A 112746-nucleotide genomic window follows, 5' to 3' on the forward strand; every position below is an offset into this window, starting at 1 on the left:
GCACGGCGCGTGGCCGGGCCGCGAGACCACCTTCTCCTACCTGATGACCGAGGTACGCAATGCGCCGGACGAGCGTCCGGTCAGCCTGCTGCGGGCGCTCAGCCGAGGTAGTCGCGCCACGGGCCGGTGATCGCCAGCGTGATGCCCGGCGTCTGGATGTTGACGAACAGCACCTTGCCGTCGGCGGAGAACGACGGGCCGGTGAACTCGGAGTCGTTCAGCTGGTTCCGGGCGATGGCGTACGTCGGGCCGCCCGGTGTCGCGCTCAGCACGTGGCTGCTGGCGTTGCCGTCCTCGGCCAGCACCAGCGAGCCCCACGGGGTCACGGTGACGTTGTCCGGGCCGTCGAAGTTGTAGTCGTCGTACTTCGCCTCGGCGCCCTTGTCCGCGGCGGCGTTCTCCGGGAAGTACGTGACCAGCTGGATGGTGCCGGCGTCGTAGTTGTAGAACCAGACCATGCCGTCGTGCGGGACCGCGTCGGCGGGCAGGTCCGACGTACCGGACTCGGCGTACGAGTTCACGACGTATACACCCTGCTTGGTGCCGAAGACACCCTCGAACTTCTTGCCGCGGGTGATCTGGCCGTCGGTGAACTGCTTGCGGACCGAGGTGGTCGTGCCGTCGCGGTCCGGCACCGGCACCCACTTGACCCGGAACGGGCGGAGCAGTTGCGCCGACGTCAGGTACGCGACGTCCGGGATCGGCTTGCCGTCGTCGCCGAGGATGGCGAGCGCCTCGAGGGTGCCGAAGTCCTTGTTCTGCAGGTCCTGCCAGCTGCGGGCGTTGAGCTTGTAGCCGCGCGGCGCCGACCAGCGGTAGAACGTCCCGTTCGGGCCGGAGGCATCCTCGGACAGGTAGACGTGGGTGCGGTCCTCGTCGATCGCGAGCGCCTCGTGGGCGTACCGGCCGAGCGCCTTCAGCGGCACCGGGTGCGCGGACTTCCCGTCGCCCCAGACCTCGAACACGTACCCGTGGTCCTTCAGCCGGGTGCTGCCGTTGGCCTTGTTCTCGGTCTCCTCGCAGGTCATCCAGGTGCCCCACGGGGTCGGGCCGCCGGCGCAGTTCGTCAGCGTGCCGGAGATGCCGACCCACTCGCCGAGATTCTTGCCGTCCTTGTCGACGTCGATGACCGTGCAGCCGCCGGCCGCGCCGACGCCGCTGTCGTAGACGGTGCCCTCGATCTGCGGTACGCCGAGCGCGTTGTCGCCGCCGATCTCGTGGTTCTGGATCAACTGGTACCGGCCGTGCGACCCGGCGAACACCGCCGTACCGTCGTGCAGGGTCGGCGTCGGGTGGCCGCTCTTCAGCTTGGTCTCGCCGGCCTGCGTGACGATCTTGTACTTGAACCCGGCCGGCAGCGCGAGGATGCCCTTCGGGTCGTCCAGCAGCGGCGGGAACGGCCGGTGCTGCGGGAACGGCGCACGGCCCGGGTGCGACGCGGGGGTGGCCTCGGCGAGCGTCGGTACGGCACCGACGGTGGTGAACCCGACGCCGGCGGCGCCGGCAGCGGCGCCGCGGAGGACGGATCGGCGGTCGACAGACATGATGTGACTCCTTGGAAACGACGGTCCCGAGGTTCGGATCTTTCATGCCGTGGGCTGACGGGCGGGAAACACCAGGTGAACTGCTCTCAGCCAACTCTCAGTTGAGCCGATGCAACGAACGGTCACCGGACGGCGTCTAGGGTGAGAGGTGATGTGATGCGCAAGGTGCTGATGCTGGTGGCGACGGCCGCGCTGCTGGTTGCGTGCGGCAACGAATCGACGACTGGAGGACAACCGTCCATGACGCCGAGTACGAGTAGCAGTCCGGAGCCGGCAAGCCCCGGCGGCAGCCTGGTGGAGCAGGCGAAGGCCGATCTGGCCAAGCGGCTCAAGGTGGATGCCGCCGCGGTGACCGTGGTCAGCTCCGCCGAGGTGACATGGCCGGACGGCAGCCTCGGCTGCCCGGAGCCGGGGATGCGCTACACCCAGATGCTGGTGAACGGGAACCGGACCGTCCTGGAGGTCGACGGCAAGCAGTACGCCTACCACTCGAGCGCGCATCGGGCGCCGTTTCTTTGTGAGCATCCGACGCCGACCGCACGGTGAAAACTTTCTGCACCGCCGGGTGTATCAATCCGGGCCGCGGGCGACTCCGCAGCAGTGGGGGGACGCCCTCGGGCCGGTGCAGGGGGGAGAGCGGCACGGGGCGGCGTAGAGGGGGAGGCTGACGCGGTGCGGAGGGCCCGGCGGGCGTGCCGGAGGTCCGCACCGCGTCGGCGCGTCGCGCTCCGTTCAGAGTGACGCGAGCGCGTCGCCGGCCCGCAGGACCGGACCGGTGCCCGGCTCCGCCTGCGTGCGGGCGAACCTGAGCAGCGCGGCGCCTGCCTGCCGGGCGTTCTCGCCGGTAACCGACATCCGGCCGGCGATCAGCGCGGCGACCAGCGGCGTCGCGAACGACGTACCGCTCCAGCGCGCCATGCCCTCGAACGTCCGCAGCTCACCCGCATGCGGCGGCTCCGTGCATTGGTACTCACCGGTGAGGAACGCGTTCACGAGGTCCGAACCGGGCGCGTACACGTCGACCCAGCCGCCGAAGTTGCTGAACGACGCCCGGTCCCGCCCGTTGCCCGCGAGCGCGCCGACGCCGACCGTCTCCGGGAACGCGGCCGGCCAGAAGTAGTCCCGCGTCGACTCGTTGCCCGCGGCCGCGACCAGTGCCAGACCGTTGATCCGGTCCAGCCGGCTGCGGATGAACACGTCCAGCCCGAGCGGCGGCAGGTCGAACCGCGTCCGGGTGCCGGCCGACAGGCTGATGATGTCCGGCGCCAGGTCGAGTACCTCGTCCAGCGCCTGCGCCAGGTCGAACTCCCACATCGCCCCGGCCGTGGTGAAGTAGCTCTTCACCACCACCTCGACGTTGCGCGCGATCGCCCGCAGTACCCCGGCGATGAACATCCCGTGGCCCGCGTACGGCCGGATCCGTCCGGACCCGTCGAACGCGTTCTCCGGGTCGCCGGTCACCCCGTTCAGCCAGTACGCCGCGGGCGCGTCCGACCAGCCGACGTCCAGTACGACGACCTTCACGCCGCGCCCGTCCGCGGCACCGGCGGGCAGGAACGGCGTCGGCAGCACCGGATCCGGCGGAGTGCCGGGCGGTACCTCCTCGGGCTCGGTGGCCGGGCACGGGCTGACGCTCGGGCACACGTAGAACAGGTGTTCCGGTGTGACCACGCCGCGCCCGAGCCGCAGGTCGGCGTACCGCAGGAATCGTTGGGTGTACGAACGATCTTCGGGTGCCTCCGGCGGGACCTTGCCGGGCAGCAGCAGCCGGGTGACGCCGCCGATCCCGCCCTCGGCCGGGCGGCCGCCCTCGAACAGTTCGACGACCCGCGGCACGTCCTCGTCGCGGACCAGCACCACGCCGGTGCGGTACAGGTAGTCGGCCCCCTCCGGCCGTTTCTCCCAGTCCGCCGGGAAAATCTCGACCTCTTTGCCGTACGCCGCCAGAATCAATTCGAGCTGCGCGACGTACTTTCGCTCATTCGTTTGATCCACCATTTTCCTTTTCCTCCCCTGGATCAATCAGCGGCCGTATCATTTCAGAATGCCGGTGGCCGGGGGGAGTGCCGCGGCGGTGGAAAATCTGCTGCCGCTCGCGTTGTCACGTCCGCACGACGCGATCGCGGCGGCGCGGACCGTGCTGGCCGGCGAGCCGCCGGTGGTCACCGCGTCGATCGCGCACCAGGCCTGGGGGATCGGGCTGCGGCAGCTCGGCGAGGTGCCGACGGCGGTCCGGCAGCTGCGGACCGCGCTGCGACTGGCCGAGCAGTCCGGGCGGTCGGAGCGGGAGGCGGATGTCCTTGCCACGTTGGGCGCAACGCTCGGCCGGGCGGGCCGCGGTCGCGAAGGGCTGGCCCGGCTGGACCGGGCGGTGGACCTCAGCCGGGGCGCGCTGACGGGACGGGTGCTGCTGCGGCGGGCCGACGTACTGCTGGTGCTCGGCCGGCATCGGGAGGCGCTCGACGACCTGCGCGCGGCGATCACCCGGCTGCGGCGGTCCGGCGACCAGGTGTGGGAGGCGCGGTCGCGGAACTATCGCGGATTCATCCAATTGGCGATGGGCGGGACGAAGCGCGCGGACGCGGATTTCGCGGTCGCGGAGAAGTTGTACGCCGCCACCGGTCAGGAGTTCGAGTACGCCGAGGCGCGGCAGAACCGCGGGCTGGTCGCGTACGCGCGCGGGGATCTCCCGGCCGCGCTGCGGTACCTGGACGAAGCCGGCCGGCGGTTCGCGGCGGTCGGGGTGAGCTGGCCGGACCTGGCGATCGACCGGTCCGGCGTACTGCTCGCGGCCGGGCTGAGCGCGGAGGCGCTGGCCGAGCTGGATCAGGCGATCGGTGTCGTCGGCGGTTCGAAGCGGGGCGAGTTGTTGTTCGCGGCGGCGACCGCCGCGCTGGCCGCGGGCGATCCGGCCGCGGCGCAGGAACGCGCGGAGCGGGCGCGGCGGTTGTTCTCGGCGCAGCATCGGCAATGGTGGTCGGTGCGGTCGTCGATGGTGGTGCTGGAGGCGCGGTACCAGGCCGGTGAACGTGGGGAGTCGTTGCTGCGGCGGGTGACTGCGGTGGCTGGGCGGCTCGATGCCGTTGGGGCATCCGAAGCGACGGCTGCGCATCTGTTGGCTGGGCGGTTGGCGTTGGCGGCGGGGCGGGCTTCGGCGGCGGATCGGCAGCTGGAGTTGGCGGGGCGGCACAGCAAGGACGCGCCGCCGATCGCACGGAGCGCTGCCTGGTTGGGGAAGGCGTTGCGGGCCGAGGCGCGGGGCGACGTGCGGTCGATGCTGTCGGCGTGCGGTCGCGGGCTGGATGCGTTGGACGAGCATCGGCTGACGATGGGCGCGACGGAGCTGCGGGCGTTGGCGACGGGGCAGGGCGCCGAGCTGGCCGAGCTGGCGTTGCGGGATGCCTTGCGGCGCGACGATCCGCGGCGGTTGCTGGTGTGGAGCGAGCGGTGGCGCGCGACGGCGTTGGGCGTGCCACCGGTCCGGCCGTCCGACGACGGGCCGCTGGCCGGCGAGCTCGCGGCGTTGCGGGACGTCGTACGGCGGTTGGACGCGGCGCCGGATCCGTCGCTGGAGAAGGAGCGGCGGCGGTTGGAGAAGAGCGTTCGGGATCGGGCACTGCGGGTGCAGGGCGGATCGTCGGACGGGGCGTTGCGGCCGTTCGACGTCGACGAGTTGATCGGGGCGCTCGGGGAGACGGCGCTGGTCGAACTGGTCGAGGTCGGTGGGGTGCTGTCGGCGGTGGTGGTTCTGCACGGGCGGATCACGCGGCATGAGGTGGGACCGATCGCAGCGGCTGCTCTCGAGGGCGAACGGTCGCGCTTCCACCTGCGTCGGCTTGCCCACGGTCGGCGACTCCAGTGGGGGCCGTCGTTCGACCTGTTGGGGGCGCGGCTGGCGGACGCGGTGCTCGGGAACGCGCGGGAGTTGCTGGAGGATCGGCCGGTGGTCGTCGTTCCGCCGGGGCGGTTGCAGGCGTTGCCGTGGGGGCTGGCGCTGGGGGAGCGGGTGGTGAACGTGGTGCCGTCGGCGGCGGTGTGGTTGCGGGCACGGGCAGTACGGGCGCCCGCGGATCGACGGGTCGTCCTCGTCCTCGGGCCGGGGCTGTCGGCCGCGCGCGGTGAGGTGCTGCGGCTGGCGGCGGAGTACCCGGACGCGACCGTGCTCGCGGACGGCGACGCGACGGCGGACAACGTACTGCGGGCCCTCGACGGCGCGTGGATGGCGCACATCGCGGCGCACGGGACGTTCCGCGCGGACAGCCCGTTGTTCTCGTCGCTGCGGCTCGACGACGGGCCCTTGACCGTGTACGACTTCGAGCGGCTGCGCAGGGCGCCGTACCGGATGGTCTTGTCCAGTTGCGATTCCGGGCTGGCGAAGCCGGTCGGGGCGGACGAGCTGCTCGGGTTGAGCAGCAGCCTGATCCCGCTCGGCGCGGCCGGCATCCTCGCGAGCGTCGTACCGGTGAACGATCCGGCGACCGCGCCGCTGATGCTCGCCGTCCACGAGAACCTGCGGGCCGGGCAGTCGCTCGCGGCCGCGTTCGCCGCGGCCCGGCAGGCGACCGACGGCGACGCGGTGAGCCGATCGTTCGTCGCGCTCGGGGCCTGATGTATCAGCAGTCGACCGGAACGCTCTGTACCAGTAAGAACCGGTAACAGCAGAGCGGTCCGGCGGAGAAGGGGGGACGGCATGCGGGACGACCCGACGGTCGTCGACCTGGTCGCCAGGGCCAGGGACGGCGAGAAGGCCGCCTGGGACGAGCTGGTCGAGCGGTACGCGCCGCTCGTCTACTCGATCTGCCGGCGGTACCGGCTGGCGCAGTCCGACATCGACGATGTCGGGCAGAGCGTGTGGCTGCGACTGGTCGAGCATCTGCCCGGCCTGCGCGAGCCCGCCGCGTTGCCGGGCTGGATCGCGACCACGACGCAACGCGAGTGCTTCCGGCTGATCCGCGCCACCAGCCGCGTCGAGCCGGTCGACCTGACGGTGTCGGCCGACGTACCGGAGCAGGCGATCGCGGAGGAAGAGGTGCTGCGGCATGAGCGCGGGGTGATCCTGCGGACCGCGTTCGGTGAGCTGTCCCGGCGCTGCCAGCTGCTGCTCTCGCTGCTCATGCAGGACCCACCGGCGCCGTACGACGAGATCAGCCGGCGGCTGGAACTACCGATCGGCAGCATCGGCCCGAACCGGGCCCGCTGCCTGACCCGGCTGCGGGCGACGCCCGCGCTGGCCGGACTGGCGACCGACGACGGAACGAGGGGGTGAGACAGTGATCGACCCGGACTGGAACGACGACGAGAAACTGATCGAGGCGTTGCGGGTGGCGTTCGCGGCCGCGGACGACGTACCGCCGGGATTCCTCGAGGCCGGCAAGGCGGCGTTCGCGTGGCGGACCATCGACGCCGAGCTGGCCGCACTCACCTACGACTCGGCGCAGGAACAGCCGGCCGCGCTCGCGGTCCGCTCCGAGAGCGCCGTCCTGCGGTCGATGACGTTCGCGTCGGAGGGCTGGACGGTCGAGCTCGAGCTCACCCCGGACGCCGTCCTCGGGCAACTCGACCCACCCGAGGGCGGTTCGGTGACGGCCCGCGGCGACGGCGGCACGCTGGCCACCGCGGACATCGACGCGCTCGGCTTCTTCGTCCTCGGCCCGCCACCGACCGTCCCGTACCGGCTGGTCTGCACCACCGGCTCGGGCATCACGATCCTGACCGGCTGGATCACGCCCTAGGTGGCGAACACCTGCGCGTCGTCCGCGAACGCCTTGAACTCCAGGGCGTTCCCGGCCGGGTCCAGGAAGAACATCGTCCACTGCTCACCGGGCTGCCCCTGGAACCGGACGTACGGCTCGATCACGAACGCGGTGGCGGCCGCCCGCAACCGCTCCGCGAACCGCTGGAACTCGTCCACCGCCAGGATCAGCCCGAAGTGCGGCACCGGTACGTCGTGCCCGTCGACCGGGTTGTGGATCCGCTGCGCGCGCTCGGGCGCGAGGTGGGTGACGAACTGGTGGCCGCGCAGGTTCCAGTCGATCCAGGTGTCCGAACTGCGGCCCTGCGCGAGCCCGAGGACCGTGCCGTAGAAGTGCCGCGCCGCGTCCAGGTCGTCGACCGGCATCGCGAGATGGAACCGGGGGAGGGAATCAGTCATCGCCCCATTCAAGCAGTCGTCTGGTCCCGGAGCTCGATCTCGACGTGCGGGCGAGACTGCCACAGCGCCCACTCGGCGCTCACGTCCCCGGCGGTGCGGAGCAGCCGTGGCAGGTGATCGTGCAGCAGCGTGTCGACCGTGGTCTCGGCGGCGTGCACGGTCACGTTCATCGCGGCCCGGACCGTGCCGGTGCCGTCGCGGACCGGCGCGGCGACCGAGCGGACGCCCGGCGCCAGCTCCTCGTCGGCCAGCGCCCAACCGCGCGCCCGGATCTCGGTCAGCTCATCGCGCAGTTGCTCCGCGGTCCGGCCGATGTACGGCGGCAGACCCGCGCGGCTCGGCTCCGCGAGTACGTCGGCCAGCTCGTCGGGGGACAGCGCCGACAGCAGCACCTTGCCCTGCGACGTCTGCACCGCCGGGAACCGGGTGCCGATGTCGACGCGCAGCGCGATCAGCTTCGGCACCGACACGCGGGCGACGTACACGATGTCCGAGCCGTCGAGCTGCGCCATCGACGACGACTCGCCGGTGCGGGCGACCAGCGCCTCGAGGTGCGGGCGGGCGATGTCCCAGAGGCCGAGCGAACCGACGTACGCCATCCCGAGCGTGAGCACCTTGGGGGTCAGCTGGAACGCGCCGTCGGCGGTCCGGACGAAGCCGAGCTCCTCGAGCGTCAGCAGCAGCCGGCGCGCGGTCGGCCGGGCGAGGCCGGCCGCGGTCGCGACCTCGGACAGCGACATCGTCCGGTGCCCGGCGTCGAAGCAGGCCAGCACGTCCAGCCCGCGCGCCAGCGCCTCGACGAAGTCCGGACCTGTCCCGCGGCCTGCCATCTGTCCTCCTGCTCGCTACTGTTCACCGAAGATGGTGCCACGTGCCTCGCGGGTGGAGTCGGACTTGTAGTCCGTGTACTGGTACGGGTTGTCCAGCACCTCGCCCTTCGGCAGCTCCGGGTTCATCCCGTTCCGCCACGCCTCCTCGCCGAGCGCCGACTGCAGGTACGCCACGGTCTCCTCGATCTCGCGGCGTACGGCGGGCAGGTCGCAACCGACGAGCCGGTGGTCCTGCTTCACGATGCGGCCGTCGACGATCACCGTGTGGACGTCGCCGCGCTGTGCCTGGAACGCGACGTGGCCGTACGGGTTGAGCAGCGGGAACGAGACCGGTGACGCGTCGTTCTTGATCAGCACGACGTCGGCCTTCTTGCCCGGTTCGAGGCTGCCGAGGTCGTCGCGGCCGAGCGCCCTCGCACCGCCGCGGGTCGCCCAGTCGACGACCTGCTCGGCGCGCAGATGGCTGTGCGTGACGGTGGCGCCCTTCATGTGCGCCTCGAGGTGTTCGCGGGCCCGGTCCGCGCCGAGGGTCGTCCGCATCGCGCTGAACAGGTCGCCGCTCCACCACACGCTGGTGTCCATCGACAGCGAGACCGGGATGTCGTGCCGGCGGACCTGCCAGGTGGGCGGGTAACCCTGGCCGGCGCTCTGCTCGGACTCGGTCGAGACCGAGATCGAGCCGCCGGTCGCGGCGATCCGCTGGTACGAGTCGGTGGTCAGCGTGGCGGCGTGGACGTAGATGTTCCGCGGCGTCGTGAAGCCGTTCTCGTGCATCAGCTTGATGCCGTTGTCGTTGGTCGCTCCCCAGACACCGGCGTGCGTGGTGACCGGCAGGTCGAGGTCCCGGGCGACCTCGAACGCGGCCCGCTCGGGGAACTCCGGGTCGCCGGTGACGTCGAACGCCAGCTGCAGCCCGAGCCGGTCGTCGGCGCGCAGCCGCTCCAGGAACGCCCGGACCGCCGGGTCCGCGGTCCACTCCCACGGGCCGGCCTGGATGTTGCCGTAGGCAAGGACGAACCGGCCGGGGACGGCCCGCAGTGCGTCCACGGCGGCCTCGGCATGGTCGACGCTCTGCAGGCCGTGCGACCAGTCGACGGTGGTGGTGACGCCGGCTTCGAGGGACTCCCAGGCCGACGTCAGGTTGCCGGCGTGGATGTCCTGCGGGCGGAACGTCTTGCCGTGCTCGAGGTAGTACCAGACGAAGTACTGCGTGAGCGTCCAGTCGGCGCCGTACGCGCGCATCGCGGTCTGCCACATGTGCCGGTGGGTGTCGATCATCCCGGGCATCACGATGCCGCCGGACGCGTCGACGGTCTGCGTGCCCTCGGGGACGGCGAGGTCCGGGCCGATGTCGGCAATCCGATTGTCGACAATCAGCACGTCGGCGGCGGGCAGCACGGTGTGCCGGTCGTCCATGGTCAGTACGGTGCCGCCCCGCAAGACGATCGGTGCTGTGGTCATGGTCCCCTCCAGAGATAGCCGGACATGCGTCCGTATGACGGTCAACCGGGGCGATGAGGCTCACTCTGTGCTCGTGAACGAGTCGTGTCAAGGGTTTGACAGCGCGCTTTCCGGGTGCTGAAACTGATAGCGGACAGATGTCCGCGAATCCGGGAGGTTGTGTGAAGGGACCGTTGTCCGGGCTGCTCGTGGCCGACTTCTCGCGGATCCTCGCCGGTCCGTACGCGACCATGCTGCTCGCCGATCTCGGCGCCGACGTGATCAAGGTCGAGGCGCCCGGCGGCGACGACACCCGGTCCTGGCAGCCGCCGGTCCGGGACGGCATCTCGACGTACTACCTGGCGGTGAACCGGAACAAGCGGTCGATTGCGCTGGACCTGAAGGACCCCGCGGACCTGGCCGCGGCGCAGGAGCTGGCCCGCCGGGCCGACATCCTGGTGGAGAACTTCAAGCCCGGCGGCCTGGCCCGGTTCGGGCTCGACTACGAGACTGTTGCCGAGGGCAACCCCCGGCTGGTGTACGCGTCGATCAGCGGGTTCGGCTCCGGGCCGCGGGGCGCGGAGCTGCCGGGGTACGACCTGATCGTGCAGGCGATCTCCGGGCTGATGAGCCTGACCGGCGACCCGGGCGGGGAGCCGTTCCGGGCCGGGATCTCGGTGTTCGACGTGATGGCCGGGCTGCACGCGACCATCGGCGTACTGTCGGCGCTGCACGCGCGGGCCGAGAGCGGGCGCGGCCAGCACGTCGAGGTGAACCTGCTGTCGTCGGCGCTGTCCGGGCTGGTCAACCAGTCGAGCGCGTACGTCGCCGGCGGCGTCGTACCGGAGCGGATGGGGAACAGCCACCCGAGCCTGTTCCCGTACGAGCCGCTGCCCTGCGCGGACGGGGAACTGATCATCACGGCCGGGAACAACGGGCAGTTCCGCAAGCTGGTCGAGGTGCTCGGCGTACCGGAGCTGGCCGACGATCCGCGGTTCGACCGGAACGAGCAGCGCACCGCGAACCGCGACGAGCTCCGCCCGCTGCTGGTCGAACGGCTGCAGACCCGGACCACGACGGAGTGGTTCCGGGACATCATCGCGGCCGGTGTCCCGTGCGGGCCGATCAACACCGTCGCGGGCGGGGTCGCGTTCGCCGAGGAGATCGGGCTCGACCCGGTGGTCGAGTCCGGCGGCATCCCGGGGGTCCGGAACCCGATCACGTTCTCCGGCAGCGCGGCGTCGTACCGGCTGCCGCCGCCGTCCCTCGACGAACACGGAGGTGAGCTACGCCAGTGGCTGACGAACTGAGTTTCCCTACGTCCTTGGGTACGTCGACGGCCGACGAGATCCGGCTGCTCGGCCAGGACCTGACGGCCGACCTGATGGGCAAGGTCGGGTTCGGCGAACTCGCCTTCTGGCTGGTCGCGATGCGCCGCCCGACGCCGTCCGAGACCCGCGTCTTCGAGGCCGTCCTGGTCGCCCTCGCCGACCACGGCTTCACCCCGACCGCGATCGCCGCCCGTCTCACGTACCTCTCGGCCCCCGACTCCCTCCAAGGAGCACTGGCCGCCGGCCTCCTCGGTGGCGGCAGCCGCTTCCTGGGGGTGACGGAGGACTGCGCCCAGTTCCTCCACGCAGCCCTTCCCGGCGATCCGCCGACCGACGCCCCGGGCTGGGACGCTCTGGCTCGGCAACTCGTCCAACAGTCCAAGGCCAACGGAACGTTCATCCCTGGGCTGGGGCATCCGGTGCACAAGGTCGAAGATCCGCGGACACCGGTGCTGATCGGGATCGCCCGTGAGGAAGGCCTCGAAGGACCGCATCTGCAACTGTTCCAAGCTGTCGGCCGAGTGCACGAGCAGGTGCTCGGCCGCCGTCTTCCGCTGAACGGTGCGGGGGTGTGCGGGGCTGCGCTGGCCGACCTCGGGTTGCCCGTGGAGCTGTTGCGCGGGTTCGCCTTGCTGGCCCGGGCGGCGGGGTTGCTGGGTCAGCTGGCCGAGGAGCGGCGGCGTCCGATCGGGATGGACGCCTATCTGACGATCGATCGCAACGCCGAGTACGTCGAGCCCTGAGGAGCAGCAGATGGCCACAGTCGCCGCGGTGATCGCCTCGACCCACCATCCGTTCTACTACCGCGCGAGCACCGCGACCGGTGCGGACCGGCCGCCGTTCGCCGACGAATGGGTGGCGAAGATCGAGGCGTTCCGGGAGACCCTGACGAAGGCCCGGCCGGACATCCTGGTGATGGTCGGCAGCGACCACTTCCACCAGCTGTGGCTGGACAACATGCCGCAGTTCCTGGTCGGCAAGGCGCCGTACTTCGACGCGAACTGGTACAACGAGGAGCGCGAGTTCGGGCTGCCGCGGATGCGGCTGGCCGGTGACGAGCAGCTCGCCGGGCACATCCTGCGCAACGGCCTGGACGCCGGCTTCGACCTTGCCTTCAGCAACGAACTGCGGATCGACCACAGCATCACCTGCCCGATCATCACGCTCCGCCCGGACGCGGACCTGCCGATCGTGCCGATCTACACGAACATCTTCGCGCCGCCGCTGCCCCGGCCCGGCCGGTTCGTGGAGCTCGGCCGGACGATCCGGCAGCTGGTCGAGTCCTGGCCGATCGACAAGCGGGTCGCGATCATCGGTACCGGCCACCTCTCGCTGGAGCTGGGCGGCCCGCGGCAGTTCGGGGAGCACGGGCCGGACCCGGAGTTCGACCGCAAGGCCGTTGACTGGATCGCCGGCGGCGACATCGAGGGCTGCCTGTCCGAGGTGACGCTGGACAGCCTGCACCTGCCCGGGAACGCGACGCACGGCTTCATGGACTTCATGCTGATGATGGGCGTCGCCGGAGAGGGCGCGAAGGCCGATCACGTGGACTCGCTGGACCTGTTCCACACGATGGAGGCGTACTTCACCTGGTACCCGAACGGAGTGCCGACATGAGCAAGTACCTGCTGAACAAGTTCCTCTACACCGTCGACCGCGACCCGGACCTGGTCGAACGGTACCGGGAAGATCCGGCCGGGACGGTGACCTGGTGGGAGGCGGAGATCGCCAACCAGCTGCTCAACTGCGCGGTGCCGGAGAAGTCGACCTGGCAGTCGTTCACCGCCGAAGAACGGAAGGCCCTGCGCGAGCGCGACCACGTCGCGCTCTTCGAGCTGGGCGCGCATCCGTTCCTCACGCTGACCCTGTTCATCGCGATGTTCGAACGCGACCACGGCCCCCTCGAATACCAGAAGGCCTACGCCCACGCGCTCCGCCACCACTCGCTACCGTATCCGGACATCGCTACCTGAGGAGGCTGAGTGCGAGCCGCAGTCCTGCACACCCACGGTGAACCGCCGACGCATGCGGACCGGCCGGACCCGGTCGCCGGTGAAGGCGTGTCGATCGTCCGCGTGACAGCGGCGCCGATCGTGCCGCTGGACCTGCTGTGTGCCTCCGGTACGTCGTACTTCGGGGCGCCGGCGCTGCCGTATGTGCCGGGTGTCCAGGGTGTCGGCGTGGTGGAGGAGTCCGCGACTGTCACGCCCGGGACGCGGGTGTTCTTCGCGACGTCCGCCGGGATGGCGCCCGGCGACGGGAGCCTGGCCGAGCGGGCCGCCGTACGCGACAGCGAGCTGGTGGTGCTGGACGCCGGGGTCGACGACGCGGCGGTGGCGGCGATCGGGTTGTCCGGGGTCGCCGGGTGGATGACGTTGACGTGGCGGGCGCAGCTGCAGCCGCGGGAGCGGGTCCTCGTCCTCGGCGGCGGTGGTGCGGTCGGGCAGGTGGCGATCGGGGCGGCGCGGGTGCTCGGGGCGTCGAGCGTGACGGCCGTCGTACGGTCGGAGTCCTCGCGGGAGCGGGCGGTCGCGGCCGGGGCCGACGAGGTGGTTGCCCTGAGCCCGGATGTGGACGAGCTGACGGCACGGCTCGGCGGGCCGTACGACGTGGTGATCGACCCGGTGTTCGGCGTCGCCGCGACGGCCGCGTCGCGGGTGCTGGCCGACGGCGGGCGGCTGGTGAACCTCGGCGGGTCGTCGGGCGACGAGGCGGTGTTCTCGTCGGCGGTACTGCGGAGCAAGTCCGCGAGCGTGCTCGGCTACACGAACAACGCGCTGACGGCGGCGCAACGCCACGACGCGCTGGCCGCCGTACTGCGGCAGGCCGGGTCCGGGGCGATCCGGGTCGCGCACGAGACGGTCACGCTCGCGGACGTCGCGTCCGCCTGGCAACGCCAGGCGACCGGCACCACCCGCGGCCGCCTGGTCCTCACCTTTGCCTGATCTGCGACGACAGGCGCCGGGGTCGCGGAACAAGCTATTGCTTGTCGCGTGACCCCGGCGGGTGGTGCTAGAGGAGGTCGGCGACCAGGCCGTACGTCTGGGCCTCGGTGGCGGAGAGGACCCGGCCGGTGGTGAGGTCCTCGGTGACCTCGTCGGGGGTGCGCCCGGTGGCTCGGGAGATGAGGTCGCGGAGGCGCGCGAGTTCGCGGTCGTGCTGGGCGGCCAGGGCGGCGAGTTCGTCGGCGGTGCCGTTCGCGGTGAACGGCGGGACCGAGAGCACGAACATCGTGTGTTTGTGGGCCTGGCGTCGCGCGGCGGCCGCGAGTACGGCGACCGCCGGACCCCGGATGGTGCCGCGGGCAACGACGTGGACGGGTGCCCGGATCAGGTCGATCGCCGCGGCGACCGAGAGCGCGGCATCCAGCCCGGAATCGGCCGCCGACAGGTGAACGGTCACCGGTTCGTTGCCACCGGCATCCAGCAGTAACAACTGCGCCGCCACATGCTCGGCCAGCCCGTCGTCCAATCGTCCGCCGACCAGAATCACCCGCTCCGCCAGCAACCGATCGGCCAGCTCCCGCTCGACACTCACCGACACCGGCTCGTACCACGCCGGAAGTATCGGCTGCGGCGCCGGGCCTTCCGGCTTCGAGGGGACGCCAGGCCCCGGCACCTCCGGCCAGGGGCGCCCCGGCACTTCGGCGCGCGGCGCCGGGCCCAGCCGGGGATGCGGTGCGGTCTGCTTCTCGACGTACATATGTCCTCCTTCGACGGCTCCAGCCTGGGGGTGCCGGGCGCCGGGGAGAAGGGGGTTCCGCTGTCAGCAGACGGAGAGGGTGGAGATCGCGGCGATGATCCTGTCCCAGAAGGCGTCACGGTCCAGGCTGACCGCGACCCGCGCGTTCGGCGGACGGCCGGTGTAGCCGTCGAGGTCCACGACCGTTGCCCCGGCGGTCCACCGGCCTTCCGTCTCCACGACCAGGTTCGCCTCGACGCAGCCGACGATGGCGGGGTCGATCACCCGGGCGACCGCGACCGGGTCGTGCAGCGGCGGGGCCTCGAAGCCGAACAGCTCCCGGTACGTCGACGCGAAGAACGTCATCCACTCCCCGCACACCTGCGCCAGCGGCGAGCCGATCCGCGCCAGCCGGGCGAGGACGTCGTCGGTGACCAGCGCCTGATGCGTGACGTTGAGCCCGCACATCGTGAACGGGATGCCTGAGTCCAGCACCACCTGCGCCGCTTCGGGATCGACGTACGCGTTCGCCTCCGCCAGCGGCTGGATGTTGCCGCGGTCCGTCGATCCGCCCATCCAGACGATCTCAGTGATGTTCGCCGCCGCGCCGGGCGCCTCCGTGAGCAGCCGCGCGATGTTCGTCAGCGCCCCGGTCGCCACGATCGTCGCCGGTTCCCGCAGTACGTCGACCAGCAACTCCTGCGCCGGCAACGGCGACTCCGGCACCGTCGGCGGGTCCGTGAACGTCGGCCCGTCCAGCCCGGTCCCGCCGTGGACGTCGTCGGCGATCCGCAACGGCCGGACCAGCGGCCGGTCGGCGCCCCGTGCAACCGGAACCGACGAATCCCCGGCCAGCGACAACACCCGGCGGGCGTTGAGCGTGCACTTGTCGACGGTCTGGTTCCCGGCAACGGTCGTCACGGCGAGCAGGTCGACGGCGGGATCGGCGACCGCGAGCAGGATCGCCAGCGCGTCGTCGTGCCCGGGGTCGCAGTCGAGGATCAGGCGGGTAACCATGCGTCAGCCTACTGTGTCTCGGTTGCCGCAGGTCCTATGTTGGGCACCATGAGCGAGAAGGAACCGCCGGCCAAGGACCAGGCCAATGAGCCGAACGGTGGGGACCAGAACGGCGACCGGAAGGACGACAGGTCGCCGCGGCCGCCGCACAAGCCGTGGCGGACCGAGGGGCTCCCGGCCGGGCACGGTGACGACCAGAAGCCGCGCCGGCCGCGGTGGTGGAAGTGGGCCGCCTGGATCATCGGCGGGTACCTCGTGCTGTTCCTGCTCACCACGATGCAGGACCAGCTGGCCGGCGGCGAGCAGACCATCGCCTACACCGACTTCGCCGCGCAGGTGCAGAAGCAGAACGTCGCCGAGGTCTTCGCGCAGGGCGACACGATCCAGGGGCGGCTGAAGGAGGCCGCGGAGATCCCGGGCAAGAGCGGGTCGACGTACACGAAGTTCACCACCGAGCGGCCGACGTTCGCGAACGACAACCTGTACGGCGAACTGCAGAAGGGCGGCGCCACGGTCCGGGCGACGCCGGTGGTCGCCCAGCGCGGTGTGCTCTGGAACCTGCTGATCTCGCTCGGCCCGTTCATCCTGATCGCGGCGTTCTACTTCTGGCTGTTCCGTCGCAGCCGGGCCGGCGGCGGTCTCGGCGGGCTGCTCGGCGGTGGCGGCCAGCAGAAGAAGCCGGTCGACCCGACCACGGTCCGGGTGACGTTCGCGGACGTCGCGGGGATCGACGAGGTCGAGGCCGAGATCGAGGAGGTCGTCGACTACCTCAAGGATCCGGAGAAGTACCGGCGGCTCGGTGCGCGGGCACCGAAGGGCGTGCTGCTGGCGGGCGCGCCCGGTACCGGCAAGACGCTGCTGGCGCGGGCGACCGCGGGCGAGGCCGGCGTACCGTTCTTCTCCGCGAGCGCGTCGGAGTTCATCGAGATGATCGTGGGCGTCGGCGCCAGCCGGGTGCGGGAGCTGTTCGGCGAGGCGCGGAAGGTGGCGCCGGCGATCATCTTCATCGACGAGATCGACACCATCGGCCGGGCCCGGGGCGGTGCGCGTTCGGTCGGCGGGCACGACGAGGGCGAGCAGACGCTGAACCAGATCCTCACCGAGATGGACGGCTTCTCCGGTACCGAGGGCGTCGTGGTGCTGGCAGCGACGAACCGGGCCGACGTCCTCGATCCGGCGCTGCTCCGGCCGGGGCGGTTCGACCGGACGATCACGGTGCACGCACCGGACCAGCCGGGGCGCGAGGCGATCCTCAAGGTGCACGCCCGCGGGAAGCCGCTGGCGCCGGACGCGGACCTGACCGCGTTGTCCCGGTCCACGCCCGGCATGACCGGTGCGGACCTGGCGAACCTGCTGAACGAGGCGGCGCTCGCGGCCGCCCGGCAGGGCGAGTCCCAGATCACCATGCGAGACCTGACCGACGCGCTGGAGAAGATCCAGCTCGGCACCGCGCGGAACGTCGTGATGCCGGAGGACGAGCGACGGCGGACGGCGTACCACGAAGGCGGGCACGCGCTGCTCGGGATGATCCAGAAGGGCGCCGACCCGGTCCGGAAGGTGTCGATCATCCCGCGCGGCCGGGCGCTCGGCGTGACGCTGTCGACGCCGGAGTCGGACCGGTACGGGTACGACGTTGAGTACCTGCGCGGCCGGATCATCGGCGCGCTCGGCGGGATGGCCGCCGAGCAGGAGGTGCTCGGCGTGGTCACCACCGGCGCGGAGAGCGACCTGGAGACGGCGACCCGGATCGCCCGCTCGATGGTCGGCCGCTGGGGCATGTCCGAGGCGATCGGCCCGGTGTCGGTGCTCCCGGCCGAGGGCGACGCCCGGACGGCGGGCGTCTCGGACGAGCTGCTCAACACGGTGGACGAGGAGGTACGCCGGCTGATCGAGCAGTGCTACGCCGACGCCCGCCGCCTGCTCCGCGAGCACCGCCCGAAGCTCGACTCGATCGCCGACCGGCTGCTCGAACACGAGACCCTCGACGAGGCCGACGCGTACGCCGCGGCCGGCATCGCACGCCCCGTCCGCCCGGAGCCTCCGGCGCTACCCCAGACCGCCGCCCAGACGGCTCCCGAATGACTCGTCGAGAACCAGGAGGAACTGCAGCCCGTCGTACGACGGTGTGCCGGGCTCGGCGGTGTACGCGACCAGCAGCTGCTCCGGATGGGTGTCGACGGTGAACTGCTGCACGTCCAGCGTCAGCTCGCCCGCCGTCGGGTGCCGGTAGGTCTTCGTCAGTTGCCGAGGGCCCCGAACCTGATGGCCGGCCCACCAGTTCCGGAAATCCTCGTCACGGACGCTGAGCTCGCCGACGAGGGCGTTGATCGCCGGGTCGCCGGGCGTCCGGCCGGCCTCCATCCGCAGCACCGCGACGCACTCGCGGGCCGCCCGCGGCCAGTCGGCGTACAGCGAACGGACCTGCTGGTCGAGGAACGTGAGCCGGATCAGGTTCCGGTGCTCGACCGGGAGCGCGTCGAAGTCGGTGAGCAGTGCGGCGGCGCCGCGGTTCCAGGCGAGGACGTCCATGCCGCGGTGCAGGACCATCGCCGGTACGTCGTGCATCCGGTCGAGGAGCTGCCGCAGCTGTGGGGCGACCTCGGGCCGCGCCGGCCGCCGGACGGACGCCGGGGCGACCTCGGCGACGGTGAACAGGTACTCGCGTTCGTCCGGCGCGAGCTGCAACGCGTCCGCGAGGGCGTCGAGGACCGGGCGGGACACGCGGCGTGTCCGCCCCTGTTCGAGCCGGACGATGTAGTCGACGCTGACGTGCGCGAGCTGGGCGAGCTCCTCGCGGCGCAGCCCCGGTACGCGGCGGAGCCGCCCGTCGTCCGGCAGTCCCACCTGCGCCGGCTCGAGGGCCGCGCGCCGGGATCGGAGGAACTCGCCCAGCTCGTTGTCCATGGCACCAGTGTGCGTCGTCGGCCGCCGCCGTGCCTGGTACTGGCCTGCATAGGCAGAACCCTCCCTGGAACGCACCCTCCGCGGCCGGGAGGTTGGAGGCATGAGAACAGACGTGAACTTCATCAGCGGCGGTCTCCGGATCGCCGGTCAGCTGTACGTCCCGGACGGCGCCGCGCCGCGCCCGGCGATCGTGGTCGGTCACCCCGGTACGGGCGTGAAGGAGCAGGCTGCGGGCCTGTACGCGGCGCGTCTTGCGGAGCAGGGCTTCGTGACGCTGGCGTACGACGCGGCGTACCAAGGTGCGAGCGAGGGCTTGCCGCGCGGGCTGGAGGACCCGGCCCAGCGGGTCGAGGACCTGAAGGCTGCGGTGTCGTACCTGACTACCCGTGCGGAGGTCGACGCGGAGCGGATCGGGGTCGTCGGGATCTGCGCGTCCGGCGGGTACGGCCTGGTCGCGACCGCCACCGATCCGCGGGTCAAGGCGCTCGCGACGGTGAGCGGGGTGGACATCGCCCGGCAGTTCCGCGTCGGCGCCGACGGGTCCCAGGACCCGGCGGTGTTCGAGGGTCTGCTCGCCGCCGCGGCGGCCGCCCGGACGGCCGAGGCGGCCGGTGCGCAGACGCAGACCTTCGATCTGTTCCCGCCGACCGAGGACGCGGCGCGGGCCGGCGGGCAGCATGTGTTCGAAGGCTGGGAGTACTACTGCACGCCGCGCGGCCGGCACGAGCGCTCGACGAAGACGCTCCCGTGGATCAGCGTCGACCGGATCGCCACGTTCGACGCGTTCCAGCCGGTCGATCGGCCGTTGCTGATGATCGCGGGCCGGAAGGCCGTCACCTCGTGGATGAGCGTGGCGGCCTTCCAGAAGGCACGCGGGCCGAAGCGGTTCGTCTGGATCGACGACGCCACCCATGTCGATCTGTACGACCGGGACGAGTACGTGACGCCGGCCGTGGCGGAGATCGGAGCATTCTTCGGCGAGTCGCTCGGCTGACGGTGCCGGAGGTCAGCCGACGGTGGCGTCGACGGTGACGGGGATGTTGCCGCGGGTCGCGTTGGAGTACGGGCAGACCGTGTGGGCTGACGCGACGAGCGCGTCGGCTGTCGCCTGGTCGACGCCGGCCAGTTCCACATGCAGGGCGGCGGCGAGGCTGTAGCCGCCCTGTTCCGTGGGAACCACGCTGACCTCGGCGACCACGGCCGAATCGGTGATGGTGGCCTTCTGCGCGGCCGCGACGGCCTTCAACGCGGAGTGGAAGCAGATCGCCCACCCGGCGGCGAAGAGCTGTTCGGGGTTGGTGGCGCCGCCAGGCCCACCCATCTCCGGTGGGACGGCGAGCTTGACGTCGATCAGGCCGTCGCTGCTGACGGCCCGGCCTCCTGCGCGGCCGTCCCCGGTGGACGTGGCGATGGCGGTGTAGACGGAGTCGGACATGGTGTGTGCTCTCTTTCTCTTGGAGGTCTACCGGCCGTCGGTCTCGAGGAGGCGGAGCCAGATCTCGCTGATGGTCGGGTAGGCGGGGACGGCGTGCCAGAGGCGGTCCAGCGGCACCTCGCCGGTGATCGCGATGGTTGCCGCATGCAACAGTTCGGCGACGTCGGGCCCGACGGCGGTGAAGCCGACCAGGACGTCGCGGTTCTCGTCGACGACCATCCGGGCCTGCCCGTGGTAGTCGTCGGCGTGCAGCGCGGCACCCGAGACCGCGCCCAGGTCATAGTCGACGACACGGACCTTCAGCCCCGCCTTCGCGGCGGCTTCGGCGGACAGCCCGACGGCGGCGACTTCGGGATCGGTGAAGATCACCTGCGTGACGGCCCGCTCGTCGGCGGTGGCGGCGTGACGCCCCCACGGACTCAGATCGGCCTTCTCGCCACGGGCACGCGCAGCGATCGCGTCGCCGAGCGCGCGGGCCTGGTACTTGCCGTGATGAGTCAGCATCGCCCGCTTGTTCACGTCGCCCGCGGCGTACAACCAGCCGTGAACGGCGTCGCCAACGACAGCGAGTGCATCGTCGACGTGCAGCCAGTCTCCCGGTGCGAGGCCGAGGTGTTCCAGGCCGATGCCCTTGGTGTTGGGCGTCCGGCCGGTGGCAACCAGGATCTCGTCGGCGTCGACGGTCCGGCCGTTCGAGAGGGTCAGGTGGACGACGCCGGCATCGTCTCGCCGTACCTCGGCGGCGTCGACGTTCAGCTCCAGCGACACTCCGGCCGTACGCAGACCGGCGGCGACGTACTCGGCGGCGAAGGGCTCCACGGTGGGCAGCAGCCGGGTCTGGGAGACGAGCGTGACCTGCGCGCCGAGGGCGCTGAAGGCGGTGGCCATTTCTGATCCGACGACCCCGCCACCGATGATCGCCAACCGCTTCGGGACGGCCTGGACGGCGGCGGCTTCCCGGCTCGTCCACGGCGCCGCGTCGGCCAGTCCGTCGATGGGCGGAAGGAACGCGCTGCTGCCGGTGGCGATCACCACTGCGTGCCGCGCCTCTACGGCGGTCATCGTACCGTCGGAGTGGGTGACGGTGACCGTACGGGTGCCGGTGATGCGTCCGTGCCCGCGGAGCAGCGTGATCCCGGCCTGGTTCAGCCAGTCGACCTGGCCGGAGTCGTTCCAGTTGGCGGTGAATCGGTCGCGCCGGGCGAGAACCGCGGCCGGATCGAGGATGCCGGTCACGGCCTGTCCGGCGGCCGGCAGGGCGCGCGCGGCGCGGAGGGCGGCGGCGTCGCGGAGCAGGGCCTTGGTCGGCATGCAGGCCCAGTACGAGCATTCGCCGCCGACGAGTTCGCGTTCGACGATCACTGCGGTCAGGCCGCCCTGCACCACCCGGTCGGCCACGTTCTCGCCGACCGGCCGGCGCCGATGACCACGACATCGACGTCGAGCATGTCAGTTCGCCTTCCCGGCAAGGCGGTGCAGACGGATCGCCGAGACCAGGAAGAAGATGCCGCCGAGGATCGCGTACCCGGCCACGCTGGTGAGCGACGGGTCCGGCTTGCCCGCCATCAGGACGAAGCTGCCACCGGCTAGCACGGAGATGCCGCCGCTGAGGATCATCGGCCACTGGCCACCCAGCCGGTACCGCTGGACGGCGAGGACCAGCTGGACGATGCCGGCCGTGATCGCCCAGGCGCCCCAGACCCGCAGTACGGCGGGGATCCCGGAGGCGGCCGCGATCGCCAGCCCGACGGCGGCGAGCAGACTCAGGCCCATGTTGACGTAGAGCGGCGACTTCTGCCGGGTGCTGCCCGACGTACGGAGGTCGATGACGGCCGCGGCGACGTCGAACAGCGGGTAGATCACCAGCAGTACGCCGGCTGCCGGGTTGATGCTCTTCGCGATCACCATCGTCAGCACCGCCCAGACGACCGCGAACCCGAACCGGGTGAAGTAGAGGGTCCGCAGCGCCTTGGTGCTCCCGGCGGCGGTTTCGACTGAGGTGGACATCAGGGGTTGCTCCCGGTGTGAAGGTAGATAGAACGATCGGTACACCACTGAGCTTGCAATGGAGTGGCAGGCGTTGTCAAGACCGATCGTTCTATCTCGCTCCAACCGTTCATCTTGCGGCTTCCTGAGAGCTATCTGAGAAGGGCTGCTTGTTGCCTGGGCGTTGGCAGAGTCCGGCGCGGTTGCGTGTGGCGCGTGTCTTGGGGGACCGCGAGTATTCGGAGCGATGACGCTTGGGCAGGGTGTGGCTGGCCCTCTTGGCAGTGGGGTTGCTGTCGCTGGTCGGGGTCGCGCCGGCGGCGGCGCATCCGTTCGGCGATCCGCAGACGGTGGCGATCGACGCCGAGGGTTCCGTCGTCCACGTGCAGTGGAAGGTCGGCGGGCTGGACGACCTGACGTTGCTCGGGGTCGCGCTCGGCGTACTGCCGCAGGACCGGGTGATGCTGGACGGCGCCGTGATCTACCAGCCGTCCGACGGTACGGCGATCGCGCCGTCGCCGAAGCTCGGCGAGTACCTGCTGCGCCAGATCACGGTCGCCAGCCATGGGAAGGAGTGCCCGGGGACCGTGCAACCGGTGGGCGATCTGGCGAAGGCTGGTGTATCCATCGACTACACGTGCCCGGAAGCGGTCGGCGCGGTCGACGTGACCGTGAAGACGCTGACCGACCTGAACTCGGCGTACAAGACGTTGGCAACCGGGCCGCACGGGGCTCGGGCTGTGTACGGCGAGGGTGCCGAGCGGCATGAGTGGACCGTCGGGGCGGAGCAGCATCTCGGGCGGAGCGCGGCGGTACAGGTGGGGGCAGTCGCGGGTGGGGTGGTGTTAGCCGCCGCGTGCGTCCTCGGCATGCGCCGCCTGAGGCGGCGGAGCCGAATGCGGAGCCAGGCGGCGGAGGCGCGGGAGGGGCGAGGCGCATGAGTTTTGCTGAGCAGCTCGAGGGGTTCATTCATTCGCCGGGGGCGCCGCCGGTCGCGTTCGTGCTCGCGTTCGCCGCTGGGGCCGGGCATGCGGTGATGCCGGGGCATGGGAAGAGTTTGGCGGCTGCCTATCTGGTGGGGGAGCGGGGGCGGGTGCGGGACGCCGCCTGGCTGGGTGGGGCGGTGGCTGTCATGCATACGTTGTCGGTGCTGGTGATCGCCGTTGCGTGGACGTTCCTCTCGCTGTCGGATCTGCTGCAGATGGAGCAGTTGACCCGTGGTCTCCAGCTGATCGGTGGGTTGCTGGTTGTTGCTACCGGCATCTGGCTGATCAGAGGGCACCGGCGTCATCGCGGGCATGGGCATGGACATGGACATGGACATTCGAGGCCGGGGTTGTTCCTGCTGGGGGTTTCGGGTGGGTTGACGCCTTCGCCGTCGGCGTTCCTGGTGCTGGTCACGGGGTTGTTCCTCGGGCGGGCCGGGTTCGCGTTGTTGCTGGTGATCACGTTCGGGATCGGGATGGCCGTCGTACTGTTCGGCGTCGGGTTGCTGGCTGTTGCCGGGAGCAACGTCGTGGTGCGGGGCGGCCGTTCGCACCACCTGCTGTACGTCGCGACCCGGGTCGCGCCGCAGCTCGCCGCTGCCGGCATCACGCTGGCCGGCGTCGTGATGACGGCGTACGCCGTCGCACACCTCCTCTGACCGCCAGTGAAGGAGAGTTTCCCCTGCCATGAAACACAGCCCGAAACACAGACTGAGAACAGCGTCGGTGATCCTCGCCGCCGCGCTGGTCGCGGGCTCCGGCACCGCGATCGTCTCCACCACGTCCGGTGCCGAAGCGGCCGCCGCGGCCGAGTCGACGGGCGCGCCGGCGCTGAACGTGCGAGACGGCCAGACCCTCGAGGGCACCAAGGGCATCACCGCCGAGCCGTCGGCTGAGAACGACTCGGTGGTCGCTCTTAAGGTCGACGGGCAGCAGGTCGCTGCGGACAAGACCGCTGGTACGGCGCACTTCGCGTTCGACATGGGCGGCAACGGCACCGAGGCCCGGTACCACAACTACATCACGGTCAACGGCCGCACCGACAAGGTGTTCTTCCCGGACATCCCGGGCGGCCAGAGCGGCCGGCTCGACCTGCCGGGCGAGTGGCTGTACGCCGGCGCCAACACGCTGACCGTGCACGCAGGCGCCGCCTGGGTCGATACCACGAACACGGCCGCCGTCGGCTACGAGGTCCTCCCGTACGGCGAGGGCGGCCGCTGCCCGAACTACGACGACTTCCCGCTGAGCAGCATCAGCCTGAGCCTGCTCGGCACCGCGATCGACGGCGAGCAGAACGACTTCAGCTACAGCTTCGGCGACGGCACCTGCGGCAGCTCGAAGCACCTGCTGACCCAGGACCTGACCTTCATCGTCACCGGCGAGCCCGGCAGTACGGCGGGCCTCCGCAAGGACCTCGACACGACGCAGCTGAGCAACGGCGAGCACACGATCGTCGCGACGACTGCCTCCGGTGCCTCGACGTCCGCGAAGATCCAGGTCAACAACGCCCCGGCGGGCGCCCCCAAGATCACGCCGGCCGACGGCACGGTCATCAAGGGCGAGCAGCCGGTGATCGCCGCCGTACCGGCCGGGAGCGAACACGGCGTGGACTCGCTCGCGATCGACGGCAACCCGGCGCAGAACGCCGAAACGCTGGCGGCCGGTACGGCGATGTTCGGCGTCACCGTCGAGGCCGGCAACTCGGTCGAGGCGCGGTACCACAACTACCTGCTGGTGAACGGCAACCGGGTGGATCTCGGCGGCGACTACGGCGTCAGCGGCGCGGAGACCGCGACCGTGCAGCTACCGCAGCGGTACCTGAAGCTCGGCGACAACGTCGTCCAGGTGAAGACCGGCGACTACAACGGCACGCTGAACGGCGCGACCTGCGCGAACCACGACGACTTCAGGCTCAGCGCGCCGACGCTCACCGCGACCGGGACGGTCACCCGCGGAACGACGTACCTGCTGACGACGACGGGATCGACCACCACGAAAGCCGAGACCAGCGCCGAGAGCCTGGCGCTCGGCGACGGGACCTGCGGGCCGAACAAGGAGGCCGAGTACCACTTCACGATCGCGGACGCGCCGACCGGACGGACCGTGGAGACGCTCGGCGCCGGGAAAGCCGCGCACCTGAGGGTGTTTGTCGGCGGCAACGGTTCGGACAACGGGTACGACAACAAGGTGCTGGTGAACGGTATCCCACTGGATCTCGGGATCTGGGAGAAGGAGACCGCCGACCTCACCTTCCCGAACGAGTGGCTGGTACCGGGGACGAACGTGATCGAGTTCGTGGCCGGCACCGACCACGGCAGCGCGAAGCCGGGCGGCTGCGACAACTACGACGACTTCACGCTCCGGGACTTCGAGCTCGCACCGGACGGCGCGAAGGCCACCGTGCTGTCGCATGAGGTTGCCCAGAGCAACGTGGTGATCGGCGGCGCGACGTACCCGGCCGGCTCGCCGGTGACCGTGTACGTCGGCGACGGCAGCTGCGGCAGCAGCCACAACGGCGTCCTGCGGAAGACGATCCTGTTCGACGTCACCGCCACCGACGGGTCGCCGCTCGCGGCGCTCGGCCGGCGGGCGGACGTGGACACCACCACGCTCGCCGACGGCGCGCACTCGATCGAGGCCGTCGTGGCCGACAAGACCGCGACCCGGCACTTCACGGTCGACAACTCGGCGCCGACGGTCGCGAACAGCGTCCCGGCCGAAGGCCAGCGGATCACGTCGACGGTCGCACTGATGGTGAACGTCGAGGACGCGAGCGGCCTCGCGGGGACGCCGGCGATCACGCTCGACGGAACGCCGGTGAAGCAGGGCGACGAGATCGGCCACGGGCTGCCGGCCGGTGCGCATACGCTCGCGGTCACGGCGACCGACACGCTCGGCAACACGGCCGTCCGCGAGATCCACTTCACCAGCGCGAGCATCCCCGACGTACCGACGGAGCTCGCAGCCACCACCAGCGACCGGTCCGCGAAGCTGACGGCGAAAATCCCAGGCGAAGCCGGGGTGCAGCTGACCGCAACCTTCACGAAGGCTGACGTGGTCACCCCAGTGCAGGGCTATCAGGGCGAGGCTGCGGACGTACCGGATTCGCTCGACGTCGCCCACGACCGGACGGTCGATGTCAACTCGCTCAAGCCGTTGGACGGGAAGACTGTCGATACCGGGTCCAGCCGGGACGTGGTGTTCCAGCGGTACGACCTGAAGGCGGGCGCGGGGAGCACGTTGCGGTGGGAGGGCACGATCGATCCGAAGCGGGTTGTTGCCCTGCGCGCCTGGGATTCTGCTGCACAGCGGTGGGTTGTGCTGACGAGTGGGCGTGGGGTGGCCGGGGAGTCGACCGTGCTGACTGCCGGTGTTGAGCAGCGGTATGTCGATGGCGGCGTCGTACATGTGCTGGTGACGGGGGAGGATCCGTTCGCGGACGATCTCTCGCCGCGGGACGCGTCGGCGCAGGACGACAAGGACCACTTCGAGGACCCGGCGTCGTACGACTTCTCGATCGCGCACTTCACCGACACGCAGTACCTCACCGAGGGTGCCGCGGGCGGGACGTACGACGACTGGGACGGCGTCAAGGAGCCGTCGGACGTGATGACCGCCGAAGAGCAGGCGATCTGGGCGGCGGCGTACCGCAACGAGGTGCAGTGGATCGCCGACAACAGCGCGGGCCGCAAGATCCAGTACGCCGCGCACACCGGCGACATCATCGAGAACGACTACTACGACCCGCTGGCGAAGAACCCGGACGGCTCGCTGCAGCGCCCGGGGCTGAACGAGGAGGTCGAGAAGGAGCTCGCGCTGGCGTCGTCGTACCAGGAGATCCTGGACAAGAAGGGCGTCGTCAACCAGGTCATCGCCGGTAACCACGACAATCAGCTCGGTGTCGAGACCGGTCCGGCGTCACGGTTCAGCAAGACGTTCAGCGCGGAGCGGTACCAGGAGGTCGCGAAGGGCTGGCCGGCCGGGGCGGAGTACCACGCCTGGGACGAGAAGGTGAACGCCGACGGGTCGATCACCCCGGGCAAGGACAACCAGAACAACTACGTGCTGTTCTCGGCGGGCGGGCTGGACTTCGTCGCGGTCGGCCTGTCGTACGGCGTGACGCCGCAGGAGGCGAGCTGGGCGGACTCGGTCTTCAAGCGGTACAAGGACCGCAACGGGATCCTGCTGTCCCACGACTACCTGCGCCCGTCGACGAACCCGGACGGCCGCGGTGCCGCGTTCTCGGCGCCGGACGGATCGCCACTGTACAAGCAGGTCGTCGAGGCGAACCCGAACGTGTTCCTGGTGCTGGCCGGTCACGAGCACGGCGTCGGCACCAACCTGAAGTCGAAGGTCGGCGTCACGGTCGCGCACGACGTGGTCGAGCTGCTCGCCGACTACCAGTTCTACACGGTGCCCGCGGGCGAGCTGTGGCCCAAGCTGGTCGATGCCAACGGCAACATCGACGTGAACGGTGACGGTACGCCGGATCACAAGGCCACGGACCGCCTGCAGTTCGGGGCAAGCTTCCTGCGGCTGCTGCAGTTCGACGTCAAGCGCGCCGAGATGCACATCGACACGTACTCGCCGTTCCTGAACAACTTCGGGGCGACCGAGTACGACCTCCGCCAGGACGGCAGCCAGACCAAGCCGCGGTACAACGGTGCCGAGGACAACCTCACGCTGCCGGTCGACCTGACCACCCGGAAGACGTCGTTCAGCACCGACTCGCTGGCCGCGTACGTCCCGAACGGGGTGATCGGCACCGACGCCGTGACCGCCGGCGGTACGGCGACCGCGACGTGGAACGGGCTGAACCCGGCGACGTCGTACGGCTGGATCGTCACTGCCCGCAGTGCCGACGACGGTACGGCGGTCGCGCAGCCCGCGGTGCTCCGGACCCGGAAGGGGCAGCCGACGGTGACGGCTCCGGCCGTGTCGGTGCCGTGGGGTACGGCGGCCAAGGTCGTCGTCAACGTTGCCGCAGGCAACCTGCCGGTCGACGGGACGGTCGAACTGCGCGAAGGCACGAAGGTGCGGGGGACCGCTCCGGTGGTCGCGGGCAAGGCGACGTTCACGCTGCCGGTCGGCCTGGCCGCGGGTGTGCATGCGCTGACGGCGGCGTACTCGGGGAGCGACACGTTCGAGGCCGCGCAGGGTGCGGTGAGCGTGAGCGTCAACCTGCCGCCGGCCTGGAACGTGAAGACGCTGTACAAGGCCGGCGACAAGGTCTCCTACCAGGGCAAGCCGTACCTGGCGCCCTGGGCGAGCATCCGCCAGACGCCGGGCGATCCGTACGGCGCCTGGCAGGAGCTCGCGATGACCGAGGACGGGACCACGCTGTGGACCGTGTCCCGGATCTTCGAGAAGGGCGATGTGGTGCTGTTCAAGGACAAGCGCTACCAGGCCAAGTGGTGGACCCGGAACCAGGCTCCGGGCGATCCATACGGGCCTTGGGCACCTATCCGGTAGTGACGGTTTGCTGTAGGTCGTTGTAGCCGGTGGCCGGCTGCCAGGTTCCGTTGTTCGCGAAACGTACGGCGTAGACCGCGTTGTACGTCTCGCTGGAACCTGGCAGCTTGGCCTGCGAGTGCAGCTTCGGATCCGCGACGTTGAGCAGCACCTTGTAGGTTCCCGGGACCGGGGGAGCTTTCACTGCCCAGTTCAGGGAGATCGGGGCGCCGGGGCTCCAGCGACGGGGGTCGGCGGGGACGTCGTACGTGAAGGTGTGTTTGCTGTTCTGGAAGATCAGCTGCACCTTCCGTGGATTGTAGGGCGAGGCCCAGCCGTCGTTCCGCAGTTGCAGAGTGACGTGCACCTGTCCTGGGGATTGAGTGACCGTGCTCTGGGTGAGCGCGAACCGGTAGCCCAGCTTCTGCTTCGCGATCTCGAGGTTCTGGCCCCAGCTCGCCAGCACGTCCGGGTGATACTCGATGTTCAGGAACGAGAAGTGCAGCCGTGCCATCTCTGCCGCTGCTGACGGCCACTCCGAGCGCGGTGCGTCCACTCCACAGGTCTCGCCGCCTTCCGGCACATAGTTGGTGTCCTGGGCAACGAAGTCCTTGTCGAGCTCGCTCAGGTACGTCCCGTAGTCGTCGTCGCTGGCCAGGAAGCAGTCGTTGTGCTGCCCGATCCGCGCCAAGGCCGACCCGCTGTACGCCTGCGCCGCGGTGAGACCACCCGCGGTCCCGGTCGGTACGCCGTACATCCGCTGCTTCATGTACGGCGTACGCACCTGGACCATCCGGTCCTTCGGTAGCGCCTGGAGCAGCGCGTCGACGACGGCCTTGCGGTCCGCCCAGTTCTGCTCGGAGACCTGGCTCGGGTCGGCCGGGTCCGAGAAGTAGTCGGTGTAGTAGCCCTCGCCCCAGAGCCCGACGAATCCGGACTGGACGACCGCGATCATGTCCGAGTTCGCCCGCAGGATCGGCGTGAGCTGCTTGATCTGTTTGACGACGCGGGACACGGGCGCGTCGCCGTACGGCGTCGGCGGCGGCCAGCCGTCGCCGGGCAGCGCGTACGCGAACCGCACGATCAGCTTGACGCCGGCGGCGCGGGCCGTGTTGAAGTCGGCCTGCATGAGGTCGAGGTAGTGCTTGTCGATGACGTCCTGCTTGGCGAACTTCTCCAGGTAGAACAACCGCAGGATCTGCGTGATGTGCTCCTGGGTGCGGAAGTTCCGCAGCGTGGTCAGGTCGAGCGGGACGTAGCCGGTGCCGTCGGGGCGGTAGTGCGTCTCCTCGTGGTGGTAGAAGCCGCGCTCCTGGTTGGCGATCACCTCGTTGCTGGTCGTGTAGGTGCGGATGGTGCCGTTGTGTGCCATCGCCGACTGGGTCGGTAGTAGCAGAGCGATTGCCGCGAGGGCGGTGACGAGCCGTCTCATGGGGTTCTCCTAGCTGAGGGTGAGCGTGTGCAGGAGCGAGTTCATCCCGGTCGTCGCGTCCCAGGTGCCCTGGTTCGCGAGGCGGATCGAGTAGTCGGGGCGGGTGGGCAGGAGCGGGTCCGGCAGGTTGAGCAGCAGGTCGTACGAACCTGCTGGGACGGTGGCCGGAACGGTGAGGGTCTGGCTGACGGTGGTCGACGTACCGGCGGCCCAGCGGCGTGGGTCGGACGTCAGCGGAAGCTTGTAGGTGCTGCCGGTGGAGGCGTTCCGCAGTACGAGCTCCAGAGCACGCGGGTTGTACGGCGAGGCGTAGCCGTCGTTGTGGACAGTGAACGTGATCGGCAGGGCGCCGCCGCGGGTGGCGCTGTCGGGGTACGTGCCGGACTCGAGGCGGAAGCGGTAGCCGAGGTTCTTGGTGATCGTGGCGAGGCAGCCGCCGGTGTTCCAGGAGTTGAGCACGTTCGGCTCGTAGTCGGTGTTGAGGAACGACCAGTGGAACTGCGCGAGCTCGGTCGTCGCGGTCGGGCAGTCGGAGCGCGGCGGATTCGCGCCGCAGGTCTCGCCGCCCATCGCGACGTACGTGGTGTCGGCCTGCAGGTACGGGTACTCGACGGCGGTGTTCTCGTACGTGCCGAAGTCGTCGGGGCCGGCGAGGAAGCAGTCGTTGTGGTGACCGATCCGCGAGGGCGCTGAGCCGTTGTAGGCGTCGGACGGCTGGACGGCGGTCGTCGAGTACATGGTGCGTTTGAACTTCGGCGTTCGGAGCTGGATCATCCGCGAGGTCGGGACGACGCTGAGCAGCTTGTCGGTGACGGTCTTGCGGTTCGCCCAGTCGGTGCTGGAGACCGTTCCCGCGTTACCGAAGTTCTGCGTGTAGTACCACTCGCCCCAGGCGCCGACGAGCCCGGCCTGGACGACGGCGATCACGTCCTGGCCCGCGTTGAGGTACGGCGCGAGCTGGTCCAGGTGCTGGAGGACCCGGTCCTTGGTCGCGTCGTCGCCGGTGGTCGAGGTCGTGTACGCGAACCGGAGCACCATCTTCAGGCCCGCGGCGCGGACGGTGCTGATCTGCTGTTGGAGGTGGTCGAGCGCGGACTGGGCGATCGGGCCGTTCTTGTAGTCCGCGAGGTAGAACACGCACATCACCAGCGAGATGCCCTGCGCGGTGCGGTAGTTCTGCAGCGTGGCCTGGGAGAAGTTGGCCTTGTCGCAGTCGCCGGTGTGGTGATACAGCCCGCGCTCAGGATTCGCGAAGTTCTCGATCGACGGGCTGTACGTCGTAAGGCCGGCGCCGGTACCTGCCTGGGCGGGAGCGACGAGCTGCGTGGTGAACAAAGCGGTGACCAGGGCGATGAACGTGAACGGACGCATCATGATGCTTCCTCTCGCTGGGCGGGGCGATGGGATAATCATGGAGTCCAGGAAAATTATGTCAAGGTCTGAGGCCGTCGGTGATCGCCGCCTCCACCTCGCCCGACGCCAGCCGGACGGCCCCGAGCGCCACGCCTTCGTCCGCGAAGGCCGAGACCCGGATCTCCGGCGTTCGCAGGCACCACCGCTCCAGCTCCCGTCGCAGCGGCTCCACCAGTACGTCCGCCGACCGCGAGAAGCCGCCGCCGATCACCACCAGCTGCGGATCCAGCGTCAGCACCAGAGCCGACGTCCCGATCGCCAGATCCTTCACGTACTTCTCCACAGCTCGCCGCGCACTCGCGTCACCCGCGCGAGCGGCGCCGAACACCCGCTCGACCCCGGCCGCGGGAGTCTGGTGCTGGAGCCAGTCGTGCAGGTGAGTGGGCGCCTGCTGCCAGCCCGCGGCGGGAAGGGCGCCGATCTCGCCGGACCAGTTGGCGAAGCCGCGGTGCAGGTTGCCGTCGATGATCAGACCGGCGCCGGTCCGCAGGCCGGCCAGCAGGAACACGACGTCCTTGGCGTAGCGGGCGACGCCTCGCCACGTCTCCGCGAGGGCCGCGAGCTTGCAGTCGTTCTCCACCCGCACCGCGCCGGGAACCAGCCGCCGTACGTGCGCCGCGAGATCCACCCCGCTCCACTCCGGCAACGAGTCCGACAGCATCACCTTGCCGGTCCCGTCGACGAGCCCGGTGGTGGCGACCCCGGTCGCCCAGATCTGCGAACCACGACCCTTCAGAGCCTTGGCAACGCACCGGTCCACAGCCGCAAGCCGTTCCCGGCGCCCGGCCTGCGCCGGGACTTCGACGCGGGCCTGCTCGAGCACCTCGCCGTCGAGGTCCGTGACGAGCGTCAACACCTTGTGCCCACCCACGTCGACGCCGAGCAGGCGACCCGCTCCGGCGTTGAACCGGTACCGCCGCGCCGGCCGCCCGACGCTGCCCGACGTAGGAGCAACTTCGGCCAGCCAGCCGCGGCCGAGCAGGTCCCGGGCGACGTCCTCGGTGGAAGCGCGCGACAGCCCGGTGCGTTTGGACAGCTCGGTGAGCGTCAGCGGTTCGGTATCGCGCAACTCGCGCAGTACGGCGGTCGCGTTCAGCTGCCGCAGCCGCGAGAGATCCCCGCCCACCGGCTCGTCGGACATCGCGGATGCTCCTCACGTAATCCAGGACTCCTGGATAACTATAAGCACCCGGACTGCGCGCGGGTCTCAGCGTGTGAACGCCGCCGGAAGAACCCTGTTGCGGACTCCTGACAACGTTGTACCGTGATCTGCCGAACGGTCATCAGAAACGTTTCCGCAGGTTCCACGAGGAGGACCAGCGTGTCCAATCCACTGAAGATCGCGACGCTCAGCTTCTGGCATGTGCATGCCGGCGACTATTCACGGCAGGCCCAGGCGCATCCGGGGACGGACCTGGTGGCCGTCTGGGACGACGACGCCGACCGCGGCCGCGAGGGCGCCGAGCGGTTCGGCGCCGAGTACACCGGCGATCTCGACGCGCTGCTGGCGCGCGAGGATCTCGACGGCGTGGTGATCACGACGCCGACCGACGTGCACCGCGACATCATGGTGAAGGCGGCCCGGGCCGGCAAGCACATCTTCACCGAGAAGGTGCTCGCGCCGACGGTCGCCGAGGCCGAGGAGATCGTCGCTGCCACCGACGCCGCGGGCGTGAAGCTGGTCGTCTCGCTGCCGCGGCTGTACCACGGCTACACGACGGCGATCCGCGAAGTCCTCGACAAGGGCACGCTCGGCACGCTGACGTACGGCCGGGTCCGGCTCTCGCACGACGGCGCGATCGGCCGCGACGGCAAGGACGGCTGGCTGCCGCAGCGGTTCTTCGAGCCGAAGGCCGCGATCGGCGGCGCGCTCACCGACCTCGGCTGCCACCCGGTGTACCTGACCCAGCTGTTCCTCGGTGCGGAGCCGGAGACCGTGAGCGCGACGTACCGCTCGGTCGCCGGTCGCGGGCTGGAGGACAACGCGGTCGTGGTGGCCGGGTACGGCGACCAGCGGATCGGCGTGATCGAGGCGGGGTTCGCGAGCAGCAACCCGTTCACGATCGAGCTGTTCGGCACCGAGGGGACGCTGACGTACACCGACGCCGGCAACGTGCTGCTGGTGAACGGCGAGCAGATCGACGTACCCGAGCACGCGCCGGACGCGTTCGCGCAGTGGGTCGACCACATCACCAACGGCACGCGGGCCGACGACAACATCGCGCGGGCAGTCGAGCTGACGCGTCTCGTCGTGGCGGCCAACGCGGCGGCCGCGTCCAACCAAGTGATTTCCTACAAGGAGTAGCCGATGATCAAGGTTGGGTTGATCGGCGCGGGCGGGATCGCCTCGGCGCACATCAAGGGGTATCGGGCGCACGCCGACAAGATCGGCGTGACCGCCGTGGCGGACGCGGTCGAGGAGACCGCGAAGCAGCGTGGCGAGGAGCTCGGCGCGACCGCGTACACCGACTACAAGGAAATGCTCGCGAACGAGGAGCTGGACGCGGTCGACATCTGTCTGCCGCACCACCTGCACCGGGACGCGATCGTCGCGGCCGCCGAGGCGGGCAAGCACATCCTCTGCGAGAAGCCGCTGTGCCTGTCCGCCGAGGAGGCGGCCGACGTTCGCAAGGCGGTGACCGACCACGGTGTGACGCTGATGTGCGCGCACAACCAGCTGTTCATGCCGGCGGTCGCGAAGGCGCGCGAGCTGTTGCAGGGCGGCACGATCGGCACGGTCTACGAAGTACGGACGACCGACAGCTTCTACAACGACTTCGACCCGAGCACGATGGGCTGGCGGGCGAGCAGCAAGACGAGCGGTGGTGGCGAGCTCATCGACACCGGGTACCACCCCACCTATCTGATGCTGCACCTGGCCGGCGGGATGCCGGTCGAGGCGACCGCGATGCTCTCCACGCACCGGTTGAAGTTCATGGAGGGCGAGGACTCCGCGCAGGTCCTGATCAGGTTCGACAACGGTGTCGTCGGCCAGCTCGTGACCAGCTGGGCGTACCAGCCGGCCACCTCCACCGAACGGTTCTCCGCCGTCGGCGAGCTCGGCTCCCTGACCAGCGACGGTACGACGCTCTCGTACCGCCTCCGCTCCGGCGAGACCGAGACGTTCGAGTTCGAGCCGGTCGACACGTTCGTCGCCGAGATCGGGCACTTCGCCGACTCCCTCGCCGGTCAGCAGCGTCCGCTGCACACCGAGGAGGAGGGCATCGCCGTCCTCGGCATCCTGCTGGCCGCGTACGAGGGGTCGAAGGCGAAGACGATCGCGCCGGTCCTGAAGGTCTAGTTCTCCTTGAAGTAAAAGCCTTCCGCCAGGTCGGCGAGCAGGTCCGGGTGGGTGGGCTGCCAGTTGAGCAGCTCACCCGTCCGGGCCGCGGACGTCGGGTTGTCCATCACCGCGAACTGGCCGAGGAAGCCGACGTACTGCGCCGCCTCGTCGGCGGTGACCGAACGCGCCGGCAGGTCGAGCCCGCGGCCGATCGCCTCGGCGATGGTGCGGAACGCGATGCCTTCGTCCTGTACGGCGTGCAGCCGGCTGCCCGCGGGCGCCGACTCGAGCGCGAGCCGGTACAGCCGTGCCGCGTCGAGCGTGTGCACCGACGGCCAGCGGTTCGCGCCGTCGCCGACGTACGCCGCAAACCCGTTGCGGCGGGCGAAGCCGATCAGCGTCGGCGCGAAGCCGTGCAGGTCGAGCCGGCTGTGCGTGATCGCCGGCAGCCGGAGGATCGACGAGCGGACACCCTTGGCGGCGAGGTCGACGACGTAGTTCTCGGCGTCGATGCGGTACCCGCCGTTCGGGTCGTGGTCGTCCTCGGTCGCGAGCCGGTCCTGGACGAGGTGCGCGAGCATGCCGGTGCCCGACGTACTGACGAGCGGCTTGTCGGTGCCGGCCAGGACGTCGCCGATCGCCCGCAGCGCGGCGAGGTCGGACTCCGCCGCGCCGGCCAGATCCCCGGACGCCATCGCGTCGTGCCGGAACGCCAGGTGGACGACGCCGTCGGCCGCCGCGGCAGCGGCCTGGAGCCGGTCGAGGTCGTGCAGGTCGCCCCGCACCGCCTCCGCGCCCCAGCCGGTGAGGCGCTTCGCCGACTCGTCCGAGCGCGCCAGGCCGAGCACCTGGTGGCCGTTGTGCAGGAGCTCCGGGACCAGTGCCGACCCGACGTGCCCGGACGCTCCGGTGATGAATACGCGCATGAGAACTTCCTCCCAGAAGTGATGTCATTGACTGACATCACCGATGCTACACCCTGATGTCACTCGATGACATCGGCTAGGATCGACGGCATGGGACGGTGGGAGCCGGACGCGGCCGGGCGGCTGCGAGAGGCCGCGATGGCGCTGTACGCCGAGCGCGGGTACGACGGCACGACCGTCGCCGAGATCGCCGACCGGGCCGGCGTCACCGCGCGGACGTTCTTCCGGCACTTCACCGACAAGCGCGAAGTACTGTTCGCGGGCTCGGAGTTGCTCCAGGAGCACATGGTCGCCGCGCTCGCGGCCGCGCCGGCGGACGCGACCCCGATGGCGGCGATAACCGGCGCCGTGCTCGCCTCGGCCGACTTCTTCGACGACATCCGCCGCGAGTACTCGCGCCGCCGGGCCACGGTGATCGCGTCCACCCCGGAGTTGCGCGAGCGCGAGCTGATCAAGATGGCGACGCTCACCACCGCACTCACGCGGGGTCTGCTGGACCGGGGCGTCGCGCCGGACGTCGCGGCGCTGGCGGCCGAGACCGGGGTCGGGGTGTTCCGGGTGTCGTTCGAGCGGTGGATCAGCGCGCCGGACGACGTGCCGATCGCCGACGTCATCCAGGCGACTTTGAAGAACCTCTCCGCGCTCACCGCCTAGGTGTCCAGGCGCGGCACTGGGAATGAACCCCGCCGGTTCTGGTGTTGACGTGTCAACCTAGACTTGCGGGGACCGAACAGGAGCGTGCAGACATGACCGAGGTGGCCTTCGGGCTCGACACCTTCGGGGACATCCCGGTGGACGACAGCGGAGCGCCGGTGACCGCGGCGGCGGCGATCCGGCAGGTGGTGGACGAGGCGGTGCTGGCCGACCAGATCGGCGTCGACGCGATCGCGCTCGGCGAGCACCACCGGCCGGAGTTCTCGATCTCGACACCGGAGACGGTGCTCGCCGGAATCGCCACCAAGACGTCGAACATCAAGCTCGGGTCGGGCGTGACCGTGCTCAGCTCGGACGACCCGGTGCGGGTGTTCCAGCGGTTCTCGACCGTGGACGCGCTGTCGAACGGGCGGGCCGAGGTGATCCTCGGGCGCGGCTCGTTCACCGAGTCGTTCCCGCTGTTCGGGTACGACCTGGCCGACTACGACAAGCTGTTCGAGGAGAAGCTCCAGCTGTTCGTACGGCTGCTCGACGAGAAGCCGGTCAGCTGGGAGGGCACGGTGCGGGCGGCGCTCGACAACATCGACGTCTATCCGAAGACCGAGTCCGGACGGCTCACCACCTGGGTCGGCGTCGGCGGTTCGCCGCAGTCCGTCGTCCGGACGGCGTTCTACGGGTTGCCGTTGATGCTCGCGATCATCGGCGGTTCGCCGGAGCGGTTCGCGCCGTACGTCGACCTGTACAAGCGGGCCGCGGAGCAGTTCGGGACGCCGGCGCATCCGGTCGGGATGCACTCGCCCGGGTTCGTCGCGGACACCGACGAGGAGGCGAAGGAGGTCTACTTCGCGCCGTACAAGGTGATGCGCGACCGGATCGGCGCGCTGCGCGGCTGGCCGCCGTTGAAGCGCGAGGAGTTCGAGTCCGAGGTGCTGCACGGGTCGATGTACGTCGGCTCGCCGGAGACGGTGGCCCGCCGGATCGCCGGCGCGATCCGGTCGATCGACGCCAAGCGCTTCGACCTGATCTACTCCGGCGGACCGCTGCCGACCAGCGCCCGGCTGAAGGCGGTCGAGCTGTACGGCACGAAGGTGGTTCCGATGGTGCGGGAGCTGCTGTCGTGACGACGATCGGGATTCTCGGTGCGGGGAAGGTCGGGACGGTGCTCGCGCGGCTGGCGGTCGCGGCCGGGTACGACGTGCTGATCGCGGGGTCGGGCGACGTGTCGCGGATCGCGCTGATCGTCGAGGTGGTAACGCCCGGTGCGGTCGCGGTGACGGCCGCGGAGGCGGCGGCCCGGGCGGATGTGGTGATTCTGGCGTTGCCGCTCGGGAAGTACCGGACGATCCCGGTCGGCGAGCTGCGCGGGAAGCTGGTCGTCGACGCGATGAACTACTGGTGGGAGGTCGACGGCGTCCGCGACGACCTCACCGACCCGCGGACGTCCTCGTCCGAAATCGTGCAGGAGTACTTGCCGGCGTCACGTGTGGTGAAGGGCTTCAACCACATGGGCTACCACGACCTCGACGAGGGTGCCCGTCCCGCCGGGGCCCCGGATCGCAAGGCGATCGCGATCGCCGGCGCGCCCGAGGACGTCGCCCAGGTCGCGGGCCTGGTCGACGCCCTCGGCTTCGACCCGGTGCTTGCCGGACCGCTTCCGGAGGGCAAGCGCCTGGAGCCCGGCACCGAACCGTTCGGCGCGAACGTCGACGCCGAGACCCTCGAAGGCATGCTGGGTGCCGACGGACGGGTAGTGGTGCAGGATCCGGCGGCCGGCTGAGCGGTCCGCTCAGGCCGTGCCGCTGGTGGTGACCACCACCCGTTCGCCGGCACCGGCCGCTCGCTCGGCGCCGACCCCGGCTGCGATGACGCACGCGATGCCGGCGGCCTGGAGCAGGCTGGGGGACTGGCCGAGCAGCAGCCAGCCGATCAGCAAGGCCAGCGCCGGCTCCAGGCTCATCAACGTCCCGAACACGCCCGCGTCCAACCGCCGAAGCGCAAGGTACTCCAGCGTGAACGGCACCACCGGCAGCAACAGCGCCAGACCGAACCCGATGATCACCAACTGCCAGGTCAGCATCGGAATCGTCGCCGGCCCGGCAACGATCGTCGCCACCACAGCAGCGACCGGCAACGAAACACCCATCCCCTGTAGCCCGCTGACATTGCTCCCGACGTGCTGCGTCAGCACGATGTACGCCGCCCAGCACGCCGCCGCCCCCAGCGCGAACAGCACGCCGACGCCGTCTACCGCACCATGCCAAGGCTGCGTCAGAATCAGCACCCCCGCGAACGCCAGCGTCGGCCAGATCAACCGCCCGCGACTCCGCAGTACTGCCACCGTCAACGGCCCCAAGAACTCCAACGCGCTCGCTGTCCCCAACGGCAGTCGCGCCACGGCGGCCATGAACAGCAACGTCACCCCGCCGGTCGCCACCCCGAGCCCGACCGCTGCCAGGAACGAATTCCGGTCGAACGCACTCGGCCGCGGCCGGAACAGCACCAGCACGACCACACCCGCACACGCCAGCCGCAGCCACGCGGCACCCTCCGGACCGACCCGGTCGAACAGCCCGACCGAGACGGCCAGCCCGAGCTGGACCATCGTCATCGACAGCACCGCGAACGCGATACCGGTCTTCCGTGTGCGCATGCCTTCCAGTGAAGCCCGCGGCGCCGTTCGCGTCCACGTGAGAATCCTGCACAGATCGTTCATGATCAATGAATGGATGTACGTCGGCTGGAACTCCTGCTCGCGCTCTCCCGGCTGGGCTCGATGCACGCGGTGTCGGACGTCCTCGGCGTGACGACGTCCACCGTGTCCCAGCAGATCGCCGCCCTCGCCAAGGAAGTCGGTACGCCGCTGCTCGAACCGGACGGCCGCCGCGTCCGCCTGACCGCGGCCGGCCGTCGGCTCGCCGGTCACGCCGTGCACATCATCGCCGCCCACGACGCCGCCCGCGCCGACCTCGACCCGGCCGCGGAGCCCTCCGGTACGGTCCGGATCGCCGCGTTCCACACCGCGATCCGGGACAGCCTGCTGCCCGTCGTACCGCGGCTGCCGTCGGCGGTACGGCTGGAGATCCAGGAGCAGGAGCCGCCCGACGCGCTGGCGATGCTCGACCGCGACCAGGTCGACCTCGCCCTCACGTACGACTACAACCTCGCGCCCGCGCGTCTCGCTCCCACGCTCGAGGCGACCCCGCTCTGGGCATCCTCCTGGAGCCTGGCCGTTCCCTCCCGCTCCCGTCGTACGCCGGGGACGTCGGCGGAGGTGCTGGCCGCGTTCGCCGACAGCGACTGGATCGTGAACTCGCGGCACACCGCCGACGAGCAGGTCGTCCGGACGATCGCGGCCCTCGCGGACTTCGAGCCGCGGATCACCCAGCGTGCCGACAGCCTGCAGCTCGTCCAGGAGATGATCGGCGCGGGCCTCGGCGTCGCCCTGCTGCCGGCGGCGTACCCGAAGACCACCGGCATCTCTCTCCGCCGACTGCGCGATCCGGAGCCGCTGATGCGGACCCAGGCCGTGACGCGCCGGGGCCGGAGCACCTGGCCGCCGTTGTCCCTGGTCGTCGGAATGCTCTAGGAATGTCACAAGCAGCCCCGGTCAGCTGTCTACTTGACCGAGGGACGACGGACGGAGACTCAAGTGCGCAGGATCCTGGTGGTGGGCGGCGGGTACGCCGGGTTCTACACGGCCTGGCGGCTGGAGAAGAAGCTGCGGCGCGGAGAGGCCGAGGTGGTCGTGGTGGATCCGCGGCCGTACATGACGTACCAGCCGTTCCTGCCCGAGGTGGTGGCCGGATCGGTCGAGGCCCGGCACGCGGCAGTGTCGCTGCGGCGGAACCTGCGGCACACGAAGATCATTTCAGGGATGGTCACCGGCATCGCGCACGCCGACAGAACCGTGACGATCCGGCCGGCGCTCGGCGACGACTACCAGCTGACGTACGACGTGATCGCGGTGACGGCCGGCGCGGTGACGCGGACCTTCGACGTGCCCGGGGTGGCGGACCGGGCGATCGGGATGAAGCACGTCGAGGAGGCCGTTGCGATCCGGGACCGGCTGTTCACCGCGTTCGACGAGGCGGCCGGGCTGGAGCCGGGGCCGCAGCGGCGCAAGCTGCTGACGATCACGTTCGTGGGCGGGGGATTCTCCGGCGTCGAGGGGATGGCGGAGCTGCTCTCGCTGGCCCGGGCGCTGCTGAAGAAGTACCCGGAGCTGTCCGAGAGCGATCTCGCGTTCCACCTGGTCGAGGCGTCCGGGCGGATCCTGCCTGAGGTGACCGACAAGCCGGGCGCGTGGGTCGTGAGGATGTTCGAGCAGCGCGGCGCGGTCGTGCACCTGAACACCACGATGGTCTCCGCCGACGACGGGCACGTCGTCCTGTCCGACGGCACCGAGTTCGACTCGGAGCTGATTGTCTGGACGGCGGGCAACGCCGCGACCCGGCTGCTCCGCAACCACACGGACCTGCCGCACAACGAGCGCGGGCTGATGCAGGTCCGCGCGGACCTGCGGGTCGGTACGCCGGACGAGGTGGTCCCGGACGCGTGGGCCGCCGGCGACGACGCCGCCGTACCGGATCTTGCCGGTGCCTCGGACTACACGGTGCCGAATGCGCAGAACGCCGTACGGCAAGGGAAACTGCTGGCGAGGAACCTGCTGCGGTCGTTGCGCGGGCGGGAGCCGAAGAACTACGTGCACCACAGCCTCGGCGCGATCGCGACCCTCGGCCTCGGGACCGGGATCTTCCAGTACCGGCGGCTCGTCATCAAGGGTTTGCCGGCCTGGCTGATGCACCGCGGGTACCACGTGCTCGCGGTCCCGACCTGGGACCGCAAGGTCCGGGTGCTGGCGATCTGGATCGCGTCGTTCTTCTACGGCCGCGACATCGTCTCGCTGGCCTCGGTCCAGAGCCCCCGCGAGGCGTTCCGGTCCGAGGCCCGCACACGAACCCTCACCGCGACCCGCCCGGAGTGAGCAAGGCGGTCAGAGCGAGACCAGCACAACAGTTGCGGCGGCGCAGGCCAGCCCCCAGACCTGGCGGCCGGTCAGCCGCTCGTGCAGGACTGTCAGCCCGAGCAGCACGGTGACGGCGGGGTACAGCGACGTCAGCACGACCGCGACCGAGAGCGCCTGCGCGCGGCTGGCGAGCATGAACGCTCCGATCGCAGACGTGCCGAGGACACCCGATGCGACCGCGAGCATCGCCGTACGGCGGGCCATCCGCAGGCGCTCGCGGCGAACGGCGATCGGCGCGACCGTGAGTACGGCGACGACCCGGTTCAAAGCCAGCGGCCACAACCCGGCGGCCGCGTCGGCCCGGGCCAGAGCGACGTACTGCAGGGCGAACGCGGCACCGGACAGCAGCGCCCAGCCGGCGCCTGCGGCCGGTCCGGTCCGTGGGCCGTGCTCGCTGGTGATCAACCAGATAGCCGGGGCCGCGATCGCGAAACCGGCCCAGGCCCACCAGCCGAGTCGGTCGTGCAGCAACACCACGCCGATCACCACCGGGATCGCGACGCCGGCGACGTCGCTGAGCGGTACGACGAGGCTGAACCGGCCGACCTTCATCGCCTGGAACAGGAACGCGGCACCCAGCCCGGTGCCGATCCCGGACAGTGCACCCCACCCAAGTGCGGTCGCCGTCACATGCGGGGCGGCGACCACCAGCGCCAGCAGGGTGATCAGGATGACGCCGCACAGCTGGCCGACAAGCACGACGGACGCGCTGTGCAGTCGGCGGGCAGCGAGGCCGGCCGCGAAGTCCGACAGCCCGAAACACAGCGCGGACGCCAGCGCGAGCGCAACACCCACGTTCTGTCAGGTAACCGGCGCGCCTGCAGCCAAACGGGTCAGCTGATGCGGGTCAGTCGGCCGTCCGGCGAGATGCGGATGGTGGTTTTGCGGGTGCCGACGGTGAGGTCGACGAAGTAGAGGCCGGCCGTGGTGCGGGTCGTGTAGGTGACAGCTTCGGTCGGGGCGGTGGGGACGATCGCGGAGAGGATCGTCGCCGTCGTGCCGGTGCGGGTGAACTTGACGACCGGGGCCGCCTCGCGGTGGAAGATGTCTGGGTAGTACCAGCCCTGCACCGGGTCCTGCCGGCCTTCCACGACGGAGATGCCGTCCTTGGCGGGTTGTTGCTGGTACGGGATCTGGAGCAGGTACGTCTTCGCGCCCGGGGCGGTCGCGACGGCGGTGGTGGGGGACTGGACAGACACCTTCTGGCCGGGGGCGAGGTGCCAGAGCGTCTCGTACCGCTGCTCGTCGGTCGCCTGGCCGCGGTCCAGCGTGATGATCAGGTCGGGGTCCTTCAGCACCAGGACGTCGCGCTTGCGGGTCACGCCCGGCGCGGGAGAGTCGGCCAGCGAGTACGACTCCCAGGTCGGCGTGATCGACGCGCGGACAAGCTGGGTGTCGACCGACGCGACGTCCGCGGACGGGATCGTCATCACGTTGTGCGCGGCCTGGCTCTTCGACCACGCCTGCCACTTGTCGAGCTGGTAGCCGGAGTGGCCCGGGTCGATCAGGACGTCGCGGCCGTGGGACGAGTACGTCACCGACATGTGGTCGTCGTGCCCGTGCAGCGTCCGCGCCGCGCCGTACCGGATGCTGTACGTCGACTCCCGCCCGAACGGCCGCGTCTCGCCCCAGCCGGTGCGCCCGAACACGTACCCGGCGTCGTACACCGCGACCCGCTTCGCCGGCTTCGTGCCCTGCTTGCCGAGCGAGGCCACGTAGTCGAGCGCCGTACCGGCCGCGCCGGTCGGCTTCTGCTTCACCGCGTCGCCGACCTGCTGGAGTTCGCCGGTGGACTTGGTCGCGAGCGCGAGCCACTCGGACAGCGCGGCGCGCCGCTGGTCGATGACCTTGCCCGGGTCGGAGCCGCAGCGCTGCAGCGCGGTCGTCGCGCGGCCCCAGAGCAGGTAGTTGAACATCGCGTACCCGACGGACTGCTCGTTCGTCGAGCCCTGCGGGTCGATCGCGGTCGTGATCGCCTGGGTCAGCCGCTGCACCGCGAGCTGCTTGAGCTCCGGCCGCTTGAGCGTGCACCCGACGCCGAACAGCGCGATGCTCTCGTCGGTCCCGTGGTTCGACTGGCCGCTCCAGTTCACGATCATGAACTGCGCGTGGTCGACGAGCGCCTTGTCCAGCCAGGCGTACTGCGTCGGCAGCTTGGTGACGTGCAGACCGCTGAGGACCGCTTGGCGCGTGCACAGCAGCACGTTGGTGCGGTGCATCGTCGCCTCCCAGGCGCCGACGTCGCCTTTCCAGCTGTACGGGTTGTCCTGGACCCAGTCGTGGATGATCGCCAGGACGTGCGTGAGCGCCTTGCGGTCGCCGCGCCCGCCGGCCTCGATGCCCTTGCCGAGCCAGCGCAGCGAGTGCAGCCACATGTACCAGCTGGGCTTCTTGTACGGGTCGGCGCGCCAGTTGATGTCGCCGTTCCCGTTCCCGACCTTGTACGCCGGGTCGTCGCCCCAGGCGAACGTGTCCGTCATCAGCATCGTCAGCGGCACCTGGATCCCGCTGTACCCCGGGCACTCGTACGTGCCGGTGTTCGCGACCGGGGTCGACGGCGGGGGAGTGGCGGGCGTGTCCACGCCGGGGAGCGGCTCGTCCGTCGAGTCCGCGAGGCTTGGCGTCGGTTGCGAGGGCTTGGGCGTCGCGCTCGGCGTGGGCGACCCCCCGGCCGAGGCCGTCGTACTGCGGTCGCGGGCGCCGGGCATCAGCACGAACACCGCGCCCGCGAACGCGACCCCGCAGACCAGCACGCAGGCAAGCGTCAGCGCAACGGTCCGCCCCACCCGCCTCTGCGCCACTCGCCCCCCTCTCCCATCAGCAAGACGCGTTACGGCACCCGATCCGTTGCATCCGGCCCCCAGCGTACGAGGGTCCGGGGGCGGCGGCCCAGCGCGGTCACGCCGAGCCCGGCGAGGCTCGCCCCGGCTGCGACCACCGCACACGTCACGAACCCGCTGCCGAGATCATGCGCCGTCCCGAGCAGCGGCCCGAACGTCGCGACCCCGATCGCCCCGCCGATCTGCCGGGACGTGTTGAACGCGGCCGAGGCGGCACCGTGCAAGGCGGGCTCGACCGCGGCGATCGACTGCGCCGTCATCGTCGGTACGAGCAGCCCCGAGCTGAACCCGATCGGCACCAGCGCAAGCACCATCGGCCAGACCGTCGTCGCCGTACTCGCCCAGGCGAGCGCCAGCAGCGCGACGGTGATCACGGCCTGCCCGATCGCGAGGACCGCGGGACGCCCGAGCCGCCGGGCCAACGGCGCCGAGCCGATGTTCGCGATCGAGATCAGCCCGGTCAGCGGCAAGAACAGCAGACCGGTGACCAACGCGGTCAGACCGCGTCCTTGCTGGAACAGCAGGCTCATCGAGAAAAGCACGCCGTAGAAGGCGAAATTGAGCAGCAGCCCCTGGATCGCCGCGGCCGCGAACCCGCGGTCGGCGTACAGCCTCGGCGGCAGCAACGGCGCCCGGACGGACCGCTCGACGAGGACGAAACTCACCAGGCCGGCGACCGCGACCACCGCCGCGACGACGACCGCCGGATCGAGCCAGCCGCGCGCCGGCGCCTCGATCAGCGTGAAAACGAGCCCGCCGATGAACGCGGTCGCCGTCCCCATCCCGCCGAGGTCGAGCCGCCGGGATCGCTTGCCGACCGCCGGCATCGCCCGCCAGGCCCAGATCGCCGCGGGGATGCCGATCACCACGTTGACGGCGAACACCGCCCGCCAGTTCGCGAGCGCGACCAGGCCGCCGCCGAGCAACGGTCCGGCCGCCATCCCGGCGCCGCCCGCCGCGGCCCACCAGCTGACCAGGCGGTGCCGGGTGTGCTCGTCGGTCGCGGACGCCGTCGCGAGGACGAGCGCGCTCGGCAGCAACAGGGCCGATCCGGCGCCCTGCAGCAGCCGCGCGAGGTTCAGCATCAGCATCGAGCCGGCCGCGGCGCAGACCGCCGACGACAGCGTGAAGACCAGCAGGCCGGTGAGGAATGCGCGTTTCGCGCCGAGCGTGTCGGCGATCGCGCCGGCACCGAGCATCAGGGCCGCGAACGACAGCGTGTACGCGTTCAGCGACCACTCCAGTTCGGCGCGGGACGCGTGCAGATGGGTGGCCAGCTGGGCGAGCGTGACGTTCACGATCGTGCTGTCGACGAACACCATGAACGAGGCGATCAACGCGAGCGCGACCACCGACCGGCGAGGTTCGGGCATGCTCCCGAGCCTACGACATTGTTTGATGTACGTCGAACAATATCCCGGTCGACGGGCCGTTGACCTCCGCGAATGCGCTGGCTACGGTGTTCGAACGCATCTCGGAAATCGATTTCTCCCGCCTCCGCCCGTCAAGGAGAACCCGAATGACCGTTTCTGACGCCCCGGCCGGTTGCGCGAACCGGTCCTGTGCCGGCGACTGCCCTCGCGCCCAGCTGAGCCGCCGTACGTTCATCGCGCTCGGCGCGACCGCGGTCGGCGCGCTCGCCGTACCGGCGCAGGCGCTGGCCGCTCCGCCGAAGCCCGATCCCAAGGTGTTGTTCGACCGCGGTACGCCGACGTCGTACACAGGGGCCGCGCTGCAGCGGATCGGGATGCCGGTCGGCGGCGGGACGACCGGGCAGGTGTATCTGTCCGGCGACGGGCGGCTGTGGGCCTGGGACGTGTTCAACCCGACGTCGTTCCCGCTCGGCGGCGCGGACTTCTCCGGGCACCACTACGCGTTCCCGTTGTCGGCCGACGACCCGGGCGCCTCGCACTTCGGCCAGGGGTTCGCGCTGCGGACGACGACCCGCGGCCGGACGACGACCCGGACCGTGGACGCCGCCGGGTTCAAGGACGTGCGGTTCACCGGGTCGTACCCGATCGGCCGGGTCGCGTACGCCGATGCCGCGAGCCCCGTGAGCGTGCAGCTCGAGGCGTTCTCGCCGTTCGTGCCGCTGGCCACGCTCGACTCCACGCTGCCGACGACGGTCATGTCGTTCACGCTGCGGAACACGTCCTCGGCCGCGGTCCGCGCGACGCTGCTCGGATACGCCGAGAACCCGGTGTGTATCGACAGCCGTCAGCGCCAGCCGACCATGCTGCAGGCGCGGGCGTTCCCGGGCGGCGTGCAGTTCGGCGCCGTCGACGATCTGGCCGCGGAGCAGGACGACATCCTGTTCGAGGACTGGGAGAAGGACACGTTCGACGGCTGGACCGTGACCGGCAACGCGTTCGGCGCCGGACCGGTGCGGCCGCTCGACGTACCGAACCTGATGAAGCGGTTCGGCGACCTGAACGTGTCGGGGACCCGGTTCGTCACGTCGTACGACTACCGCGGCGGCACGTACGACGCTGCCGTCGGAAAGCTGACCAGTCGCGAGTTCACGATCGAGCGCCGGTACGTCGCGGTCAGCCTCAGCGGCGGGCGGCATCTGGGGGAGACGTGCGTCAACGTCGTCGTCGACGGTCAGGTGGTGGCGACCGCGACCGGTGACGAGAGCGAGCCGCTGGTCGCGCAGATGCTCGACGTCGGCGCGTTCGCCGGGCAGATTGCCCACATTGAGATTGTTGACAATCACACAGGTGCCTGGGGGCACCTCAGCTGCGACGCGATCGTGTTCACGGACCGCCCGGACATCGTCTTCGAGACCTGGGACAAGACGACGTACGACGGCTGGACGGTGACCGGTGACGCGTTCGGTGCGGGGCCGGTGACCGCGGCCGAGACGCCCGACGGGTTCCGGCGCGCTTTCGGCGTCCGGACGGAGCTGAACGTCAGCGGGCGGTTCGTCACGTCGTACAACTTCCGCGGGACAGGGGATCCGGACCACTTCACGGGTTCGCTGACCAGCCGCGACTTCGTGATCGAGCGGCGGTTCGTGACCGCGTGGGTCGGCGGCGGCAGCCACCAAGGCGAGACCTGCTTCAACGTCGTCGTCGACGGCAAGGTGGTGGCGTCCGCGACCGGGACCGACATCGAGCCGCTGACGGCGGTCTCGATGGACGTCGGCAAGTACGCCGGGAAGACTGCCACCATTCAGATTGTCGACAACAACACCGGCGGCTGGGGCCACGTCAACGTGGACCGGATCCTGTTCAGCGACCGCCCGATCCGCCGGGAGCCGGTGGCCGAGCGCCCGGACGGCGGCACCTTCGCGCTCGCCGCGCTGACCCCGGGCGCGGTGGTCCGGCCCTCGATCGCGGACCACTCGACGACCGACGCGTTGTTCGACTCGGCCGCCGGTCCGGCGGACTCGGCCGACCCGCAGACCGGAACGGTCGCGGTCACGGTGACGCTGCCGCCGGGCGCGTCGCGGACCGTCCAGTTCGCGTACGGCTGGTTCTTCCCGAATCCGCAACGCGAACTGTTCTCCGAGCTCGTCGGCGCGTCGACCTTCCGACGGCACTACGCGACCAGGTTCGGCTCGGCCCGCGACGTCGTCAGCTACGTCGGGAAGAACCTGCCGCGGCTCGAGCGCGACACCAAACTCTGGGTGCAGACGTGGTACGAGGACTCGTCGCTGCCGCACTGGTTCCTCGAGCGGACGCTGGCGACCGCGTCCACGATCGCGACCAGCACCTGCTACCGGTGGGACGACGGCCGCTTCTACGCGTGGGAGGGCACGTACTGCTGCGCGGGCACCTGCGAGCACGTCTGGAACTACGCGCAGGCGATCGGCCGGCTGTTCCCCGACCTCGAACGCGACACCCGCGAACGCGTCGACCTCGGCATCGCGTTCCGCCCGACCGGCGAGATCGGCAACCGCGGCGAGTCCGGCGACGCGTCGAGCTCGTTCGCCGACGGGCAGACCGGGACGATCCTGCGCATCTACCGCGAACACCAGATGAGCAAGGATCTGTCCTTCCTGCAGCGCGTCTGGCCGCGGGTCCGGACCGCGGTCGAGTTCCTCGTCACGCACCGGGACGGCGCCGACGAGGACGGCATCTTCCGCGGCAGCCAGTGGAACACGCTCGACACCGAGTGGTTCGGCGAGGTCCCGTGGATCAGCGGCCTGTACGTCGCGGCGCTCCGGGCCGCCGCGGCGATGGCGACCGACGCCGGCGATCCGGCGAACGCCACGCGATACACCACGATCGCCGATCGCGGGTCGGCGTACCTGTCGGGGAAGCTGTGGAACGCGGAGTACGGGTACTACGTGCAGAAGGTCGACCCCGCGCATCCGACGGCGGAGAACAGCAACCGCGGGTTGTTCATCGACCAGATGTACGGGCAGACGTACGCGTCCCAGCTCGGCCTGCCGCGGGTCTTCCCGGCGGACCAGGCGAAGACGGCGCTCTCGAAGCTGTACGAGTCGAACTTCCGGGCAGCGCCGGGGACGTACCGGCCGCCGGGGATCGGGGCCGGCCGCGTGTACACGACCGGCGACGAGAGCGGCGTACTGATGGCGACCTGGCCGCACGGCGGGTCGGACGAGACGCGCGGGCTGATGTACTTCAACGAGGTGTGGACCGGCCAGGAGTACCAGTTCGCGGCGCACCTGTTCGCGGAGGGGATGACCGACGAGGGCCTGGCCGTCACGCGGGCCATGTACGACCGGTACGACGCCACCAAACGCAACCCGTACAACGAGATCGAGGCCAGCGACCACTACGCCCGGGCGATGATGGGGTACGGCGTCTACCTGGCCGCCTGCGGGTACGAGTACCACGGCCCGCGCGGGCACCTGGGGTTCGCGCCGCGGATCCACCCGGAGAACTTCCGCGGCGCCTTCACCGGGGCGGAAGGGTGGGGCCTCTACTCCCAACGCCGTACGGCGAAGTCGCTGAGCGCAACGATCGATGTCCGCTACGGCCGCCTCAACCTCACCACCCTGTCCCTCGAGACCGCCTCCCCGGCCCACCGCGTCGAGGTCCGCACCGGCTCCACCCGGCTCCCGGCGACAGTGGTTGCCACCGGCAACCGAGCGGTCGTCACGCTGGCCAAGCCGGTCACGATCACCTCGGCCGCCCGCCTGGAGGTCGTCCTCAGCTGACCCCGACCGCCGCCGGCACACGGGGAGCCGGCGGCGGACGGCGTCGGCCCGGCCGCGTGGACATGGTGCAGTGCGGACCCCGCCCCGCCGCCGGTACAGGGGAGATCCGGCAGCGGGACAGGGGCCGGTCAGCTGCCGATGTCGGGTTCGGCGACGTGGCAGGCGGCTTGGTGGTTCTTGCCGAGGGTGCGGAGTTCGGGGGTGACCGAGTGGCACTTGTCGACGGCCAGCGGGCAGCGCCAGCGGAAGCGGCAGCCGGGGGTGGGGTCGATGACCTTCGGCGGTTCGCCGGTATCGCCTTCGATGCCCGTGCTGAGCGGCGCCCGCGGGTCGGGGACGGCGCCGAGCAGCAGGTCCGTGTACGGATGCTTCGGGTTCTGCAGGACGGACTCGGTCGGGCCGGTCTCGACCACGTGGCCGGCGTACATGATCATCAGCCGGTCGGCGACGTACCGGGCGCTGGCGATGTCGTGGGTGATGTACAGGAACGAGACGCCCTGCGACTCGCGCAGTTCGGCCATCAGGTTCAGCAGGCCGATCCGGATCGAGACGTCGAGCATCGACACCGGCTCGTCGGCGAGGATCAGCTTCGGCTTGTGGGCGAGCGCCTGCGCGAACCCGATCCGTTGCCGCTGGCCACCACTCAGCTCGTACGGGAACCGGTTCATGATGTCCGCCGCCGGCGTCAGCCCGACCGCCTCGACCACCCGCTCCGCCTCGGCGTACCGCTGCTGCCGGTCCAGTTCCGGCCGGTGCAGCTTCAGCGACCGCAGTACGCCGTGCGACACCCGGAACGCCGGGTTCAGCGAGCTGAACGGATCCTGGAACACCATCGGTACGTCGCCCCGGTAGGACAACTGGTCCTTGCGGGAGCGGAGCGTCGACATCGCCCGGCCCTGGTAGAAGATCTCGCCGGCCGTCGGCTTGTACACGCCCGCGAGCAGCCGCGCGATCGTGCTCTTCCCGCTGCCGCTCTCACCGGCCAGCGCGACGATCTCCTGCCGCCCGATCGAGAAGCTGACGTCGTCGACCGCATGCAGCAGTTGCGGCGAGAACCCGCGCCCGACCCGGAAGTGCCGGGTCAGTCCCTTTGCCTCGAGCAACGGTGCGGCGGCGGACTCGGTCCCGCCGGCCTTCTCGGCATCCACCGTGGTCACTTGGCCTCCCGGACGAGATCAGGTGCGTGCAGCAGGCAGCGAGCCTGTACGGCGCCGACCTGGTACAGCTCGGGCGCGATCTTCGGGCAGTCCTCGAACGCCTTCGGGCAGCGCGGCTGGAACCGGCAGCCCGGCGGCGGTGATGCCAGGTTCGGCGGCGCGCCCGGGATCCCGGTCAACGGCACCTTCGGCCCGCGGATCGACGGGAACGCGTCCAGCAGCCCCGCGCTGTAGGGATGTTCGGGATGGTCGAACACCGCGCGGGTGTCGCCGAACTCGACCACCTGACCGGCGTACATCACCACCAGCTTGTCCGAGAAGTGGCTGACCAGCGACATGTCGTGGGTGACGAAGATGACCGCGAACCCGAGCTTCTTCTGCAGTTCCTTGATCTGCACCATCAGCGACCGCTGCGCGACCACGTCCAGCGCGGACGTCGGCTCGTCCATGATGATCAGGTCCGGCGTGAACAGCAGCGCCATCGCGATCATCGCCCGCTGCCGCATTCCGCCGCTGAGCTGGTGCGGGTAGCTCTTGAGGTGGATCGGGTCGATGCCGACCAGCCGCAGGACCTCGGCCGGACGGTCGTCGGCGACCACCTCGTCGTGCGCCATGATCGTGTCCTGGAACTGCGCGCCGATGCTCTTCACCGGGTTCAGCGCGTTCATCGCGCTCTGCATCACGACCGAGAAGTCCCGCCAGCGCATCGCGGCCAGCTTCTTCTCGTTCAGCGTGACCAGGTTCTGCCCGTTGAACTTCACGCTGCCGCCGGTGATCGCGGCCGGCGACGACAGCAGGTGTGCGATCGCGAACAGCAGCGTCGACTTGCCGCAGCCGGACTCGCCGACCACGCCGACGAACTCACCGGCGTGCACGTCGAGGTCCACATGGTCGACCGCGACCACGGGCCGGGACCCGGTGTCGTACTCGACGGTGAGGTCGCGGACCTCAAGAAGCTGATTTGGCACGTCGCCTCCGAACCGGCCGCAGCGCGGGGTTGCTGATCTCGTCGAACGCGTAGTTGAGCAGGGCGAACGAGACGCCGAGCAGCGCCACCGCCAGACCCGGCGAGAGCGCCCAGGCGGGCAGTCCGTTCACCAGGGCGCCCTGGTTCTGCGCCCAGTAGAGCATCGTGCCCCAGCTGAGCGAGTTGGGGTCGCCGAGCCCGAGGAACTGCAGGCCGGCCGCGGTCAGTACGGAGTACAGCGCGGCGCCGAGGAAGTTCGCGACGATCAGCGAGATCATCGTCGGCAGCACCTCGACCACGATGATGTACGACCGGCGCTCGCCGCGGACCCGCGCGGACTCGAGGAAGTCCCGGTTCCGCAACGACATCGCCTGCGCCCGCATCTGCCGGGCGCCGTACGACCAGCCGGTGAGGATCAGCACGATGATGATCACGGTCAGGTTGCCCTTGCCGGCGTACGTCGCCAGCACGATGATCAGCGGGAACGTCGGGAGCACGAGGAAGATGTCGGTCAGCATCGACAGACCGTCGTCGGCGAACCCGCCCAGATACGCCGCTGACACGCCGATGATGACCGACAGCACGGTGGCACCCAGCCCGGCGACCACGGCGATCAGCAGGGACTCACGGGTGCTGTAGATGAGCTGGGCGTACACGTCCTGCCCGAGTCCCGTCGTACCGAGCCAGTGGGCTCCGGACGGGTGCTGCAGCGGCGCGTCGCCGATCGCCTGCGGATCGTGGTGCGCGCCCGGGACGAACAGTCCTGGGAACAGCGCGAGCAGGATGAACAACAACAGCAACGCGGCACCGATGACGGCCTTGCGGTTGCGCAGGATCGCCTTGAACAGCCCACCGCGGGGGCGTCTGGTCGCGCCCGTGACCGGAGCGGATGCACCAGCAACAACTGCACTCATCGGTTCATCCCTTCGTCCGGGCGCGCGGGTCGAGCAGGAACACCGCGAAGTCGCAGAGCAGGACACAGATCAGCACCGCGAGCGTCACCAGCAGGAACAGTGCCTGCAGCAACGGGTAGTCGGTGCTCACCGTGGCGTTGTAGAACATGTAACCCAGCCCGGGGTAGTTGAACACGTACTCGACCAGGATCGTCCCGGAGATCACGAACCCGAGCGACATCGCGAACCCGGACAGGTTCGGCAGGAACGCGTTCCGGCCGGCGTACCCGAACATGATCTTGCGGCCCGGGATGCCCTTGGCGCGCGCCATCCGGACGTAGTCCTCGGCGAGCGTGGTGACCATGTTGTTCCGCATCGTCAGGATCCAGCCGCCGACCGCGGTGATCAGGATCGTGGTGGCCGGCAGGATGCCGTGCTTGATCACGCTCCAGACGAACTCACCGGTGAACGCGGGCGTGAGGCCCTGGTCGTAGTTGAAGTCGTTCGGCAGCACCGGGTGGTCGCCGATCGCGAACAGCGAGATCAGCAGCAACGCCACCCAGAAGTACGGCAGCGCCGAGGTGACGATGAACACCGGCGGCACGATGCCGTCGATCAGCCCGCCGCGCCGCCAGCCGGCCACGGTCCCGATCAGCGTGCCCAGGACGAACGCCAGGATGGTCGCGATGCCGACCAGCCCGAGCGTCCACGGCAGCGCGTCGCCGATCAGCGTCGTCACCGGTACGCCGAGACTGCTGCCGATCGACACGCCCCAGTGCCCGGAGACCATCGACTTCAGGTAGCCGACGTACTGCAGCATCAGGTTCTTGCCGGGGTCGAAGCCGAACTCGGCGAGGACGGTCCGTAGCTGCTCGGCGGTGACCACCGATCCGCCCTTGCTCAGCCGCTGCCGCAGCGCCTCCTCCGGACTGCCCGGCATCATCCGCGGGATGAAGAAGTTCAGCGTCATCGCCGCCCAGAGAGTGAGCACGAAGAACCCGAGACGACGTATCAGGTAGCGCATCGCGACCAGCTCCTCGTGCTCGCTCTCCTCACAGTTCCTTCCCTACTTCTGAGCGGACTTCGAGTACAGGTTCGTCAGCACCTGGCCGACGTCCGGCATGTTGTATGGCGCCGGCTGCGCGTACGGGTTCTCCTGCGTCGGCCAGCCGTCCAGGTCCTTGGTGTTGTACTGGTACCAGTCGACCGACTCGGTCGTCGGGATCACCGGGACGTCCTTGATCATGTACGACGAGATCTGCTTGATCAGCTTGACCTGCGTGTCCGGGTCGGCGGCGGCGTACTGGTCGATCAGCTGGTCGACCGCGGGGTTGTTGTACCGCGAGTAGTTGGTGCTCGCCGACTTGCCGATCGGCGCGGAGTTCTTCGAGTACAGCAGCTGCCGCAGCTCGTAGTACGGCGTGGGTCCGCCGGTCTGGCTGGAGTAGGCGAGGTCGTAGTCGCCGGTGTAGAGCTTTTGGTTGTACGACTGCTGCTGGAGATCCTGAACGCTCAGCTCGATGCCGACCTTCGCGAGCTGCTGCTTGATGACGGCCAGCGACGCGTCCCAGTCGGTGTAGCCGGTGACCGTGATGATGTTCAGCTTCAGCTTGTTCGAGTCGGAGTAGCCGGCGCTCTGCAGCAACTGCTTGGCCTTGTCCAGGTTCGGCTTGTCGTACCCGGCCGCGGCCAGCGCGTCCTTGTCGAAGTACTTGTCGAAGGTCGGCGAGACGACGCCGGTCTGGTTCGCGGCGGGCTGGTAGCCGCTCTCACCGATCTTCGAGATCTGCTCGCGGTCGAGCGCGTAGGCGATCGCCTGCCGGACCGCCAGCTTGCTGGTCACCGGGTGCGAGGGGTCGTTGTTCGGGACGATCGCGACGTTCGCGGTCGGCGGGAACCAGTAGTTGTTCTGCGGCGACTTCGACTTGTAGAAGTTGTCGATGTTCGGGATGTACTGGCCGCCCCACTGGGCCTTGCCGCTGGCCAGGTCGAGGTTGGCCGGGTTGTTGTCGAGGTACGCCGGGTACTGCACCTTCTGCAGGTACGGCTTGCCCGGCTGCCAGTAGCTGCCGTTGGCGACGTAGGAGATGTTGTTACTGCTGCAGGCCTCGACCGTGAACGGGCCGGTGCCGATCGGCTTCGGGTCGGTCCAGGTGGCCGGCTTGGAGGCTGCCTCGCCGGTCGACCAGATGTGCTTGGGCACGATGCCGACCTGGTTCGCGAAGTTGAAGAAGTACGGCTCGGCCGCGGCCTTGAACTTCAGCGTGACCTTGTTGCCGGCGGCGGTGACGCTGGTCAGACCGGCGCCGGTCCACAGCGCGTACAGGTCCAGCGCAGGCTGTTCCTTCATCCGGGTGAAGGTGTAGACGACGTCGTCGGCGGTGAATGGCTGGCCGTCGCTCCACTTGACCCCGTCGCGGATCGTGAAGGTGATCGAGTCCTTCTTCGGTGACCAGGTGAACGCGGTCGCCAGCATCGGCGTGGTCGCGCCGGCCTTCAGCACGTTGACGAAGGTGAGCGGCTCGTACACGAAACCGAGCGACTCCTGGTTGACGGCCGGGTTGAACGGGTTGAACTGGCACGGCCAGGTCTGCCCGCCGACGTTCGCGATCGTGACCGAACCGCCCTGTTTGTACTGCCCGGTGCCGCCGCCCCCGCCACTGCTCGACGAGGACGACGGGCTGGACGACGCCGCGCTGCCGATCGGCTTGTCGCCACCGCCGCAGCCCGCGGCCAGTGCGCCGACCGCGAGCGCGGCGACGGCGATGCGTGTGATGCTGCCCCTCATCGTCTTCTGCCTTTCGCTACTGGACTTCCTGATCATGCGAATGCTTCCGCACCGAGGACGACCCCCGCTGCCTCGACGCCGAGGGCGAGCGCTCCGATCAGCGGTGCCTCGGACGGAAACCGGGCCACCGACAGCTCCGGCGGAAACGGGACGGCCGCGTCGAGGGCGCGACGCAGGCCGGGTTCGAGCTGGTCCCAGGAACGCACCAGGCCGCCGCCGACGACGATCCGGTCCGGATCGATCGCGATGGCCAGGTTGGCGAGATGCATCGCCAGCTCCCGGACGAACTCGTCGGTGAGGACGGCGGCATCCGCACGGGTACGCGCCATCGTGAAGACGTCGGCGGCCGTGACCGGGCGGCCGAGCCGGGCGGACCCGGTGGTCTCGAGCGCCTGACCGCTGACGACGTGCTCGAGGATCGTCCGCTGCCCGGCGTCGACGTACACGTCGGCGGGGGAGCGGACGTCGTACCCGATCTCGCCGGAGGCGCCGTGCGCCCCGGTGATCACGGTGCCTCCGGCAACGATCGCGATCGCCAGACCGGTGCCGAGATTGAGGTACAGCCCGGGGTCGGAGCCGGCCAGCGCACCCCAGCGCAGCTCGGCCTCGGCCGCCGCCTTCACGTCGGTCGCGAGTTTGACCGGTACGCCGGGGAACCCGTCGCGGATCAGCCGCCCGAAGGGCAGCTCGCCCCAGCCCGGGAAGGTCGGGGCCAGTTCGACGTGGTCGTCGTACGGGATGCCCAGCGTGGCGGCGCCGACGCCGGCGAGTTCGTGATCCGGCGCGACCTCGGCGAGCAGTTCGCGGGCCGCGGTCAGGCCGCGGGCCATCGCCTCGGCGGCGCCCCCGGACTCGACCTGGCTGTCGACGGTCGTGGCGCCCAGGCGGCGGCCCGACAGGTCCCCGACCGCGACCGCGATCTTCGTCCCGCCGAAGTCCAGACCGAGGACGACCGGTGTCGAAACCACGGGGTGGCACCTCCTCGCCCCGACCAATAGAATCGATTGGAAACTAACTTAACTATCACCGGGATCACAAGGGATCAGTCGAACTTGTTGACCGAGTTGTTAGCGAACTAGGGAATCAGGGGGTCGAGCGTGACGGTGACGACCGGCGGGGCACGTCCGCAGCTGATCCGGGAGATCAACGAACAGGTACTGCTCGACCACATCCGGCGATCGGCCCCGATCTCGCGGACCGAGCTCGCCGGGCTCACCGGCCTGTCGAAGCCGACCGTCTCCGCGGCGCTGAGCTCCTTGGAACGCGCGGGTCTCGTGCACGTGACCGGGCAGCGCACCGGCGTACCGGGGCCGGCGGCCAATCTGTACGAAGTACTGCCGGAGGCCGGCTTCGTTCTCGGACTGGACGTCGGGCGGGAGTACCTGCGCGGCGCGATCGCGGATCTGGCCGGGACGGTCCGGGCGCGGTCGAGCGTTCGGACCAAGGCCAGCGACGCGATGGCGCGGATCCAGGAACTGGTCGACCTCGCGGCCGCGCTCGCCGACGAGACCGGGATCGAGGTCGGGCAGCTCACCCAGACCGTGCTCGGCAGCCCCGGTGTGTACGACCCGCGGCTGGACGCGCTGACCTTGACCGGGCGGCTGTCCGGCTGGGACTCGCCCGCGACGCTGGCCGCACTGCGCGACCGGTTCGGCCCGACGTTGATGATCGAGAACGACGTGGACGCGGCGGCGATCGCGGAGCGGGTGCACGGGCACGGCCGGAACGTCGACAGCTTCGCGTTCGTGAGCGTCGGTACCGGCATCGGCATGGGCCTGGTACTGGACGGCAAGCTTCGGCACGGATCGCACGGTGTCGCGGGCGAGATCGGGTACCTGCCGTTCACCGAGGGCTCGGGCAGCGACCCGCGGGACGCCCGCAAACGCGGCGGGTTCGACGCGTCGGCCTCGGCGGCGGCCGTCGTACGGGCGGCGCGCCGGGCCGGTGTCCGTGGAGCGTCGACGGCGGAGAAGGTGTTCGCGGCCGCGGCGCGTGGGGACGCGCTGGCCGGGGCGGTCGTTGCGGAGGAGGCGCTGCTGGTGGCGAAGGCGGTATGCACCGTGATCACCGTCGTCGACCCGGATCTGGTGGTGCTCGGCGGGGGGATCGGTCAGGCGCCCGGCTTTCTCGAGGCCGTGAGCAAGCAGTTGCGGCACCTCGCGCCGGTGATGCCGGAGGTGAAGGCGAGCGTGCTTGGCTCCGAGACCGTGGTGGCCGGCTGCGTCGCGGCGGGGCTCGATCGGGCCTGGCAGACGCTCGTCGGAAATTCCGCGGAGATCCGGACGTAAACCGTCCGCAACCCGCACTAGGGTGCGATTCATGACTATCGCGATGTACCCGAGTTTCGTGCTGGACTGCCCGGACGCGGCGGTGCTGGGCAAGTTCTACGGCGAGCTGCTGGGCTGGACGGTGAAGACCGACGACGGGTGGGCCGAGATCCGCCCTGAGGACGGCAGCAACTGCATCTGCTTCCAGCAGGTCGAGAACTACAAGGCACCGACCTGGCCGACCCAGGACGTGCCGCAGCAGTTGCACCTCGACGTGATGGTGCGCGACCTCGACGAGGCCGAGTCCGAAGTACTGGCGATCGGCGCGACCAAGCCCGACCACCAGCCCGGCACCTCGTTCCGCGTCTTCCTCGACCCGGCCGGGCACCCGTTCTGCCTCTGTGTCGCCTGAGTGTCGACTGAACCGTAGGGTGAGGGGGTGACGAGCTGGCGGGAGGAACGACGGCAGGCGGCCGCCGAGCATGCGGCCGCGCTGGGGCGGAAGAAGGCTGCCGAGACCGCGAAGGCACGGGAGTTGCTGGCCGGGTTCATCGCGACGCTGAAGGACCGTGGCGTCGAGCCGGAGCCGCTGCGTGCGCAGGTCGTCGGGTCGAACGCCAGCTACCGCACCACGCTGACCGGGTGGTACCTGCGCAAGAACCGGTCGCTGGCTGTGGATGTCGACGGGAACTTCTACATCCTCGGCGTACCGGCCAGCCTCAAGTCGCGGGTGGCCGGCGTACAGGTGGAGCCGTCCGACCCGCCGCTCGTGGTCGGGCAGGGCGCGCGGGACGGCGAGTCGATGCCGCTCGCCGAGCTACTACGCCTTCGGCTCGAGTCCTAATACCGACGCGATCAACGCCGTACCGGGAGCGGTCCTTCCGCCGGGGCCCGGTGATGGTACGACGTCCTCGGTCGCGAGCGCCTCGCCGCACTCGGAGCAGCACACCGTCGGCGTGGTGACCTTGCCGCAGGTCGTGTGCGTGAAGCGGATCGGCTGACCGGCCGGAGGAGTCGCCCAGCGGTCGCCCCACGCGGTGAGCGCCATCAGGATCGGTACGAGCTCCCGCCCGGCCTCGGTCAGCCCGTAGCTGTAGCGGACCGGGTTCTGCTGGTACGGCGTCCGCTCGACCAGGCCGCCGTCGACGAGCGTGCCGAGCCGGTCGGTGAGCAGGTTGCGGGAGATGCCGAGATCGGTGACGAACTGGTCGAAGCGGTCCAGCCCCAGGTAGAGGTCGCGCAGCACCAACGGGGTCCACCAGTCGCCGATCAACTCCAGGGACTGGGCGAGCGAGCAGTGCATCGAGGCGAAGCTGGTGTTCCGCATGCGCCTACTCTAGTAAGTTCTGTTATTGAACTCACTAGGAGAGGGGTCGGACATGTACCACTGGATCGTCGAGCGGCAGGTGCGGAATGCCTTCGCGCAGATCAGCGCCGGGAACTGGGAGGCGATGGTGGCCGGGATGGCGCCGTCGTTCACGTACCGGTTCTACGGCGAGCACGCGCTCGGCGGTGAGCGCCGGACCCACGACGCGCTGCGGCGCTGGTGGGAGCGGTGTTTCCGGCTGCTGCCGAACACCCGGTTCGAGGTACGGGACGTGATCGTCGGCGGCTGGCCGTGGAACACCCGGGTCGCTACCGCGGTCACGGTGCACGTCGGCGTGGTGGACGGGTCGGCGTACGAGAACGTCGTGCACCAGTTCCTGCGGATCCGGTGGGGGAAGATCACCGAGGTGCGGACGCTGGAGGACACCGCCGTACTCGAAAAGACGCTGGACCGGCTGGCGGCGGCCGGGTACGAGGAGGCGCACGCGGCACCGATCGTGGGCTGATTCCGGGTGGTTTTGCGGTCCGGTCCGGAAACTCGGGTGCTTTTTGTCGGTGCTGCGCATTACGGTCAGTCGGGTGCTGACTCTGTTGCGGTACGGCGTTCGGGTTGCACCTGGAAGCACCCTTCTGACGATGGGTCTGGCCGTCTTCGGCTCCCTGCTGGGGATGGTGGTCACGTTGCTGACCGGTCGCGTCGTCGGGGCGGTTCCCGGTGTGGTCGACCGCGGCCCGGGGGCGATGCCGATCGGCGAGTTCAGCTGGCTGCTCGGCGGGCTGCTGGTGGTCTTCGTGGTCGACAGCCTGAAGCCGGCCGTGCAGCAGGTCGCGTCGATGGTGATGGACGCCGGCCTGGTCCGCGCGATCGGTACCGGCATCACCGGGCCGCTGCTCGCGCCGCGCCGGATCGAGCACCTCGAGGACGCCGAGGTGCTGGACGTGCAGGAGCGGGCGAAGGGCAAGGGCGGGTTCCACCTCGCCCAGGGCCTCGGCAACCTGCCCTGGCTGCTCGCGAGCCGGGTGACGCTGGTCGGCTCGGCGATCATCGTCGGGTCGATGTTCGAGTGGTGGGTCGCGGCCATGCTGGTCGCGGTCACGTTCCTGCTGGAGTGGTACGGCGGCCGCCTGATCGAGCGCGAGATCGACGTCTGGTGGGGCAACACCGAGGAGCAGCGGCGCGGGCACTACGTCTTCAACCTCGGCATGCGGGACGCGCCGAAGGAGCTGCGGGTCTTCGGCCTGCACAACTGGCTCGTCGACCGGTACGTCCGCGAGTGGACGGCCGGGTACCGCCCGGTCTGGGCGCGGCGGCGGACCAACGCGAAGTGGTCGCTGCTGATCGGCGGCGTCCACCTGCTGGCGAACGGGATCGCCATCCTCGCCGTCGGCCGCGCGGCGTACAACGGCTCGCTGCCGCTGACGCAGGTCGCCACCACGCTGCCGGCGATCCTCGCGATCGGCCAGTCCAGCAACGGATTCGGCGTCGTGCAGGTCCGGCGCGGGCTGTCGGCGTTCCGCGCGATGCGCGACCTGCCGGGCACGATCGCGACCCGGCACCCGGAGCCGGTGGTCACCACGAAGCACCGGGTCGAGACGATGCCGGCCCGGGAGATCCGCTTCGAGAAGGTCAGCTTCCACTACCCCGGCTCGGAGAAGGCGGTACTGCGGGACCTCGACCTGACGATCAACGCCCGCGAGGCGCTCGCGCTGGTGGGGATCAACGGCGCCGGGAAGTCCACGCTGGTGAAGCTGCTCGGCGGCGCGTACAAGCCGACCGGCGGGCGGATCCTGGTCGACGGCGTCGACCTCGCGGAGCTCGACCTGGGGCAGTGGCAGCGACGGGTCGCGGCGATCGTGCAGGACTTCGTGCGGTTCCCGTTGAGCGTGACGGACAACGTGGTGTTCGGCGCGGTCGAGCGGGCGGGGGACGAGCTGACGCTGGCCCGGGTCGCCCGCGAGTCCGGCATCGACAACGTCGTACGCCGGCTGCCGAAGGGGTGGGACACGATCCTGGACAAGACGTTCGAGGGCGGCGTCGACCTGTCCGGCGGCGAGTGGCAGCGGGTCGCGCTGGCGCGGGCGTTGTTCGCGGTGCATGCGGGCGCGGGCGTCCTGGTGCTGGACGAGCCGGCGGCGGCGCTCGACGTACGGGCCGAGTCGGAGCTCGTCGAGCGGTACCTGGAGCTCACGTCGGGGGTGGCGTCGCTGATCATCTCGCACCGGTTCTCGGTGGTGCGGAACGCGGACCGGATCTGCGTGCTCTCCGACGGCCGGATCGTCGAGGACGGCACCCACGAGGAACTGCTGAAGATGGACGGTGAGTACGCCGGGATGTTCCGGCTGCAGGCCGAGCGGTACGTGACCGGGCCGGAGGCCGTCGATGCCTAAGTCGATGCCTAAGTCGCTGCGGATCCTCTGGCTGTGGGTCACCACGTCGTTCCGGGCGGCGCCCTGGCTGATGACGATCTCGACCGTGCTGGTCGCGGCCCGGGCGGTCACCGCGCCGGCGCAGACGTACGGCGTGAGCCGGCTGGTGCAGGGGATCGCGTCGGAGCAGTCGAGCACGATCACGCTCGGCGTCGCGATCATCGTCGGCGGGCTCGCGGTCTCGTTCCTCGCCGACGGTCTCGGGACACCCCTGCAGGACACCGCGCAGGAACGGATGGCCGGCCGGGTGCACGCCGATCTGCTGGACGTGACGACCGGAATTCCAGGGCTGTCGCAGCACGAGCGGCCGGATGTCGCGGATCGGCTGGAGTTGGTCCGGGAGAAGGCGTGGCGGATGGGCGTCGGCGCCGAAGTACTGCTGTGGGCGTTCGCGACCGTGACGAACACGGTGACCGTGCTGACGCTGCTCGGCTCGGTGCACCCGGTGCTGCTCGTGCTGCCGTTGCTCGGCGGCGTGCGGATCTGGTCGGCGTACCTGAGCAGCACGCGGCAGCAGAAGGCGTGGGAGGACTCGATGCCGCAGGAGCGGCTCGTCGACCGGCTGATCGAGGTCGCGAAGGACCCGCGGACGGGTCTCGAGGTGCGGGTGTTCGGCCTCGGGAAGGTGTTGCTGGACAGGATCTTCGCGTTGCAGACCGAGCGGTTCGACCGCCGGGTCGCGGCGGCCCGGTGGGGCGGGAAGGTGGACGGCGCGGTCCGGCTGGTGTTCGGCCTGGCGTACGCCGCCGCGATCGTCTGGGTCGTCGCCCGGGCGCGGAACGGGCACGCCTCGGCCGGTGACGTCGTCCTCGTGCTGCTGCTCGCGCCGCAGGTGGACCAGATGACCGGCGGTATCGCGCAGAACGTGTACTGGGTCGGCGAGGTGGTCAGGAGCTTCAGCCGGTACGACTGGCTGCGGGAGTACGCGAAGCAGAACGCGTGGCGGTCGAGCCGGACGCCGGCCCCGGAGCGGATCACGTCGGGGATTGAGCTGCGGGACGTCGGATTCTCCTACCCTGGCTCGGATTCCGCGGTGCTGAGCGGGATCGACCTGACTGTGCCGGCCGGAGCTGCCGTTGCGTTGGTGGGGGAGAACGGTGCCGGCAAGACGACGTTGGTGAAGCTGCTGGCGCGGATGTACGACCCGACGACCGGGCGGATCCTGGTCGACGGCGAGGACCTGGCCACGATCCAGCCGGACGCGTGGCGGTCGCAGCTGTCGGCGGGGTTCCAGGACTTCGTGAAGTTCGAGTTCACCGCTCGCGAGGTGGTCGGGATCGGCGACCTGGACCGGGCCGACGACGAGGCCGCGGTGCTGGCGGCGGTCGGGCGCGGGGACGCGGAGTCGGTGGTCGCCGGGTTGCCGCGCGGGCTGGATTCCCAGCTGGGCAAGAAGTTCACCGACGGCGTCGAGCTGTCCGGCGGGCAGTGGCAGCGGCTCGCGCTGGCCCGGGCGTTCATGCGCGAACGCCCGCTGCTCCTGCTGCTCGACGAGCCGACCGCAGCCCTCGACCCGGAGGCCGAGCACCGGCTCTACGAGCAGTACGCCGAGGCCGCGAAGATCGCCGCGGCCGAGACCGGCGGGATCACCGTGCTGGTGTCGCACCGGTTCTCGACGGTCCGGATGGCCGACCTGATCGTGGTGATGCACCGCGGCCGGGTCGAGGAGTTCGGTACCCACGAGGACCTGCTCGCCGCCGGCGGCCGGTACGCCGAACTCTTTGAGCTGCAGGCCCGCGCGTACCGTTAGTTGCACAAGGCCGAGCCCTGAAGCTCAGGCAACTCGGCGAGGACCACCACGCCACCACCGGCCGCTAGCGCTTGAGCGGGACGACCCGGCGGAACTTGCCGCCGGGTTCCTGCTGCGGCGGCTCGTCGGCGTGTTCGATGGTCACCCCCACGATCTTGTGCTCGACGAGCAACTGCGTGAGCTCGCGCCGGACCTCATCCCACACACCGTCGTCACCCCGCAGCCGGACGCGCAGCGTGTCGGGCGCGCTCTGGATCAACTGGTACTGCTGAAGGCCGGGCACCTTGTCCAGCAAGGTGCCGAACAGCATGGGTGAGAGCGCCACGGTCTCCCCGTCCGCGCCGGGCAGCGAGAGCAGGTCCACCGCGCGCCCCTGTACACGGACGGCCGGGAAGATCCGCCCGCACGGACACGGGCTCGGCCGGAGCATCACGCTGTCGCCGAGGTCGTACCGCAGGAAGGGCTGCACCCGGTTGGCGAGGTTGCTGAGCAGTACGGTGTGCGACCACTCGCCGGGCGGCGTCGGCCGGTACTCCGCGTCGACCGGTTCGAGGATCGCCCAGTCGCTGTTGACGTGGTACCAGCCCTCCTCGCAACCGCCGGCGAGATAGCTGCACTCGGTCGCGGCGTACGCGGCCCGGACCTTCGCCTTGAAGACCCGGGCGAGCCGATCGCGGACCTCGGCGCTCAAGGTCTCGCCGCCGGGGACGATGACGGCCGGACGGATCGCCAACCGCCCGGCCTCCTGTTCGCCGGCCAGCAGGAGGAGCGTGCCTAGGAAGCCGCTCACCATCCCGGGGTCGAACCGGCTGAGCTCCGCGACCAGCTCGGGGATCGGCCGGTCGATCGAGAAGATACGCATCCGCCGGCCCAGCCGCGGGTGGTCGAGCTGGAAGCGCCGCGTCCCCGCGACCGTGAAGAAGTGGCCGTTCGGTGCGGCGACCACCGCCGTACGGCCGCCGCGGGCGAGTAGGCGGATGGCGTCGCCTGCCGAGAGCGCACCGCTGGCGCGGGACGCGAGCACCATGTCCATGCCGGTGTAGTGCTCGTCCATCACGTACAGCCCGCGCAGCCCGCTGGTCCCGGACGAGGTGGCGACCAGGTACTCGTCGAGGAACCGGTGGCCGACCAGCGCCGGGTCGGACACGAACGCCTCGACCTTCTCCCGGGTCACCCGCCGATCCGTCACCCAGTCGTCGAACCGCGCCATCAGCCGCGGCTTGTCCGTCACCGGCAACAGCGCCGGATCCTCCACCCGGTCCGGCAGTCCGTCGTACAGCTCGCGGTAGTACGGCGAGTTCTCCCGCGCGAAGGCCACCAGCTCCGCCAGCCGGTCCCGTTGCCGCCGGGCGATCCCCGACGGCCCTTCCTTGGCGGTACGCCGCGCATCGCGACTCAGCTCCCGCGTCATCGGAACTCCCCGAGGATGCCGGTGGTCGCGACCGTGAGCGCGTGCTCGGCCGCCTGCCACAGCTCGTCCTGCGTCCGGCCGAGCTGGGCGCACGCGATGCTGGCCTGCTGGATTGCCCCGAGCACCGCCCCGGTCATCGCGGCCGCGGTGATCGGGTCCAGGTCGGGGAAGGCCGCCAGCAGTTGGTTCGCGACCTGCTCCTGCAGCTTCAGCTGGAGCCGGGCGCCCTTCGCCTGCAGGTCGGGCGTGGTCAGTACCAGCCGGGACACCGCGGACACCTGCGCCGCCTCCCGGCGTGGCACCTGCGGCCGGCGATGGACGGCGTACTCCCGGACCGCTCGTTGCAGGACCTGGCCCGGGCTCTCGTCCGGCCGGGCGCTCGCGATCGCGTCGAGCAGGACGTCGGCGTCCAGGTCGCGCTCGTCGAGGAGCACGTCGGCCTTGGTGGGGAAGTAGTTGAAGAAGGTCTTGGTGTCGACGTCCGCGGCCGCCGCGATTCCGGCGACAGTGGTCTCGTCGTACCCCTGCTCGAGGAACAGCCGCAGGGCCGTCGCGGAGATCCGCTCGCGGGTCTCGCGCTTCTTCCGTTCCCGCCGGGTCTCGGTCACGGCACGAAGATACAGCTTCTAGATTTTTCCATCAACTGGAAGTTTAAGCCTGGGAAGTGTGACGGAACTGAGAACTCACTGAGAGGTTGGCTGCAATCAGTTGCTGCTCGTTCGCCAATAGTTAACCTTCGGTCTTCACGCGGCCGTACATCCCTTTCTAATGTATTCACCATGGACACACCGCCCGCTGTCCGTGCCCGCGGCATCACCAAGTACTTCGGTGAGGTCGTGGCGCTCGATGGCGTCGACCTCGACGTCGCACCCGGCCAGCTGCACGGCCTGGTGGGACCCAACGGAGCCGGCAAGACCACTTTGCTCGGCCTGCTGCTCGGCCTCTCCGTTGCCGACAAGGGCACCCTGGAGATTCTCGGTACGCCGGTCGGCCGCGCGCTCGCCGTCCCGGACGGCGTCGCCGGGTTCGTCGACGGCCCCGGGCTGTACCCGTCGATGACCGCCCGGCAGAACCTGTCCGCGCTCGCCGCCCTGCGCGGGGACGAGACGCTGCAGATCGACGACGTACTGGACCAGGTCGGCCTGACCGACGTGGCCGACGACCGGGTCCGCGGCTTCTCGCTGGGGATGCGCCAACGCCTCGGTCTCGCCGCCGCGCTGCTCACCAAGCCGCGGCTGCTGATCCTCGACGAGCCGTCGAACGGTCTCGACCCGGCCGGCAAGAAGCACGTGTACGGCGTCCTGAAGAAGCTGGCCGCGGACGGTACCGCGGTGATCCTGTCGAGCCACCGGATGGACGACGTCGAGGCGCTCTGCTCGGAGGTGACGATCCTGGCGACCGGCCGGGTCGCGTTCACCGGGCCGATCAGCAAGCTGGCGTCCGAGGACAGCGAACTCGACTACCGGGTGCTGACCTCGAACCCGGTGACCGCCCGCCGGGTGGCCCGCACGACGCCGGGTGTCCGGCTGCAGGAGCTCGACGACGCCCAGGACGACGCGGAGCTGCTGATCATCACCGCGCCGGTGCCGGCGCTGGACGAGTTCGTGAAGGAACTCGTCCAGCAGGACGTCGCGGTCCGCGAACTCGCCCCGGTGGTGTCGCCGCTCGAAGCCGCCTTCCTCGCCCTCACCGAGCAGCAGGAGACCAACTGATGACAGCCACCGTGGCTGCCCCCGAAGCCCCCGGCCGCGCTGCGGTACGGCGGGTGCCGATCACCCGCGGGTACCGCTTCGAGCTGGTCAAGCTGCTGTCGCAGTGGCGGGTCCGGGTACTGATCGTCGCGTGCTGGCTCGCGCCCGCGGCGTTCGTGACCGTGGTCAGCCAGCAGGCGTCGCTCCCGGTCGACACGCTGTTCGGCCGGATGATGCACGCGACCGGTTGGGCCGGCCCCCTTGTGTTGCTGGGCTTCTCGGGATCCTGGGCGCTGCCGCTGCTGACGTCGCTGGTCGCGGGTGACGTGTTCGCGTCCGAGGACCGGCTCGGCACCTGGCGGCATCTGCTGGTCGCGGTTCGCTCGCCGCGCCGGATCTTCGTCTCGAAGGCGCTGTCCAGCCTGACCGTGATCGTCGTCCTCGTCATCGGTTTGGTTGCCTCGAGCACCATCAGCGGACTGCTTGTGGTCGGCAACCGTCAGCTGATCGGCCTGGACGGCCACCTGCTCTCGCCGGGCGATGCGGCCGGTACCGTGCTGCTCGCCTGGCTGTGCGCGCTGGCGCCGACGCTGGCGCTGGCCGCGATCGGTCTGCTCGGCTCGGTCGCGATGGGCCGTTCGCCGATGGGCCTGCTGCTGCCGGCGGTCGTCGCCCTCGCGATGCAGATCGTGCAGCAGCTCCCGATCCCGGTCGCACTCCGGCTCGCACTGCCCGGGTACGCGTTCATCAGCTGGAACGGGCTCTTCACCGAACCGGCCCAGCGCGGGCCGCTGCTGATCGGCGTGATCGTCAGCCTCGCCTGGGCGGTGGTCGCGACCGGCCTGGCGTACTTCCTGTTCGTCCGCCGCGACTTCACGAACCCGACGCACGACGGCTCCGGCCGCCTCGCGTTGACGGCCGGGCTGCTGCCGCTCGTCGTCCTGCTCGGTGTCAGCACCGCCGCCGTCGCTCCGGTGACCGGCTTCGGTTCGGGCATCGACCAGGACAAGGTGCAGCGCGCGGTCGCGGTCGAGTTCGCCCACCTGTACCGCCTGCAGACCAAGCAGCTGAACCGGGCCGATGTCACCGAGGCTCAGCTGCAGACCGCTGCCGAGTGCACGAAGGGCGGCGACCAGGTCGCCGCCCGCGGGCCCGGCAACGACTGGCGGTGCGTGGTCAGCTGGCACATCCCGGGGGTCGACGTGGCCGGCTCGGCGATCTACCAGCTCGACATCAACCCACTCGGTCGGTACGTGGCCGACGGGGACGGACCGAAAGAAGTGAATGGCTTCTTCCTGGTCCGCACCCCGTCCGGAGACGAACCGAACCCCCTGTGGCAGTTCGACGGCAATCTCGAACTGCTACCCGTCAAGTAGTGCCAACCCGAAGGGATTACCCCATGCAGGTAACACGCCGCCGCAGGCGTGACGAAAAGGGCTCGTCAGGTCCCCTCCGGCGCAGAGTACCACTGGTCACGGCGGGTGCCACGGCCGTCGCGGTGACGCTCGGTGGTACCGCGGTAGCCTCGACGACCGGCTTCGGTCACGACCAGGTCGGGCAGGTCACCGACAAGGGTCAGGTCGTCTCGTCCGACCAGTACATCAAGCCGATCGGCGACCGTCTCGTCCTCCAGAAGGGCAAGATCATGTCGTCCTCGGTGAGCCCGGACGGCAGTCACCTGGCCGCTTCGGTGACCGACGGCGGGATGGCGCTGGCCATCGTCGACCTGAAGAACTGGAAGGTCCAGCAGTACGTCGGCAACAACGCCGCCGCGGACCTGAAGATCCCCGGCAACGACATCGGCCAGGAAGGCCCGACGTACTCGCCGGACGGTAAGCAGGTCTGGCTGGGGCAGACCGACGGCTACCGGAAGTTCACCGTGAATTCGGACGGAACGCTGGCGAACCCGACGTTCGTGTCGATCCCGGCCGACGGCGCGAAGCACTCGCTCGCGGCCGAGGCCGTGTTCTCCGCGGACAGCTCCACCGTGTACTCCGCGGTGAACGGGCAGAACCGCGTGGTCGCGATCGACACCGCGACCGGCACCATCAAGCAGAGCTGGGCGACCGGCAACGCGCCGCGTGACATGGTGATGGTCGGCAGCAAGCTGTACGTGAGCAACGAGGGCGGCCGCCCGGCGAAGGCCGGCGACACCACCGTGAACTCGTACGGCACCGACGTGGTCGCGAACCGGAACGCGGCGACCACCACCGGTACCGTCAGCGTCATCGACCTGGCGAACCCGGCGGCCGCGCCGGCCAGCATCGACGTCGGACTGCACCCGACCGCGATCTACGCCAAGAACGGCGTCGTGTTCGTCGCCAACACCGCCACGAACTCGGTGTCGGTGATCGACTCCAAGCGCGGCAAGGTCGTCCAGACCATCGCCACCCAGCCCTGGCCCGAGGCCTCGGTCGGGTACGAGCCGGACGGCATCACGCTCACCGACGACGGCCACCTGCTGGTCTCGCTCGGTCGCGCGAACGCCGTCGCGGTCTACAAGTTCCGGAACGCGCTGGAGCCGGTCAGCTACGTGGGTCTGCTGCCGACCGACTACTTCCCGGCCGAACTCGCGCAGGTCGGCAAGGACATCGTGGTCTCGAACACCCGCGGCATCGACGCCCGCCGCGACACCACGGCCGCCGGTCACGCCACGCACGACACCACGTCGAGCCTGACCAAGTTCCAGCTGCCGGACGACCAGGCGATCAAGAAGTACACCAAGACCGTCTTCGACCAGAACGGCTGGACGAACGGCTCGGCACAGGTTGCCACCGACAACGGTCACCGCAACCCGGTGCCGGTGCCGGCGAAGGTCGGCGACCCGTCGACGATCAAGCACGTGTTCCTGATCGTCAAGGAGAACCGCACCTACGACCAGGTGTACGGCGATATCCCGCAGGGCAACGGCAACCCGGCGCTCACGCAGTACGGCGAGAACGTGACGCCGAACCAGCACGCCCTGGCCAAGCAGTTCGGCCTGTACGACAACACGTACGACGTCGGCACGAACTCCGCCGAGGGCCACAACTGGATGATGCAGGCCGACAACCCGGAGTACACCGAGTCCTCGGCCGGTGAGTACCTGCGCAGCTACGACACCGAGAACGACGCCCTCGGCCACCAGAAGAGCGGCTTCCTCTGGACCGGTGTCCAGGCGGCCGGCAAGACCGCCAAGGACTACGGCGAGTTCCTGTCGATCGAGCAGAAGCCGACCGGCGCGACCTGGCAGAACCTGTACTGCGACACCAAGACGATGCGCCAGACCGGTGCCGCGACGCAGTACCCGATCAAGGTCGGCTCGGCGATCCCGTCGCTGAACGACATCGCCGTCCAGGGCTTCCCGCAGTTCGACCTGAACGTCCCGGACATCTACAAGGCCGAGATCTGGAAGAAGGACTTCGAGAAGAACGGCCCGGCGAACCTGAACATGTTCTGGCTGTCCAACGACCACACCGGCGGTCCGAACAGCGGCCCGGCCGGCGTCGCGGACAACGACCTCGCGGTCGGCCGGATCGTGGACGAGATCAGCCACAGCAAGTACTGGAAGGACTCGGCCATCTTCATCGCCGAGGACGACTCGCAGGCCGGCCTCGACCACGTCGACGGTCACCGGGCGCCGATCCAGATCATCAGCCCGTACGCCAAGCACGCGTCGGTGGACAGCAACTACTACACGCAGATCACGATGGTCCGGACGATCGAGCAGATCCTCGGGATGAAGCCGATGAACCAGAAGGACACCGCGGCCACCCCGATGTTCGGCGCGTTCACGGCCAAGCCGGACTTCACCCCGTTCACCGCGGTGCCGAACCGCACCTCGCTGACCGCGGGCCTGAAGGACCTGCCGTCCTGTGGCGCGGACGTTCCCGCGACGCAGAACCCGGCCGCCGCTCCGGTGCCGTCGGCAACGGTCCCGGCGGACCAGCAGGCGGTCGCGGCCCAGTGGGACACCTGGAAGTCGCAGCAGCTCTTCAGCGCGACGACCGGCGCCAAGCCGGACACGGCCAGCCCGGTGCTGATGAACCACTTCGACTGGTACCAGGCGCACAACTGGTCCTCGCCGTACCCGGGCGAGAACCAGATCTTCGCGCCGCAGAACGTTCCCGGCGCGGTGATCCCGAGCAACGAGAACGACGGCTGACACTCACTGGTAACCAGCAGTTAAGAACCGGCCTGTAGAAACTCTGCATGCCACAGCGCACGCGGGCGTCGGCCCGGATCGAGCAACCCGCCGATCCGGCCGACGTCCGCGTCGTCGGTTACGGCCCGGACGAGCCGCCGGTGGTGCCGGACAAGTACGCCGGCCTGCCGGTCCACCAGGAGAAGTCCGGCCACGGCGACGACTGGAACCCGGAACTGATGGACCCCGAACCGTCGTCGGTGTACGTCGTCGACGACCGCTACCTGTACGTCACCGACGGGCACGGCCGGGTGACGCACGCGGAGGGCTGGCTCGGCTGGCTGCCGTCGAAGGACAACGAGGACCGCCGCAACCTGGACGCGCAGCGCGACGCCGGCAAACCCGACCGGCAGAAGAGCGACGACGGCGGGCACCTGTTCGGTACGTCGTTCGACGGGCCGGGCGAGTCGATCAACATCACCGCGCAGTCGCGGAACCAGAACCAGGCGGTGAAGGGCGTCAGCGACAACTGGCGCCGGATGGAGGAGAGCTGGCAGGCGATGCGCGCCGCCGGCGTCCAGGTGCACGCCGCGATCGACGTCCAGCATCCGAACGGTACGACGCGCCGGCCGTCCAGCCGGACCGTCGTGTCCCGACACGACGGGAAGCGGTCGCCCCGGAGTATCTTCAGGGAGACCAAACCTGCTGCCAAGGGAGCCGGATGAGTGAGATCGGGGTGATCGACACGATCGCCCGCGCGCTGGTCGCGGAGCTGCCCGCCGGGTGGCGTTCGGTGACCGCGGTCTACCGGGCGACGTCGTCGTACGCCGAGCTGGACGCGGACGTGGACGGGTCGCAGGTCGAGGTGCTGCCGGAGGGGCTCGAGGACCAGTTCGAGGAGCTGCGCCGGGAGATGTACCGGCCGGACAAGGGGACGTGGCTGACGGCTCAGCTGACGATCACGTCCGACGGGCACTTCTCGACCGACTTCGACTACGACCACCGGCCGAGCTGGTCGCTCGCGGTCGACGAACGCATCTACCGGGACGACCTCGCCGCCTTTCCGCGGGCCCCGCAGTACGTCCCGAGCTGGATGCGTTAATTAGTTCGCGCGCGCCGGGCGTGCGCTGGTAACGTCGCCGACCTGTCTTTTCGGGATCGAATCGAACCGGATGGATCTGCTCCGGGGCGGGACCCAGCTCACGATTCGAGGCTCCTTTCACCATGGTCGAACCCGAGTTAGCGACCGAACGCGCCTACCTGTCCGCCGCCCGTACCGCACTGCGCTCGATGTACGCCGAGGTCGTGGACCGTGACGTCCAGGTCATCGGCGGCGAGGACAACGACGAGCGCTTCACCAACGAGGCCAACCAGCGGGCCAAGGAGATGCGGACGCACGCGCTCCTGGACCTGCCCGACGTACCGCTGTTCTTCGGCCGGCTCGACTACGAGCACGGCACGATCGAAGGGCACGACCAGATCTACATCGGCCGCCGGCACGTCCACGACGGCACCGGCGTACCGCTGGTGATCGACTGGCGTGCGCCGGTGTCGGTCCCGTTCTACCGCGCGACGCCGACCGACCGGCAGCAGGTGGTGATGCGCCGCCGGTACGGATTCTCCGACCACGCGGACCTCACCGGTTTCGAGGACGAGTCGCTGACCGCCGCGGTCGAGGTCGACCAGGCGGACGCGTTCCTGCGCGCCGAGATCGAGCGCCCGCGCACCGGCCCGATGCGCGACATCGTCGCCACCATCCAGCCCGAGCAGGACGACCTGGTCCGGGCGCCGCTGCACCCGAGCGTCTGCGTGCAGGGCGCGCCCGGCACCGGGAAGACCGCGGTCGGCCTGCACCGCGTCGCGTACCTGCTCTACACCGAGCGCGAGCGCCTCGGCCGCGGCGGCGTCGTGATCGTCGGCCCGAACAAGTCGTTCCTGTCGTACATCCGCAAGGTCCTGCCCGCGCTGGGCGAGGTCGACGTACGGCAGATCACCATCGACGAGCTGCTCACCCGGCCCGCCGCCGCGACCGACGAGCCGGGCGCCGAGGCGCTCAAGGGCGACGCGCGGATGACCGACGTCCTGCGTCGCGCGCTCTGGTCGTACGTCGGTACGCCGACCGAGGGAGTCCTGTACAGCAAGGGATCCCGGCGGTACCGCGTGCACGACTACGAGGTCGTGGACATCGTGTCCGACCTGCGCGGGTCGACCCGGTACGCGCCCGGCCGGAACGCGCTCGCGCAGCGGATCGCGCACGTCGTCCTGGTCCGGATGGAGGAGCGCGCCGAGTCCCCGGACGACCGCGTCCAGAACGCGGTGGCCCGCTCGAAGCCGGTCAAGGAAGTGCTGGACGCCGTCTGGCCGCGGGTCGTCCCGGAGCAGATCCTGCACCGGCTGTTCGCGGACCCGGAGTTCCTGGCCGCGGCCGCGCCGGACCTCACCGACGAGGAACGCGCCGCGCTGCTCTGGGCGAAGCCCGCCCGCTCGTGGAAGTCCACCAAGTGGTCGTTCGCGGACACGGTCCTGCTCGACGAGCTGGAGGACCTGATCGAACGGCGCACCGGTTCGCTCGGGCATCTGGTGCTGGACGAGGCGCAGGACCTGTCGGCGATGCAGCTCCGGGCGCTCGGACGTCGGTGCCGGACCGGATCCGCGACCGTGCTCGGCGACCTCGCGCAGGCGACGACGCCATGGGCCGCGGGGCCGTGGGACCGGGTGCTCGGCCATCTCGGCAAGGACGACGGCATTGTCGAGGAGCTGGACCGCGGGTTCCGGGTGCCGGAGCAGATCATCAACTTCGCCGCGAAGCTGCTGCCCGCGATCGCGCCGACGCTGAGCACCCCGACCGGCGTGCGCACGGTCGCGAACGCGTTGAGCATCGTACCGGCCGAGGCCTCGTCGTACGTCGAGCAGGTGGTCGCCGAGTGCCGCGCCGCACTGGCCGGGGAAGGTTCGGTGGCGCTGATCGCCGCGGACGACCAGGTCGCCGTACTGCGGGACGCGCTCACCGCGGCCGGGCTGGAGGCCGCGCTGCTCGGCGAGACCGAGGACGAGATCGACACGGTCCGGCTGGTCTGCGTACCGGCGACGCTCGCGAAGGGCCTGGAGTTCGACGCGGTCGTGGTGGCCGAGCCGGCACACATCGTCGCCGCCGAGCCGCGCGGCCTGCACCGGCTGTACGTCGTCCTCACCAGGGCCGTCAGCCGGTTGCAGATCGTGCACGCCGACCCGCTGCCGGAAGTCCTCGCCTGATCCTCTGGCTTCGCTATCGTCCAGGAATGAGCATCTTGGTCGTCCTCGGGATCGTCGCGATCGTACTTGTCGTGGCCGGGGTGATCTGGGGGATCGTCGCGCTGGTCCGCCGGCAGCAGTACATCAGCTCGATCCGGCAGCGCGGCTGGACCTTCGTGAACACCCCGACCTGGGAGTCGGTCGCGCGGCTGAGCAATCCGCCGTTCGGGATCGGCTTCGACCGGAAGCCGGACGACCAGATCACCGGGACGACCGCGGCCGGGCGGCAGTTCCAGGTGATCGAGTACAAGTCGCCGTACTGGTCGGGCTGGGTCGGCATGGTGACGCTGTCGCGGCGGCTGCCGGAGCTGTGGATCACCGGCGGCGAGACCACCCCGCGGTACGGCGTCCTCGCGCAGGCGGCGCCCGCCCCGGCGCAGCTCGGGCCCGGTTGGCAGATCGGCGCCATGGATCCGGCGTACGCGCAGGAAGTGATGTCGGCGCAGCTGTGCCAGCAGCTGACGGCCCTCGCCTCGGGACAGACCGGTGTGAACCTCAGCATCGACGGCGACCAGGTCGTCGTCCTCGATCCGCCGCGCAAGGACCTGGACCGGCTCGCGGCCTGGCTGGAGCAGCTCGGCGCGATCGCGACCGCGATCGACAGCACCCCGCTGGACCACCGGATCCAGCCGGAGCCGCCGCAGCGGCTGACGTTCTACCACCACCCGGAGTGGACGTGGATCGGCGTCGACGACAGCCTGCTGCAGTTCGCACCGGTCAAGGGCGGAGGGTCCAACCATCGCACCGAGGACGTCGTACGCGGCCGGGACGGCGACGGGCCGCCGTTCGTCGCGTTCGAGCACCATTGGACGACGACCCGCACCGAGTCGTACACCGACAGCAACGGCAACACGCAGACCCGGACGGTCACCGAGCACCACTCGGAGCCGGTCCTCGGGTTCCAGTTGCCGGTGCGGATGCCGCCGCTGACGGTCGGGCGGAAGGGGCTCAGCCGGGGGATCGAGTTCGAGAGCGAGGCGTTCAACAAGCAGTTCGCGATCTTCGCGCAGGACCGGAAGTACGCGTACGACGTGATCCATCCGCGGCAGATGGAGTACCTGATGGCGGCGCAGGGCGCGCCGTTCCGGATCGAGCAGGACTGGGTCTGGTTCTCGCCGAGGGAGCACAGCCAGCCGGCGATCGCGCACTGCTCGGCGTTCCTGCGCGGGTTCCTCGGGCGGGTGCCGCGTTTCGTCTGGCGCAACCTCGGGCTCGCGGACACGCCGTACCCCGCGCTCGACCACGCTCCGGTGGGATAGCGGGAATGCGGTTGCCGTAAACATGGTTGGATTCCACCGTGTTGAATCAACGAACCGTCGTCATCTTCGGCGCCAGCGGTGACCTGAGCTCCCGGCTGCTGCTCCCCGGACTGGGCAGCCTGCTGGCCGGACCGCGCGCCTCCAGTGTGCGGATCATCGGGACCGGCCGGTCGTCGCTGGACGCGGACGAGTGGACCGGCCGGATGCGGTCCGCGTTCGGCTCCGAGCTGAGCGCCGCGGCGGCCGAGACGCTCGCGACCACGCAGTACGTCGCCGGTGACCCGACGGATCCCGCGCACCTGCGGGCGCTGCTCGCGCTGGCCGGCGAGGCGCCGGTGCTGTACTTCTCGCTGCCGCCGGCCGTCACCACCTCGATCGTCGAGACGCTGCAGGGGATCGAGCTGCCCGCGGGGACCGAGCTCGCGTTCGAGAAGCCGTTCGGGACCGACGCCGCGTCCGCCGCCGAGCTGAACAAGCTGGTCGGCACGCTCGTCCCCGAGGAGAACGTGCACCGAGTCGACCACTTCCTCGGCCGGACCGCCGTCCTGAACCTGATCGGCCTGCGGTTCGCGAACCGGCTGTTCGAGCCGGTCTGGAACGCTGAGCACATCGAGAGCATCGAGATCGTGTACGACGAGACGCTCGGGCTCGAGGGACGCGCGCAGTACTACGACAACGCCGGCGCGCTCGTCGACATGATCCAGAGCCACCTGCTGCTGGTGCTCGCGCTGCTCGCGATGGACGCACCGGCGACGATGGACGCGGTCGAGGTCCGTAGCGAGATGGCGCGGGCGCTGCGTAGTACCCACCTGTACGGGTCACCGCTGGAGGCGAGCCGCCGGGCGCGGTACGCCGGGTACGCCGAGGAAGCGGGCGTGGATCCGTCGCGGGAGACCGAGACGCTCGCCGAACTGACCGTCGAGGTCGACACGAACCGCTGGGCGGGCGTGCCGATCACATTGCGGTCCGGGAAGGCGCTCGGGGTCGCGCGCAAGGAGATCGTGGTCAAGTTCAAGCCGCTGCGGCACCTGCCGTCCGGGCTGCACGGCGGCCGCGACGGCGAGACCCTGCGGATCGGCCTGAACCCGGGGGAGCTGTCGCTGTCGGTGCCCGCGCTCGGTGTCGACGGTCCGTACACGATGGGCCAGGTCTTCCTCGACGCGACGCTGCCGACGTCCCCGGTCCTCCCGTACGGCGAGGTCCTGAACGGCATCCTTCGCGGCGACCCGCTGCTGTCCGTTCGCGGCGACGTGGCCGAACGCTGCTGGGAGATCGTCGAGCCGGTCCTGGACACGTGGCGTACCGGCGAGGTCCCGTTGGGGGAGTACGCCGCGGGCTCGAACGGGCCGGCCGACTGGCCTACGGCTTGACGGCCCGGGTGGCGAAGTAGCCGGACATGTACCGGGCGGTCGCATCCGCGTGATGCGGGGCCTCGACGAAGTGGGTCATGGTGAAGCCCGCCGCGAGTTGGCCGCCGAGTTGCTCGGTGAGCGAGTGGCTGTACTCGATCGGGCCGGTGCCGTACGAGCGTTCCCGTTCGGCGTCGGGGAGATCCAGGCTGCTGAACGGGAGCCGGTGGCGCACGACGAGCTCCTCGCGCTCCTCCAACGCCGGGACATCGAAGATGAAGATGTCGGGGTTCATGAAGCCGGCCATCAGGATTCCTTGCGGGCGTAGTACGCGGAACGACTCCCGCCAGACCGGTGCCAGCTCGGGGCAGAAGACGTTGGAGACCGGGTTGAAGACGACGTCGAAGCTCGCGTCGGGGAAGACGCTCAGGTCGCGCATGTCGCCGAGCTCGGTCCGGATGGTGAGCCCCTCGCGGTCGGCGACCTCGCGGTCACGGTCCAGCTGCTTCGGCGAGTTGTCCAGCACCGTCGCGGACGCACCTGCCGCGGCGAGCACCGGCCCCTGCTGCCCACCACCCGAAGCCAGACACAGTACGTCGGCACCGGCCAGCTCGGCCGGGAACCAGTCGCGCGGCACGGGCTCGTACCCGATCAGAACGACGGACCACTCGCCGGCTCGCGCCTGCGCGATCACGTCCGGCCCGGCCGGCTTGGTCCATTCGTTGCTGTTCTCCACCTCGCGGTCCCAGGCAGCACGGTTGTACGCCACGGGATCAATGCTGTCGCTCACAGCCGAACAGCCTAGCCCCAGGCACCCACACCAGGGACTTACCCTGGCGCGAGGACTGCGTCGTCCACCGGAGAGTGAGACCACCAACCATCACTCTCCAGCACGAGGTACACCAGATGAGAACCACCCGACGCCTACGCCTCATCCTCGCCACCACATCCCTAGCCGCCGCAACCCTCACCCTTCCCACCGCGACCGCCGCGCTACCAGCGTCGGCCGAGGCGGCGTCTGCCAACGTGACGGACGCCGGCTTGCCGGTTGTGGCTACGGGCAATGGAGCTGTTCGGGGGGTGAGTGTTGACGGGACGGCCGCATTCAGGGGGATTCCGTATGCCGCGGCGCCGACCGGCGACCTTCGGTGGCGTGCTCCGCGGGCGGCCGCGAGTTGGCGGGGTGTCCGCGACGCGACGACGTACGCGCCGGGCTGTCCGCAGGCGCCAGGGATCGCGCCGCCCGGCGCGCTGAGCGAGGACTGCTTGTACCTGAACGTGTCGACAGCCGCCCTGCACCACACCACCAAGCGCCCGGTGATCGTCTGGATCCACGGAGGTGGGCTGACCCAGGACAGCGGCTCCAACTACGACGGTACGAAGCTCGCGAAGGCCGGCGCGGTTGTCGTCACGATCAACTACCGGCTCGGCGCCCTCGGATTCCTCGCCCACCCGGCGTTCGCCTCGCACCCCGGCGGAGCGACCGGAAACTACGGCCTGATGGACCAGCAAGCAGCGCTTCGCTGGGTCCAGCACAACATCGCCCGCTTCGGCGGCGACCCGCACAACGTGACCATCGCCGGCGAATCCGCCGGCGGTCTCTCCGTCCTCGCGCACGTGACTTCGCAAAGCTCGAAAGGCCTGTTCCAGAAGGCGATCGTGGAGAGCGGCACCTTCGCCCTCGAACAGGAATCGCACGCCCAAGCAGAGGCCTTCGGCAAGCAGTTCGCCACCAAGGTCGGCTGCGCGGACCAGTCCGCCGCGTGCCTCCGCAAGGTCCCGGTCCAGACTCTCGTCGACAACCTCGGCAACCTCATCCCGGGCGCCGTCGACGGCGCGGTCCTGAAGGAATCCATCGGCACCGCCCTGGCCGCCGGCCGCTTCAACCACGTCCCGATCCTTAACGGCAGCAACCACGACGAGGAAGCCCTCTTCACCCTCGGCGGTCACGTGGTCAGCCGCGGGTACAACCTCCCGTACACCACCCCGGTCACACCGCAGAACTACGAATCCAACATCGCCACTGCCCTGCGCATCACCCCGCCCCAAGCCAAGGCCATCGCCGCCGACTACCCGCTGTCCGCCTACTCGTCACCTGACAAGGCCTTCGGCACGCTGATCGGCGACGCCACCTTCGCCTGTACCGCGGCCAAGGTCGACACCTGGACCAACGCCCGCGCCTACGAGTTCAACGACGACACCGCACCCTTCCTCTTCGCGCCCGCCGGGACGATCCAGGTAGCAACCCACGGCTCCGAGATGTGGTACCTCTTCGACCTCCCGAACGCCCCGTTCCCGCAGCCGCTCAACGCACAGCAGACCACGCTGGCCGACACGATGCGCGCGGACTGGGTGAAGTTCGCAGCCACCGGCAGCCCGTGGCCGGCGTACGGACGCAACCACACCACGAAGTCCTTCCAGCTCCCGGCTCCGACGGTCTCGACCGACTTCGCCGAGCGGCATCACTGCGCCAGTTTCGCACAGAATCTTGACAAGGTTAAGTAAGTAGCCAGAAGATCACCGCCATGACCAGATCCGTTCGGGGCAAGGTGTTAGGAGTCGCGGTCGCCGGGCTCGCTGTCGCAGGGCTGCTGCCTGCAGGTTTGACCACCTCGGCAGCAGCCCCCGCGCTGTCCACCACGACCACCACGACCACCACCAGCCAGCAGCTCTCCGGCCCAGCGGGGGACAAGGCGGCCAAGCCCTACATGGGCTGGAGCAGCTACAGCATGCAGGTCTTCAACCCGAACGGCGGCAGCTGGATCACCGCGGACCAGCTGATCAAGCAGTCCGACGCGATGCACGTCAAGCTGCAGCCGTACGGGTACAACTACATCAACATCGACGCCGGCTGGAACGACGGAATCGACGCGTACGGCCGGCCGACGCCGAGCAAGAAGCTCTTCCCGAACGGCCTGCAGGCGGTCATCGACCATATCCACGGCAACGGCCAGAAGGTCGGCCTGTACGCGATCCCGGGCGTCAGCAAGGCCGTCATCGACGCCAAGCTGCCGATCTACGGCGCGCCTGAATGCACCACCGCGGACCTCCCGGTGCAGCCGCTGCAGAAGGCGGACTACTGGGGGATCGGGTACCGCCTCGACTTCTCCAAGCCGTGCGCGCAGAAGTACGTCGACTCGATCGCCGACCTGTTCGGGTCCTGGGGCCTGGACTTCCTGAAGTTCGACAGCGTGACGCCGGGGTCGGGGATCAGCGACCTGTCGGTGGACGCGCGCGACGACGTGAAAGCGTGGTCGCAGGCGCTGAAGCGGCACAACATCTGGCTCGAACTGTCCTGGGCGCTCGACATCAACTATGCCGACACCTGGAAGCAGTACGCGAACGGCTGGCGGATCGACTGGGACGTCGAGTGCTACTGCACGGGTACGGCGCTGACCGCCTGGCCGAACATCAACCGGTTGTTCCCGAAGCTCGCCGACTGGTGGCGGCACGCGGGCCCCGGGGGCTGGAACGACCTGGACTCGCTCGACGTCGGCAACGGCTCGATGGACGGCCTGACCAAGGACGAACGGCGTACGGCGGCGACCTTGTGGGCGGTGTCCGCGGCGCCGATGTACATCGGCAACGACATGACGAACCTGGACTCGTACGGCCTCAGCCTGCTGACCAACCCCGAGGTGATCGCGGTCGACCAGGCCGCGCGACCCGCCCATCCGGTGTCGACCAAGTCCAACCGGCAGGTGTGGTTCGCGCTGAATGCGGACAGCTCGTACACCGTTGCCCTGTTCAACCTCGGCCAGACCGACGCCGACATGACCGTCAACTTCGCCGACCTCGGGCTGAACGGCGCCGCGAAGGTGCGGGACCTGTGGGACCGGAAGGACGTCGGCACGTACGCGTCGAGCTACACCGCGAAGGCCGTGCCGATCCACGGCGCGCGGCTCTTCAAGGTCACGCCGCAGAAGAACTCGACGATCAGCGTGAACGACGACGACCTGCGGGTCGCGTACGACGGCGCGTGGCAGCGGAACGGGAACTACGAAGTACCGGCCGTGTCGCAGGCGTTGACGGTCGGCGTGACCGATTCCAGGACAGCGGCGAAGGCGCTCGACCTGCCGACGCGCACCGTGCAGGTCAACAACAACGACTCCGGCATCGTGTACACGGGCAACTGGAACTACAGCTCCGGGCGCGGGCTCGGCGACTACCAGGACGACGTGCAGTGGACGGAGACGAACGGGGACTCGTTCTCGTACCAGTTCGTCGGTACGGGCGTGGACTATGTGACCGAGACGGATCCGGGGCAGGGCGATGTCGACATCTACATCGACGGTGAGCTCAAGCAGACCGTCAGCACCTACCTGGATCCGGTGCAGGGGCACAACAAGCCGCAGCAGGTCGTGTACAGCGTCTCGGATCTGCCGAACGGGAGTCACACGATCAGGGGTGTGAAGAAGTCGGGGCAGTTCATGTTGCTGGACAAGCTGAACATCCGGCAGGAGAGCCTGCTCAACCCGGACACGGCGGCGTTCGACAAGAACGCGCCCGCCGATGTGAACGTGACGCTCGGGCGGGATCCTGGTGAGCTGGACGGCATCGCGTACGGCGGCAAGGATCTGGTGAAGGGCACCGACTACACGGTCAACGGGAACGCCGTCACGATCAGCAAGGCGTACCTCGCGACGTTGCCGGTCGGAAACGCCGCGCTCGACGTACGCTTCCGCGGCGACTACCGCGACGACGTCCACGCCACGAAGGACAACGGGGCATCCGTGAGCCTGACCTTCACCGGGACGGGGGTCGAGTGGAGTACGGCGCTCGCTCCCGACCAGGGCAACGCCGATGTCTTCGTGGACGGCAAGCTCGTTCAGCGGGTCAACCTGCACAACGACGTACGGCTCACGAACCGGTCGGTGTTCTCCGCCGTCGGCCTGAAGAACGGCCAACACACGCTCAAGATCGTGAAGGCCGACGGCGACGTGCTACGCAACGACACCATCCGCTACACCATCGCCAAGTAGCTCCCCCCGCAACCCACCCCGAGCGAAGCGAGGGGTGGGACCCTGACTGTTCCCTGATTCACACTGCTCTGACTGACTGATCAGTCAGTTACTTGTTAACCTTGCCGGGGGGATCGAGCGCGCATCCCTGACGACCGAGCGAGGTGCCGCCTATGTCTTTGAGTGATCTGACCATCCCGCGCCGCCGCGGCCGACGGCGGGAGGACTCGCGGCTGGCCGACCATGTCGACCGGCTCGGCGAGGAGCATCCGCCGATCCCGCTCGGTGGGGTCGACTACACGATGAACGACTCGAAGCTGCTGGCCGAGCAGTTCGGGCCGGTGCTGGCCTACATGACCCGGGTCGAGCTCGAGGTCGAGCGGAACGTGCTCGAACTCAACATCCTGCTCCCGGACCCGCCCGAGGTGGACAAGCACTTCTACGCCGACGTGTGGATGCCGCAGGAGACCCGGCACGGGCAGATCCTCGACAAGCTGCAGGACCTGCTCGGTGTCGAGCCGCACGAGCCGAACCTCGACGAGGTGTCGTTCAGCCTCAAGTTTCTCGGCGCGCTGGGCAAGGTGCCGGGGGTGCAGGACATCAGCCGGATGCTGTACTACCTGACCGGGCTCGCCACCGAGCGGTCCGCGGTGCTTGCCTACAACAAGTTCCACGCCGGGCTGGTCGAGCTCGGCGAGCGGGCCATCGCCGCCACGGTGGTCGCGCCGATCCGCCGCCAGGAGCCCGGCCACTTCGCGTACTACCAGATGGCCGCCCAGCAGCTCTGGGACCAGCTGTCGGGATGGCAGAAATGGCTGACGCGCAGCCTCCGGAAGCGTACGTTCGAGGTGGTGGGCGCGTACAACAAGCGCCAGGTCACCCAGTTCGGGGACGTGATGGACAAGCTGAAGATGACCGACGGCGGCGAGGCGGAGCTGCGCAAGTACGCCCAGCAGGTCGGGCGCGCCGAACACGAACTGCTGTGGGCGCACCGCCACGGGCTGAAGGTGCCGGACTACGTCTTCAAGTCCCTGAAGCGGTCAGCGGTGCTCGCTGCCGAACGGAAAGGCGATGTCTGGCCGGCACCGCAACCGTCATGACCGCGCCGGCGCACCACCACAGCTCCCGATCCACCAAACGGCAGATCATCATCGAGACTGCCGAGCGGCTGTTCGCGGAGCACGGGTACGACGCGACCTCGACAGCCCGGATCGCGACCGAGGCCGGAGTACCGTCCGGACTGGTGTTCTACCACTTCGCGACCAAGCTCGACCTGCTGCTCGCGGTGGTGCAGGAGCGGCCGGCGCCCAGTGAGGTACTGCGGTCCGCGGCGCGCGGGCGAACCGTGCGCCGGCGGCTGCGGGCGATCGTGGCGACGATGGCCGCCGAGCTGGAGAACGACCGCGCCGCCCGGATCATCGTGTTCCGGGAGGCGCAGGGGCGGCCGGAGATCGCGTCCCGGGCGAGCGAGATGTTCGCGGAGGCGACCGCGACGGTGGCCGACGTACTGGCCGGTGCCGACGACGTGGTCGCCGACCGGGCCTGGGTGCAGGCGGCCGCGGAGCTGGTGGTGAGCCGGGTGTTCCTGGACACGGTCGCGCTCGGTCAGGTGGAGACCGCGACCAAGCGGCATGCGGCGATGATCGACCTGATCGCGCAGTCGCTGACCTGCGGCGCGCGCGTCCAGGGCTGAACGCGCACGCCGGTGTTCGTCAGGCCGGTGGATCAGGCCGAGGGGTCGAAGGGGATCCCGGACGGCTTGGACGCGTTCAGCAGGTTGCGGAACCGGTCGTCCTTGTCGGTGATCTTGATCGTCGCGGACCCGAAGTCGGCGGTCGTCAACGTGTCGCGCAACGCCGTACTGGGGTAGCCGTTCCAGCCGACGAGCGGTGGGTAGCGCCAGGTGTGGTAGTGGTTCTCCGGCGGTTCGTCGTTGCTGTTGGCGAGCCGGAAGAAGTGCGTGCTGGCGCCGTCCTTGTGGTAGACGACCTTCGGGTGCGTGCCGTCGAACCGGACCTGCGAGCGGGCGTACGTGACCTGGCTGGAGTGCTGCGTGGTGGTCACGTACTCGACCTGGTTGGTGGCCTGGTTGACCCAGGAGATCACGTGCTCCCAGTCGTGCCGGTGGCCGCCGAGGCTGCTGCCGGGCAGTGCCTGGTCCTTCTCGAAGTAGCTCGCGTACACGATCGCGCACCAGCCGTTGTTGCACTTCTCGCGGGAGTACGTCTGCGAGTTGTCGAGGTCGGACTGGTCGCGGCAGTTGCCGTTCAGCGCGCCGGTCGGGTTCAGGCCCGGGTTCAGCGTGCCGTCGGGGCCGATCGCGGGGGTGGCGTAGCAGCCGTCGGTGTCGTAGTCGTACGCCGGCGAGAACGACTGCTCGTAGCCGTCGGCGTTCTGCGGGAGGTTGTGCGGTGGCTCGGCGTACGCCATCGCGGCGGAGGTGATCATCAGGGCGGCGGTGCCGAGGACGACGCCTAGCGTTCGTCGGGGCATGGATGCTCCTCACTTATTTCAGGGCGGTAAGGAACGTGCATCCAGATCTTAGGGCGGTCAGAGCTCGAGCGTCAGCGTTGCGGATGTGCCGTCGGTGTAGGTCACCTGCACGGGTACGCCGGTTCGGTTGGCGTTCACGAGTTCGTCGCCGGGGAACCAGAGGGCGAACTGGCCCGCGTCGACGTTGGCGGCGACCTTGCCGTGCGACGTACTGGCGTAGCTGACCGCGGCGACGTCCTTGCCGGCGAGGCCGGTGATGACCGAGAGGTCGTTGCCGTTGCTGGAGCCGGTGCCGAGCGTGATCGGGGTGAGTGCTCGCGGGGTCGGGAGGGCGGAGGTCGTGCCGATGGCGCCGAACTGGTCGCGGAACAGGTGGCGCGACCGGTCGGTGATGCAGAGCGCGCCGAAGCCTTGATTGTCGGCGAGGACGACGAGGGTCCAGGCACCGCGGCGTTCGGCGATCGCGGTTCTCGCGGTGGCGAGTTGCTTCTTGTAGGTGTCGTCGGAGTTGTTGCGGCAGGCCTTGGAGGCGTCCAGGCGCGCCTTGCCGGTGAGGCCGCTCGGGGTCGCGGTCCAGGTGGCGAAGGCCTGATCACCGCCGAGGGAGGACGGCAGGAGGACGGCGGCGGCCTGCGGTGCGGTGAGGTCGTCGAGGACCGACAGCGCGAGCGTCTCTTGGTGTACGTCGGTCAGTCGCCCCCACGCCCGGGCGAGATCCACCTGCCGGGCCACCAGCTCGGCGTCGTCGTCGAGCGCCGACGGGACCGTCTCGGCGAGCCGGACGGCGACCGCCAGCTGGCGGCGTGCTCCACGATGGGTGTTGAGGATGACGTTGCGCGCGATCCCGAACAACCACGCGCGCGCGTCCGCGGCCTTCGGCGGGAGCTCGTCCGGCCGCCGCCACGCCACCAGGAACGCCTCGGCGACGATGTCCTCGGCCTGCGGTTCCGGCACGCGCCGATGCGCGAACCGGACCAGGTCGTCGTACGTCGCCTCGAACAGCGCGACGAACCGCGCCTCGTGCCCCGGCGGTGAGTGGTTGCTCATGGCCCGTACGTGTCCGGCACCCCGCCTAGTGTGTCGGCTCGTGCCGTTCGCGTCTGCTGAGGATGCTGAAGGCGACGATCGAGATGGCGGTCAGGCAGGCGGGGATGAAGAAGACGTGTGGGAGGCCGATGGCGGCGACGCCGATGCCGCCGATGGTGCCGCCGATTGCGGAGCCGAGGGGGATTGCGCTGAGGAAGATGCCGGACGCGGTGCCGACGCCTTCGGGGTAGAGGTGCTGGGCGATCGTGACGCCGAGTGCGCCGACGCAGGCCCACAGGCCGGCGGTCAGCGTCTGCCCGAGGAACAGCCCGCCGACCGACGTACTGAGCGCGTACGTGATGTTGCCGGCCAGGCCCAGTACGGCGCCGGCCGTCATCGTGCGCATCGCGCCGTACCGGTCGGCGAGCCGGGCGACGACCGGGAGCAGCAGGAGTTCGAGCAGCGGCTGGATGCCGATGACCGCGCCGCGGACGGTGTCGGAGACGTGCAGCTGGTCGGCCATGTAGATCGGCAGGTACCCGAACTTGATCGTGTCGCCGGTCATCGCGAGTACGCAGACCGCGGTGAAGGTCAGCAGCGGCAGCATGTGGTCGATCCGGCGCCGTTCGGTGGCGGCATCCCCGTGCGGGTCGGCGTACCGCTCGACGCGTTGCCGGCCGAGCGGGAGCACCTGGGCGAACACACAGACAGCCGTTGCCACCAGCAACGGCCGGAGGCCGAACACGCCGCCGAACCAGCTGCCGAACACCGGCCCGAGGATCCAGCCGGTGGTGAACGCCATCCGGATCGTCGCGATCACCCGGTTCTCGGCCCGGGTCGGGTGCCGGCTGAGCTCGTCCCGGCAGGCCGCGAACAGCTGCGCCATCGAGCCGCCGGCGACGCTCAACGCGAGCGCACTGATCACGAACGGCATCCACACCTTCGTGGATGCGGCCATCGCGAGCCACCCGGCCGCGCCGATCAGCGCGCAGACCCGGAACCACAGCAGCCGGTCCTGGCTTCGGTCCGACCAGCGTCCGACCATGAATCCGGCGAGCGGTGCGGCCAGGTTCGTCACGTAGTACAGCCCGGCGACCGGCAGCGGCGTGTGCAACTCGCGGACCAGGAACAGCGTCAGCTGCGGCGTCGCCGATGACACCCCGATGCCGGCGATCAGCAGCGACAGGAAGGCAGAGCGGTAGAACCGCGAGCGGAGGACGATGCCGAGTGCTGACTCCGACCGGTCGAGCATCACCGTCGCCGCTGCACGGCGAGGCGTACGGTGCGATCGGCGAGGTCCGAGATCCGGGCGTTGTCGAAGCCGAAGAGCGCGGACCGGGTCCGGTCCTCCAGCGGCGCGATCACGTGCTCGGGGAGACCGCGGGTGCCGGCGAGTACGCCGAGCACCGATCCGACGGTGGCGCCGTTCGAGTCGGTGTCCCAGCCGCTCATCACGACCCGCCCGACGCCGGTCATCCAGTCGTCCTCCGACCACAGCAGCGCGGCCGCGACGATCGCCGCGTTGTTGATCGTGTGCACCCACGAGTAGTGCCCGTACCGCTCCTGGAGGCGGCCGAGCGCGTCCTCCCAGGTGACCTTCGCGTCATGCAGCGCGAGCACGTCCCGCAGCGCCTCGGCCAGCCGCGACTCCGGCGGTACGACGGCGTTCGCGCGCTCCACCACCTCGCGCGGGGACGACGCGGTGAACGCGGCCGCGACCAGCGCCGCCGCCCACATCTCGCCGTAGATCCCGTTCCCGACGTGCGACAGCGCCGCGTCGCGGTACGAGAGCTGCGCCGCGGACCACGGGTCGCCGGCGTGCACATATCCGAAGACGTCGCCGCGGATCTGTGCGCCGATCCACTCGCGGTACGGGTTCCGCCGGCGCGCGACCTCGGGGACGGTGAACCCGTTGACCAGGTTCACGTACGCCGCCCGCTCGGCCGTGTAGACCTGCTCGATCGGGAACAGCCGCGTCCAGGCGACGCCGACGTCCTCGGTCCGCAGGTCGTCGCCGTGCTTCTCGAGCAGATGCAGCGCCAGGATCGCGTAGTCGATGTCGTCGTCGCGCGCCGAGCCGTGGACGTTCCCGCGGGTCGTCTCCGGCCAGCAGGGGACCAGCCGGAAGCCGTCCGGCATCGGGTCCAGCACCGGTACGAAGTCGCGCAGCGGATAGGCGTCCGCGAGCTTCAGATAGTCGCGGATCCGGTCCGTCGTCCAGTAGTCGCCCGACTCCACCGGCTTGCCGATGTTGCACCCGGCGATCCGCCCGAGCCACGCCGCGCGGATCCGGTCCGCCAGCTCGGCCTCGGGTACGGCGGCCGCGGCCGGGCGGGCGTCCAGGGTGTCCTCGATGTCCGCGAGCGCGTCCGGTTCGACGTACGTCCAGCCGGGCAGCCGTTCGGCGAGCGACATCCGGTCGACCAGGTCGAGCACGGCGTCGCGGTCGCCCGGATCGGTCCGGTTCGCCTCCTGCACCAGGGCGTCGACGTCGTACCCCGTCTCGCGCCGCTGCCGGACCTCGTCACACAGCAGGTCCACCGGCCGCAACGCGTCGAAGGAGTGGCTCGAGTACCCCGGTCCCAGATCTGTCACGTGCCCAGTTCATCATGCTCACGACCAGAGCGCCTGACTGACCGCCGCGCCCAGGAAAACGCTCCCCAGGCCGGCGACGATGCTCGCGGTCACGTTCGCGACGGCGAGGAAGCGGGCGCGGTCCTCGAACAGCCGGATCGTCTCGTAGGAGAACGTCGAGTACGTCGTCAACGCACCGCAGAAGCCAGTGCCGACGAACAGCTGGACGCCGGCCGGGAACGCGTTCGACGCCCCGGCCAGGAACCCGAGGACCAGCGAGCCGAGGACGTTCACGCTGAACGTGCCCCACGGGAACATCGAGTCGTGCCGGGCCTGGACGGCGCGGTCGGCGACGTACCGCAGCGGCGCACCGATCAGGCCGCCGGCGATCACCAGCAGGAGCCGCGTCACCGGGTCCTCCAGGTGATCAGCGCCCGGGTCGCGCTCACCGTGCAGCGGACCGCGAGCAGCGCGCCGACGATCGTGGTCGCCAGGTACAGCAGCGCGACCCCGGCGTGGCTGCCGGTGACGAGCTTCTCGATGTCGACGGCGTACGTCGAGAACGTCGTGAAGCCGCCGAGCACGCCGGTGCCGAGGAACGGGCGGAGCAGCCGCTGCCGGGTGAGGACGTCGGTGACGAGCACCATCAGGATCCCGATCAGCCCGCAGCCGGCGATGTTGATCAGCAGCGTGTTGACGGGAAACCCGCCCGGCGGAGTCGGCCAGCCGAGGCCGATCAGGTATCGCGCGGTGGCGCCGAGTGCACCGCCGACCGCGATCACGCCGAGGATCACCGGGTCGTGTGCGCGTCGCCCGCGGCCGTCGACCCGCAGGTCGACGTCGGAGTCGACCGCGCCGCGCGGCAGCGGATTACCCGGGTGATGCTCCACAGACAGGCCTCCTACCAGCATCGACCTCCCGGCGCGACGCCGAGAGGTTCCACAGGTAGGGACTGTTGGCCGCCGGACTGACGACAGTTCGGTCCGGCGAGCCCCACCGCCGGTCTATCGGCTCCCAGCATATCGGGAGCCGCTCACCGCCCCGCAGCGGGTGTGACCTGGACGCGTACGTTCTTCATCAGCGGCTGGTCGCTCTGGGTGCTGTAGTCGTTCGCCGCGATCAGCACGTTCATCTCCGGCATGTACCCGGCCGCGTTCCCGCGCGGCATGCCGTAGCGCAGCGCCCGGTAATCGTGGAGCACCCGGGTCGAGCCGTCGCGGGCGGTCGCCGTGATGTCGACGAGGTCGCCCTGCGCGAGGCCCCGCGCCTGCATGTCGTCGGCGTTCATCAGGATCAGCGTCCGCAGGTTCTTCACACCGCGGTACCGGTCGTTGTCGGAGTAGATCGTGGCGTTCCACTGGTCGTGCGACCGCATGGTCTGCAGGATCAGTACGTCGTCCGGCGGCCGGACGTCCGGGAGCTCCGCGGTGGAGAACTCGGCGCGGCCGGTCCCGGTCAGGAAGACCAGTTCGCGGGCGGGCTGCCGGAGCCGGAAGCCGAGCGGGTGCCGGACCCGCCGGTTGAAGTCTTCGAACCCGTCCAGCGCCCGCGCCATGATGTCGCGGATCCGGTCGTAGTCCTCGACGTACGACGACCACGGCGTTCGCGTTCTGGGGAGCGTGGCCTGGGCGATGCCGGCGATGATCGCGGGCTCGGACAGCAGCAGCGGTGACGCGGGGCGTTTCCGGCCGATCGACAGGTGCACCATGCTCATCGAGTCCTCGACCGTCACCGACTGCGGCCCGCCGGCCTGGACGTCGAGCTCGGTCCGGCCGAGGCACGGCAGGACCAGCGCCCGGCGCCCGTGCACGAGGTGGCTGCGGTTCAGTTTGGTACTGACGTGGACGGTCAGGTCGCACGCCCGCAGGCCCTCCGCGGTCGCGGCCGTGTCCGGGGCGGCGAGTGCGAAGTTGCCGCCCATCCCGACGAACACCTTCACCGACCCGTCCCGCATCGCCGCGATCGTCTTCACCGTGTCGAGCCCGTGGTGCCGCGGCGGGTCGATCTCGCAGGCGGCGGCGAGCCGGTCGAGGAACGTCGTACTCGGCCGGTGGTCGATCCCGCAGGTCCGGTTGCCCTGCACGTTGCTGTGACCGCGGACCGGCGACGGGCCGGCGCCTTCGCGGCCGAGGTTGCCGCGGAGCAGCAGCAGGTTGACGATCTCGCGGACCGTGTCGACGCCGTGCTCGTGCTGGGTGACGCCGAGGCACCAGCTGATCAACGTCCGCCGGGACCGCGAGTAGACCGTCGCGGCCCGCCGGATGTCCGCCTCGGTCAGCCCGGACTGCTCGACCAGCTCCGCCCAGTCGGTCTCCTCACAGATCTTCCGGTACGCCGCGAAGCCGTCGGTGTACCGCTCCAGGAACACCTCGTCGAGCGCCTTCCGATCGGTCTCGGCCTCCTCGAGCACGGCCTTCGCGATCCCGCGGAGCAGCGCGAGGTCGCCGCCGACCCGGACCTGCAGGTTCAGCGTGCTGGTCGGGGTGGACCTGTTCAGCGCCATGTCGACGAACTCGTGCGGCACGATCGTCCGCCCGGCCGCGGCCTCGACGAGCGGGTTGACGTGCACGATCTGCGCGCCGCGCCGGTACGCGTCGGACAGCGCGGTCAGCATCCGCGGCGCGTTCGAGGCGGCGTTCACCCCGAGGACGAAGATCGCCTCGGCGGTCTCCCAGTCCTTCAGGTCCGCCGTACCTTTGCCGGTCCCGAGGGCGGCCTGCAGCGCGCGGCCGGAGGCTTCGTGGCACATGTTCGAGCAGTCCGGCAGGTTGTTCGTGCCGTACTCGCGGGCGAACAGCTGGTACAGGAACGTGGCCTCGTTGCTGAGCCGGCCGGAGGTGTAGAACGCCGCCTGGTCGGGGGAGTCGAGCGCCTGGAGCTGCGTCCCGATCAGGTCGAACGCGGCCTGCCAGCTGGTCGGTACGTAGTGGTCCGTCGCGGCGTCGTACACCATCGGCTCGGTCAGGCGGCCGACGTCCTCGAGCGCGAAGTCGGTCCAGCTCTCGAGTTCGGTGACGGTGTGCGCGGCGAAGAACTCGCGGCCGGCGCGCTTCGGGGTCATCTCCCAGACGACGTGCTTGACGCCGTTCTCGCAGAGGTCGAGCTTCAGGCCGTCGATCGCGTCCGGCCAGGCGCAGCCGGGGCAGTCGAAGCCGCCGTTCTCGTGATTCATCCGGAGCATCGCGCGCGGGCCGGACGCGATCGCGTGCTCGCGGCCGAGCACCTTGGCCACCGACATCGCCGCGCCCCAGCCAGCGGACGGGTGGTGGTAGTCCTTCTGTGACCACTCAGCGTCGGTCGTCGGTCCGTCTCCGCCTTGGTCGCTCATGGTCTCCCGTTCCCGCTGCGTCGAGGGTCTGCGTTGGGTCTAGGAACGAGTCTGCACCTCTGCGTCCGCTGTGGCGTAGACGTTGTCGGTCCCGACAGCGGGTGTCGTCAGCGGCAACAGCCGGACGGCGTACGCCGCGGCCGCCAGCTCGGACGCCTGCCGCGGATCGTTGAGCGACCGCCCGGTCAGCTCCTGCAGGCGGCGCAGGCGGTACCGGATGGTGTTCGGGTGGCAGCGCAGCGACTCCCCGGCGAGCTCCGCGGAGCCGCCGTGGTCGAGGTGCGCGTTCAGCGTGTCGAGCAGTACGGCGCGATCGTCCGGCGGCAGCGCGAGCACCGGGCCGAACACCTGTTCCGCGATCCGCCGGCCCTCGCGCGGGTCCATCGCCATCATCCCGGCCAGCGGGCTGGCGTCGAACACCTGCACCTCGGTCCGCCCGGCAGGCACCGTGACCAGCGCGGTCCGGGCCAGCCGCAGCGCCCGCGGCGTCTCGGACAGCGAGTCGTACGGCGGGCTCACCCCGGTCCGCGCCGTCGCCGTGTCCTGCAGCATCGAGAGGATCGACAGGCCGGAGTCCGCGGGCAGCGAGATCAGCCCGAGCTGCAACGCGGGCGTCAGCCGCCAGCCGGAGACCACGCCGTGCCCGGCGAGTTCCTTCTCGATCCCGGGCAGGCTCTCCTCGGCCAGGCCGCGGGTCTCGGCGGCGACCACGATCATCCGGCTGTTCGGCGCGAACCCGAGCAGTGACGCCGCCTCCCACGGGCCACCCTGCGGTCCGGGGTGACCGCTCAGCAACGCTTCGACCAGCGCGGACCGCTGCTGCTGCCGGGCGAGCAGCAACGCGGCGGTGGTGGCCCGGTACTCCTCGGTGACCGCCAGCGACTGCTCGTCGCTCAACCGCCAGAGGATGCTGGCCGCGGTCAGCAGGGCGTCGGCCTCGTCGGGCTCCCAGGTCCGCCGGACGTACGCGACCAGGCCCTCCCAGAGCACGGTGAAGCCGATCCGGAACGCCTGCAGGACCTCGGGCAGCGGCACCGACTGCTCGGCGCGGCGGCGCCCGGTCGCCTTCGCCGGGGACTGGTCGAGCGAGGCGTCCGGCTGCTGGAGGACGCCGATGATCGAGCCCATGTTCAGCTCGACCGAGCGGTGCAGCTCGGCGCCGGCGACCACCTTCGCCTCCCGGTAGAACGGGATCCGCTCGACGATCGCGTGACACGCGTCGCCGACCAGGTCGGGAAGGTGTTCCTGCGCCCAGCGGGCGAGCGTGGCAAGTCCTGTACTACTCATCGGTGTCCTCTCCGGCCTCACATTCCTGCCGCAACACCAACGACGCCGCCCTCCGGACGTCATGCCCGGAGAGCGGCGCCTACTGTGCCGACAGGGCTATCCGCCGTTGAGGACGTCGTACTTCGGGGCGATCCGGAAGTACTGCGGGTCCGAGAAGGTCAGCGGGACCTTGCCCAGGCTCCTGATCACGGTGCTGCCGCCGTTGGCGTGACCGACGGCGTACAGGTACCCGGACTTGGTGTCGCGGTCGATGCCGAGCAACAGCGTGCCGTTCGCGCCGCACTTGGTCGCGATCAGCTGCTCGAAGCCCTGCCAGGTGGAGCCGCGGACAACCTTGCTGGTCGGCGCCGCGAGGTACTTCGTCGGCCAGGTGACCGTGACCAGCGCCCCGGACCGGGTGTTGGCCAGGAACGTCTCGGACGTCGCGGTCCGGCCGATCAGCGCGATGCCCTTGACCGTGCTCAGGCCGCCGACGCCTGAGGTGATCCGCCAGCTGCCACCGTCGGACACCCAGCGCTGCATGACGCCGTCGGTGCGCTGGCCGTACAGCAGCACCCGCGCCGGGTCCCCGGCGTTGGACGGCTGCAGCACGGACTGCTCGATCCAGCGGTAGTTCCCCCAGCCGCCGCCGACGCGCAGGTTGTTCTTCGGATAGTGCGGGTCGACCTGGCTCTCGCTGTCGACGACGAACGAGTTCGTGTACAGCGCCCCGGCCTGGACGGTGAGACCGGAGCGGGCCTCCTTGCCGCCGGTCAGCGGCGTACCGGTGAAGGTACTGATGTGCTGCACCTGGCCGGGTGTGAACACGCCGGCGGTGCCGCGGACGCCGCCGATCGTGATCGGCGCGGTGGCGTTGATCATCCGGCTGGCGAACGCCCCGGTCGACGTCACCGATCCGAGCCTCAGCGCACAGGCCGCCGTGGTGGCCTGCTGGGCCTGCGCGGTGGCGGCCGTCCCGATCCCCAGCGCGAGGACGGCGGCGGATGCGAGTCCTACGGTCTTGCGAATCATCTCGTGTTCCTCCCCTGACGCGGAGGCACCCCCGCCTCCGTCGTACCGCATTGGAATCCGGACCGGCCCGGAAAGTTGCCGCTATCGTTGGGCACCTTCGACGAGTTTCTGGAGGGGGCTCACGGTGGCGAAAGCACTGGCGGCCGGGCCGGCCCTGATCAGGGTGTCGACGGCGGTTACGGAGCAGTACGAGCGGATCAGTTCGGACCTCGGGCTGACCATGCAGCAGGCGCGGCTGCTGTTCGTCCTGCACCGGCAGCCGACGAACATGCTCGGCCTCGGCGCGGAGCTGCGGCTGACCAAGTCGACGATGACCGGCGTGGTTGCGCGGATGGAGACCGCCGGCCTGGTGACCCGGGTGCCGGACACCACCGACCGGCGGAACTTCGTGGTGACGCCGACCGAGCACGGCGCCGAGGTCGCCGAGCAGTTCGAACGCCGGCTGCGCACCGAGGTCCGCAGGATGCTCCAGGTCCTGACCCCCGCGGAACGTGACACCCTCGGCGACCTGCTGACCGTGGTGATCGCCGCCCAATAGTACGAGTTTCGGACTGATGTGCCCGGATCCCTGGCGTTCGGCCGGATGCTTCCGCTACCGTCGAATTGGTACGAGAGTCGTACCGATTCTGGAGGTGCCCGATGACTTTGCTCGACGTCCACCCCGAGACAACTGCCCGCCGCCGGTACGTCACCCTCGTCGGCGCCGCAGTCCTCGCAGCCGCCCTCAACTACCTGGTGGCCCGCATCGCCATCACCCTCGGAGCAAACCCCGCCTTCGCGCCCCTCACCGCTCCCGTCTTCGTCCCCCTGACCCTGCTCGGAGTAGGCGCCGGCTACCTAGGCTGGACAACCATCCGCCGCCGCTCCCCGTCCACCGTCAAACTCGTGGTCCCACTCGTCCTGCTCCTGTCACTACTCCCAGACCTGTTGCTCCTGGCCACCAAGTTCATCCCTAACACCACCACAACAGCCGTAGCCGCCCTGATGCTGATGCACGGAGTAGTAACCGCCGTCGCCGTACCCGCTTATCAGCTCACCAGTTACGGGGCTGCGCGCCCTCTCTAAATCTCTGGTTGTTGCTTGAGGGAGGTGAAGAGGTCGTCGAGTGGCGGGCCGGGGGTGCGGTTGTGTTCTACGTACCATTCGTGGCCGAGCATGGTGCGGAAGAGCCAGTGGGGGAGTTTGAGGAGTAGGCCCAGGGTGCGGTCGCCGGTGTCGGCGGTGGCCTGGCTGGCGTGGGCCTCGAAGGAGGCTCGTTTCTGGCGGGTGTAGCGGCGTACGTCGACCCGGTGGGTGATCGCGGTGCTGGGGGAGTAGGCGTGGTCGTAAGCCGCCAGCGTCACCGCGGGGAGTACGCCGGGGAGGGTGGTCACGATCCGGATCAGGCGGCGGATGAGCCGGCGGTCGATCGTTGCCTCGAGCACCAGCGGGGTGCCGGCTTGTTCGGCGGCGTACGTACCAACTGTGTAGACCTGCCGGTGATCGGGGTGGCCGTAGCCGCCGGCCGGGTCGTAGACGGTGAGCGCGTCGGCCTGCTCCTCCCGGAGCAGCTCGATCAACGGTTGCGCTGCGTCCGCGACCGGGAGTGTACTGAAACCGTCGTCCGTGGGTGGCCCCGACGACCCAGAGTCCTTGAAACCGAAACGAACGACCCGGGAACAGCCGAGCGCTCTGGCTGAGCGCTCCAGTTCGTCGCGCCGGTACGCCGCCAGCCCGGGCCCGGAGCGGTACGACGAAGCGGCCGCCCCGGCCTCGCCGTCGGTGGCCACCGCGAGCACGACGCGATGCCCTTCCGCGGCGAGCCGCGCCAAGGTGCCGCCCATCAGCAGGGCCTCGTCGTCCGGGTGCGCATGGAACGCGACCAGGGTGTACGGCCCGGCCATGCCCCGAGCATGGCATGCCGTACGCCCCCGGGCCAGTTGCTCTCAGCACCCTCTCAGCACCGGCGCGACAGGCTGGTACCGATGAACGAGCGAGAACGGCTTGCGGGTTGGCGACGGCGGCTGCTGACGTCCGTCCTGAGTGCGTTGGTAACGGGGGCCCTCGTGGTGTTCCTGCCACGAGCGGTCGGGTCGACCTGGCACGAGGTCGGCGATGTACTCGCGCGGGTGTCGGTCGGCTCGCTGATTCTGCTCGCAGTTGTGTGGATCGCCGGACTGTGGGCACATTCGTTCGTCCTGGCCGCGTCCCTGCCCGGACTGACGAAGCGCCGCGCGCTGACGCTCAGCCTCACCGGCAGCGCGGTGGCAAACGTTCTCCCGCTCGGCGGCGCCGTCGGTACGGCGCTGAACTTCACGATGGTGCGCCGCTGGGGCTTTACCCGGCGGGCGTTCGGCGGCTTCATCACCGTGACGACGTTGCTGAACGTGGTGTCGAAACTCGGGGTGATCGCGATCGCGCTCGGCCTGGTGCCGATCCTGCACAGCGCGGCCGCGTTCGGCCCGAGCAGCCTGCTGTTCCTGCCGGTACCGGTCGCCGTACTGCTCGGCGTCTGGATCCTGGCGGACGAGCGGGTCGCCAAGGCCATCGGCCGCCAGTTGGACAAGGTGTTCCGGCGTTCGCGTCTCGAGGAACGGCTTCCCCGGTTCCGGCGGACGACGCTGCAGCTGATGCGCACCGGCTGGCGGCCGATGACAGGCGGGATGGTCGCGTACCTCGCGCTGCAGCTGGCGCTGCTGTGGCTGTGCTTCCAGGTGTTGCACGTACCCCTCGGCCTGGCGGTGCTGTTCACGGCGCTGGCTGTGGAGCGGCTGCTGACGCTGGTCGCGATCACCCCGGGCAGCGCCGGCGTGGTCGAGATCGGTACGTCGGCCGCGTTGGTCGCGCTCGGTGGCGACCCCGCAGGCGTTGCTGCGGGGCTGCTGCTGTTCCGCGGCTTCACGTTCCTGATGGAGATCCCGGTGGGCGGTGTGATGCTGGCGATCTGGACCTCCTTGCAGCGCCGGACGCAGGCGGTGACGGCATGAGGATCGCGCTGGTCAGCGACGTCTACCTGCCGGCGCTCGGCGGCATCGAGCTGCAGGTCCACGATCTCGCCGTGAACCTGCTCCGTGCCGGTCACGACGTCACGGTGTACACGCTCCAGGAGGGACAGACGTCCGGCGTACCGGTGGTCCGGCTGCCGTCGGTCGCCGGGATGCCGTCGCCGTCGTCGGTCGACCGGCTGCGGTCCGAGCTGCCGTCGTTCGACATCGTGCACGCGCACTCGTCGATCGTGTCGCCACTGGCCTGGCGCGCGGCCCGGCTGGCTAGGTCCGCGATCGTCACCGTGCACTCGTTGCCCGGCCCCACGATGCCGTGGCCGCTGGCGCAGCTCGACCGGTACATGGGGAAGGTCGCCTGGACCGCGGTCAGCGGAGCGGTCGCGAACGTGATCCGGCGGGCGCTGCCGGGGCGGACGGTCGACGTACTGCACAACGGCGTCGACCCGGCGGCGTGGCGGTCGAAGCAGCGTCCCGAGCACCCGTTGACGATCGTGAGCACGATGCGGCTCGCCCGCCGGAAAAGACCGCTCGCACTCCTCGACACCCTCGCGGCGGTCCGAGATCTCGTACCGTCGCACATCCCGCTGCGCGGCGTGATCGCCGGCGCCGGGCCGCGCGAACGGGCGCTGGACGCGCGCCGGCGGGACTTCGCGCCGTGGGTGGAGCTGCCCGGGCGGTTGACGCGGTACGAGTTGCAGCAGCTGTACGCGTCCTCCGACGTCTACCTGGCGCCCGCGGAGCTGGAGTCGTTCGGCGTCGCGGCGCTCGAGGCGCGGTGCGCCGGGCTGCCGGTGGTGGCGATGTCGACGGGCGGCGTCGGCGAGTTCATCCGGAACGGCATCGAGGGCTACCTCGTCGACACCGACCACGAGATGGCCCGGACCACGGCGGCGTTGCTGACCAATCCCGCCGTACTGCATCGGCTGCAGCAGTACAACCAGCACACGCTGCCGAGCATGACCTGGGAGCGTGTGATCGCCCAGCATGTGGCGGCGTACCAGGCTCAGCTTGTCCTCAGGGAAGGCTCTCTAGCCTCGGCATCATGAGGCGGAGCTGGGTCGAGCAGGTGATGGGTTTGCCCATCAGCGTGCTGGCCCGGGGAGAGTACGCCGAGTCCGCTGCGGCGGAGGCCGCGGTCAAGGAGCTGTACGCCGAGCTCGTCGAGGTCGACCGGGTGTTCTCGCCGTACAAGCCGGACAGCGACGTGAGCCGGCTGGGGCGTGGCGAGGTCGGCTGGGGCAGCGTCGAACCCGACGTCCGCGATGTCGCCGAGCGGTGCGCCGCGGCGCGGGAGATGACCGGCGGGCTGTTCGACGCGGACCTGCCGGACGGCGGCTGGGACCCGTCCGGGCTGGTGAAGGGCTGGGCGGTCGAGCGGGCCGGCGACCGGCTGCGGGCGGTGGACGGCGTCGACTGGTGCCTGAACGCGGGCGGCGACGTCCTGGTCGTCTGCCCGAGCGGGGCACCGTTCACGATCGGCATCCAGGACCCGCACGACCCGGGCCGGGTGGTCGCGAGCCTGGCGCGGACCGGCGGAGCGGTGGCGACCAGCGGTACGGCGGCCCGCGGCGAGCACCTGTACGACCCGCGGACCGGCCGGGCGGCAGCCGGCCGGTGGCTGTCGGTCTCGGTCAGCGGAGCGTCCCTGGAGTACGCCGACATCCTCGCGACGGCCGCGTTCGTCGCCGGGGACGACTGGCCGACGGTCCTGCTGCCGGGCTACGAAGGGCTCGGCGTGCTTGCCGACGGCAACCTTCAGGCGACCCCCGGGTGGGGCGTGGCGTGACCGGCCGGATCCTGCTGATCGAGGACGACGCGGACCTGGCCGGCATGCTCGGGCGGGTGCTCGGCGACGAGGGGTACGCCGTGAAGCTGGCCGCCGACGGGCACACCGGGTTGCACGTCGCACTGACCCGTCCGTTCGACGCGATGATCGTCGACCGCGGACTGCCGGCGGTCGAAGGGCTGGACCTGATCGCCCGGCTGCGCAGCCGTGGCGTCGGTACGCCGATCCTCGTGCTGTCGGCGCGGAACAGCACCGAGGACCGCGTCGAAGGTCTCGATGCCGGCGCGGAGGACTACCTGACCAAGCCGTTCGAGCTGACCGAACTGCTGGCCCGCCTCCGGGCGCTGCTCCGGCGGCACCTGGACCACGCGGTGCAACTCGCCGTACCGGGCGGCATGCTCGATCTCTCGACCCGGACGGTGCAGCGCGACACAGGTGAGCGGGTGGAGCTGTCGGAGCGGGAGGCCGATCTGCTCGGGCTGCTGGCGGCGCGTCCCGGCGTCGTGTTCAGCCGTGCGGATCTGCTGGACCGGGTCTTCGACGACGCGGAGTCCGAGACCGTCGTGGACACGTACGTGCACTACTGCCGGCGGAAGCTCGGGCAGGGCGTGATCAATACGGTGCGCGGCCTCGGCTATCGGCTGGGTGGTCCGTGAACGGGCGTCCGATCGGCGACGAGGTGCTGGTACGGCGTGCCGCGCGCGGCGTCGCCGTACAGGCCGCGGCGCTCGTCGCGCTGGCGATGCTGCTGCTGATCGTGCTCGTCACGGTGGTGATGATCCACGGGCAGTCCGGGGCGGCCGACGACCTGCTCCGATCCGCGGTCGCCACCGCCGACGACGTCAGCGATCCGCCGGCCGGTGCGTGGCTGGTGATGGGCGACTCGGCGTCGCCCGGGTTGCCCGCCGATCTGCGGCCCGACCTGACGGCGCTGCGGACCGAGGCCGCGAATCGGATCCAGGTGACGACGATCGAGGACGACGACGGGGAGTACCGGATTGCCACGGGGCTGGTGAAGGGCCGCCCGGTGCAGGCCGTCCTCGACCTGACGTCGCAGCACAAGGAACAGGCCCGGATGCTGCAGGCGATGGGACTCGCCGCGGTGCTCTCGCTGCTGCTCGCCGGGTTGCTGGGCGTGCTGATCGGGCGGCGCGCCGTACGGCCGTTGGCGCAGGCGTTGACGTTGCAGCGCGCGTTCGTGGCGAATGCGGGACACGAACTGCGGACGCCGTTGACGTTGCTGAGTACGCGCGCACAGTTGCTCGGGCGGTCGTTGCACCGCGACGGCGCGAGCGATCAGGTACTGGACGACGCGGACGGCGTGGTCCGGGACACGCGGCGGTTGACCGAGGTCGTCGACGACCTGCTCGCGGCCGCCGACCCGCGCCGGGCGGAGGAGCAGGTGCCGGTCGACCTGGTCGGTCTCGCATACGACGTCGCCGAGGCGGCGGGCGCGCATGCCGAGCAGGTGGGAGTGCGGGTGCGGGCGGCGTCGGACCGTGACAGCGCGCCTGCGCTCGGTTCGCCGAGCGCGATCCGGCGGGCGGCGATCGCGCTGGTGGACAATGCGATCGATCACACACCGCGCGGCGGCGAGGTGCGGATCGGCGTCCGGAAACAGCGCCGGGACGTGATCCTGTCGGTCAGTGACACCGGGTCCGGGATCGCTCCCGAGGCCGCGGAGCGGGTCCTGCGGCGGTTCGACTCCAGCGGGCACCGTGGCGGCCGGGTGCACTACGGGCTCGGGCTGGCACTCGCGCACGACGTCGCGAACCGGTTCGGCGGGCAACTGCGGCTGGCGCCGAGCGAGATCGGGGCGACGTTCGAACTGGTCCTTCCGGCGCTCCGCGAGGACGGTCCAAGGAAGAGCTAAGAATCCGCGGGCATCGTCGAGGCATGACCACCCGCGGAGCCGCACCGGCGATCAGCAGACCGCGGATCCCGCACCGGCGGCGCCGGGCGCCCAGGACACCGTCCTGGTGGCGGGACGCGGTCGGCATCTCCTGCTGGGCGAGCGTGCTGGTGGTCGTCGCGCTGTGGGTCTCGGGCCGCGGCCTGCAGAACCTGTTCAGCGGGCCGGCAGATCTGCTGACGTCCCTCGGCCGGCTCTCCGGGCTGGTCGCGGCGGATCTGCTGCTCGTGCAGGTGTTCCTGATGGCGCGGGTGCCGATGATCGAACGCAGCTACGGGCAGGACGAGCTCGCCCGGCGGCACCGGCTGGTCGGCTTCTGGTCGTTCAACCTGCTGCTCGCGCACATCGCGCTGATCTTGGTCGGGTACACGCTCCGCGACCACAACGACCTGCTGCACGAGACGTGGACGGTCGTCACGACGTACGGCGGGATGCTGCTCGCGACGGCGGCCGCGATCGCGCTGACGTTGGTGGTGGTGACGTCGATCCGCGCGGCCCGGAAGGTGCTGCGGTACGAGTCGTGGCACCTGCTGCACCTGTACGCGTACCTCGGCGTCGGGCTGTCGGTCCCGCACGAGATCTGGACCGGTGCGGACTTCTCGACGTCGCGCCTGGCGCAGGTCTACTGGTGGACGGCGTACGGCGTCGCGGCCGGGGCGATCGTGCTGTACCGGGTACTGCTGCCGGCCTGGCGGACGTTGCGGCACGGGCTCACGGTGCGTGAGGTGATCCAGGAGGCGCCGGGCGTGGTGACGGTGCTGATCGGCGGGCGCGGGCTGCATCGGATGCCGGTCCGGGCCGGGCAGTACTTCGTGTTCCGGTTCCTCGACGGACCCGGCTGGTCGCGGGGTAATCCGTACTCGTTGTCTGCCTCGCCTGCACCGGATCGGCTTCGGGTGACGGCGAAGGCCGCCGGTGACGGCAGCAGCCGGCTGGCGCGGCTGCGGCCCGGGACGCGGGTCGCGGTCGAGGGGCCGTACGGACGACTGACCGCGGAGCGCCGGGTCACCGGCCGGGTCGCGATGTTTGCCTGCGGCATCGGTATCACGCCGCTCCGGGCGTTGCTCGAGGAGCTCGAGTACCGGCCGGGGGAGGCGGTGCTGGTGTATCGCGCGCACAGCGAGGAGGACCTGGTGTTCCGCGACGAGCTGGAGCAGCTGGCGCGCCGGCGGGGGATCGCGGTGCACTACCTGCTCGGGCCGCGGTTGCGCCGCCGCCGGTCGTGGCTGCCGGACGGCGCGGCGTCGTGGTCGGACGAGTACGCCGTACGACGGCTGGTGCCGGGGATCACGGAGTACGACGTGTATGTGTGCGGGCCGGATCCGTGGATGGACGCGGTCGCGGCCGCGGTTCTGAAGGTCGGTCTGCCCCCGGCCCAGTTGCACCAGGAACGTTTCTCATGGTGAAAGGAGACCGAACGTGAGGCGCGGTATCCGATTGTTGATGACGGTCGCGACGACAGCCGTGGTCGCCCTGGCCTTCCGCACAAGCCTGCAACAGCAAGGCCCTACCACAGGCACAGCCGCAGTCGTCAACACCCAAACGCAAACGCCTACACGTTCACCTTCGCCTCCACCACACCCGACCCACAGGCGCCCGACACCAATCACGCCCCGTCCTACCCCCTCGAAGCCTCGCCCCAAGTCCGTCGTGGTCGCGGGCGGTGTCGTCGACACGCAGTACGGTCCCGTGCAGGTGGAGGTCTCGGTCACCGGCGGCAAGATCACCAAGGCACACACCCTCCAGCACCCGAGCGGCGACGGCCGCACCAACCAGATCAACAGCTACGCCGTCCCGCAGCTCGACCAGGAAACGATGGCCGCGCAGAACGCCAACATCGACACCGTCTCCGGCGCCACCTTCACCTCCGGCGGTTACCGCCAGTCGCTGCAGTCCGCCCTCGACGCCGCGCACCAAGCGGGCGCGCTGTGACCGCGCACGCCGAGCGACTCCGCCGCAACCTCGTCGTCGGCGGCGGCACCGGCGTACTGCTCTTGCTGCTTTTCCTCTACCCGACCAGCACCAACCAGGTCGGGCACGCGGCACCGACCGCCGCTCCCGGCATCGTGAGTACGTCGACCGGCGACATCACCGTGAACGGTACGTCGGCCGGCACCCGCTACGGCCCCGTGCAGGTACGCATCACCGTCCGATCGAGCAAGCTGGTCGCGGTCGACGCACTCGTCTACCCGTCGTCCGGCGGACGCGACCGCGAGATCAGCTCGTACGCACTGCCGCAGCTGAAGCAGGAAGCGCTGGCCGCGCAGAGCTTCCACATCGATACGGTGTCCGGGGCAACGTTTACCTCTGACGGATACCGTCGCTCGCTGCAGTCCGCTCTGGACGCAGCGCATTTCCGTAGCGCCGGTTGAGACCGGCGGAGTTCGTTGACGGTTCAGCCGGCCGTGTGAAACGTGCCAGACCGGGGTGCTACCTGATAGACACGGGACCACGTGTTGCGGACAGGGAAGCGGCTTCGGATGGTGATGGCATGGCGGTTCGGCGCTGTTGGCGTGGACGCCGTCATGGCGGTGATCCAGGACCCCGCGCTGTTCGCGGACTGGATGGTCGCCGTCCCGCCGGAGGTCCGCGCCGGAGCGAACTGGCCGCAGAAGGGCAGCGTCGTGCAACGGTACGACGGCCGCGAACCGCGCATGCGGCACGCCGAGAACCGGCACCTGACAGTCGCGCTGGTCGAACGCTGGCGTCCTGAGGACGAACTGGTCCTGCGGCTGCGCAGCGGTCTCGGCGGCTGGGTCCGGATCTGGATCAAGGTGCAGTCGCGGCCGGGCGGCGCGCTGATCGAGGTGCGCGCCGAGCCGCTCACCGCGACCGCCCGGCTGCGCTACACCGGCACCTCCCGTGGCCGCGCCGAGGAACGCTGTGTCCAGGTCGCCGAACGCCTCATCGAACTCGCCACAACCAGCGAACCCGACGAAGACTAGGGCCTCAGCACGATCCGCCCGAACACCTCGCCGTCCTGCATCTTCCGATGCGCGGCCGCCGCATCGTCGAGCGGCAACTGCTCGTGAATCACCAGCGGCAGCTCGCTTCTTACCGCGGCGGCGAACTGCGCGCTGCGAACGGCCTGACGATCCGCGACGGCCACGGTGTCCGCGCTGAACGTTGCGAACGACAACGACTTCCGGAAGTTCGCCATCAGTACCGTCACCAGGTCGGCCGGCGGCGGCCCGGCGATCGCCCCGACCGCGACGTACCGCCCGTTCGGCGCCAGCCTGTCGAGGAACGCCGGTACGTCGGGACCGCCGACGACGTCGATGATCACGTCGTACGCCGGGGGAGCGTCACCCGCACCGGAACGGTCGAGCACATGCGTCGCGCCGGCCTCCCGCAGCCGCTCGCCACGTTCGGCGGACGAGGTCGTCACCGCCACCGCGGACGCACCGCCCCGCGCGGCGAGGTGCACCGTGAGGATGCCGATGCTGCCGGCCGCTCCGCGGACCAGGACGGAGTCACCCGGGCGGAAGTGCGCGTGCGCGAGCCCGAAGTGCGCGACCACACCGGAACTCCCGAGCGTCACCGAGCCCGCCGCGGACAGCCCGGGTGGCAACGGTACGACGTCCTCGACCGCGGCGGTCGCCTGCTCGGCGTACCCGCCGCCGAGGCCGGTGAACGCCCAGACCCGCTGCCCGATCCAGGACCGGTCCGTATCGGGGCCGACGGCAACCACCGTCCCGGCGACCTCCGAGCCCGGGACGAGCCCTTCGCGGAATCCCCAGGCGGACAACGATCCGCTGCGGATCAGCGCGTCGACACCGCCGACGCCGATTGCCTCGACCGCGATCTGGACCTGACCGGAACCCGGCTCGGGCGCCGGCAGGTCGACGACGCTCAGTCCCTCGGGTCCGCCGAACGCCTTGATGGCCACTGCCTTCACTGCTGTCTCCTCTCGACTGTCTCCGAGACTAAGTGGACGCCTGCGTCCGGTTGGCTAGAGTGAGAGACGTGACGGATCGTTTGTCTCGGAAACTGCGCGCCGACGCGGAGGACAACCGCGAGCGGATCCTGGCGGCGGCGCGGACGCTGTTCGCGCGGTCCGGGCTGACCGTGCCGATGCGGGACATCGCGCGGGAGGCCGGTGTCGGACCGGCGACGCTGTACCGGAGGTTCCCGACCAAGCAGGACCTGGCGGCCGCGGCGTTCGCCGAACAGGAGCAGGCCTGCCGGCAGATCGTCGAGGACGGGCTGGCCGCGGACGATCCGTGGGAAGGGTTCTGCCTGGTGATCGATCGGATCTGCGAGCTGCATGTGCACAACCGCGGATTCACCGACGCATTCCTGGCGACGTACCCGGACGCGGTGGACAGTCGTACCAGTCGCGAGCTCACGCTGACGTCGGTGGGGAAGCTGGCGCGGCGGGCGAAGGCGCGCGGGAAGTTGCGCCGGGACTTCCAGCTGAGCGACCTGGTGATCATACTGACCGCGCATCGCGGGCTGCACGCGTCCACGCCGGCGGCGCGGCAGGCGGCGTCGCGGCGGTTCGCAGCCCTTACCGTGCAGGCTTTTCAGGCAAATGCCTGAGGCGGCCGTGGACCAGGTCCACGGCCGCCTCTCAGCTCAAGGCTGCGATCAGCCTTCGTTGTTCAGGTTGTTGACCTGGTCCTTCGCGACGTCAACACCCTTGTCGATCTGGTCGCCGTACTTGCCGCCGGTCTTCTCGTCGACGAACTCGCCGGCCTTGTCCAGGCCCTCGCCGACCTTGTCCTCGTGACCGTCGATCAGGTCCGCGGCCTTCTCCTTCAGGCCCTCAGCCGCGTCCTTGATGTTGTCGAAAACACCCATGTTCTGATCCCCGATCAGTTTCCGTAGTTGTTGTTGTCGTCGTTCGACGAGCCGTAGCCGCCGCCCGAACCCTCGTTGTCGTTACGGTTGTCGTTGCTGTGCGAGCCGTAGCCCGACTCCTGGCGCTGGCCGTAGCCGCCGCCGTCGGAGTCGTTCGAGTCGTTGCCCGAACCGTAGCTGCTGCCACCGTCACGCGAGTCGTTGCCCGAGTCGTTGCCGTAGCTGCTGCCGGAGTCGTTCCCGGAGTCGTTGCCGTAGCTGCTGCCCGAGTCGTTGCCCGAGTCACCGCGCTGGCCGTAGTCGCCGCCGGACCGGCCACCGGAGCGGTCGGAGTCGCCGCCCTGGTTGTAGTCGTTGCCGCCGTCGTTCCGGTCGTTGCCGTACGAGCCGCCGGATTCCCCTCCGCTGGAATCCCGGCCGTAGTCGTTGCCCGAGTTGTTGCCCTGGTCCCCGGAACCGTAGTTGTTGCCGGAGTCCTCCCGACCACCCTGCTCGCCGTACTGGCTGTCGTTGCGCTGGTCTTCGTCGTAAGGATTGCTCATGTGATATCTCCCCGTGAGATATGAGTTGTCGCCGGATGGCGCCCGCCCTTTCCTACCGGAAGGTATGAGGTGGCGCAAGCACTTCTGTCCCGTGTTTTGCGTGCCTTCACGAACCGGCCACCCGAATCCTCAGCCCGCACTCAGCGCTCTCTCAGGCCGTACGCCGGGTTCGTCGTCCGGCGCGTGCCGGACGACGGTCCTTCGCCGCGGCCAGCGGTTCCTGCAGATCCTGCAGCAACTCGGCCTGTTCGGAGAGCATGCCGGTCAGGATCGACCGCGCCACCCGCAGCAGCTCCGCGACCTCCGGACTGGTCAGCGAGTAGATCACCGTCGACCCGTGCTTGCGGCTCGACACCAGCCCGGACCTTCGCAGGACCGCGAGCTGCTGCGACAAGCTGGTCGGCTCGATGCCCACGTCGGTGAGGATCTCGGCCACCGAGTGGTCCCGCTCGCTGAGCAACTCGAGCACCCGGATCCGCGCCGGATGGCCGAGCGTCTTGAAGAAGTCGGCCTTGACCCGGTACAGCGGCGTACTCACCTCCCCAACAATAGTGGGCGGTCAGAGATCCTTGAGTATCCGGCGCAGCCTGTTGGTGGCGCGGAACTGGAGTTGTTTGATCGCGCCGTCGGTGCGGTCCATCGCGGTCGCGGTCTCGTTGATCGACAGGCCGGCGAAGAAGCGCAGCAGCAGGCATTCGCGCTGATCCTCCGGCAGTCCGCCGAGCGCGGCCCGCAACGACGCCTCGCCGACCGAGGCGAGCGCGGCCGCTTCCGGGCCGATCGCCTCGTCGACCTGCGGGTCGACCTCGTCGGTGACGATCGCCAGCCGGCTCCAGCCGGAGCGGTGGTGGTCGATCACCACGTTCCTCGCGATCGTGACCAGCCAGGCCGCGAAGTTGAGATGGGCTCGCGGCCGGCGGGCGATCGCGCGGAACGCCCGCAGGAACGTCTCGCTGGTCAGGTCCTCGGCCGCACTGCGCGACGAGGTCTTGCTGTAGGTGTACCGGTAGATCGACGGCAGGTACCGGTCGTAGAGCCGCCCGAAGGCCGCCCCGTCACCCGCTTGCGCGAGCCGGACCAGTTCCTCCTCCTCGTCGTCTTCGGTGTGGACGGTGCGTCTAGCTGTGGCGATGTGCATGCGCTTCCCAAGCCCCGTTCTCAGTCAGCTACGCCGTGAACATCACGAAAAGGTTACCGAATGTCGCCCATCGTGTCACCACCCTTCCACCGAGTATTCGTCCGCGACGCAAAATCCTGCGGCCCGGCCGGAAGCTGCAGTGCCGGTGACCGCGTGTTGCCGTCCGGTGCAAGATGGGGCGCATGCATCTGACCCTCGCCACCTCGTACGACGCCTCTCCGGAGGAAGTCTTCGCGATGATCACCGACATCACGTTCCAGGAGCAGGTCTTCGAGCAGTTGCGGGCGCAGTCGTACGGGGTGCAGGTGGGCGACGAGGGTGACGACGTCGCGGTGAAGGTCCACTGGATGGTCTCCGAGGTGCCGGTGGTGGCGCGCCGGTTCGTCGGTCACAAGCTGGAGCTGGAGCAGTCCAAGCTCTGGCATCGCGCGGGCGTCGACGGGGCCCGCGAGGCCGACGTCGACGGCGGCGTCACGGGGACGGCGGGGGTCGCCGGCGCGACCGTGAAGGTGGCCGGTATGACGCGCATCCTGCCGGTCGGACGCGGTACGAAGCAGGCCTTCGACCTGAACATCACCGCCTCGCTGCCGGTTGTCCGCGGCACCCTCGAGCAGCTGGTCGCGGACGCGGTTCGGGCCCGTCTCGAGAACAAGTTCAAGGTCGCTTCACGGTGGCTGTCCGGCTCCCTCTGACCCTTCCGGCGGCGCGCTGACCGTCTCTCCACGAGTTCACGAGTTGCAGAATTCTTCAATTCGTGATCGCATGCAGTGCGCATCCTGTGGAGGACGGTTCGTTGAGAGGCCTGTTACGCAAGATCCGGTCGACCGGCCGGGTCGCCGAGCCTGCCCCGGAGCGGGCGCCGGCTCAGGACGTCGCGCTGCGCGGCTCGGCGCAGGTCCGGCACGTCGACGCCGGATCCTGCAACGGCTGCGAGATCGAGATCGGGTCCGCCTTCGGCCCGGTGTACGACGCCGAGCGGTACGGCGCCCGCCTGGTCGCCTCGCCCCGGCATGCCGACGTACTGCTGGTGACCGGTCCGGTGACGCGGAACATGGCCGACCCGTTGCGGAAGGCGTACGACGCGACGCCGGCGCCGAAGCGGGTGGTCGCGGTCGGGGACTGCGCGCACAACTGCGGCGTGTTCGAGGGCGGGTACGGCGTCGAGGGCGCGGTCGCGGACGTGATCCCGGTGGACGTCGTGGTCCGCGGGTGCCCGCCGGAGCCGCCGGCGATCGTCGCGGCGCTGCGGGACCTGACCGGGCGATGACGATCGGGTTCGCGCTGCTCGGCGTACTGGTCGCCGCCGGGCTCGGTGCGGTCGGCGCCGCACTGCTCGGTCCGCGCCCGCGGGCCGTCGTCGCGGGCGTGTCGACGACGGCGATCGGGGCGTTCGGCGTGCTGGCGGGCGCGGCGGCGTTGAGCGGAGCGACGTACGGCGTCAGTGTCCGGGAACTGTTGCCGTTCAGCGAGGCATCGATCCGGGTGGATGCGCTCTCGGGCGTGTTCTGCGCGCTGATCGGCGGCGTCGCGGTCGTCGCGGGTCTGTACGGCATCGGCTACACGGACCATGCGGGCGCTCATGGTGCCGGCTCGCGCACGGCGCAGGCGTTGCTGCCGGTGTTCGTCGCCGCGATGATCCTGGTGCCGGCGGCCGCGAACGTGACGACCTTCCTGGTCCTGTGGGAGCTGATGGCGCTGACCTCGCTCGCCCTGGTCCTGGCCGAGCACCGCCTGCGTCCCGCGGTCCGCGACGCGGGCGTCTGGTACGGCGCGATGACGCACGCCGGGCTCGTGCTGATCCTGCTCGGCCTGGTCCTGTTCGCGTCGGAGGCGGGCGGCGAGTCGTTCGACGTACTGCGAACCGCGCAACTCTCGCCGGCGGCGAAGTCGATCGTGTTCGTGCTGGTGTTCGTGGGCTTCGGATCCAAGGCGGGCCTGGTACCGCTGCACGTGTGGTTGCCGCGCGCGCATCCCGAGGCGCCGAGCCACGTGTCGGCGCTGATGTCGGCGGCCATGGTGACGCTCGGGCTGTACGGCGTACTCCGCGTCGGGTTCGACCTGCTCGGCGGCGGCCCGCGCTGGTGGTGGCTGCTCGTCCTGACGGTCGGCGCGCTGTCGGCCGTGTACGGCGTACTGCAGGCGAGTGTCGCCACCGACCTGAAGCGCCTGCTCGGGTACTCGACCACCGAGAACCTCGGGCTGATCCTGCTCGCGGTCGGAGCGGGCGGGATGTTCGCTGCCGACGGCAACCGGACGCTCGCGAGCCTGCTGATCGCGGCCGGTGTGCTGCACGCGGTGAACCACGCCGGCTTCAAGACCCTCTTGTTCTTCGGCGCCGGATCGGTACTGCGGTCCACCGGCACGCGTGACCTCGACGAGCTCGGTGGCCTGGTGTCGCGGATGCCCGTGACGACCGCGCTGTTCGGCGTCGGCGCGTTGGCCGCGGCCGCGCTGCCGCCCGGGAACGGGTTCGTCTCCGAGTGGCTGCTCGTCCAGGGGCTGATCCACGGGCTGCCCGGCGCCGGCACCGTGGTGGCGGTCGCGATGCCGCTCGCCGTCGGCGTGGTCGCGTTGACCGCGGGGCTCGGCGTGGCGACGTTTGTGAAGGCGTTCGGCGTCGGGTTCCTGGCTCGCCCGCGTTCTCCGAAGGCGGCGGAGCCCCGCGAGGCGCCGGCGACGATGACAGGCGCGATGTTCCTGATCGCGGCCGCGTGTGCCGTGCTGGCGATCGTCCCGGCCGCGCTCGGCCCGGCGTTGACCGCCGTACTCGGCACGCTGCCCACGGTCCGCGACCAGGATCCGTTCCGCGGTGGCGTGACGCTGCGGCCGGCCGGGATCGAGGGGCGGATGTCGCCGCTGCTGATCCTGGCCGGGTTGCTCGTCGCGGCGTTGCTGGTCGTCGTGCTGATCCGGCGCGGGCTGCCGCGGCGCCGGGCGTTGGTGTGGGGGTGCGGCGGGACCCGCCTCGATCCGCGGATGGAGTACACGGCGACCTCGTTCGCGGAGCCGTTGACGCGGGTGTTCGACGACGTACTGCGGCCGGAGTCCGACGTCGACGTCACGCATCATGCGGAATCGCAGTACCTGATCCAGAGCGTGCAGTACCGGCAGCGGGTCGACGACCGGCTCGAGAACCTGCTGTACCCGCCGGTGCTCGCCGGCGGGATGCGCGTCGGCCGGCTGATCAGCCGGCTGCAGAACGGGAGCGTCCACCGGTACCTCGCGCTCGGTCTGCTCGGGCTCGTCGTCGTCCTCGTCGTCGTGGGGCTGGTGACATGAGCGCGGTACTGCAGTTGGTGGTGCTGGTCGTCGTCGCGCCGTACCTCGTGGGCCTGATGCGGCAGGTGCGTGCGCTCATGGAGGGACGGGCCGGCGCTGGGATCGGGCAGCCGTGGCGGGACCTGCGGAAGCTGTTCCGGAAGGAGCCGATCTCGCCGGAGGGCTCCAGTTGGGTGTTCGTCGCGGCGCCCGCCGTACTGGCCGCGACGACGTTGCTGATCGCCGCCGTCGCGCCGTTCGTCGCCACGGTGTCGCCGTTGGACGGTGTCGCGGACCTGTTCGCGGTCGTCGCCTTGCTACTGCTCGGCACCGTCGCGCTGGCGCTCGCCGGGCTGGACACCGGTACGGCGTTCGGCGGGATGGGCGCGAGTCGCGAGATCACGGTGGCGGCGTTGGCCGAACCCACGATCCTGCTGGCCGGTTTCGCTTTGTCGGCGCGCGCCGGGTCGACGAACCTGGCGGCAATCGTCGAGCGCGGCAACCAGGCGCCCGGGGACCTGCTGTCGCCCGCGGCGCTGCTCGCGGCAGTCGCGCTCGCCGTCGTGGTGATCGCGGAGGCCGGGCGGCTCCCGGTCGACAACCCGTCGACGCATCTCGAGCTGACGATGATCCACGAGGCGATGGTGCTCGAGTACTCCGGGCGCGACCTCGCGCTGGTCGAATTCGCCTCCGCGCTGCGGCTGACCGTGCTGCTTGGATTGTGGGTGAACCTGTTCGCGCCGTGGGGGATCGCGACGTCGGAGTCGCCGCCGGCGTTGCTCGGCGGCGCGGTGGTGTTCGTCGTGAAGGTCGCGGTCGTGGGCGCGGTGCTTGCCGCGGGCGAGGTGTTCATGGCGAAGCTGCGGCTGTTCCGGGTGCCGGAGTTGCTCGCGGGCTCGTTCCTGTTCGGTGTCCTGGCCGTGTCGTCCTCCTTCTTTCTGGCGTGATCGCGATGACCCAGTGGCTCTACCTGATCTGCGGCGGCCTCTTGCTGTCGTCGGTGCTCGTGCTGTGGCGGCGGGAGTTCGCCGCGATCGTGCGGTTGCTCGTCCTGCAGGGCGTACTGCTCGGCGCGCTGGCGGGGACTCTCGCCGTACGCCTGGGCAGCGTCGAGCTCGGCGTGGTCGCGGTCGGCGTACTCGTGCTGAAGGCGGTCGTAGTGCCGGGGATCCTGCGGCGGGTACTGCGGGACAGCGGTGAGGCGCGGGAGACCGAGCCGATCGTGAACGTGCCCGCGTCGATCGTCGCGGCCGCCCTGCTGACACTGCTCGCGTACGCCGCGAGCCGGCCGATCGTGCGGTTGTCGCCGACGGCCGAGACGCACGCGGTACCGGTCGGGCTGGCGATGGTGCTGATCGGGTTCTTCGTCCTGGTCACGCGGCGGCGGGCGTTGTCGCAGATCGTCGGGTTCCTGGTGCTGGACAACGGGATCGCGGCGACCGCGTTCCTGATCACGGGTGGTGTCCCCGGGGTGGTCGAGCTGGCCGTGTCGCTCGACGTACTGCTGGTGGTGCTCGTGCTGCAGGTGCTGACGGCTCGGCTGCGCGCCGCGTTCGGCGGGACGGACATCGACGAGTTGCGGGAGTTGCACGACTGATGGGCGTTGTCTTGGTGGCCCTGCTCGCCCCGGTCCTCGCCGCGGCGGCGGCGTTGGCGATGGGGTGGCGGCGATCGGTCGGTGCCGGGGCGATCGTCGCGGCGGGCGCGGTGCTGGCGGTGGGCGTCGGTACGGCGGTGTCGGTGGTGGACGGTGGTGCCGTCGCGGCCGGGAGCTGGCTGCGGATCGATGCGCTGGCGGCGGTGCTGCTGATCGTGATCGGCGCGGTCGGGCTAATCGCGACCTGTTGCGGACTCGGGTACGTCGAGGACGAGCTCGCGGCGGGACGGACGGACGCGGCCGGGGCGCGGCGGTACGGCGTACTCGTGCCGCTGTTCCTCGCGACGATGGTGCTGGCCGTGGTCGCGAACAACCTCGGGCTGCTGTGGGCGGCGATCGAGGCGACGACGATCGTGACCGCGTTCCTGGTCGGGCACCGCGGGTCGCGCCGGTCACTGGAGGCCACCTGGAAGTACGTCGTGATCTGCTCGGTCGGGATCGCGCTGGCGTACCTCGGGACGGTGCTGGTGAACTACGCGGCGAAGCAGGCCGGATTCGCCGCGCACGGGACGCTCGACTGGACGGTGCTGGCGGCGCATGCGGGGGAGTTGGACCAGGGCGTGATGCGGCTGGCGTTCGGGCTGCTGGTGCTCGGGTTCGGGACCAAGGCCGGGCTGATCCCGCTGCACAGCTGGCTCCCGGACGCACACAGCCAGGCGCCGGCACCGGTGTCGGCGCTGATGTCGGGCGTGCTGCTGCCGGTCGCCGTCTACGCGCTCGCTCGCTACCGGGTGATCGCTGTCGGGTCGGCTGGTCCCGGCTTCGTGCGTGCTCTCCTGCTGACCGTTGCTCTTGGCTCTCTCTTGCTGGCCGCCGGTCTGCTGCTCGCACAACGCGACTACAAACGCCTGCTCGCCTACTCGAGCATCGAACACATGTCGCTGGCCGCGATCGGTCTCGCCATCGGTACGCCGCTGGCTGTGGCCGCCACCCTCCTGCACGTCGTCGGCCACGGCCTCACCAAGTCCGTCCTGTTCTGCACGGCCGGCGAGATCCTGAACCGGGAACACACCACCCGCATCGCGTCCGTGCGAGCCCTCTTCACCCGCGCACCACTCCTCGCGGGCCTCTTCGCCACCGGCTTGGTAGCCCTCCTCGGCCTGCCGCCGTTCAGCCTCTTCACCAGCGAACTCGCCCTCCTCCGAGCCGGCCTCAACACCCACCTCCTCTGGCCAGTGGCCGCGGTCCTGCTGCTCCTCCTGGTCGCCTTCACAGCCATCACCACCAAAACCACCAGCCTCCTCCTGGGCCCCGAAAAACTGACAGGTGGTGTCACACCCGGCGGCGCCGCGCCCGCTGAGGGTGTGGGGGTGCGTGGGGTTGTGGTTGTTCCCTTGGTGGTGGGGTTGGTTTTGGTGGCGGTGTTGGGGGTTGTGGGGTGGCCGTTGGGGCGGTTGCTGGATGTGGCCGGGGCGATTGTGGGGGTTCGATGAGCGAGCGGGCCGCACGACTGTTGGCGGAGGGGTTCCGGCTGGCGTTGGTGGCTGGGCACGATGATGGGGACTCGTTCCGGGTGGTGTACCTGTTTGTTGCTCCCGGGCGGCGGGAGGAGGTGGTGGTGCGGGTGCCGCGCGACGAGCCGCGGATACCGAGCCTGGCGCGGCTGTCGTTCCCGGCGGGGCGGTTCGAGCGGGAGCTGCAGGACCTGTTCGGGATCGAGGCGGTCGACCACCCGCTGCCCCGGCGGTTGGTACTGCATCAGCACTGGCCGCAGGACTGGCACCCCCTGCGTCGTGACGCCGGCGAGCCGCCCGCGTTCGGCGACGTCGACGAGCCGTACCCGTTCCTGACCGTCGACGGCACCGGCGTGTACGAGATCCCGGTCG

General features: G+C 70.0%; 104 protein-coding genes (2 of these 104 cut by a window edge). 60 read left to right on the forward strand and 44 right to left on the reverse strand.

The window, feature by feature from the left end; genetic code table 11:
- On the forward strand, nt 1–130 hold the 3' end of the coding sequence (locus ACXJJ3_RS40415; RefSeq protein ID WP_458167320.1) for a serine hydrolase domain-containing protein. Its footprint begins 884 nt before the window's first position; only the last 130 of its 1014 coding nucleotides appear in the window; the start codon falls outside the window, past its left edge; it ends in the stop codon at nt 128–130.
- Here ACXJJ3_RS40415 and ACXJJ3_RS40420 read toward each other — a convergent pair.
- Nucleotides 99–1544, reverse strand: a complete 1446-nt coding sequence (locus ACXJJ3_RS40420; protein WP_458167322.1) for an alkaline phosphatase PhoX — start codon at nt 1542–1544, stop codon at nt 99–101. The two genes, ACXJJ3_RS40415 and ACXJJ3_RS40420, sit on opposite strands and share 32 nt — an antisense overlap.
- A gap of 156 nt (nt 1545–1700) precedes the next feature.
- Between ACXJJ3_RS40420 and ACXJJ3_RS40425 the strand changes: the two genes are divergently transcribed.
- A complete protein-coding gene (locus ACXJJ3_RS40425; RefSeq protein WP_458167323.1) occupies nt 1701–2090 on the forward strand; it encodes a hypothetical protein in 390 nt (129 codons plus the stop codon).
- 186 nt (nt 2091–2276) lie between these two features.
- Here ACXJJ3_RS40425 and ACXJJ3_RS40430 read toward each other — a convergent pair whose 3' ends face one another.
- Complete coding sequence (locus ACXJJ3_RS40430) at nt 2277–3542, reverse strand: S8 family peptidase (RefSeq protein WP_458167324.1); 1266 nt, start codon at nt 3540–3542, stop codon at nt 2277–2279.
- 46 nt (nt 3543–3588) lie between these two features.
- Between ACXJJ3_RS40430 and ACXJJ3_RS40435 the strand changes: the two genes are divergently transcribed.
- The 3 genes from ACXJJ3_RS40435 (at nt 3589) to ACXJJ3_RS40445 (ending at nt 7276) form a co-directional block, all read left to right on the forward strand.
- Nucleotides 3589–6153 carry a CHAT domain-containing protein gene (locus ACXJJ3_RS40435; RefSeq protein ID WP_458167325.1) on the forward strand — a complete coding sequence of 855 codons (2565 nt, stop codon included), beginning with the start codon at nt 3589–3591 and terminating at the stop codon, nt 6151–6153.
- A gap of 81 nt (nt 6154–6234) precedes the next feature.
- Nucleotides 6235–6810 carry an RNA polymerase sigma factor gene (locus ACXJJ3_RS40440; RefSeq protein ID WP_458167326.1) on the forward strand — a complete coding sequence of 192 codons (576 nt, stop codon included), beginning with the start codon at nt 6235–6237 and terminating at the stop codon, nt 6808–6810.
- 4 nt (nt 6811–6814) lie between these two features.
- Nucleotides 6815–7276: a hypothetical protein gene (locus ACXJJ3_RS40445; protein ID WP_458167327.1), complete on the forward strand. Its 462-nt coding sequence runs from the start codon at nt 6815–6817 to the stop codon at nt 7274–7276.
- Here the strand turns inward: ACXJJ3_RS40445 and ACXJJ3_RS40450 are convergent.
- The 3 genes from ACXJJ3_RS40450 to ACXJJ3_RS40460 are packed head-to-tail and all read right to left on the reverse strand — an operon-like array spanning nt 7273 to nt 9986.
- Nucleotides 7273–7695 carry a VOC family protein gene (locus tag ACXJJ3_RS40450; RefSeq protein ID WP_458167328.1) on the reverse strand — a complete coding sequence of 141 codons (423 nt, stop codon included), beginning with the start codon at nt 7693–7695 and terminating at the stop codon, nt 7273–7275. The two genes, ACXJJ3_RS40445 and ACXJJ3_RS40450, sit on opposite strands and share 4 nt — an antisense overlap.
- An 8-nt stretch (nt 7696–7703) precedes the next feature.
- Nucleotides 7704–8525 (reverse strand): IclR family transcriptional regulator domain-containing protein, encoded by an 822-nt coding sequence (locus ACXJJ3_RS40455; RefSeq protein ID WP_458167329.1) that lies wholly within the window; start codon nt 8523–8525, stop codon nt 7704–7706.
- Between the two features lie 15 nt (nt 8526–8540).
- On the reverse strand, nt 8541–9986 hold the full coding sequence (locus tag ACXJJ3_RS40460) for an amidohydrolase family protein (RefSeq protein WP_458167330.1): 1446 nt from the start codon (nt 9984–9986) through the stop codon (nt 8541–8543).
- A gap of 161 nt (nt 9987–10147) precedes the next feature.
- Between ACXJJ3_RS40460 and ACXJJ3_RS40465 the strand changes: the two genes are divergently transcribed.
- From ACXJJ3_RS40465 to ACXJJ3_RS40485, 5 genes are read left to right on the forward strand one after another with little or no spacing between them, the layout of a single operon-like run.
- On the forward strand, nt 10148–11275 hold the full coding sequence (locus ACXJJ3_RS40465) for a CaiB/BaiF CoA transferase family protein (protein WP_458167331.1): 1128 nt from the start codon (nt 10148–10150) through the stop codon (nt 11273–11275).
- Entirely contained in the window at nt 11260–12039 is a 780-nt protein-coding gene (locus tag ACXJJ3_RS40470; RefSeq protein ID WP_458167333.1) for a citryl-CoA lyase, read from the forward strand. Before ACXJJ3_RS40465 ends, ACXJJ3_RS40470 begins: the two co-directional genes overlap by 16 nt.
- Before the next feature lie 10 nt (nt 12040–12049).
- Nucleotides 12050–12913, forward strand: coding sequence for a DODA-type extradiol aromatic ring-opening family dioxygenase (locus ACXJJ3_RS40475; RefSeq protein WP_458167335.1), 864 nt, complete (start codon nt 12050–12052; stop codon nt 12911–12913).
- Nucleotides 12910–13269, forward strand: a complete 360-nt coding sequence (locus ACXJJ3_RS40480) for a hypothetical protein (RefSeq protein WP_458167336.1) — start codon at nt 12910–12912, stop codon at nt 13267–13269. The genes ACXJJ3_RS40475 and ACXJJ3_RS40480 overlap by 4 nt, the downstream gene beginning before the upstream one ends.
- 9 nt (nt 13270–13278) lie before the next feature.
- Nucleotides 13279–14241, forward strand: coding sequence for a zinc-binding dehydrogenase (locus tag ACXJJ3_RS40485; RefSeq protein WP_458167337.1), 963 nt, complete (start codon nt 13279–13281; stop codon nt 14239–14241).
- A gap of 67 nt (nt 14242–14308) precedes the next feature.
- Here ACXJJ3_RS40485 and ACXJJ3_RS40490 read toward each other — a convergent pair whose 3' ends face one another.
- Both ACXJJ3_RS40490 and ACXJJ3_RS40495 read right to left on the reverse strand, forming a co-directional pair.
- Nucleotides 14309–14998: an ATP-dependent Clp protease proteolytic subunit gene (locus tag ACXJJ3_RS40490; RefSeq protein WP_458167338.1), complete on the reverse strand. Its 690-nt coding sequence runs from the start codon at nt 14996–14998 to the stop codon at nt 14309–14311.
- A gap of 63 nt (nt 14999–15061) precedes the next feature.
- Complete coding sequence (locus ACXJJ3_RS40495; protein ID WP_458167339.1) at nt 15062–15994, reverse strand: nucleoside hydrolase; 933 nt, start codon at nt 15992–15994, stop codon at nt 15062–15064.
- Nucleotides 15995–16042: 48 nt separating this feature from the next.
- On the opposite strand from ACXJJ3_RS40495, the gene ftsH reads away from it, so the two are divergent.
- Complete coding sequence (gene ftsH, locus ACXJJ3_RS40500) at nt 16043–18076, forward strand: ATP-dependent zinc metalloprotease FtsH (protein ID WP_458167340.1); 2034 nt, start codon at nt 16043–16045, stop codon at nt 18074–18076.
- On the opposite strand, the gene ACXJJ3_RS40505 is transcribed toward ftsH, so the two are convergent.
- On the reverse strand, nt 18041–18898 hold the full coding sequence (locus tag ACXJJ3_RS40505) for a helix-turn-helix transcriptional regulator (protein ID WP_458167341.1): 858 nt from the start codon (nt 18896–18898) through the stop codon (nt 18041–18043). The genes ftsH and ACXJJ3_RS40505 overlap by 36 nt on opposite strands.
- Before the next feature lie 100 nt (nt 18899–18998).
- On the opposite strand from ACXJJ3_RS40505, the gene ACXJJ3_RS40510 reads away from it, so the two are divergent.
- On the forward strand, nt 18999–19892 hold the full coding sequence (locus ACXJJ3_RS40510; protein WP_458167342.1) for an alpha/beta hydrolase: 894 nt from the start codon (nt 18999–19001) through the stop codon (nt 19890–19892).
- 12 nt (nt 19893–19904) lie between these two features.
- Here the strand turns inward: ACXJJ3_RS40510 and ACXJJ3_RS40515 are convergent, their stop codons facing one another.
- From ACXJJ3_RS40515 to ACXJJ3_RS40525, 3 genes are read right to left on the reverse strand one after another with little or no spacing between them, the layout of a single operon-like run.
- Nucleotides 19905–20333 (reverse strand): organic hydroperoxide resistance protein, encoded by a 429-nt coding sequence (locus tag ACXJJ3_RS40515; RefSeq protein WP_458167343.1) that lies wholly within the window; start codon nt 20331–20333, stop codon nt 19905–19907.
- A gap of 27 nt (nt 20334–20360) precedes the next feature.
- Complete coding sequence (locus ACXJJ3_RS40520) at nt 20361–21731, reverse strand: dihydrolipoyl dehydrogenase family protein (protein WP_458167344.1); 1371 nt, start codon at nt 21729–21731, stop codon at nt 20361–20363.
- A gap of 51 nt (nt 21732–21782) precedes the next feature.
- Nucleotides 21783–22340 carry a hypothetical protein gene (locus ACXJJ3_RS40525; protein ID WP_458167346.1) on the reverse strand — a complete coding sequence of 186 codons (558 nt, stop codon included), beginning with the start codon at nt 22338–22340 and terminating at the stop codon, nt 21783–21785.
- Nucleotides 22341–22582: 242 nt separating this feature from the next.
- Here ACXJJ3_RS40525 and ACXJJ3_RS40530 point away from each other — a divergent pair, with 242 nt between their 5' ends.
- The 3 genes from ACXJJ3_RS40530 to ACXJJ3_RS40540 all read left to right on the forward strand — a co-directional run bounded on the left by ACXJJ3_RS40530 (nt 22583) and on the right by ACXJJ3_RS40540 (nt 28777).
- Nucleotides 22583–23260 (forward strand): hypothetical protein, encoded by a 678-nt coding sequence (locus ACXJJ3_RS40530; protein ID WP_458167347.1) that lies wholly within the window; start codon nt 22583–22585, stop codon nt 23258–23260.
- Nucleotides 23257–23964 carry a HoxN/HupN/NixA family nickel/cobalt transporter gene (locus ACXJJ3_RS40535; protein ID WP_458167348.1) on the forward strand — a complete coding sequence of 236 codons (708 nt, stop codon included), beginning with the start codon at nt 23257–23259 and terminating at the stop codon, nt 23962–23964. The genes ACXJJ3_RS40530 and ACXJJ3_RS40535 overlap by 4 nt, the downstream gene beginning before the upstream one ends.
- A gap of 67 nt (nt 23965–24031) precedes the next feature.
- A complete protein-coding gene (locus ACXJJ3_RS40540) occupies nt 24032–28777 on the forward strand; it encodes an Ig-like domain repeat protein (protein ID WP_458167349.1) in 4746 nt (1581 codons plus the stop codon).
- On the opposite strand, the gene ACXJJ3_RS40545 is transcribed toward ACXJJ3_RS40540, so the two are convergent.
- The 3 genes from ACXJJ3_RS40545 to ACXJJ3_RS40555 are packed head-to-tail and all read right to left on the reverse strand — an operon-like array spanning nt 28767 to nt 32742.
- Nucleotides 28767–30188: a DUF4832 domain-containing protein gene (locus tag ACXJJ3_RS40545; RefSeq protein ID WP_458167350.1), complete on the reverse strand. Its 1422-nt coding sequence runs from the start codon at nt 30186–30188 to the stop codon at nt 28767–28769. The two genes, ACXJJ3_RS40540 and ACXJJ3_RS40545, sit on opposite strands and share 11 nt — an antisense overlap.
- A 9-nt stretch (nt 30189–30197) precedes the next feature.
- Nucleotides 30198–31562, reverse strand: coding sequence for a DUF4832 domain-containing protein (locus ACXJJ3_RS40550; protein WP_458167352.1), 1365 nt, complete (start codon nt 31560–31562; stop codon nt 30198–30200).
- A gap of 58 nt (nt 31563–31620) precedes the next feature.
- Nucleotides 31621–32742: an ROK family protein gene (locus tag ACXJJ3_RS40555; protein WP_458167353.1), complete on the reverse strand. Its 1122-nt coding sequence runs from the start codon at nt 32740–32742 to the stop codon at nt 31621–31623.
- Nucleotides 32743–32922: 180 nt separating this feature from the next.
- Here ACXJJ3_RS40555 and ACXJJ3_RS40560 point away from each other — a divergent pair, with 180 nt between their 5' ends.
- Nucleotides 32923–33906 (forward strand): Gfo/Idh/MocA family protein, encoded by a 984-nt coding sequence (locus ACXJJ3_RS40560; protein WP_458167354.1) that lies wholly within the window; start codon nt 32923–32925, stop codon nt 33904–33906.
- A 3-nt stretch (nt 33907–33909) separates the two neighbouring features.
- Nucleotides 33910–34902 (forward strand): Gfo/Idh/MocA family protein, encoded by a 993-nt coding sequence (locus ACXJJ3_RS40565; protein WP_458167355.1) that lies wholly within the window; start codon nt 33910–33912, stop codon nt 34900–34902.
- On the opposite strand, the gene ACXJJ3_RS40570 is transcribed toward ACXJJ3_RS40565, so the two are convergent.
- Complete coding sequence (locus ACXJJ3_RS40570) at nt 34899–35810, reverse strand: SDR family oxidoreductase (protein WP_458167356.1); 912 nt, start codon at nt 35808–35810, stop codon at nt 34899–34901. The genes ACXJJ3_RS40565 and ACXJJ3_RS40570 overlap by 4 nt on opposite strands.
- 90 nt (nt 35811–35900) lie before the next feature.
- Here ACXJJ3_RS40570 and ACXJJ3_RS40575 point away from each other — a divergent pair, with 90 nt between their 5' ends.
- The 3 genes from ACXJJ3_RS40575 (at nt 35901) to ACXJJ3_RS40585 (ending at nt 38241) form a co-directional block, all read left to right on the forward strand.
- The gene (locus ACXJJ3_RS40575; RefSeq protein ID WP_458167357.1) at nt 35901–36464 is read left to right on the forward strand and encodes a TetR/AcrR family transcriptional regulator; all 564 of its coding nucleotides are present in this window, start codon (nt 35901–35903) and stop codon (nt 36462–36464) included.
- 92 nt (nt 36465–36556) lie between these two features.
- A complete protein-coding gene (locus ACXJJ3_RS40580) occupies nt 36557–37585 on the forward strand; it encodes an LLM class flavin-dependent oxidoreductase (RefSeq protein ID WP_458167358.1) in 1029 nt (342 codons plus the stop codon).
- A complete protein-coding gene (locus tag ACXJJ3_RS40585; protein WP_458167359.1) occupies nt 37582–38241 on the forward strand; it encodes an NADPH-dependent F420 reductase in 660 nt (219 codons plus the stop codon). The genes ACXJJ3_RS40580 and ACXJJ3_RS40585 overlap by 4 nt, the downstream gene beginning before the upstream one ends.
- 9 nt (nt 38242–38250) lie before the next feature.
- On the opposite strand, the gene ACXJJ3_RS40590 is transcribed toward ACXJJ3_RS40585, so the two are convergent.
- On the reverse strand, nt 38251–39114 hold the full coding sequence (locus ACXJJ3_RS40590; RefSeq protein WP_458167360.1) for an EamA family transporter: 864 nt from the start codon (nt 39112–39114) through the stop codon (nt 38251–38253).
- Between the two features lie 72 nt (nt 39115–39186).
- Between ACXJJ3_RS40590 and ACXJJ3_RS40595 the strand changes: the two genes are divergently transcribed.
- Both ACXJJ3_RS40595 and ACXJJ3_RS40600 read left to right on the forward strand, forming a co-directional pair.
- Entirely contained in the window at nt 39187–40050 is an 864-nt protein-coding gene (locus tag ACXJJ3_RS40595; RefSeq protein ID WP_458167362.1) for a LysR family transcriptional regulator, read from the forward strand.
- A gap of 63 nt (nt 40051–40113) precedes the next feature.
- The gene (locus ACXJJ3_RS40600) at nt 40114–41448 is read left to right on the forward strand and encodes an NAD(P)/FAD-dependent oxidoreductase (RefSeq protein ID WP_458167364.1); all 1335 of its coding nucleotides are present in this window, start codon (nt 40114–40116) and stop codon (nt 41446–41448) included.
- Nucleotides 41449–41457: 9 nt separating this feature from the next.
- On the opposite strand, the gene ACXJJ3_RS40605 is transcribed toward ACXJJ3_RS40600, so the two are convergent.
- From ACXJJ3_RS40605 to ACXJJ3_RS40615, 3 genes are read right to left on the reverse strand one after another with little or no spacing between them, the layout of a single operon-like run.
- A complete protein-coding gene (locus tag ACXJJ3_RS40605; protein ID WP_458167365.1) occupies nt 41458–42285 on the reverse strand; it encodes an EamA family transporter in 828 nt (275 codons plus the stop codon).
- A 38-nt stretch (nt 42286–42323) separates the two neighbouring features.
- A complete protein-coding gene (locus ACXJJ3_RS40610) occupies nt 42324–44291 on the reverse strand; it encodes a heparinase II/III domain-containing protein (RefSeq protein WP_458167366.1) in 1968 nt (655 codons plus the stop codon).
- Nucleotides 44292–44320: 29 nt separating this feature from the next.
- Nucleotides 44321–45703, reverse strand: a complete 1383-nt coding sequence (locus tag ACXJJ3_RS40615) for an MFS transporter (protein ID WP_458167367.1) — start codon at nt 45701–45703, stop codon at nt 44321–44323.
- Nucleotides 45704–45849: 146 nt separating this feature from the next.
- Here ACXJJ3_RS40615 and ACXJJ3_RS40620 point away from each other — a divergent pair, with 146 nt between their 5' ends.
- Nucleotides 45850–49461 carry a GH116 family glycosyl hydrolase gene (locus tag ACXJJ3_RS40620; RefSeq protein WP_458167368.1) on the forward strand — a complete coding sequence of 1204 codons (3612 nt, stop codon included), beginning with the start codon at nt 45850–45852 and terminating at the stop codon, nt 49459–49461.
- Nucleotides 49462–49589: 128 nt separating this feature from the next.
- Here the strand turns inward: ACXJJ3_RS40620 and ACXJJ3_RS40625 are convergent, their stop codons facing one another.
- The 6 genes from ACXJJ3_RS40625 to ACXJJ3_RS40650 are packed head-to-tail and all read right to left on the reverse strand — an operon-like array spanning nt 49590 to nt 56234.
- Entirely contained in the window at nt 49590–50618 is a 1029-nt protein-coding gene (locus ACXJJ3_RS40625; protein WP_458167370.1) for an ABC transporter ATP-binding protein, read from the reverse strand.
- Nucleotides 50615–51586, reverse strand: coding sequence for an ABC transporter ATP-binding protein (locus ACXJJ3_RS40630; protein ID WP_458167371.1), 972 nt, complete (start codon nt 51584–51586; stop codon nt 50615–50617). Before ACXJJ3_RS40630 ends, ACXJJ3_RS40625 begins: the two co-directional genes overlap by 4 nt.
- Complete coding sequence (locus tag ACXJJ3_RS40635; RefSeq protein WP_458167372.1) at nt 51567–52499, reverse strand: ABC transporter permease; 933 nt, start codon at nt 52497–52499, stop codon at nt 51567–51569. Before ACXJJ3_RS40635 ends, ACXJJ3_RS40630 begins: the two co-directional genes overlap by 20 nt.
- A 4-nt stretch (nt 52500–52503) precedes the next feature.
- Nucleotides 52504–53502, reverse strand: a complete 999-nt coding sequence (locus ACXJJ3_RS40640) for an ABC transporter permease (protein WP_458167374.1) — start codon at nt 53500–53502, stop codon at nt 52504–52506.
- A gap of 42 nt (nt 53503–53544) precedes the next feature.
- Nucleotides 53545–55266: an ABC transporter substrate-binding protein gene (locus ACXJJ3_RS40645; protein ID WP_458167375.1), complete on the reverse strand. Its 1722-nt coding sequence runs from the start codon at nt 55264–55266 to the stop codon at nt 53545–53547.
- Nucleotides 55267–55298: 32 nt separating this feature from the next.
- Complete coding sequence (locus ACXJJ3_RS40650) at nt 55299–56234, reverse strand: ROK family protein (protein ID WP_458167376.1); 936 nt, start codon at nt 56232–56234, stop codon at nt 55299–55301.
- A 129-nt stretch (nt 56235–56363) separates the two neighbouring features.
- Between ACXJJ3_RS40650 and ACXJJ3_RS40655 the strand changes: the two genes are divergently transcribed.
- Genes ACXJJ3_RS40655 through ACXJJ3_RS40665 form a run of 3 tightly spaced genes read left to right on the forward strand, consistent with a single transcriptional unit; the run spans nt 56364 to nt 58377 of the window.
- Nucleotides 56364–57554: an ROK family transcriptional regulator gene (locus ACXJJ3_RS40655; RefSeq protein WP_458167377.1), complete on the forward strand. Its 1191-nt coding sequence runs from the start codon at nt 56364–56366 to the stop codon at nt 57552–57554.
- 31 nt (nt 57555–57585) lie between these two features.
- The gene (locus ACXJJ3_RS40660; RefSeq protein WP_458167378.1) at nt 57586–57945 is read left to right on the forward strand and encodes a VOC family protein; all 360 of its coding nucleotides are present in this window, start codon (nt 57586–57588) and stop codon (nt 57943–57945) included.
- 27 nt (nt 57946–57972) lie between these two features.
- The gene (locus ACXJJ3_RS40665; RefSeq protein ID WP_458167379.1) at nt 57973–58377 is read left to right on the forward strand and encodes a hypothetical protein; all 405 of its coding nucleotides are present in this window, start codon (nt 57973–57975) and stop codon (nt 58375–58377) included.
- Here ACXJJ3_RS40665 and ACXJJ3_RS40670 read toward each other — a convergent pair.
- Nucleotides 58354–58860, reverse strand: a complete 507-nt coding sequence (locus ACXJJ3_RS40670) for a winged helix-turn-helix transcriptional regulator (protein ID WP_458167380.1) — start codon at nt 58858–58860, stop codon at nt 58354–58356. The genes ACXJJ3_RS40665 and ACXJJ3_RS40670 overlap by 24 nt on opposite strands.
- Before the next feature lie 52 nt (nt 58861–58912).
- Here ACXJJ3_RS40670 and ACXJJ3_RS40675 point away from each other — a divergent pair, with 52 nt between their 5' ends.
- The 3 genes from ACXJJ3_RS40675 (at nt 58913) to ACXJJ3_RS40685 (ending at nt 63036) form a co-directional block, all read left to right on the forward strand.
- A complete protein-coding gene (locus ACXJJ3_RS40675; RefSeq protein WP_458167381.1) occupies nt 58913–59365 on the forward strand; it encodes a nuclear transport factor 2 family protein in 453 nt (150 codons plus the stop codon).
- A 130-nt stretch (nt 59366–59495) separates the two neighbouring features.
- On the forward strand, nt 59496–61247 hold the full coding sequence (locus ACXJJ3_RS40680) for an ABC transporter ATP-binding protein (RefSeq protein ID WP_458167382.1): 1752 nt from the start codon (nt 59496–59498) through the stop codon (nt 61245–61247).
- 4 nt (nt 61248–61251) lie between these two features.
- Nucleotides 61252–63036, forward strand: coding sequence for an ABC transporter ATP-binding protein (locus ACXJJ3_RS40685; RefSeq protein ID WP_458167384.1), 1785 nt, complete (start codon nt 61252–61254; stop codon nt 63034–63036).
- Between the two features lie 64 nt (nt 63037–63100).
- Here the strand turns inward: ACXJJ3_RS40685 and ACXJJ3_RS40690 are convergent, their stop codons facing one another.
- Both ACXJJ3_RS40690 and ACXJJ3_RS40695 read right to left on the reverse strand, forming a co-directional pair.
- The gene (locus ACXJJ3_RS40690; RefSeq protein WP_458167385.1) at nt 63101–64447 is read right to left on the reverse strand and encodes a phenylacetate--CoA ligase family protein; all 1347 of its coding nucleotides are present in this window, start codon (nt 64445–64447) and stop codon (nt 63101–63103) included.
- Entirely contained in the window at nt 64444–65055 is a 612-nt protein-coding gene (locus ACXJJ3_RS40695) for a TetR family transcriptional regulator (protein ID WP_458167386.1), read from the reverse strand. The genes ACXJJ3_RS40690 and ACXJJ3_RS40695 overlap by 4 nt, the downstream gene beginning before the upstream one ends.
- Before the next feature lie 171 nt (nt 65056–65226).
- On the opposite strand from ACXJJ3_RS40695, the gene ACXJJ3_RS40700 reads away from it, so the two are divergent.
- From ACXJJ3_RS40700 to ACXJJ3_RS40735, 8 genes are all read left to right on the forward strand, one after another.
- Nucleotides 65227–66159, forward strand: a complete 933-nt coding sequence (locus ACXJJ3_RS40700; protein WP_458167387.1) for an ABC transporter ATP-binding protein — start codon at nt 65227–65229, stop codon at nt 66157–66159.
- Nucleotides 66159–67514 carry an ABC transporter permease gene (locus ACXJJ3_RS40705; RefSeq protein ID WP_458167388.1) on the forward strand — a complete coding sequence of 452 codons (1356 nt, stop codon included), beginning with the start codon at nt 66159–66161 and terminating at the stop codon, nt 67512–67514. Before ACXJJ3_RS40700 ends, ACXJJ3_RS40705 begins: the two co-directional genes overlap by 1 nt.
- Nucleotides 67515–67636: 122 nt before the next feature.
- Nucleotides 67637–70282: a phosphoesterase gene (locus tag ACXJJ3_RS40710; protein ID WP_458167390.1), complete on the forward strand. Its 2646-nt coding sequence runs from the start codon at nt 67637–67639 to the stop codon at nt 70280–70282.
- Nucleotides 70283–70329: 47 nt separating this feature from the next.
- Nucleotides 70330–70986 carry a DNA/RNA non-specific endonuclease gene (locus ACXJJ3_RS40715; protein WP_458167392.1) on the forward strand — a complete coding sequence of 219 codons (657 nt, stop codon included), beginning with the start codon at nt 70330–70332 and terminating at the stop codon, nt 70984–70986.
- Complete coding sequence (locus ACXJJ3_RS40720) at nt 70983–71363, forward strand: immunity protein YezG family protein (RefSeq protein WP_458167393.1); 381 nt, start codon at nt 70983–70985, stop codon at nt 71361–71363. The genes ACXJJ3_RS40715 and ACXJJ3_RS40720 overlap by 4 nt, the downstream gene beginning before the upstream one ends.
- 122 nt (nt 71364–71485) lie before the next feature.
- On the forward strand, nt 71486–73513 hold the full coding sequence (locus tag ACXJJ3_RS40725; protein WP_458167394.1) for a HelD family protein: 2028 nt from the start codon (nt 71486–71488) through the stop codon (nt 73511–73513).
- Between the two features lie 26 nt (nt 73514–73539).
- Complete coding sequence (locus tag ACXJJ3_RS40730) at nt 73540–74811, forward strand: hypothetical protein (RefSeq protein ID WP_458167395.1); 1272 nt, start codon at nt 73540–73542, stop codon at nt 74809–74811.
- 38 nt (nt 74812–74849) lie between these two features.
- Complete coding sequence (locus tag ACXJJ3_RS40735) at nt 74850–76181, forward strand: glucose-6-phosphate dehydrogenase (protein WP_458167396.1); 1332 nt, start codon at nt 74850–74852, stop codon at nt 76179–76181.
- Here the strand turns inward: ACXJJ3_RS40735 and ACXJJ3_RS40740 are convergent.
- Nucleotides 76171–76950, reverse strand: a complete 780-nt coding sequence (locus ACXJJ3_RS40740) for a class I SAM-dependent methyltransferase (RefSeq protein ID WP_458167398.1) — start codon at nt 76948–76950, stop codon at nt 76171–76173. The genes ACXJJ3_RS40735 and ACXJJ3_RS40740 overlap by 11 nt on opposite strands.
- 116 nt (nt 76951–77066) lie before the next feature.
- On the opposite strand from ACXJJ3_RS40740, the gene ACXJJ3_RS40745 reads away from it, so the two are divergent.
- The 4 genes from ACXJJ3_RS40745 to ACXJJ3_RS40760 all read left to right on the forward strand — a co-directional run bounded on the left by ACXJJ3_RS40745 (nt 77067) and on the right by ACXJJ3_RS40760 (nt 82814).
- Nucleotides 77067–78665 (forward strand): carboxylesterase/lipase family protein, encoded by a 1599-nt coding sequence (locus ACXJJ3_RS40745; RefSeq protein WP_458167399.1) that lies wholly within the window; start codon nt 77067–77069, stop codon nt 78663–78665.
- Nucleotides 78666–78685: 20 nt separating this feature from the next.
- Nucleotides 78686–81142: a X2-like carbohydrate binding domain-containing protein gene (locus ACXJJ3_RS40750; protein ID WP_458167400.1), complete on the forward strand. Its 2457-nt coding sequence runs from the start codon at nt 78686–78688 to the stop codon at nt 81140–81142.
- 152 nt (nt 81143–81294) lie between these two features.
- Nucleotides 81295–82221 (forward strand): GTP-binding protein LepA, encoded by a 927-nt coding sequence (locus ACXJJ3_RS40755; protein WP_458167402.1) that lies wholly within the window; start codon nt 81295–81297, stop codon nt 82219–82221.
- On the forward strand, nt 82218–82814 hold the full coding sequence (locus ACXJJ3_RS40760) for a TetR/AcrR family transcriptional regulator (RefSeq protein WP_458167403.1): 597 nt from the start codon (nt 82218–82220) through the stop codon (nt 82812–82814). Before ACXJJ3_RS40755 ends, ACXJJ3_RS40760 begins: the two co-directional genes overlap by 4 nt.
- Nucleotides 82815–82846: 32 nt before the next feature.
- On the opposite strand, the gene ACXJJ3_RS40765 is transcribed toward ACXJJ3_RS40760, so the two are convergent.
- The 9 genes from ACXJJ3_RS40765 to ACXJJ3_RS40805 form a co-directional block, all read right to left on the reverse strand.
- Nucleotides 82847–83614 (reverse strand): NPP1 family protein, encoded by a 768-nt coding sequence (locus ACXJJ3_RS40765; protein WP_458167404.1) that lies wholly within the window; start codon nt 83612–83614, stop codon nt 82847–82849.
- 57 nt (nt 83615–83671) lie between these two features.
- Complete coding sequence (locus ACXJJ3_RS40770; RefSeq protein WP_458167405.1) at nt 83672–84661, reverse strand: RNA polymerase sigma factor; 990 nt, start codon at nt 84659–84661, stop codon at nt 83672–83674.
- 25 nt (nt 84662–84686) lie between these two features.
- Nucleotides 84687–85892 (reverse strand): MFS transporter, encoded by a 1206-nt coding sequence (locus tag ACXJJ3_RS40775; RefSeq protein ID WP_458167406.1) that lies wholly within the window; start codon nt 85890–85892, stop codon nt 84687–84689.
- Nucleotides 85892–87235 (reverse strand): ADP-ribosylglycohydrolase family protein, encoded by a 1344-nt coding sequence (locus ACXJJ3_RS40780; protein WP_458167407.1) that lies wholly within the window; start codon nt 87233–87235, stop codon nt 85892–85894. The genes ACXJJ3_RS40775 and ACXJJ3_RS40780 overlap by 1 nt, the downstream gene beginning before the upstream one ends.
- Nucleotides 87236–87253: 18 nt before the next feature.
- Nucleotides 87254–87625 carry a fluoride efflux transporter CrcB gene (gene crcB, locus ACXJJ3_RS40785; RefSeq protein ID WP_458167408.1) on the reverse strand — a complete coding sequence of 124 codons (372 nt, stop codon included), beginning with the start codon at nt 87623–87625 and terminating at the stop codon, nt 87254–87256.
- The gene (locus tag ACXJJ3_RS40790) at nt 87622–88104 is read right to left on the reverse strand and encodes a FluC/FEX family fluoride channel (RefSeq protein ID WP_458167409.1); all 483 of its coding nucleotides are present in this window, start codon (nt 88102–88104) and stop codon (nt 87622–87624) included. The genes crcB and ACXJJ3_RS40790 overlap by 4 nt, the downstream gene beginning before the upstream one ends.
- 143 nt (nt 88105–88247) lie before the next feature.
- Nucleotides 88248–90542, reverse strand: coding sequence for an FdhF/YdeP family oxidoreductase (locus tag ACXJJ3_RS40795; protein WP_458167410.1), 2295 nt, complete (start codon nt 90540–90542; stop codon nt 88248–88250).
- A 39-nt stretch (nt 90543–90581) separates the two neighbouring features.
- Nucleotides 90582–91829, reverse strand: coding sequence for a PucR family transcriptional regulator (locus ACXJJ3_RS40800; RefSeq protein ID WP_458167411.1), 1248 nt, complete (start codon nt 91827–91829; stop codon nt 90582–90584).
- 96 nt (nt 91830–91925) lie between these two features.
- Entirely contained in the window at nt 91926–92840 is a 915-nt protein-coding gene (locus ACXJJ3_RS40805; RefSeq protein WP_458167412.1) for a hypothetical protein, read from the reverse strand.
- Nucleotides 92841–92964: 124 nt separating this feature from the next.
- On the opposite strand from ACXJJ3_RS40805, the gene ACXJJ3_RS40810 reads away from it, so the two are divergent.
- A complete protein-coding gene (locus tag ACXJJ3_RS40810) occupies nt 92965–93378 on the forward strand; it encodes a MarR family winged helix-turn-helix transcriptional regulator (protein ID WP_458167415.1) in 414 nt (137 codons plus the stop codon).
- 101 nt (nt 93379–93479) lie between these two features.
- Complete coding sequence (locus ACXJJ3_RS40815) at nt 93480–93905, forward strand: DUF6069 family protein (protein WP_458167416.1); 426 nt, start codon at nt 93480–93482, stop codon at nt 93903–93905.
- Here the strand turns inward: ACXJJ3_RS40815 and ACXJJ3_RS40820 are convergent.
- The gene (locus ACXJJ3_RS40820; RefSeq protein ID WP_458167417.1) at nt 93902–94723 is read right to left on the reverse strand and encodes a PIG-L deacetylase family protein; all 822 of its coding nucleotides are present in this window, start codon (nt 94721–94723) and stop codon (nt 93902–93904) included. The two genes, ACXJJ3_RS40815 and ACXJJ3_RS40820, sit on opposite strands and share 4 nt — an antisense overlap.
- A gap of 81 nt (nt 94724–94804) precedes the next feature.
- Between ACXJJ3_RS40820 and ACXJJ3_RS40825 the strand changes: the two genes are divergently transcribed.
- The 9 genes from ACXJJ3_RS40825 to ACXJJ3_RS40865 all read left to right on the forward strand — a co-directional run bounded on the left by ACXJJ3_RS40825 (nt 94805) and on the right by ACXJJ3_RS40865 (nt 102467).
- Nucleotides 94805–95806 (forward strand): lysylphosphatidylglycerol synthase transmembrane domain-containing protein, encoded by a 1002-nt coding sequence (locus ACXJJ3_RS40825; protein WP_458167418.1) that lies wholly within the window; start codon nt 94805–94807, stop codon nt 95804–95806.
- Nucleotides 95803–96870, forward strand: coding sequence for a glycosyltransferase family 4 protein (locus ACXJJ3_RS40830; RefSeq protein ID WP_458167419.1), 1068 nt, complete (start codon nt 95803–95805; stop codon nt 96868–96870). The genes ACXJJ3_RS40825 and ACXJJ3_RS40830 overlap by 4 nt, the downstream gene beginning before the upstream one ends.
- On the forward strand, nt 96867–97610 hold the full coding sequence (locus ACXJJ3_RS40835; RefSeq protein WP_458167421.1) for an FAD:protein FMN transferase: 744 nt from the start codon (nt 96867–96869) through the stop codon (nt 97608–97610). The genes ACXJJ3_RS40830 and ACXJJ3_RS40835 overlap by 4 nt, the downstream gene beginning before the upstream one ends.
- On the forward strand, nt 97607–98266 hold the full coding sequence (locus ACXJJ3_RS40840; RefSeq protein WP_458167422.1) for a response regulator transcription factor: 660 nt from the start codon (nt 97607–97609) through the stop codon (nt 98264–98266). Before ACXJJ3_RS40835 ends, ACXJJ3_RS40840 begins: the two co-directional genes overlap by 4 nt.
- Nucleotides 98263–99483: a sensor histidine kinase gene (locus tag ACXJJ3_RS40845; RefSeq protein ID WP_458167423.1), complete on the forward strand. Its 1221-nt coding sequence runs from the start codon at nt 98263–98265 to the stop codon at nt 99481–99483. The genes ACXJJ3_RS40840 and ACXJJ3_RS40845 overlap by 4 nt, the downstream gene beginning before the upstream one ends.
- Nucleotides 99484–99506: 23 nt before the next feature.
- Entirely contained in the window at nt 99507–100928 is a 1422-nt protein-coding gene (locus tag ACXJJ3_RS40850; RefSeq protein ID WP_458167424.1) for a ferredoxin reductase family protein, read from the forward strand.
- Nucleotides 100929–101217: 289 nt separating this feature from the next.
- A complete protein-coding gene (locus ACXJJ3_RS40855; protein ID WP_458167425.1) occupies nt 101218–101454 on the forward strand; it encodes an FMN-binding protein in 237 nt (78 codons plus the stop codon).
- Nucleotides 101451–101894 (forward strand): FMN-binding protein, encoded by a 444-nt coding sequence (locus tag ACXJJ3_RS40860; RefSeq protein ID WP_458167426.1) that lies wholly within the window; start codon nt 101451–101453, stop codon nt 101892–101894. Before ACXJJ3_RS40855 ends, ACXJJ3_RS40860 begins: the two co-directional genes overlap by 4 nt.
- A 108-nt stretch (nt 101895–102002) precedes the next feature.
- Nucleotides 102003–102467 (forward strand): hypothetical protein, encoded by a 465-nt coding sequence (locus ACXJJ3_RS40865; protein ID WP_458167427.1) that lies wholly within the window; start codon nt 102003–102005, stop codon nt 102465–102467.
- On the opposite strand, the gene ACXJJ3_RS40870 is transcribed toward ACXJJ3_RS40865, so the two are convergent.
- Nucleotides 102464–103420, reverse strand: a complete 957-nt coding sequence (locus ACXJJ3_RS40870; protein WP_458167428.1) for a zinc-binding dehydrogenase — start codon at nt 103418–103420, stop codon at nt 102464–102466. The genes ACXJJ3_RS40865 and ACXJJ3_RS40870 overlap by 4 nt on opposite strands.
- Before the next feature lie 68 nt (nt 103421–103488).
- Here ACXJJ3_RS40870 and ACXJJ3_RS40875 point away from each other — a divergent pair, with 68 nt between their 5' ends.
- Nucleotides 103489–104064: a TetR/AcrR family transcriptional regulator gene (locus ACXJJ3_RS40875; protein WP_458167429.1), complete on the forward strand. Its 576-nt coding sequence runs from the start codon at nt 103489–103491 to the stop codon at nt 104062–104064.
- Nucleotides 104065–104112: 48 nt separating this feature from the next.
- Here ACXJJ3_RS40875 and ACXJJ3_RS40880 read toward each other — a convergent pair whose 3' ends face one another.
- The 4 genes from ACXJJ3_RS40880 to ACXJJ3_RS40895 form a co-directional block, all read right to left on the reverse strand.
- Entirely contained in the window at nt 104113–104325 is a 213-nt protein-coding gene (locus ACXJJ3_RS40880; RefSeq protein WP_458167430.1) for an antitoxin, read from the reverse strand.
- A gap of 14 nt (nt 104326–104339) precedes the next feature.
- Nucleotides 104340–104867, reverse strand: coding sequence for a hypothetical protein (locus tag ACXJJ3_RS40885; RefSeq protein WP_458167431.1), 528 nt, complete (start codon nt 104865–104867; stop codon nt 104340–104342).
- Nucleotides 104868–105018: 151 nt separating this feature from the next.
- Entirely contained in the window at nt 105019–105405 is a 387-nt protein-coding gene (locus tag ACXJJ3_RS40890) for an ArsR/SmtB family transcription factor (RefSeq protein ID WP_458167432.1), read from the reverse strand.
- A gap of 21 nt (nt 105406–105426) precedes the next feature.
- A complete protein-coding gene (locus tag ACXJJ3_RS40895) occupies nt 105427–106005 on the reverse strand; it encodes a sigma-70 family RNA polymerase sigma factor (protein WP_458167434.1) in 579 nt (192 codons plus the stop codon).
- A 182-nt stretch (nt 106006–106187) separates the two neighbouring features.
- On the opposite strand from ACXJJ3_RS40895, the gene ACXJJ3_RS40900 reads away from it, so the two are divergent.
- The 7 genes from ACXJJ3_RS40900 to ACXJJ3_RS40930 all read left to right on the forward strand — a co-directional run.
- Nucleotides 106188–106697 (forward strand): DUF2505 domain-containing protein, encoded by a 510-nt coding sequence (locus ACXJJ3_RS40900; RefSeq protein WP_458167435.1) that lies wholly within the window; start codon nt 106188–106190, stop codon nt 106695–106697.
- A gap of 101 nt (nt 106698–106798) precedes the next feature.
- The gene (locus ACXJJ3_RS40905) at nt 106799–107272 is read left to right on the forward strand and encodes an NADH-quinone oxidoreductase subunit B family protein (protein ID WP_458167436.1); all 474 of its coding nucleotides are present in this window, start codon (nt 106799–106801) and stop codon (nt 107270–107272) included.
- Nucleotides 107269–109284 carry a proton-conducting transporter transmembrane domain-containing protein gene (locus ACXJJ3_RS40910; protein ID WP_458167437.1) on the forward strand — a complete coding sequence of 672 codons (2016 nt, stop codon included), beginning with the start codon at nt 107269–107271 and terminating at the stop codon, nt 109282–109284. Before ACXJJ3_RS40905 ends, ACXJJ3_RS40910 begins: the two co-directional genes overlap by 4 nt.
- Nucleotides 109281–110210 (forward strand): respiratory chain complex I subunit 1 family protein, encoded by a 930-nt coding sequence (locus ACXJJ3_RS40915; RefSeq protein WP_458167438.1) that lies wholly within the window; start codon nt 109281–109283, stop codon nt 110208–110210. Before ACXJJ3_RS40910 ends, ACXJJ3_RS40915 begins: the two co-directional genes overlap by 4 nt.
- 5 nt (nt 110211–110215) lie before the next feature.
- Nucleotides 110216–110860 carry a hypothetical protein gene (locus ACXJJ3_RS40920; RefSeq protein WP_458167439.1) on the forward strand — a complete coding sequence of 215 codons (645 nt, stop codon included), beginning with the start codon at nt 110216–110218 and terminating at the stop codon, nt 110858–110860.
- A complete protein-coding gene (locus ACXJJ3_RS40925; protein WP_458167440.1) occupies nt 110860–112353 on the forward strand; it encodes a proton-conducting transporter transmembrane domain-containing protein in 1494 nt (497 codons plus the stop codon). The genes ACXJJ3_RS40920 and ACXJJ3_RS40925 overlap by 1 nt, the downstream gene beginning before the upstream one ends.
- Nucleotides 112350–112746: the 5' end (the start) of a hydrogenase large subunit gene (locus ACXJJ3_RS40930; RefSeq protein ID WP_458167441.1), read on the forward strand. Its footprint extends 1043 nt past the window's final position; 397 of the gene's 1440 nt are visible here — the first part of the coding sequence; its start codon is at nt 112350–112352; the stop codon falls past the right edge of the window. Before ACXJJ3_RS40925 ends, ACXJJ3_RS40930 begins: the two co-directional genes overlap by 4 nt.

The sequence above is a fragment of the Kribbella sp. WER1 genome, from assembly GCF_054189145.1.

Coding starts and splice junctions, on each gene's coding strand:
- ACXJJ3_RS40850 (WP_458167424.1), top strand. CDS start 99,507: ATGACCACCCGCGGAGCCGCACCGGCGATCAGCAGACCGCGGATCCCG.
- ACXJJ3_RS40910 (WP_458167437.1), top strand. CDS start 107,269: ATGACGATCGGGTTCGCGCTGCTCGGCGTACTGGTCGCCGCCGGGCTC.
- ACXJJ3_RS40510 (WP_458167342.1), top strand. CDS start 18,999: ATGAGAACAGACGTGAACTTCATCAGCGGCGGTCTCCGGATCGCCGGT.
- ACXJJ3_RS40720 (WP_458167393.1), top strand. CDS start 70,983: ATGAGTGAGATCGGGGTGATCGACACGATCGCCCGCGCGCTGGTCGCG.
- ACXJJ3_RS40425 (WP_458167323.1), top strand. CDS start 1,701: ATGCGCAAGGTGCTGATGCTGGTGGCGACGGCCGCGCTGCTGGTTGCG.
- ACXJJ3_RS40565 (WP_458167355.1), top strand. CDS start 33,910: ATGATCAAGGTTGGGTTGATCGGCGCGGGCGGGATCGCCTCGGCGCAC.
- ACXJJ3_RS40475 (WP_458167335.1), top strand. CDS start 12,050: ATGGCCACAGTCGCCGCGGTGATCGCCTCGACCCACCATCCGTTCTAC.
- ACXJJ3_RS40525 (WP_458167346.1), bottom strand. CDS start 22,340: ATGTCCACCTCAGTCGAAACCGCCGCCGGGAGCACCAAGGCGCTGCGG.
- ACXJJ3_RS40700 (WP_458167387.1), top strand. CDS start 65,227: ATGGACACACCGCCCGCTGTCCGTGCCCGCGGCATCACCAAGTACTTC.
- ACXJJ3_RS40660 (WP_458167378.1), top strand. CDS start 57,586: ATGACTATCGCGATGTACCCGAGTTTCGTGCTGGACTGCCCGGACGCG.
- ACXJJ3_RS40450 (WP_458167328.1), bottom strand. CDS start 7,695: ATGACTGATTCCCTCCCCCGGTTCCATCTCGCGATGCCGGTCGACGAC.
- ACXJJ3_RS40755 (WP_458167402.1), top strand. CDS start 81,295: ATGTCTTTGAGTGATCTGACCATCCCGCGCCGCCGCGGCCGACGGCGG.
- ACXJJ3_RS40675 (WP_458167381.1), top strand. CDS start 58,913: ATGTACCACTGGATCGTCGAGCGGCAGGTGCGGAATGCCTTCGCGCAG.
- ACXJJ3_RS40750 (WP_458167400.1), top strand. CDS start 78,686: ATGACCAGATCCGTTCGGGGCAAGGTGTTAGGAGTCGCGGTCGCCGGG.
- ACXJJ3_RS40925 (WP_458167440.1), top strand. CDS start 110,860: ATGGGCGTTGTCTTGGTGGCCCTGCTCGCCCCGGTCCTCGCCGCGGCG.
- ACXJJ3_RS40515 (WP_458167343.1), bottom strand. CDS start 20,333: ATGTCCGACTCCGTCTACACCGCCATCGCCACGTCCACCGGGGACGGC.
- ACXJJ3_RS40495 (WP_458167339.1), bottom strand. CDS start 15,994: ATGGTTACCCGCCTGATCCTCGACTGCGACCCCGGGCACGACGACGCG.
- ACXJJ3_RS40745 (WP_458167399.1), top strand. CDS start 77,067: ATGAGAACCACCCGACGCCTACGCCTCATCCTCGCCACCACATCCCTA.
- ACXJJ3_RS40765 (WP_458167404.1), bottom strand. CDS start 83,614: ATGCCCCGACGAACGCTAGGCGTCGTCCTCGGCACCGCCGCCCTGATG.
- ACXJJ3_RS40575 (WP_458167357.1), top strand. CDS start 35,901: ATGGGACGGTGGGAGCCGGACGCGGCCGGGCGGCTGCGAGAGGCCGCG.
- ACXJJ3_RS40455 (WP_458167329.1), bottom strand. CDS start 8,525: ATGGCAGGCCGCGGGACAGGTCCGGACTTCGTCGAGGCGCTGGCGCGC.
- ACXJJ3_RS40830 (WP_458167419.1), top strand. CDS start 95,803: ATGAGGATCGCGCTGGTCAGCGACGTCTACCTGCCGGCGCTCGGCGGC.
- ACXJJ3_RS40440 (WP_458167326.1), top strand. CDS start 6,235: ATGCGGGACGACCCGACGGTCGTCGACCTGGTCGCCAGGGCCAGGGAC.
- ACXJJ3_RS40645 (WP_458167375.1), bottom strand. CDS start 55,266: ATGAGGGGCAGCATCACACGCATCGCCGTCGCCGCGCTCGCGGTCGGC.
- ACXJJ3_RS40670 (WP_458167380.1), bottom strand. CDS start 58,860: ATGCGGAACACCAGCTTCGCCTCGATGCACTGCTCGCTCGCCCAGTCC.
- ACXJJ3_RS40760 (WP_458167403.1), top strand. CDS start 82,218: ATGACCGCGCCGGCGCACCACCACAGCTCCCGATCCACCAAACGGCAG.
- ACXJJ3_RS40640 (WP_458167374.1), bottom strand. CDS start 53,502: ATGCGCTACCTGATACGTCGTCTCGGGTTCTTCGTGCTCACTCTCTGG.
- ACXJJ3_RS40900 (WP_458167435.1), top strand. CDS start 106,188: ATGCATCTGACCCTCGCCACCTCGTACGACGCCTCTCCGGAGGAAGTC.
- ACXJJ3_RS40550 (WP_458167352.1), bottom strand. CDS start 31,562: ATGATGCGTCCGTTCACGTTCATCGCCCTGGTCACCGCTTTGTTCACC.
- ACXJJ3_RS40615 (WP_458167367.1), bottom strand. CDS start 45,703: ATGCCCGAACCTCGCCGGTCGGTGGTCGCGCTCGCGTTGATCGCCTCG.
- ftsH (WP_458167340.1), top strand. CDS start 16,043: ATGAGCGAGAAGGAACCGCCGGCCAAGGACCAGGCCAATGAGCCGAAC.
- ACXJJ3_RS40835 (WP_458167421.1), top strand. CDS start 96,867: ATGAGGCGGAGCTGGGTCGAGCAGGTGATGGGTTTGCCCATCAGCGTG.
- ACXJJ3_RS40690 (WP_458167385.1), bottom strand. CDS start 64,447: ATGACGCGGGAGCTGAGTCGCGATGCGCGGCGTACCGCCAAGGAAGGG.
- ACXJJ3_RS40545 (WP_458167350.1), bottom strand. CDS start 30,188: ATGAGACGGCTCGTCACCGCCCTCGCGGCAATCGCTCTGCTACTACCG.
- ACXJJ3_RS40730 (WP_458167395.1), top strand. CDS start 73,540: ATGAGCATCTTGGTCGTCCTCGGGATCGTCGCGATCGTACTTGTCGTG.
- ACXJJ3_RS40435 (WP_458167325.1), top strand. CDS start 3,589: ATGCCGGTGGCCGGGGGGAGTGCCGCGGCGGTGGAAAATCTGCTGCCG.
- ACXJJ3_RS40895 (WP_458167434.1), bottom strand. CDS start 106,005: ATGCACATCGCCACAGCTAGACGCACCGTCCACACCGAAGACGACGAG.
- ACXJJ3_RS40570 (WP_458167356.1), bottom strand. CDS start 35,810: ATGCGCGTATTCATCACCGGAGCGTCCGGGCACGTCGGGTCGGCACTG.
- ACXJJ3_RS40505 (WP_458167341.1), bottom strand. CDS start 18,898: ATGGACAACGAGCTGGGCGAGTTCCTCCGATCCCGGCGCGCGGCCCTC.
- ACXJJ3_RS40880 (WP_458167430.1), bottom strand. CDS start 104,325: ATGGGTGTTTTCGACAACATCAAGGACGCGGCTGAGGGCCTGAAGGAG.
- ACXJJ3_RS40715 (WP_458167392.1), top strand. CDS start 70,330: ATGCCACAGCGCACGCGGGCGTCGGCCCGGATCGAGCAACCCGCCGAT.
- ACXJJ3_RS40685 (WP_458167384.1), top strand. CDS start 61,252: ATGCCTAAGTCGCTGCGGATCCTCTGGCTGTGGGTCACCACGTCGTTC.
- ACXJJ3_RS40805 (WP_458167412.1), bottom strand. CDS start 92,840: ATGATTCGCAAGACCGTAGGACTCGCATCCGCCGCCGTCCTCGCGCTG.
- ACXJJ3_RS40580 (WP_458167358.1), top strand. CDS start 36,557: ATGACCGAGGTGGCCTTCGGGCTCGACACCTTCGGGGACATCCCGGTG.
- ACXJJ3_RS40825 (WP_458167418.1), top strand. CDS start 94,805: ATGAACGAGCGAGAACGGCTTGCGGGTTGGCGACGGCGGCTGCTGACG.
- ACXJJ3_RS40800 (WP_458167411.1), bottom strand. CDS start 91,829: ATGAGTAGTACAGGACTTGCCACGCTCGCCCGCTGGGCGCAGGAACAC.
- ACXJJ3_RS40490 (WP_458167338.1), bottom strand. CDS start 14,998: ATGTACGTCGAGAAGCAGACCGCACCGCATCCCCGGCTGGGCCCGGCG.
- ACXJJ3_RS40620 (WP_458167368.1), top strand. CDS start 45,850: ATGACCGTTTCTGACGCCCCGGCCGGTTGCGCGAACCGGTCCTGTGCC.
- ACXJJ3_RS40795 (WP_458167410.1), bottom strand. CDS start 90,542: ATGAGCGACCAAGGCGGAGACGGACCGACGACCGACGCTGAGTGGTCA.
- ACXJJ3_RS40770 (WP_458167405.1), bottom strand. CDS start 84,661: ATGAGCAACCACTCACCGCCGGGGCACGAGGCGCGGTTCGTCGCGCTG.
- ACXJJ3_RS40815 (WP_458167416.1), top strand. CDS start 93,480: ATGACTTTGCTCGACGTCCACCCCGAGACAACTGCCCGCCGCCGGTAC.
- ACXJJ3_RS40535 (WP_458167348.1), top strand. CDS start 23,257: ATGAGTTTTGCTGAGCAGCTCGAGGGGTTCATTCATTCGCCGGGGGCG.
- ACXJJ3_RS40635 (WP_458167372.1), bottom strand. CDS start 52,499: ATGAGTGCAGTTGTTGCTGGTGCATCCGCTCCGGTCACGGGCGCGACC.
- ACXJJ3_RS40480 (WP_458167336.1), top strand. CDS start 12,910: ATGAGCAAGTACCTGCTGAACAAGTTCCTCTACACCGTCGACCGCGAC.
- ACXJJ3_RS40430 (WP_458167324.1), bottom strand. CDS start 3,542: ATGGTGGATCAAACGAATGAGCGAAAGTACGTCGCGCAGCTCGAATTG.
- ACXJJ3_RS40595 (WP_458167362.1), top strand. CDS start 39,187: ATGGATGTACGTCGGCTGGAACTCCTGCTCGCGCTCTCCCGGCTGGGC.
- ACXJJ3_RS40885 (WP_458167431.1), bottom strand. CDS start 104,867: ATGAGCAATCCTTACGACGAAGACCAGCGCAACGACAGCCAGTACGGC.
- ACXJJ3_RS40865 (WP_458167427.1), top strand. CDS start 102,003: ATGGTGATGGCATGGCGGTTCGGCGCTGTTGGCGTGGACGCCGTCATG.
- ACXJJ3_RS40555 (WP_458167353.1), bottom strand. CDS start 32,742: ATGTCCGACGAGCCGGTGGGCGGGGATCTCTCGCGGCTGCGGCAGCTG.
- ACXJJ3_RS40705 (WP_458167388.1), top strand. CDS start 66,159: ATGACAGCCACCGTGGCTGCCCCCGAAGCCCCCGGCCGCGCTGCGGTA.
- ACXJJ3_RS40920 (WP_458167439.1), top strand. CDS start 110,216: ATGACCCAGTGGCTCTACCTGATCTGCGGCGGCCTCTTGCTGTCGTCG.
- ACXJJ3_RS40725 (WP_458167394.1), top strand. CDS start 71,486: ATGGTCGAACCCGAGTTAGCGACCGAACGCGCCTACCTGTCCGCCGCC.
- ACXJJ3_RS40775 (WP_458167406.1), bottom strand. CDS start 85,892: ATGCTCGACCGGTCGGAGTCAGCACTCGGCATCGTCCTCCGCTCGCGG.
- ACXJJ3_RS40915 (WP_458167438.1), top strand. CDS start 109,281: ATGAGCGCGGTACTGCAGTTGGTGGTGCTGGTCGTCGTCGCGCCGTAC.
- ACXJJ3_RS40820 (WP_458167417.1), bottom strand. CDS start 94,723: ATGGCCGGGCCGTACACCCTGGTCGCGTTCCATGCGCACCCGGACGAC.
- ACXJJ3_RS40460 (WP_458167330.1), bottom strand. CDS start 9,986: ATGACCACAGCACCGATCGTCTTGCGGGGCGGCACCGTACTGACCATG.
- ACXJJ3_RS40680 (WP_458167382.1), top strand. CDS start 59,496: ATGGGTCTGGCCGTCTTCGGCTCCCTGCTGGGGATGGTGGTCACGTTG.
- ACXJJ3_RS40420 (WP_458167322.1), bottom strand. CDS start 1,544: ATGTCTGTCGACCGCCGATCCGTCCTCCGCGGCGCCGCTGCCGGCGCC.
- ACXJJ3_RS40590 (WP_458167360.1), bottom strand. CDS start 39,114: ATGCGCACACGGAAGACCGGTATCGCGTTCGCGGTGCTGTCGATGACG.